This window comes from Candidatus Soleaferrea massiliensis AP7 (assembly GCF_000820765.1).
GTDB lineage: Bacteria > Bacillota > Clostridia > Oscillospirales > Ruminococcaceae > Soleaferrea > Soleaferrea massiliensis.
The window spans coordinates 1-115,343 of record NZ_CCYH01000004.1; the positions used below are offsets into that span (position 1 = coordinate 1).

Here is a 115,343-nt window from a genome sequence, read left to right on the forward strand (position 1 = left end):
GGCCCGCAAGGTCAGCAAGGTCCCGGAGGAGAACCCGGCATGCAGGGCCCGCAGGGCATACAGGGAGAACCGGGTCCGCAGGGACCTGCTGGTCCCCAGGGCAGAACAGGGCCAACGGGTCCCCAGGGGGATATGGGGCCAAAGGGCGATCGCGGAGACATGGGTCTCCAAGGAGCGCGGGGAAATCAAGGGCCGACCGGTCCGCAGGGCCCTGCTGGTCCCCAGGGTAGAATAGGGCCAACGGGTCCCCAGGGGGATACGGGACCAAAGGGCGATCGCGGAGACATGGGTCTCCAAGGCGCTCGGGGAAATCAAGGTCCGGTCGGCCCGCAGGGTGCAGCAGGTCCGAAAGGTGATACAGGAGAACGAGGTCCTCAGGGAGAACCGGGCGCAGTGGGTCCAACGGGAGCAACGGGAGCGCAGGGGTTGGATGGTCCTGCGGGTGCGACAGGCGCAACAGGAGCCAGTCCCACAGTGACGGTGGGAACCGTGGAAGCAGGAACGACGGCAAACGTGACTGCCGCTCCCACGGATACCGGAATCGCATTGGATTTTGTCGTTCCGATAGGCCCAACGGGAGCAACGGGAGCGCAGGGGTTGAATGGTCCTGTGGGTGCGACAGGCGCAACAGGAGCCAGTCCCACAGTGACGGTGGGAACCGTGGAGTCAGGAACGACGGCAAACGTGACTGCCACCCCCACGGATACCGGGGTCGCATTGGATTTTGTCGTTCCGATAGGCCCAACGGGAGCAGCGGGAGCGCAGGGTTCAGATGGTCCTGCGGGTGCGACAGGCGCAACAGGAGCCAGTCCCACAGTGACGGTGGGAACCGTGGAAGCAGGAACGACGGCAAACGTGACTGCCACCCCCACGGATGCCGGAGTCGCGTTGGATTTTGTCGTCCCGATAGGTCCAATAGGCGCCATGGGAGAACAGGGGCCCGTGGGGCCGACCGGGCCGATGGGAGCCAGTCCCTCCGTGACTGTGGGGACGGTGGAAGCTGGGACGACGGCAAATGTGACCGCCACCCCCACGGATACCGGAGTCGCATTGGACTTTGTCGTTCCGATAGGCCCAACGGGAGCGACGGGAGCGACGGGAGTGCAGGGTTTGGTTGGCCCTGCAGGCCCAACCGGCGCCGCACCGACAGTATCTGTTGGAAGCATCACCACCAGCACCAATGGCAGCGCAGATGTTACCGGTACTCCCACGGAAAGCGGTGTGGAGCTCAATTTCACTCTGCCGCAGGGACCGGCTGGGGAGACGGGTGCAACAGGGGGAACCGGGCCCGCACCGGAAATCACTGTGGAAGAAGATACGCCTACCAGTTACAAGGTTCATTTTAAAACGGCCGATCAGGATATCGTCAGCCCGAATCTCCGTTCCACGATGGATTGCCACAACGTCAATTTGTCCGCTGCAAGCAGCACAGTGGATATTCCCGTGGGGCGCCTGGTCCTTACCTATCAGAATACATCCACAGCGGCAATCCGGATTTCCGTTCGCGCCCAGGATGCCGCGGTTCCGATTCTGGCCGATATCCGCCGGGCATCCATTTATGATAGTGCTGTTGAAGGACAGACTCTCAACAATACCCAAATTTCAACGCGTGTGGTGTTGGATGATACCGTTTACAGCAATTCTCAAGAGATGCATTGGATGAGAATCAGGCAGCGGGATCCCGATACAAACCTGTGGTCCATGTGTGAAGTGCGCACCTTTGCGTCCCTTGGCGGAGCGAGAACATCTGTCTGCATAGAATGGTTCTATACCGGAGCAGCGTTTCAGACGCCCTGATGCCTGCCGGTCAGCGGCATCATCTGCCGGAATAGGGACGTCATCAAAGCGAAACGATATCATAATGCGATATAGGAAAAGAAAAAGCCGTTCGTATCGAGACGAACGGCTTTTTTACGCGACCAACTGTGATATGGGGGATTCCATCATCCCTTCACGACTCAGATGGTCTTCTCTGCTGAGCGGACATATGCCTTTCGATAGTCTGCGGGAGACATCCCCGATTCGCGTTTGAACATCTTGGAGGTAGACATATTCCGCCTTGGCGCAGATTTCACGGACCGATTTATCGGTGCTTTCCAGCAGCTTTGCATATTCCATCCGTTTTTTACAGATGCAATCCGAAATCGATATCTGTTCCTCCCGTTTGAACAGCCGCGAGAAATCATTCGGATTCGAGTAAACGTGATGACTGATCTGTTCACGCGCCAGCTCGCTTAGCAGATGGCGGTCAATATACTGCTGTTTGATCTTCCGTTCATTGAGCTGCTGCTCATAGATGCTGATCTTCAAATCCTTGATTCCCCGGACCGTCGCGTTGAAGATGCCATAGACCTGGTCGAATTTCGCCAGCCGGGTCTGCTGGGTGATGCGCACGTCGAGGTCTGCGTCCCAAACCCGGCGCATTGCGGTAACAAGCGCCTTGAACGGCCGGGAAACCGAACGGATCGACTGCAGGAAGGCCCCCATCAGAACCAGGAAGACGCATATAATAGTAGCGAGGAACAAAAACATATTTAAATATGTTTTTTGAGAGCTGATGCATGCGTCAGCTCTTGTTTTTTACTTTTTATTGAAAACTGTGGATAAAACACGGCAGAGGTTGTCCCGCTTCTGCCATTTTTATTTGTTAACTGATAATCGCTTGGGTCTGTTTATAATTCTGTATAGGAAGGATCAAAGTTATTCTCGTTATGGAATCTCCCGCTCATTTCGTTTTTTAGCGTTGCGAGGGAGCACGGTGGCTTTTTTTGATCGGCTGAAGGGGCTTTTATTTTGAGAAGTCAACAAAAAGTCCAGATAATTTAGCAATAAATGCCGATTCTCGGTTAACAGTGAAGAAAAATCGGAAAGCAGTGTACTTATCATAACTTGTTGATAAAATGGTTTTTTCAAGGTATCGAGCGAATGCTTATAATCTGAAAGTCCTAAAATATAATCGGCACTGCAATTGTATAGCTTTACAAGTTCTGTTAAATGGCGTACTGGTAATTCATACACTCCTTTTTCATATTCAGAGTAATACTGTTGGCGGATTCCTAAAAATTCTGCAACCTGTTTTTGAGTCATATTGTGATCTTCCCGGATTTCACGGATCCTTATGTGCGGCGGTTTTATCATTTATTTATCACACCGTTTCATTCTATTTTATGTTTGATACTTAAAGTATAGCTACTAGACTTTAAAAATCAATTGCCTGTAAACAGGTGATGATACAGAGTCCCTGGTTCCACAAAAAATGATGAAATGATACCTTCAAAACAGTTGGCCAATTCTTGATTATATAATGGGATTGGTCAAAGCATACTTTTTGACAACCTCCCAAAGTGGTGCAAGCTTCTGTTGTTCTTTTTTGTTATTTTAGGTGGACAATTGTAATATTTATGTTATAATTGTAGTAAATATTTAGGAGTATTACAAAGGAGATCAGGTTTTATGTCAAATTATGTATGGATTAATTGTGCATACAGAACAGAAGGATTTGACACTTGCACAGTTGAAAGAAATGTATGACGCGAATGATATAATTACAGATCCTGATTATCAAAGGAATTATATCTATAATAGGGAAAGAGCATCAAGCTTAGTAGAGTCTATTTTAATTGGGATTCCGATACCTATTGTTTACTTATGCGAAGAAGATGAAGGAATTTATTCTGTTATTGATGGTCAGCAACGAATAACATCATTTGTAAAATATCTTAAAAACGAATATGCTTTAACAGGGCTTACAGAGTTGCCCCAACTGAATGGACTGTATTTTAGGGATTTAGAAAAGAGTATTCAAAGAAAATTGAATGCCAAAGCACTAAAAGCGATTAGTTTAAATAGAGATTCTCAGGAATTGAAATACGAAATTTTCTCTAGGCTAAATCTTGGTGCTGTCTCATTAAAACCCCAGGAGCTTCGCAACTGTTTATATCGAGGCAGTTTTAACAACATGTTAAAAGAAATTGCTAAGAGTAATACTAATTTGCAAGTTATGTTTCATGATAGCAATGAGAGAAGTTCATATGAAGAGCGAATACTTAGATTTTTTACACTGAGAGAAAACTATGCCATTAAATCTACCTATGTAAAGGCTATGAATAGTTTTATGGAAAAGCATCAAAACGATTCAATAATAGAGTTACAAAAAGCTAAAACTCTTTTTAATAGTACAATAGATATTGTAAAACAAATCTTAGGTGAAGATGCGTTTTTCTCAATTAAACAACGAAAAAAATTCAATGGGTCAGTGTATGATTCAATTATGATTCCTTTTTCATTTTTTGATAGACATGATTTGATTCTTCATGCAGATGAAATACGAACTGAAATATTAAAAATAAGAGAATTAGATGAAGATTACAAACAAAGTGTATATTCAGGCTCTAATTCCAGTAAAAAAGTCATTGGGAGAATTTCTAAAATAGCAAATGTACTTACTAAAGTCACAGGTAAATCAGGCTGTGATAGAGTTAGCAGGTTTTTTTCAGAGGAAGTAAAAGAACAGCTATTTACACCAGGATGTGTATGTAGTTATTGTGGAAATGTCATCTTGAATATCGATGATTGTGAAGTGGATCATATTGTTCCTTTTTCACAAGGTGGACCTACTGAATTAAGCAATGCACAACTTTTACATCGCTACTGTAACCGAAAAAAAAGCGATAAAATATGTGAGCAATAAGAAAAAGGTGAGACAATGCCCCAAATCGTACAGCGCGGCTTTCTGCCGGATGATAACATCCAGTTCAGCGACGCGGCCATGCAGACGCTTCTGCGCGCCCAGCGCGAAATCTGCTTCCTGCTCGACCATGGCTACGAGATGGAAAAGACCGTGACCTTCGTCGGCAACCATTACCAGCTGTCCGCCAGACAGCGTATGGCGCTGACCCGCGCTTCCTCCTCACAGGCGCAGCTGGAGGAACGGGCGAAAAAGCGGATATCCGGCGCCCTGGATGGCCGTCAGGTACAGATCGACGGCTTCAACCTGATCATTACGCTGGAGACGGCACTGTCCGCTTCGACGCTGCTTTGCTGTATGGATGGTACGGCGCGCGACCTGTGTGGTCTGCACGGCACCTACCGGCTGATCGACAAAACCGAACCGGCCGTCTGTCTGATCCTCGAAGAGCTGCGCCGCCGGGGCGCGGCATCCGCATGGTTCTGGCTGGACGCGCCGGTCTCCAATTCCGGCAGGCTGCGCGGGGAAATCGTGAGGCTTGCCCGGGAAATGGATTTCCCGGCCGAGGTACAGCTCGTGCCGAACGCCGACGCGATGCTCTGGGAACAGGACTGCGCCGTCACCAGCGACGCGGTGATTCTGGACCGGTGCGGAAGCTGGGTCAATCTGGCGCGTGAGATCATCGACGCCCGCCTGCCCGGCAGATGCTTCGTAAAGCTGGACGGCGGTGATCCTCCATCCGATTGAACGGTAAAAACAGCATATCGACGCGGACGCGCGGAGGACAGAACCCTCTTCTGTCATCCGCGCGTTCTTGATGCCGCGGGGAACGTTCTGTTAAAAAATCTTGAAGATGGTTGAATACGCAACCATCTCGTGCTATACTGAAAACAGTTGAGCATCCAACCGATTGAGACAAGGGGAAAACGGGATGAAGAAACCGCATTTTCTGACGAAACACACCTCCATCATCTACCGGCAGGGCAACCGGTTTTATGACCGGGAACTGTCCCGCTACAATATCGGCTGCGGACAGCAGTTTTTTTTATTGCGCATTTATGAGAATGAGGGTATCAGCATGGTTGATCTGGCACAGCTGGGCTTCTATGACAAGGGCACCGTGACCAAGGCGGTGCAGAAGCTGGAGGAACAGGGATACATCGCGATCAAATCGGACCCGCTGGACAAGCGCATCCGGCGGGTGTATACGACCCGGGAAGCACAGCCGATCATCGAGGGGATTTATGACGCGCGCAGGAGATGGAACGAGGTGCTGACCGCCGGCATGACCGATGAGGAGGCCGGCATGGCCGAACAGCTGCTTGACAGAATGGCGGACAACGCCTATCAGTATATGAACAGGAAGGAGCCTGACAAGGAATGAATGAAAAGGAACAAGAGGTGCAGACACAAAACCCATTGGGATACAAGCCAATCGGGAAGCTGCTGCTGGCGTTTTCAGTGCCGGCGGTGGTTTCCTGCATTGTGAACTCGGTATACAACATCGTAGACCAGATCTTCATCGGACAGGGCGTTGGATACTTAGGAAACGCGGCGACCACCGTCGCGTTTCCGGTCATGACGATCATCATGGCGATTGCGACGCTGATCGGTTCGGGCGGCGGCGCCTATGCGGCGATCAAGCTCGGTGAGGGAAACAAACAGGAGGCGCAGAAGACGCTCAACAATGTGTTCGCGCTTTCACTTGCGGCGGGCGTCGTGATCATGATTCTGGGACTTCTCTTTATGGAGCCGGTGCTGCGGGTGTTCGGCGCGGCGGATGAAAGCATCATGGCCTATTCGAAGGAATATGTCTGGGTGATCCTGCTCGGCGTCCCGTTCAGCGTGCTGGGCGTGGCATTGTCCAGTATGGCGCGGACCGACGGCGCGCCGCGGCTCTCGATGTACGGCATCCTGATCGGCGCGGTGCTGAACACGATTCTCGACCCGATCTATATCTTTACGTTCAACTGGGGCGTCAAGGGCGCGGCGCTGGCGACCATTACGTCGCAGATGCTTTCGGCGGTGATCCTGACCGTTTACTTCTGGAAGCGCGGGCATATGCGCCTGAAGCTGCGCGAGATGAAACCGAACCTGCGGGTCTGCCGGAAAACCTGCACGCTTGGGGTATCCTCGGGCATCACGCAGCTGGTGGCCTGCATCATGCAGGTGGTCATGAACAACACGCTGGTTACATACGGCAACCAAAGCCCGATTGGCGGCGGCGTGGCGCTCAGCGCGATGGGCATCGTGCTGAAGATCGGCATGATTCTGGCGTCGGTCGGCATCGGCATCGGTATCGGCGCGCAGCCGATCCTTGGGTTCAATTACGGCGCGCAGAAGCCTCAGCGCATCCGGCGGACCTACCTGACGGCGGTGACAGCCGCGACCGGCATCATCTTCCTGGGCTTCATCGTCTGCCAGACCATGCCGGAACCGATTCTGCAGCTGTTTGGCGGCGGAAACGAGCAGTTCAGTGTATTTGCCGTCAAATGTATGCGCATCTATCTGGGCGGCATCTTCTGCGCCGGCATCCAGATCGTCTCGACGAACTATTTCCAGGCGACCGGCCAGCCGATGAAGGCCGCCGTCCTGTCGATGCTGCGGCAGCTGCTGCTGTTGATTCCGCTGATCATCCTGCTGCCGATGTTCTTCGGACTGGACGGCGTCCTGTTTGCGGGACCGGCCGCGGACATCACCTCGGCGGTGATCGTCATCTGCTTCGTGGTGCCGGAGATGCGCAAGCTTTCCCGCCAGATTCGGGAAGCGCAGAGCAGGCAGGCATTGGAACCGGAATTGTCCCAGCCGGTCGGGCAGGGAGTATCAATATAAACCGAAGGGTCCCGTGCAAAGCATATGCTTTGCACGGGACCCTTTTAAATTCTGTTAATGAACGGTATGCGTTCGAGTCCGGATTGTAAAGATACACGTTGCCGGATAATTGCTGTGTGGCTGCGGCATAGCCGTTTCATTGCATCCGCCAAGTGCCGCTTTGGCCGGAAAGATGTATCCTCTGGTTTGCTGTGGAGCGGTGCGCTTCATTTAGTTTGTCGAATAATTTGTAAAGTTTTGCTCGGGGCAGTGGGCTTCGAGCCGAAATAGATTGAACAGATGGGATCGAACCTATCATTTCATGTCTTGCAGTACGCCGGCAAAGCCCGCATCCACTGTTGTGGATGCGGGCTTTCTTTGAGATTTAATCTCCGCGATCGATATGTGTATGGTGTGCGCTGTGTATCTGTTACATCGTCCAACCACTCCAAGACTGAAAACGGCTGCTTAAGGATTTAAAGAAATGCAGCTGCACTTTACCATCCGTATAATTATACTTGGAAATTACATCATCGATGCCGTCGCCGTCAAAGTCGCCGGCAACCAGGCTGTTGACATGGTTGGCATAATACCATTTTGGCGTCATCTCTGAAAACCAGATGCCCGGGGTCTGAAAGCTCGCACCGGTGGAGGCAAAAACATGAACCTGTGATTTTCCATCCCCGTAGTCATACATCGTCACAATGTCATCCTTGCCGTCATTGTTGAAGTCTCCGGTGGTCATGCGGTTTCCAACATCCTGCGCTTTGTATCCGGGATCGGAGTACCACCACTTGATGCCCGCAAACGACGTGCCGGTTGATAGGAAGGTGTGCAGGGACATGCCGCCTGTCGAACCCTCATAGTCATACATCTCCGCGATATCGTCCTTGCCGTCGCCGTTGAAGTCGCCTGCAACCAGCCGGCCGGTTACCTTGCTGGCATTGAACTGCGTTTCGTTGCGCCACCACTTCGGACCCTGGAAGGATGTTCCTGTTGACAGGAAGGTGTGAATCGATGCGTTGCCGCTGCCATAATCGTACATGGAGGCGATATCATCCTTACCGTCGCCATTGAAATCGCCGGCAACCATACGGCCATCCACCTTCAGCGCATTGTACTCCTTGTCGGAATACCACCACTTTACATCGTTAAAGGAGGAACCGGTGGACATGAATGTGAGAAGGGCCATTTCACTGCCGCCGTAATAGTACATGACCGCGATATCATCCTTGCCGTCGCCGTTAAAGTCGCCGGCGACAATACGGTTTCCCACATTGCTGAATGTAAACCATGAGGTGCGCCGCCACAGCTGGTAGGATTTGTCGCTGCCTGCCAGCCGGACGCAGATGCTCATGGTGTTGTGCCCGCCGGTATCTTTTCCGCCGTCAAACAGCGTCGCCACGTCGTCCTTGCCGTCGCCGTTGAAATCCCCTGACAACGCAACCGCGGACGCCGGCACATAGGTGCGCTCGTCAGTCAGGACATAAGCGTAACCGTTGCTGATCTGAGGGGACTCGAACAGGTTATAGGAGATATAACCGTACCCGTTGAGTCCATAACCGGGGCCCCATGAATTGATGAATTTAAATGCTTGCTTGCTGTCATCATAACCAACCAGACAGATGGCATGGTTGCCGCCCATTTTACCGGCTGTTGAGTCGTAGACCTGATTGGTACTGCTGATATTATCAAAATCAGGATAGGTCACAATATGAATAACAACACAGTCACCCGATGCCAAGTATTGTTTTACAGCACTGGTTCCCTTAATGGTTCCATTTTTAACGGCTTTGTATTTGGATGCTATATTCCGCTGCGTGGTGTTCGGCTGTGTCCGATAATCATTTTGGTTGTATGGCATATCCGCCAGTGTACACACGCCCTGCTGGACAATCAGTTTCATCGCGTCAGCTATAGAAGAACCCTCATCCCTGCCGCCATTGATCTGATTGTAGATATATGCCGGGCTGAATTGTGTCGCAGTGCTGGAAACGCCCCATCCTCTTTCTGCATTTTCCTGATAGGACTTCAAGGCATAACCCACAGCCCAGGCAGTACAGCTTCCCTGCGTTCCCTGATTACCGGGGGCCGGAACCTTAGATGAGAGATCGACTGTCGACGGCAGCGCGTCTGCGCTTGGCAAATCACTGGAACTAAGCAGTAGTGACTGCAGTTCTTCTTCCGAATCGGGAATACATCCATAAGAATGTTCCGTATCCTCCGCATTGGCTATAGAGGATGTCAATCCAGGGGAAACGGTCAAAGTAACGACCAACGCAAGGGATAGAATCATACTTAAAAAAGATTTTGTGTTTTTGCCGCCTTTATGTACAGCATGCCACAAATGTTTTTTCATGGATAAAAACTTCCTTTCTGTTTAAACACAGTGTTCTTATATCAGAGACTATTTGCTGTACATTGGAATCGCCTCCGTAAAACGCATAATAAATTTTTTGACAGAAAATATTAAATTTTACTTAAATAATATCATAATATGAATATAAAATGTTTGATATTTTAATAAATGATAGATGGATTTTATGCTTTTTTTCGACTGTAAAAATGATTATTTTTATTATTTCGACGTATATTTTATGAATATTTATTATTCACCGTTTCATCAAGTACATTGCATGAGATTTCGTTCCATAACCGTCGGCATGAAAAGACCGGGAGGAAACCGTATGCTTCCTCCCGGCTGATGATCCATTTCGGCGGTTCATTCCACACAGACCGCGCCTTTGCTGACCGGTTCTGTCAAATAGCACTGGTCATATTTTTCCCGCATGGCTTCGAATGCATGTCCGGCCTTCTCCGCATCCCGATAAAGGCCGATGACCGCGCTGCCGGACCCGGTCATCACCGATCCGTCCGCGCCGAGCGCCGTCATCTCAGACACAATTGCTTCGACCGGCTCGATACGCTGCATCGTCTGCAGGACGTTGCCCATCGACTTTGCGGCAAGCTTGATGTCCCGTGCGGCGATCGCCTGTTTGAGCTGCTTGGTTTTCGGCCTGAACCTGGAACCAACCTCGTCGTACCGCTTGAAGCTCGCGGCGGTCTCAATGCCGATGGACGGCTTGGCAATCAGGATATGGCATCCGGTGAGCGGCGGGAGCGGCGTGACATGCTCGCCGATGCCTTCTACGAACGCGGTGCCGCCGCGGATGCAGAACGGCAGGTCGGCGCCGATTTGGACGCCGATTTCACAGAGCTCTGCGGTGGAAAGAATCCCTCCATACATCCGGTTCAGCCCAACGAGCACCGCCGCCCCGTCCGCGCTGCCGCCGGCAAGCCCCGCCTGTGCCGGAATCCGCTTCTGGATAGCGATATGGATGCCCGACAGTCCGGCATCCGCCTGATGATTGATGCGGCTGTCTGAAGATAAAGAATCCCTGTGTCCCTTTCGATCTTCATCCGCCGCCCGGACCGTTATCTGTTCCAGAAAGCGCTGAGCCGCCCGGTATGCGATGTTTCTGCGGTCACAGGGCACGGCCGGGTCGTCGCAGGTGATGGTAATCTCCCCGCGGTCCGGGCGCAGTGTGACAGTATCATACAGGGAAACCGTCTGCATGACCATCTCCAGCAGATGGTAGCCGTCCGGCCTGACGCCGACAATATCCAGACTCAGATTGACCTTGGCCGGAGCCTTCACCGTGATAATTTCCATGAATAACATCCTTTCCTGTCACAGTTGATCGTATGGCTTATCCCTTATCATAGCCCGGGTGGGATGGAAAAGTCAAGCGCGAATACTTGCGAAACGGATGATTTCGCGTTATAATAGAAGAAATATTCCCAAATCAAGCGCCGGTGAACGGATGAAACCGGATTGGATCAATAAGAGGAGTGAACGGTATGCCTATCAATATTCCCGATACCCTGCCCGCAAAAAAGGTACTGGAAAATGAGAATATCTTTGTTATGACCGAACAGCGGGCGACCCATCAGGACATCCGCCCGCTGAAAATCGCCATCCTGAACCTGATGCCCAAGAAGATCGACACCGAAACCCAGCTTCTGCGCCTGCTTGGAAACACCTCCCTGCAGGTGGATATTGAGCTGCTGCAGACCGCGTCGCATCAGTCCAAAAATACGCCGAGCGAGCATCTGTTTAAATTTTATAAGGTGTTTGAGGACATCAGGGATCAGAAGTTCGACGGTCTGATCATCACCGGCGCCCCGGTGGAGAACCTCGATTTCTGCGAGGTGGATTACTGGGAGGAGCTTACCCGCATCATGGAGTGGAGCAAGACGCATGTTTATTCCACCCTGCACATCTGCTGGGGGGCGCAGGCCGGGCTTTACTATCATTACGGCATCAACAAATATGAGCTGGATGAAAAACAGTTCGGCATCTTTGAGCATCATGTTCTGCATCCGACCCATCAGCTGGTGCGGGGCTTCGATGAAAAATTTTATGTGCCGCATTCCCGGCACACCTATACCAAGCGCGAGGATATCGACAACCATCCCGATTTGGAGCTGCTCACCTATTCCCCGCAGGCCGGGGTACATATTGTCGCCGATAAAAAGGCGCGCAACTTCTTTGTGACCGGTCATTCGGAATATGACCGGAACACGCTGGCGGATGAATATCACCGCGATCTGGACAAGGGGCTTCCGATCAAGGTGCCGTATCATTATTTTCCAAATGACAATCCGAACATGACGCCGCTGTTTCAATGGCGTGCGCATGCGAATCTTTTATTCTCGAACTGGCTGAACTACTTCCTGTATCAGCAGACGCCGTATGACTTGAGCCGGCTTGGACACGCGCAGGAGGAACGCTTATGATCATGTATGAAACCTGGGTCATCTTTCTGATGATGTATCTGCTGCCGCTGGTGATGATTCTGCTGGGCTTTCTGCTCAAGCTGTTTCCGCCGAAGTATGACAACGCCATTTTTGGATTCCGCTCGGAGCGGTCGCTTTCATCCAAAGAGATGTGGCGGTATGCGCAGCAGTCGTTTGCCAAAAAGAGTCTGCTTGCCGGGGCGATCATTCTGGTGGCTTTGATGTTTGTAAACATGCTCTGGCCGCTGCACCAGCCGATTCTCAATATCACCGCTGTCACGGTGAGCGTGATTGCGCTGGTTGTCATTTATGTTTGGGTGGAGCTGGAGCTTAAAAAGAAGATGAAGTGAATTCTTTCTGATAGAAAAGAGACTGACAATTGATTTTGTCAGTCTCTTTTTTTGCCAAGATACCTTGGCGCGGTGGAGGCTATGCCGCTGTGACGCGGCGGTCTTATCGTATTTGCCAAGTGACACTTGGCTGTGTGGTCGTTACTCTTTTGCGCGGCCAAAAGAGTAACCAGAAAAGGCCGTTCAAGGGGGCCATGCACAGTGCCGCTCCTAGCCAGATGGCCCCCTTGAAAATCCCCTCTGATATCCCGTTATCTGCTACGGCCGCCTGCGGGCGGCATTTTGCTTTTGGCTGGGTGGTTGGGTATACCTAGCAGCGGACGCTTCCCCGGTTACTGGTTTCTCGCATAGTACCCCAATACTTCGGCTGGTACGGATAAATATCATTTAAAAGATATGTTTTTACCGCTAGACGAAGAAGCCCAAAAACTTTTATAGCAAAACTATTCTTTAGCGTAACTACTATGCCAGACATTTAACGTCTAAATTCTGATGAATAAGCTCTTAGATCGTATACTAGAAAATAAACACTGTAGTAACGTTGTTTCTGCTATTACAGATCACATTTCTATCGTTTTCTTCTGGAATCTTTATAATAGAAATAGAACGATAAAAGAGGAAGTATGTATAAATATGGATCGGGATCAGCTTGATATAGAAATCTGTACATGGAGAAGCAAACTAAATCTGCTTGTCGAAAACCATGCAGATCAAAATGAAATTTTGCAGGTAAGCAGGAAACTGGACGAGCTTTTGAATGCATATGAGACTTTCTGCATGGAAGATGAAAAGAACTAATAAGTTTATATGCGGTTACATAAAGAAAAGGCAGCAGGAGTTGGACAATGAAGAATTTGCAGAAGTTCCGGGAATCGATACGTTTAAATCAGCTTGCGCTGGCCATGAGAATCGGCGTGGCACAGGAAACAATCAGCGCGTATGAAAGTGGCCGGTCAAATCCCAGCATCAATACTCTGCTGAAACTTTGTGATGAATTGGATGTATCAGCTGATTATCTGCTGGACCGAACCAATGTTCCCACTTCAATTGAACAATTCTTACAAAAAGACTTATCTGAAGAAGAATTAGAAATGCTGTCAGCCTATCGAAAGCTTCCTGTCACCAAGCAGAAACGCGCAGTTGGAATCTTAATTGGGATGCTCTATAAAGATGAATAAAAAGTATCGCAGGGTTGCCCCGGCGATGCTTTTCTTATATAAACTTACGATTCCATCCGCTCAATTTATTCAAGATACATTCCAGCCAAGGTATTGGGGTACCGCAGGTACAACCTGTAACCGGGGAAGCGTCCGCTGCTAGGTATGCCCAACCACCCTGCCAAAAACAAGAAGCCGCCCGCAGGCGGCCGAAGGGGAAAGCGGGATATCAGAGGGGATTTTCAAGGGGGCCATCTTGCCAGGAGCGGCACAGTGTATGGCCCCCTTGAACGGCCTTTCTTGGTTACTTCTTTGGCCGCGCAAAGAAGTAACGACCACACAGCCAAGTGTCACTTGGCAAACAAAGAAAAACCGCTGTGCCACAGCGGAGTAATAGCCATGTGATACTTAGTAAATAAAATGATATGATAAAAAGGGGAGCCTGTCGAATGGGCAAGCCAGATAAGGAAGTAATTATGTAGGGGATACGGTGCGGAGCCGGAATGGCGCTGCGCCGTATCTTTTTCCGTTAGGCTACGAATTTGAAGCTCTGCGGGTTTTCCCGAATTTCTTCCATCATAGCCCGGATTTCTTTTTCGGTGGGAATATCGATCATTCCCACCGCTGTGAAGTAGATATCCACCTTGACGTGACAGTGACCGTCATACTTGTCGTTGTTGTGAACTTCAATGCGCTCGATCAGCGAGTTGACGAGGGTAGGCGTAAGCTCCTTGACGTCGGTGATCTCCCGCAGAGTACGGAGTACCAGCCGCAAATCCACCGCTTTCTGTTCGGCGTTCTGCAAGGTCTTCTGACCTTCGGCAACCTCCGCAGACAACGTTTTCTGCTCCTGCTCGTATTTTCGGAGCATTACCGCAAAGCGTTCATCGGAGAGAATACCCGAAGCGTTTTGCTCGAATACCCGTTCAATCAGTCGGTCGATTTCCGTGATCCGCTTTGTTCCATTATCCACCGCCTGCTGGAGCCTTTTGTATTCTTTCTGCCGCATAGCGTTGTTCTTCTTTGCCAGCATATACAGAAACACCGGCTCGTAGCAGCGTACAAAGTCCGCAAGATTGCTGACCGCCTCCAACACGATTCGCTCCAACACAACGTCCCGGATATAGTGGATTTGGCATTTTCCTCTGCCGGATTTGTAATTAGAACAGCGCCAAAACTCCTGATTGCGTCTCAGGCTTTTTGCGGCGCAGAAATGCAGCTTGGCTCCGCAGTCGGGACAGTAGACCAAGCCGGAAAAGAGACTTGCCCTGCCGGTCTTGGTGGGTCTGCGGCGGTTTTCCCGAAGCTCCTGCACCCGAAGCCACTGTTCTTCCGAGATAATCGGTTCCTGCATATCGGGGATGATCCGGTGTTCCTCCTTCGGCTTGTAGATCGTTTTATGCACCTTGTAGCTGACGGTGGTGGTCTTGAAGTTGACCGCGCAGCCGGTGTACTGCCGGTTTTCAAGAATACCTACAATCGTTTTCTGATCCCACGCATAGGGATTTTGGTACTCTTTCCGTGCGTGGGTTCTGCCTACGGATTCATAGTAGGCGCTTGGGATCAGCACCTGCTCTTTCTCAAGCTGCCGTGCGATCTGGGACGGGCCACGCCCCGCAAGGCAGAGCGCATAAATCCGTTTTACCATCTCTGCGGCGGGTTCGTCTATGACCCATTGCTTCTGGTCGCTCTCCGACTTCTTGTATCCAAACGGTACGGTTGGGGATACCCGTTCGCCGTGTTCCGCTTTCGACTGCCATACCGCACGAATTTTCTTGGAAGTCTGCGCCGCATACCACTCGTTGAAAATATTATGGAACGGCATCAATTCCGCACCGCTGTTCCGAAAGGTGTCCACATTTTCCTGAATGGCGATAAACCGAACGCCCAATGAAGGATAGCGGATTTCAAGGTACTGCCCAACCTCCAGATAATTCCTGCCGAAGCGTGAAAGGTCTTTTACGACCACGGTAGAAACCTCGCCATTCTCAATCATTGCCTCCATCCGCTTAAATCCTTCCCGCTCAAATGTTGTACCGGAAATACCATCGTCCACGAAAATTTGCGGGTTTGCCAGTCCGTTCTGACGGGCATATGAAAGCAGGATGTCCTTTTGGTGACTGATGGAATTCGACTCGGAATCCAGTCCATCGTCTACGGATAAGCGGCAGTAAAGCGCCGTAATTTTTTCTTCGGTTTGCCCGTTTGTTTTGTTTGCTGTTGTCATTCTGAAAATTCTCCTTTCCGACAACCGGGCATTGCAAAGGCATTATCATTTTACAATACCCGGCTGTCCTTTTCCAATGTGTGAAACTAAATCAGCTTTTCCGAGAGGATCAGCCGCTTGAATTGCTCCAGTACGCTTTCTTTACCCGTTGTGCTGAAATGGGTGCGGACGTCATAAGCGGTGCCGCCGATTTTCAGAGAAAACTCATCTTCTCCCCGAAAGCACACCAATTCTCCGCTTTCAATGTTGACGTCAGGGCAGGATCGAAGTACAATATCATTGAGATTGTCTTCCTCTACAGGCTTCGGCGGCAGCATCCAAATAACATTGGGATCAAAGGTATAACCGTCTTTTGTTTTCATCTTCCTTCACCTTACCTTTCGTCACGGCTTCTCTGCCGAATGAGAAATTTGCGGTAATGCTCGCAGGCTTTGAGGACGAAATCCTCCGCCTGTTTCGGGTTGGCATTGGGGACAAACTGCCTGATGCGCTCCATCGGCAGCTTGAACATCTCCCGCTGGTTCGCCTTTTCCTCCGTCATAATGTCCCGGAGGACAGGCGGCGAAAGCAGTCCCTCCCGGTCTGCCTTGTGCAGCCGGAACGCCTGCGAATAGGACGGGGTGCAGTCGTTCATCTCGCACTGCTCCAAAATCTCCCGCTGTGTCGCCTTATCCAGATAGGAAAGCTCCACGCCAACGGACAGCGCCATCTTGCCCTCATCCATTTTGTCGAGGAATTCAGGGATCAGGTGGGTTAGGCGGATATAGCGGCGTACTTGAGATTTGCTGTCATCGGACTGTTGAGCGATAATCTCCGCTGTTTCTAACTTCCGACCAACTTGGTCGGAAGTTAAATCTGAACGGTATCCCTGTCGGCTCATCGCATCCAGCTTCAACTTGTACGCAAACGCCTTTTCGGAGGGTAGGATATGCTCACGGTGGAGGTTGCTGTCCACAAGGAGGATGGCGGCGGCTTCTCGGTCGATAGCATAAATCAAGGCAGGAACCGTTTCCAGCCCTGCCTTCTTCGCCGCATACAGCCTGCGGTGTCCCGATATGACCTCATAGTGATCCGGTTGTCCGTCCATCGGTCGGACGAGCAGCGGAGAAAGGATTCCGTTTTGTCGGATGCTTTCCGTCAAGCTCTCCATTTCCTCGTTGTCCTGCACTTTGTACGGATGCCCCTCAAAAGGGTATAATTGCTTCATAGATATATTTGTTTTTGTATTCTTCATCGTTCATGACCTCGTTCTTTCTTCATAATTAAATTGTTGTGTTTCATTTCGACTTGCTGTTCTGCGTCAAGAAGCTCCTTGATCCTCGGAATATGCTCCTCAATGCGCTTGGCAATTTTTAATTCTTTGCGTAAAGGCGTGATCTGCCTTGTGAGTTCCTTTGCCTGTTCCTTCAACGCCGCACCTTCCTCCGGCGATTTTACCCGCCGCAGCTTCAGGCGCAGGGCGTAGCGCTTTTTCTCCAATGCAGCAATCCGGGCAGACAAATCTTCCTGAAACGACAAAAGCTCCTTTGGCGACTGGATGTTGTTGTCGCAAAGGAGCCTATATTCTTCCAGATATTGATCTAATTTCCGTACTTCTGCCCGCATCACCGGGGAAAGCGGGCGGTTTGGCTGCTGCTCAATGTTGCTGCCGGTACAGAGTTTTAAGAGTTCTATGAATAACTGAAACAGCAGCGTCACCATGTCCATCCGCTGCGCCTTTCGGAATTCATATTCAAAGGACAGCAGCGGCTTTCGTTTCCATACGGGATATACGACCGCATACAGTTCGGGTTTGCGCTGATTATCGAGCAGTTTTTCCCGTATGCTCTCTCTGGAATACTGCTCTCCGAGACTGTCGATGCGGATGGCTCTCTGCCAACCGGTGGCGGTTACAGAAGGATGTTCATAGCGGAAATCCCGTTCCAAGCGGTAACCGAGGGATTTCAGATAGTATTCAAGACTCTTGTAGCTGGAACACTTCGAGAGCGCTTCATCCATATCTTTTTGCAGTTGTCCACGGTGGGTGAGTTTGCCGGACTTTTCAGCCCAGTACGCTCTTTTATCGCCGTAAAAGTGCGTGAACGGGATGACGGATTTCCCATGTTCTCTGCAAATGGCATCGGAGATTTTGCGAAGCTCGATGTGGTCACGGATATGGTTTTCAAACTTCCTGCCGGTCTTGAAGGATACCGAATTGACCACAAAATGATTATGAAGATTATCCGTGTTCAGATGGGTGGTGACAACGACCTCATATTCCTTGCCCCACATCCGCCGTGCGGTTTCCACGCCGATTTTGTGCGCTTCCTCCGGTGTGATCTCGCCCGACGCAAAGCTCTGATACCCGTGATACGCCACATTGCCGCCGAGCTTGCCGTATCGCCGCTTGGTCGCCATCATGCAGCGGTACGCTCTCTGCTTCGGGCAGTTGATCCCCGATACATACATTGTCCGGTCGGTCTTCTGACCGTTCTTCACATACCGCAGCGCCGCCCACAAATCTTCGTCTAAAAACCTTTTGTCGGTGGTCTTATCGGGATTCTCTGCGTAGTCGATGACCTCCTTCAATCGGGATTTGACCGGCCAGAAGCCTGTTGACGCCATTCCGCCACCTCCCGCACGATTGCCTTTCTGCTCTGCTTCGGCGTATCTATGAATTCTGCATAAATCTCGTCAAACAGCGCCATTGCCGCCGCTTCGGTTTCGGGAGTAAGTTCCCGGTTCAGAAGCTCGCACAGTTTGTCGTAGAAATCAAAAAAGGCGTCGGGCTGCACCGCTGTCGGTGCATAGCCCAGCGCCCTTTTTACAACATATTCACTCATCGGCAGTCCGCACGTTTTGGCTATATGACGGATGGCTTCTTTTTCTTTCGGCTTGACCCGTATCTCGATCCGGGCAAGTTTTTCTTTTTTGTTTGTGTTCATATACATTCCTTCTTTCTCTGATGGGGTCTTAGGGGCATAGCCCCTAAAGTGGGGCAGGCAGCGTTCCCGCTGCCTGCTCCTTTGGGAACTTGCCGTACAAGTTCCCTGCTTGCTACGGTGTAAGACGCACACCGCAGGTGAATTTCTCCCATCCTCTGCGGCTTGTACCGTAGGGGAGCGTTCTCATTTGTGCAAACCTTTCGAGGAGTTCCGTTTTTCTTTGATTTCGCCGTCATTCTTTAGTCGTGTGCCGTCAATATTCCGGAATAGTGGAACCGTTAGATATGGTGGGGGCAATTCTTTTGAATGTTGCAATCATAGTACCGTCAAAAACGGGAAAAAGTGTACCCTCAGAAGTTATCAAGGAAATCAAGCACCGCTTCTTCGGCCTCGGCACTGTTTTCTTTCGCTTCTGGTATTTGTGCGGGCGGTGTCTGCACAAACTGCAATAAACCGCCAAGGGGATTGTACTTTGCCATTTCCGTCCGAACGGTGGATATGACCCTTTCAAGGAAAGCATCTTCGGCTGCCGTCCTTTCGGATAACTCCACAAACCCGCATATAGCGAAAATGACCGCCTTGCTGTACGATTTCTCTGCGCTTTGCAGATAGTCATACGCCCTGCGGTCATTCTCTTTATTCAGATTAAAGCGGATTTTTACATTTTTTACATTCATTTCGCACCGCCGTTTCTGCCAAGCGAAACAAGGGCCATATACTCATATCCTTTTGCCGGTGCGCAAATATCCGATTCGATATACACACGGGTTTTGTCGTACTCCGCAAAGTTGCGGATCAGACAGCCACCGCCGCCGACCACATAAAGATTCATTAGTTTGGGGTCGTACTCGTGTTCACGCAAGCGGCGCAAGATACCGGCAGTGTATTCTTTTGCAGTTTTGATAACCGTATCAAGATACTGCCCGTCAATGTCTGCCGTCCCTTTCTTCAAAATCTCCGTGGTGATCGTATCGTCAAGGGAAGCGTGGTGCAGCTTCATCATCTGCTCCCGAATGAGCAGGGAGCATTGATACGTCCCATACTTCTCGGTAAACATATTCTGCGCGTCCGGCTTTTTGTTCACGATTCGAAGCAGGTTCATCGTGCCGTTGCCGATGTCGCAAAGCATACTGACGCCGGTGAATTGATTCAGCTTGTCCGCAACGGCGGCAAACCCCTGCGGGAAAATATCTGCCCCGACAATGCGGACGGAGTATTCCACGTTCCGAAACACAAAGGTCACATTCCTGTTCTGAAGCAGGTAATTCTTAAATTCCGCTTTCTGCCCGCTTACCCAAGTAAGCGGAAGTCCTGCGGCGATGTGAACGTCGGCGGAGGTGATATTTTCTCTGCGAAGCTCACGGGCAATGGCGGCAAGCGTGAGAACATAATAGTCCTCGTCGTTAAACTTGTCCGCCGTAAACTCCTTATGACCGACGCCGATGGAATAGTATTTGCCGTTCCATACAAGCAGGTCGCTCACAAAGACGGGTTCAGTATCGCTTTTCATAACGCCGGTGGGGAAACAGCAGTTTGCCGTTTTCATATTGCCGTATCCGTGGTCGATACCGATGATTTTTGTGTTGTTAAAGTTTTTCATGTCCTTTTCCTTCTTTCTCCCCGTCTTTCCGGGGCGTCGATTTTAAGGGTTGATTTTGTTCTGCCGTAAAATGTCCGCATACAGTTCTTTTTCGGCGGGCAATACCGCCTTTTTGAAATAGTTGCAGTAGATACCGTAAATGGAGATCAACTGCACACAGCGATGGCTTTCGCCGTCGTCCAGCAGCAGGCAGTTGCCGTCCCCGTCGCAGTTGGCGCACAGCCTTTGCACAAGGCGGTGAACAGCGGCGGACTGCCTCGGCTTCATTCTCCAAGCCATTTGTTTTCCCTCCTTTCCTTTTTCGGGCAGCAAAAAAGCCGCCGGTTTCCCGACGGCACAGCCCTGCATATTTGTGAGGTTTTTGATCCCTCTACTATATAGAATGTGGGAAAATGCGAAAATCAAATGGAATAGCGCAACAGCACGAAACAGAAAAACGCAACACGGCTCATCCCTTGATTTTCCGCTGTTTTTATGGTATAATGAGAAAAAATCAAGCAGAAGAAACCGGAACGGTGAAACATGTTTATCAAATCTTCTGCAAAGAGGGAGGCAAGCCTATGAATCCGTTTCTTACGGCGGAATACCGGGACGGCAGGGTACGAATCGGAGATAAAACCTATGCGGCGGGCGCTTACGCCGTCCATCTGATGAATCAGTATTACAAAAACGATACCGCCGCACGCATTGCCGTATTCACAACGGATAATTTCCGGTTGGAAAATATGCTTCGGCTCGGTTATCTGAATCTTTCCGAATATATCCGTTCAGGTGAACGGCTGGCAAATATTTTCACCGCCCTGCCGTGGCTGAAGCCTTTTGATCTGCTCGACACAGACAGCGAAAGAAATAGAATCGCAAAGCTGTTCGCAAAAGACAACGGCGAGATGATCCGGGAATATTTTGCCCGCCGCAGCAAGATGAGTGAAATGGACGACGCACAGGAAGTATTTCATATTTACCCGAAAGAATACGATAAGGATTTCTTTACCCATGCGGAGGCTTTGCTGGAAGAAGTAAATGCGGCGCTGTGTTTCTACGATGCTTTGAGCGAGGATATCCGGAATGCCTTTGAAAAACTCCGGGATTTCGTAAACCGCATGGGTGAAGTCTCCCGCTTTGATGAAGCGCATCTTCTCCCGATTGCGCTGGAGATATTCAACGCGGCTCCCTTTCCCGTCCGAACGGAATATGTGCCGCAGCAGAAGAACGCCAAAAGCTCCGTCTCCGTGGTCGCACGGAAGCTGTACTTTGACCGTTATTACAGCTTTGTCATAACGGATTTCTTTGAGGGACTGCATTACGGGCATTATCCGAGACGGTGCGGGATTTGCAAAAACTATTTCCTGATGACCTCCGCCCGCCGCCAGCAGTATTGCAATGGGATCGCTCCCTATGAAGTCCGTGGCAAAAGGCTCACCTGCCGGAAGTACGCCGCCAGCGTTCACCGCAAGGAGCTTGCTGCCGCCGATCCGGTCATCGACCTCTACAATCGCCGCTGCGCCGCCATCCGTGTGGAAAAAGGCAGGCAGACGATCACGCCGGAGTTTGCCAAGGCGGCGCAGACGCTGGCGAAGGAATACAAGCTGCGTGCCAAGCAGGACGCGGCATATGCCAAAAAACAGTATGCCGTAAACATGAGCCGGGAACGGCTCTATGCCGAAACGGACAAGCGGATGAAATGAACTGCATTTTCCCCGGAAGGAGGCGGACGCCGTGGAGGAGTGGGAAGATGAATTTACGATGTACCGTATCACCCCGGCTCCGCCGAGGGAAAGCGATTTGCAGAGATATATCGACCGATACCTTGCCGAAAAAGACAAGAAATACTTCGGTTGGTTTCTTCATTATTACGAGCGCATTATCAACGAAAAGGCTATGGGGATCGTGCAGGATTATGCGATGGCGGGGCATTTTTCCGACGTCAAGCAGGCGTATGCTATGGGAATGTGGGCTGCGCTGCAAACATACGACCCAAACCGCGGCGTTCCTTTTATCGTGTATAAGGAATACGCCGCCATGCGGGCGGTACACGACCACATCCGAACCATGCGCAACGGTCATACGGTGCCGACCGATGACGAATACCGAAGACTTCGCCGGGCTATGCGGCTGTATTGGGAATACGGCGAAAAGTCTGATCCTGCCACGATGGAAAAGATTGCAGCCGAGCTTGCAACCAGCGTGGAAAAAACGCTTGAAATTATAGAGGCCGGACTGCGCAGTACGCGGTTTGTGGAGTTTTACCGAACATACGCCGATGTGGACAGCGAGGAGGGTCAAGAGGAAATCGCATACGACAGTACATCCGAAACGGAAACGCTGTTCTTCCGGCTTGAACGGGCAAATGCAGTCATGGCGGCGTTTGAGAGCCTCGACTACCGGGAACGGGCAGTCGTTTCAGCGCACCTCGGATTCTGTATGGAGTGTTATTCCACGAAAGATAAAGGAGAGCCGTTCATCGACATTGCCATTGACCACGCCTTATCCTCCCCCGATACAGCGGACAAGATTTACCGCAGAGCCTTGCGGAAAATGAAAGAGAATTTGGAAAAACAGGAACTTGATGAGGCGTAAAAACGCAAAAAAGCCCCGTCCGAACGCAGAAAAACTGCAAATCGGGCGGGGCTTTGCCATGCATGAAAATCGGCACATTCGATTCTTCCTCTGTATTTGCCTAAAATGGGTGTGTCCATATTTTTCATGCTTTTCGGGTAAAATACAGATACAATTTATCCGGAGGTCAAAACAAAATGGAAAGGAAAATCACAAACGAAGTCATGAAGCGTTTCAGAGAATATCTGCGAAGGGAGGAAAAAAGCAAAAACACCGTGGAAAAGTATATGCGGGACACACTGGCCTTCACCGTATGGCTGGACGGCGCAGAGGTCACGAAGGACACGGCGGTGGCCTTCAAGCAGCAGCTTGTGGAGGCGGGCTACGCCGTGCGGAGCGTCAATTCCATACTGGCAAGCCTCAACAGCCTGTTTTCCTTCCTCGGCTGGACGGAGTGCAAGGTGAAAGCGCTGAAGCTCCAGCGGCAGGTTTACTGCCCCGAAGAAAAGGAACTGACCAAAGGCGAGTATGAGCGCCTGTGCCGGACGGCACAGAAAAAGCACAACAAAAGGCTCAACCTCATCCTGCAAACCCTCTGCGGCACGGGCATCCGGGTGAGCGAACTGCGATTTATCACGGTGGAAGCGGTCAAACGCGGCGAAGCGACCGTATCGCTCAAGGGCAAAACCCGGACGGTATTTCTCGTAAAAGACCTGCAAAAGAAGCTGCTGCGCTATATCGCAGAGCAGAAGATCGAATCCGGCGCGGTTTTCGTCACCCGCACGGGCAAGCCGATGAACCGCACCAATGTCTGGCGAGAGATGAAAGCGCTGTGCAAGGAAGCAAATGTCAACCCCGATAAGGTGTTCCCGCACAATCTGCGCCACCTGTTCGCACGGGTGTTCTACGGGATCGAGAAGGATATCGCCAAGCTGGCGGACATCCTCGGCCACAGCAGTATCGACACCACACGCATTTATATCGTCTCTACCGGCACGGAGCACCGCCGCCGCATGGAGAAAATGCGGCTGATCTTATAAAAAACGCCGCCGAAACCCGACAGCGACATAATCCGTATTATGTTGCAGATATGGGAAAAGGGTATAGCTATCCCACCCTGTAACCGTACATAGTTTAGCACATTTTTCGATACTTGTCAATATGCCAGACTCGAAAAAGCATGAAAAGTAGAAAAAATTTTCAAAATGGACATGAGAAATAAGCCTCTCTCGTCCTTCATTTTTTTGAAATGGAGGGAGGCTTGGTTTTTTGCGCCCATTTTCCATTGTAAAACGCCTGTTTTCTTGAATCAGACGCTGACCGCCGATTTCCCGCAGGTACTTTTATCCTGCGATCTGCAACATAATACGGATTATGTCGCATTGTGCGGCAGGCAAAGAAGGAGGGGCTTCTATCCATTGGAATCGGAACAGATGATAAGCAAAACCGGCGCTGATCCACGGTACAGAGAGCCTGCTCACAGGCGAAAACAGCGATTATTCAGTATCCCCAATATCATCGGGATCATTCTCTGCGTTCTGATGCTCCCCGGATTTCTCATTTCCATGACGCTGTTTATCGGCTCATTGATCCATCCGGGCGTCCCGCCAAGCTGCTTTGGCTACACGCCGCTGATGGTGCAGTCGGGCAGTATGTCTCCTCTGTTTGACGAGGACGACCTTGTGCTGATTCAGAACAGCGCCGATGATGCACTTTATGGAATAGGCGATATTATCTGCTTTCAAAGCGGAGACGCCTATGTGACCCACCGGATCAAGGAAATCACGGCGGACGAGAACGGGAACGCCGTTTATACCACGCAGGGCGACGCCAACAACACGCCGGACAAAGATGCGGTGCGCCCGGATCAGATCCTCGGCGTTTACAAAACGCATTTTAAGGGCATGGGCAGGGCGCTTCTGTTTATCCAAACGCCAGTCGGCATGATCGTCTGCGTGATGCTGCCCATCTTCCTTGTATTCCTGCTTTTCACCGTGCCGCCTCGGATTGCGGCTCGCAAAAAGCGGAAACACATGACTGCCCGCCGTATTCCGAGAGATTTCACGGATGGAAACGGTATGGGCAGCACCCCGGAAGGGCGCAATGAAATTCGGTAATAACCAGGTCGGCCACACGGCTTCGGGGATTACATATATCAAAAATTTTACAGGAGGTCTTACAAATGGCTAAGACAAAAAACAATCGTTTTCTCAAAGTCGCCGGTCTGATGCTGGGCGTCACCATGCTCGCCACCTGTGTTCTCTCTGGGACTATGGCAAAGTACACCTCCACCGGCACCGCTAACTCCGTTACTGCAAATGCCGGTAAGTGGAGCATTACTGTTGACGGAGAGGAATTGGAAGAAACCATGAATCTCAGCATTGCCGATATGACAATCACCGCTGATGAAGCTGTTGCCGGTGGCACTGCGTATGCTGGCACGGCTCCTGTTCCGGGCACTTACGGCTATAAGGCCATCGAAATCAAGAACGAGAGCGTTGTTGACGCAGAGGTTTCCGTTTCGGCTACCGGCGCCACCAATACTGACTCTTCGATTACCGTTGGTTTCGTGAAGTCCATTCCGGATGGCGACGCTATCACGAGCGAAGATCTGAGCAGCACGCCTTTGAAGATCAATGCCGGTCAGACCGAAACCATCTACATCGCTTACAACTGGGAATTTGAAGGACAGGATGATGCTGACACGACTCTCGGTAAAGACACGGGCGCTATCAACTTCGGTTCCATCACTGTTACCGCAACTCAGGCTCAACTGGCTCACTAAGATATTCTCTCAACCGTAAGCAGACGGCCTCAGACTTGCCGCCTGTGGTTGACCCAACTATGGACGGACAGCCTTAGATGTGGCGCTGGGGCTGTCTGCTATGGTTGAACCAAGCATTTAAACCTTTAACGGTACGGCTTGCTGTGCGAAGCAGCCGGCAGGCCGTATCCTTAAGGGCTTAAATCAAGCAATCAAGGAAACGAGGAATGCAGTATGGAAATATGTGAAAGTACAGAACGCAGAAACCGTCCCTTCTTTTCTTGCCTTGCCGCCTCCCTGTCGATCCTGCTGGGGCTGAGCGTCTTTCTCGCCTCTCCCCATGTGGGTACGGCAAAAGCCGACCCGGCTTCCGGGGACGAGGCGTTTTTGATTGTGCAGGATTCGGACGGAAAACGCTGGACGGAGCTTGACGGGCTGAATGTGTTTGCAAATGCGCAGTTCGACGGGAAGTCCATCGTCGTGCCCGGCAGCGAGGGTAATTACACCTTCACCGTGGAGAACACCGCCAACTTCCCATTGAAGTACGAGATCAGCTTCGGGGAGGAAAACGTGGACGGTGTTCCGCTGGAGTTCCGACTGAAAAGTGAGGATGGGTATCTCACCGAGGACTGGACGAGTGCGCCCGAACTTGCCGAAATTGAGGAAGAACTTGCCATTGACTCGAAAGCCGGATACACGCTGGAATGGCGCTGGATATTGAACGGCGATGACGAGCATGACACGGCGCTGGGCAGAAAAGCCGCCGAAACAGAGGTGCCGTATGTTCTGAAAGTAAGCTACGCCGCCGAACAGAACGGCGAGGAGGTCAACCCGCCGCAGCCGGGAAACCCGGATTCCCCGCAGACCGGCGACGACAGCAATCTGCCGCTTTGGATCGCCCTGATGGTCTGCTCCGGCACGGCGCTGCTTCTCACGATGGTTTTGCGTCGCAGAGACGAAAATGAGGCGGAATAAGGTGGCGGCAAGGTTTGGCCGGGCGGCTTCGGCCGTACTGGCGGCGCTGTTTCTCCTGATTGCGGCTCTGCTTTGTTACACGGCGGTCGCACGGGCGGCGGGAAATCCCCTCCCCACGGTTTTCGGCTGGGGCAACGCCGTGGTGCTGTCCGGCAGTATGGAGCCGGAACTTCCGGTAGGTTCGCTGCTTTTAATCCACCGGGAGGAAAGCTACGAAGTCGGAGAGATCGTCACCTATGAAGATGAAAACGGGAGTCTTGTCACCCATCGGCTTGCGTCTTTGGCAAACGGAGAAGCAGTCACGAAGGGCGACGCAAACAACACGGAGGACGCCCCGTTTCCCGTATCGCAGATTTATGGAAAAGTACGGGCTGTGCTGCCCGGCGTCGGCGGCACGATCCTTTGGCTGAAGACGCCGCCGGGCATCTGCACGGTTCTGCTGATCGGAGCAGTCCTGCTCTTTGTTCCGGGAACTATCATTAGAAAGGTGGGCAAAACGCATGACAGATCATAACGACAGACCGATGATCCTGTTGCCGAAGCCGGACACGGTACAGCCGGTTCTTGGGTGGAGCTATCGGGCAAAGCATTTGAAAAAGCGCAGAGGGAGAAAACTGTTCCGGCTGGGCGTATCCTGCCTGTCCATGCTGGTAATCACGGCTCTGCTGTCGGTGGGCGGCACATTCTCGAAATATACCACATCCGGCGGCACGGAGGAGGCTCTTTCTATTCAAACGGGAACATTTGCCAGTTCTGGAGAAGATATTACGGACACTGTAAGAACCAACAAGATGACCTATGGGTTGGCCGACACGGATGTCGTTGTTGCGGCTTTTACGATTAGAAACAGCAAAGCCGGAAAGACCTCCGTCGTTGATTTGAATGTGGATGTGAATTTGATAGGATTGAGTGGTCAATATACGGCACAGGCGCAATTTAGTGGTAGCACTCTTGAATTTCAGACCGAAGAAATGGCAAAGAATGCAAAGTTTGTTTCTGCACTGAAATCCTCACTGAAGGTAGGCACTCTTGAAGATGGTGTTTTTACTCCGCTGGAGCAACAACCAACACCGACTGCAATTACATATTCTGAGGATAATAGCCTTGAGAATCCCGAATATGGTATAATGCCTGCGGCATTTACTCCGTTTCCTTTTGTTGCGGATTGTAGCAACCATTGGAATAATGCCTTCACGATTCTCAGTACTGACAGCCGAACCTATGTTGGCATCATTATAATTGACACAAACATTACAGATGTGGAATATGGCAAACTTACATATACAGGCCCGGATCTCCTGCTCAATGCTGGTAATCAAAATCTTGTAGTGACTGTCAATCAAGCTCGGCTGGGAGACTAAGGAGGCGCTCATATGAAAAAGATATTTGAAAATCGAAAGATACTTTGTGTAGCTCCTTCCCTTCTGTTAATAGCAGTTTTATTAGTTCCTGTTAGCTTAACTGTGGCAAAATACAGCGAGCCGTATAGATACACGGCAAGTGTAACTATTACCGGCTTGAGAGCCGGTGATGAGCCGATATCCGGTGGTGATAATACCCCCGGTATCGTAGATGAAATGCCGAACACAGTCTATCAGGTGCAGCCCGGCGATACGCTTTCCGCTATTGCAGAAAAGTTCCACACAACCGTGGAGGCGTTGGCTGCGTACAACCAGTTAGACGACGCCAATGCGATCCAAGCCGGTATCATCCTGCGCATCCCTCCGGCAGGTTATGTTATTCCTGAGACAGATGCAGATGAAACAGAAGAAACAAGTTCTTCGGAACCGGCGACAGAAACCGATACGACCGAAACGACATCACCTTCCGAGACTCCGAATTCCACAGAACCGGATATTTCCGCTGATTCTGCTTCTTCCTCCGAGCCGACGCCGGAAAGCGAGCCGAGTACGGAGGCCGTTGAAACATCTGGTTCGGCTGAATCCGAATCGTCTGACGGCGATGCTTCAGCGGAAGAAGTAACGAATGACGGGACGGAGTGAACAAAGGAAATTGGGAGTAGTGCTCTTTATAACAGGTCTGGCAGTAGGCGGGGCGGTTTCGTTCTTCCTTGCTGCGGCATTATCGGCACGGCGTGTTTCGCAATATGAGGTGATTACTGCAAAGCTGCGCCAACAGAATAAACGACTTGCGGATTCCCTGCCGGAGAAAACCCTGAAAAGCATTAACGGTTCTGATCACTGCGTATGCTGCGGCGATCCGGTTCCAGAAGGCAATATGGTCTGCACCAACTGCCTGAGAGAAAAGCTGTGATCCACAGCCTGCTTAATTAAGCTTTTTCCCTTTTTTCGGCGGTACTCACTTTAGTGCGAAGGTGAGTACCGCATTTTTTGTGCAGACGCTGAAATGAAATTGATCAAATATGAAAAACGACATCCCCGCTTTATTGCTGAAACGGGAATGTCGTTCCTTTTATCTGTAAATCAGTTCCTTGTTGACGATCTCGGTCGCTCTGTTTCGGATGTTGTTCATCCGCCCGACCCACATCAGTTGATCCTGCGCTTTGAGTTCTTCCGTTACGCCCTCACGCTCTGCCATCTGTTTTACCAGCCGAGAGAACATTTCCTCCGCCTGCCGGTCGATGTCGGCAAGATAGCAGTTCAGCTTACAGGCGGTGAGCAAATTGTAGTATAGAATGCGATGATGTTCTTTCAGATACCGCCTGTGTCGCTGCCCCCAAATGCCTATGGGCTGTTTCTCCTCGGCGGGCAATGTCAGGCAAGGCAGCAGGTAATCTCCATGTCGTTCGTATTTTCCGCCCATCTGCTCAAATAAACTCTTTTCCATTACGAAACCTCCTTGTAATTCACCTTGAATTTCTTGATCGGCGCATTGGCAATCTTTATGAGAATATCGTCAACGGCGTCCGTGTATCTTCCGTCTGCAATCAGCTTGTTCCGCAGATTGTTCAGGCTGTCAATGACGATTCTCCGTTCTTGCTCGTCCAATGCTATGTAGTATTTTGGCTCCCGCATTTCTTCTGCCCTCCTTCGCCCTTATTGTAGCAAAGAGATTTCCATTTGACGAATGTGCGGATTTGAGTACCTGATAGACAGAAAGGCAGCGCAGAAAGCATTTTCGCTCTCTGCGCTGCCCTTTGCCTTTGCTAATGCCGATTCGGTTGATTAAACTGTTGGATTCAAATTACTGCCTTATCTGGCGTTTTCAAAACAGGCTCCCTTTTTTATCATTCATGAACAACAAGCTTCTTCCCATCGTAATCCACAACCAGCGCCGTACGCGGCTTGAGATCCGATGCGATGATCATCCGCGCGATCAGCGTCTCAACATGGCTCTGTACATAGCGCTTGAGCGGCCGCGCGCCGTAAACAGGATCATAGCCCTGGTCAACAATGAAATTCTTGGCCTTTTCGGTCAGCTCAACCTTGAGCTGCTTCTGATCCAGCCGCCGCTGCAGATCGGCCATCACCAGATCGACAATCCGGTAAATCTCATCCCGCGTCAGCGGCTTGTAGAACACAATGTCGTCCAGCCTGTTTAAAAATTCCGGCCGAAATTGACTCTTGAGCAGGGAACTGACCTGCTCCTTCGCCTCATCGCTGATCTGTCCCTCCGAATCGATGCCCTCCAAAATAAACTGCGAACCGAGATTCGAGGTCAGAATGATGATCGTGTTCTTGAAATCCACCGTGCGTCCCTGCGAATCGGTGATGCGCCCGTCGTCCAGCACCTGCAGAAGGATGTTGAACACATCCGGATGCGCCTTTTCAACCTCATCGAACAGCACCACGCTGTATGGGCGGCGGCGCACCGCTTCGGTCAGCTGTCCGCCCTCCTCGTAGCCGACATATCCCGGAGGCGCTCCAATCAGCCGCGATACGCTGTACTTCTCCATATATTCCGTCATGTCAATGCGCACCATGTTGTGCTCGTCGTCGAACAGCGATTCGGCCAGCGCCTTCGCAAGCTCGGTTTTGCCGACGCCGGTCGGGCCTAAGAACAGAAACGATCCGATCGGACGGTTCGGGTCCTTGATGCCCGCACGGGAACGCAGAATCGCGTCGGTTACCTTCTCGACCGCCTCATCCTGGCCGATCACGCGTTCATGCAGGATGTCTCCAAGCTTCAGCAGCTTTTCGCGTTCGCCCTCCATCAGCTTGGCGACCGGGATGCCGGTCCACCGGCCGACAATCCGCGCGATCTGCTCCTCCGTGACCCGGTCGCGCAGCAGCGTGTTCGCGCTCTGGTTGAGTTCGGCCAGCTTCTCTTCTTCCTCCAGCTCTTTGGTGAGCTGCGGCAGCCTGCCGTATTTCAGTTCAGCGGCGCGGTTGAGGTCATACTGCTGCTCGGCCTTCTCGATTTCGGCGTTGACCTGCTCAAGCTCCTCGCGCAGCTTCTGCACCTTGGAGATCGCGTCCTTCTCGTTCGCCCATTTGGCCTTCATCTCCTTGAACTGCTCGCGCTGCTCGGCCAGCTCCTTCTGGATCTCTTTGAGATGCTCCTTCGACAGCGTGTCGGTCTCCTTCTTGAGCGCCGCTTCCTCGATCTCATACTGCATGATCTTGCGGGAGATCTCATCCAGCTCGGTCGGCATCGAGTCCATTTCGGTGCGGACCATCGCGCACGCCTCGTCAACCAGGTCGATCGCATTATCCGGCAGGAACCGGTCGGAGATGTACCGGTGGGACAGCACCGCCGCCGCAATCAGCGCCTGATCCTGAATCTTGACGCCGTGAAACACCTCGTAGCGTTCCTTAAGCCCGCGCAGGATCGAGATGGAATCCTCCACCGTCGGCTCATCCACCATGACCGGCTGGAACCGGCGTTCCAAGGCCGCGTCCTTCTCGATATACTGATGATATTCGTCCAGCGTCGTCGCGCCGATGCAGTGCAGCTCGCCGCGCGCCAGCATCGGCTTGAGCAGGTTGCCGGCATCCATCGAGCCTTCGGTTTTACCCGCGCCGACAATGGTATGCAGCTCGTCGATGAACAGGATAATGCGGCCCTCGCTCTTTTTGACCTCGTTTAAAACGGCCTTGAGCCGTTCCTCAAATTCGCCGCGGAACTTTGCGCCGGCAATCAGCGCGCCCATATCCAGGGAAAACAGCTTGCGGTCCTTGAGGTTATCCGGCACGTCGCCGCGTACAATCCTGCGGGCAAGCCCCTCGGCGATGGCGGTTTTGCCGACGCCCGGCTCGCCGATCAGCACCGGGTTGTTTTTGGTCTTCCTCGACAGGATGCGGATCACATTGCGGATTTCGCCGTCCCGTCCGATGACCGGGTCGAGCTTATGGCTGCGCGCCAGTTCCACCAGGTCCTGTCCGTATTTGGAGAGCGCGTCGTAGGTTTCCTCCGGTGTGTCGCTCGTCACCCGCGTATTGCCGCGCACGCTGGACAGCGCGGATAAAAAGCGGTTGGCGTCGATCGAAAAGCGCTTGAAGATTTCCCGCAGCTCATTGTTCGGATGGCCGATCAGGGAAAGCATGATGTGTTCCACCGAGATGTATTCATCCTTCATGCGCGCCGCCTGCTTTTCAGCGTCTGCCAGCACGGTGTCCACATCGCCCGAGATGTAGATCTTCCCGGCCTCACGGCCCGGGCCGCTGACCTGCGGCAGCTTGTTCACGGCTTCCTGCACCGCGGAAAGGACAGCGGATTCATCCACGTTCATCTTTTTGAGCAGCTGCGGGATCAGCCCGTTTTCCTGTGTCAGCAGCGCGGCCGCCAGATGCTGCTGTTCGATCTGCATATGGCCGTGCTCCAACGCGATATTCTGTGAAAGCTGGATGGCCTCCAGCGATTTTTGTGTGAATTTCTGTGTGTTCATAGCTGATGTCCTCCTAACATTCCAGTCTGAAGGCGATTCTGTTATAATGAAGAAGCCTCCAATGGTTAGTATAGGACTCAAGTGTGATAATATTGTGAATACACGGAAAGTTCATAGAAATAGACAATTTGCGGGTTTTTACAATGGATTCATTCAGACAAATTTCTATAGAATATTTAAGATGGTGAAAACTATCGGTTATCTTGTACATAATCGGAGCTGTCGTTGAAAAAAATCGGAATTTGTGTGTGACAATTCCGTGATGAAAACGTTTATGAAGTGAAGGGGGGCAAAGGAGAATGGAACCCGATGCATTGGAGTCTATCTATCTGTCATACTACCGTGAACTGTACCTCTATGCGCGTTCCCTGTGCGGTGACTGTGCGACCGCGGACGACCTGGTCAGCGAGACCTTTTTGAAAGCCCTCCTTTCCGCCGAACTATCCGGCGATTCCATGAAGTTCTGGCTGTTCCGTGTCTGCAAAAACCTGTGGCTTGATGAGCTGCGAAAACAAAAACGCCACCCATCCTTTGCGCTGCACGAACAGGAATCCTCATCGGAAGAAAGTGCTCTGCAGCAAATCCTGAAAACAGAACAGAATCAGCGTCTGTATGGTGCAATCCTGACGCTTCCGCAGCCATACCGCGAGATTGTGGTGCTCCATTACTTTGGCCAAACCCCCCTGAATAAGGTGGCCGAGCTGTATGGAATTTCTCCGGGGAACGCGCGCACCCTGCTTTACCGTGCCAGAATCAAACTTAGAAACATCCTGAAAGAAGGCGGTGAATGATGATGAAACCCTTTGAAGATATTGTCCGGCGCTACCTTGCCGGAACAGCCAGCGAAGAGGAAATCGCGCTGGTGGAAGAGGAGGTCAAGAAAAGCGAACTGATCAACGAGCTGATCTCTCAAAATATTCTGCTGGAACTGGAAAACAGCCCTGCGGATGAATCCAAGAGCAGGCGGGAGGTTTCCCGGGTCCGCAAAAAAATCAATTTCAAGATTGTCCGCATCACCCTGCTGATCGGCATGCTGGCGCTCGCGGTAATCCTCACATCCGTTTGGGCGGTCGACCTGTACTGCAAAAACAGCAGCTATGATCCATCCGTCATCCTGAATCCGGATGAGGATTATCCCATCAACAAGCTGCAGCTGGACATGTCGGTCTATCTGGAGCTGACCCGCGGGCTGTATGTCACAGATACCACGGTCACGCCGCGGGGCTTTGGAAACTATGATTTCCGGTTTCAGCTAAGCAACCGGTTCGACCGATATAAAACAATGGTGGACGGCTCTATCAGCCGGAATTCGCTGAAAGAAGTACAGAATAACTTTAATTGGCCCACTTCATATTCACAATCAGGAAACCCGCCTGATGAGCTTAAACGTTTGCCGGAGACGGCGATTGTCGATGCGACTATTTCCGTGCGGGACCCCATACCATACGACGATCTCTGGGGACAGATGGTTGAAAATTTGATGATCAAATATGTTAAGGTGCAAACCATAGAATTCTCACCGGAACTGGGTGGCCAAGCATGGCTTGGTTTTTTCCCGAAATATGAAATCCCCTTTTATGAAAACGCATATGATAAGGAAAGATATCCCGGCCTTTATGGAGAAACGGAACTTGATCCGTCCACGAGGCTTATTTCGATGATTCAATATATTATCGATCAGAAAGATTTTCTGGAAGCTTTTCAAATCGATGACGATATCATCTGGGTTAACTTGTCTTCCGCAGAATACTTCAAACCAGCTGCTGAACAGCTTGAAAAAGCCAAAGCTTATATTGAAAAAAACGGCGTCAATATCTGTTCCATGCGGGTGGTTGGCAGCTGCGACCAGATTCTGGAACTGCTCGATTCGCTTGGCCATAATGTCCGCTATGTTTCGATTGATGACGTTAAGCTTTCTGAATATGCAAAGTAGTTTCACGTGTTTACCAGCACAGACCAGAATAAACAACTCCCCTCTTCTTACCCCCGGCAGAAGGAGCGGCAGAGATAACTCTGCCGCTCCTTCTCTTTCCCTGCGATATACGTAGCCAAATTTATAAGTATTGGTTCACAAGTTTTACGTGAAGCAACCACCTCCATGTTGTTTTCTTCTCATGCAAATAAAAAGACACCCCTGTTTGTAGTTCCACAAACAGGGGTGTCTGAACAGTTTTGCTTGTATGTGCTTATTTCTTGGAGAAAGTCAGGGTTGCGCCTGCGCTCTCCATGGTGATGCTGCCGTTTTCATAGGTGCACTCCTGATCCTGGCCTTCGATGCTCAGGGTCAGCTTGCTGCCATCCAGCTTGTAGGTGCCTTCCTGTGTGACTTCCGCAGCGGTCATGGACATCTTGCTGTCGGCTTTGAACTCCATTTTGATTTCGCCGAAGAGCGAAGTGACCTGTTCGCCGGTGACTTCCTGTCCGCCGGATTTTCCGCTGGTCAGTGTCCAGGTGGTGTTTGCCAGATCGTCGCCGCCTTCTGCTTTGCTTCCACAGCCTGCGAATACCAGTGTGCAGATCATGAGTACGGAAAGTACGAGTGAGATTGCTTTTTTCATTGTCTAACGACTCCTTTAATATTTTTTCAAGTGGTCCCGTATATTATACAGAATTTGGCGGCATCCGTCAAGTGCCGCGAAAAACGCGCCGGATGCCTGTCTATTGCTGTTTTGTATAAAAAAATCTTCTGGTTGCGGCCTGAATCTGCAGTCTTGCAAAAACGCCTGTGCAGGCGTACCTATTATATGGATATTGTTCCGTATAAAAGCCACAAAAAAACGGGGAAAAGACACACAGAAATCTCCCATGTGCCCTTTCCCGTTTGATGCGGAAAACGATGGTTTAACCGCGGAGAATCTCAAATTTGAGCGCAACCAGGTCAAAAATGTTGATGATGCCGTCCGCATTGACGTCGGCCGCCAGTTTCTGGTCATCGACAAAGTCTGTGCGTCCCAGAATCTGCGATTTCATGAGCAGAAGGTCCTGCACACCCAGCGTCTCATCGCCGTTCACGTCGCCCTTGAGCGTCGGGATGTCGTAGGCGGTATAAATCTGGATATCGTCGAAGCTGGTCGCTGTGCGTGTCGTGAATACGCCGGTTTTTCCTTCCGGGAACAGGTTCTTATCGGTTGCGGAGACAATCTCCTTGCCGTCCAACAGCAGCCTGATCGTATTTCCGGTCACCGTGACGCCCAGGGTATACCATTTGTTCAGATCCAGCGTGGTGTTCTTGGTCACCAGGTTGGTGAACTGTCCGTTGACCCGTTTCTCAATCTTCAGCAGATTGCTGTAGTAGCTGACCACATAGTAGTTGCTTGGGTCCTGATACCGGAACATGATGCCCGCGCCGCTCAGATTGCTTGCCTGTGCATGCATCTTGAATCTGGCCGAAATGTCCAGATCACCGCGCAGCACGCCCTGCCGGATGCAGGCAACGTTTGCATTCTCCGCAGCGCCCTGCGACTGTTTCAGGACATGATTGCCGCCGTCGTCCACGATCGACCAATTGCCTGCGCTCGGGTTGCCGATCATCAGGGTCGGCTCCCAGTCCGCCGGGAACTGCTGGTCCTCGAAGTCCAGCGCCTCCTTGACAATCTCCTGTTTGCGCGTGCTGGCGCTGAGGCTGAAATCGTCAAAGTCGGCGTCGCAGCGCATGGTGTAGACGCCCACCTTTCCAGATGGGAAGAGGTTGTCGCTGGCGGTGAACTGCTCCACGCCGTCGAGCGTGACGGTCATCTGCTTACCCTTCACGGTCAGTCCCAGCTCATACCACTGGCCGTCCTTCAAGGTCATGTTTTTAGAAACAACGGTGGAATAGTTTCCGCCGATGCGCTTTTCAATCTTGAGCACCTTGTTGTAGTAACAGGCGACATAGTAGTTGCCGTTGTCCTGATAACGGAACATCATGCCCGCGCCGTAGCTTCCGTTGTGGGCGTTCATCCGGAATCTGGTGGACATCTGCAGGTCGCCCGACACCCGGTTGCTGCGCAGGAACGCGACGTTGTTGTTGTTATTTGCGCACAGGGACTGGTTCAGCACCTTGCCTTCGCCGTCGTCCTTGATGGTCCAGTTGCCGGCGCTCGGCGCGCTCATCTGCATTTCCGCCCGCCAGCCGTTCGGAAGCTGTCCGCTTTCGTAGTCGTTGGACTCTATCTCGCGAAGCTCCCGTCTGGGCTCCACCGTGACGGTCTTCGTATCCGACAGCGTGACGCCGCCGAAGCTTACCGTGACGGTGAGGGTGGTCTCTCCCGGGAAGTTGGCCGTCACGACGCCGTCCTGGTCCACCGAGAGGATGTTGTCGTTGCCGGATTGATATACCACGCTGGAGTTCTGGTCGTTCATGTAGAGCTGCACCTCTTTGTTGACCGAAACGCCGGCGCGGGCCGTTCCACCGTTCAGCACGCTGTCTGTAACACTGAGCTTTACACTGGTCAGCGTTCCTGTATTCTGGGCGAGCGGTTCATTGGTGAAGCGGTACATGTCGTTTTCCTTCATCCAGAGTGCGGTGTAGGAGTACGCAATGTGGCAGGCCACCCATTCCTCGCGGGAATAGAAGGTGTCCTCGTTCGAAGCCTGGTAATACCGTCCGTCCTCGGAGCGCGCCTGCATGCGCAGCATCTCCTGGCTGCGGGCCTTGGCGAACTCGATTGCCTTGGTGGAGCAGTTCGCGTCCTCGCCGAAGACATATGCCACGATATCCATCAGCTGGTAGTTTGCCTGGCGCTGTCCGCCCCAGTCGTTGCCCTGCGGGTAGTACATCCTGTGGCTGGCGCTGCCGTCCTCGTTTCTTGTGTAGAAGGTGCCGCCCGGCTTCTGGTACTGATCCGGTGAAAAATACAGGTCGGTCAGCGCGTAGTACAGACGGTCGCCGTTGAAGCGCGCGGCCATCGGGATCTCCCTGCCGGCGTAGCCGTAGGCCCAGGCGTTCATGTAGTTCTGCATGATGGCGACCATATAGTCCGCATGCACGATGTCGTGGTTGATGACCGTGCCGTCCAGCTCCATATTCGAGCCGTTCAGAACGCGGTTCAGCTGCATGCCGTTGACGACCTCGCGGCTGTCCATATCGTCCGGCGCCGCAAAGGCGGAAATCTCAAGCTCAACCATCTTGCTGACCCATTTGTCATAGTTTTCATGGTTTGGCATCATGGCTGTCGCAAACTGCAGGATGTTGGCGTTCCAGGAATTCTCCTCCGCTTTGGAATCTCCCGCATAGTTGACCTTGCCCTCCCGGTCTTTGTAATACGGGACATCATAGCTGATGAAGCGGTTCGACTCATAGACGGTCATGTTTTTCACATATTCCCGATCCTGTTCGGAAAGCTTGTCCCACATCATCCAGCCGGCCTGCGCCACCTGGCTGGCCCAGAACGCGCTCTGCCAGGCATCGCCCCAGCCGCCGCTGGAGTTGGATTTGTGCCGGTAGGCAAGGGAGCCGATCAGCCGCAGCGTGATCTCCTCCGCCTTTTCTGCCGAAACGCCGGTATATTCGGGATCATAGACGTTCAGCCGCAGCGAGGTCGCGAGCGCCATCGCCTCATGCGAGACCGGGCGGATGTTGTTCTCGCCGGTTCCGCCGAAGGTCAGGTATTCGCCGGTCTGGGATGCGAATTTTTTGATGTCGTTGTACCAGCTTGTCACCGCATACTTGTTGGAATTCAGGAGGATCTGCGCGGTGTCCCTGGAAAGCTCGTCGGTCAGCGGCGCGGTGTCCATGGAATCCCAGTCGATGGGAACAACTTCGTCGCTGTAAGCTTTTTGGGGCGGTGTCTGGGCCAGCGCGAACGATCCGGCGCTGAAACCGGAAAGAACGCAGGCCGAGGCCAGCACGCCGCAAAGCAGCCTGGTCAGTCTTTTTTTCATACTTGGTCCTGCCTTTCTCTTTTGGAAGTGTTTTCCTAAAGGAATCGCTTCCTTTTTTCTCTGTGTTTTTATATCCATGATTCATTTAACACGTTAAATGAATCTGCACCAATATTATAGCATACCGCGTCTGTGAATACCATATAAAATTCTACGCAGTTTGCAGCAAATTTCTACGTTTCTGAAAGCACAGGCCGCGTCCATTGCCATTCGCGGTTATTTTGCAGAAATATTCTGAAATTTGCGTAAAAAGCCCTTGCGCCGGCATGCAAATCGCGGTACAATAAGGATGAAAAACGCCGAAAATTCCCGATCATAACGCGGCGTTTCATCCTCGAAACAAACGGCTGAGGGCCGACAGGCGGTTCCAGTGCGGTCATGACGGCAGCTTCGGGAATGCCGGCCCGGAAAATTCATATTTATTCATTTTAGAAGATGGATATGAATACAGTCCGCATCCGTTTAGAGGATTTGAGACGGCCTGCCGCGCAGGGCCGCCCTTACAGTATGTGCGCGGAGAAATGGCGGTAATGACAATGGATAAAGTATTGATTGAAACATCAGCGCGTCACGTTCATGTGACCGAAGAGGATTTGAAGACGCTGTTTGGCCCGGATGCCAAGCTGACCGTCAAAAAGATGCTGTCCCAGCCGGGCCAGTTTGCCAGCAACGAGCGCGTCACCGTGGTCGGACCGAAGAAGGAGTTCCCGAACGTCTCGATTCTCGGACCGTGCAGAAGCGCAACGCAGGTGGAGATCTCCCTGACCGACGCGAGAAGTCTTGGCATCGCGGTTCCGGTGCGCCAGTCCGGCGACGTCAAGGGCAGCGCGCCCTGCAAGCTGGTCGGCCCGTGCGGTGAGGTGGAGATCGGCGAGGGCGCCATCGCAGCGATGCGCCACATCCACATCACGCCCGAGGATGCGGAGAAGTTCGGCCTTTCGGACAATCAGGTCGTTTCGGTCAAGGTGGATTCCGACGGCCGCAGCCTGATCTTCGGCGATGTCGTGGTCCGTGTCAGCGAGAAGTTCGCTACGGCGATGCACATCGACACCGACGAATCCAACGCGGCGGGACTCGGCCCGAATGTCTACGGTGAGATCATCAAATAATTGTTCCCGCAATGCCGGCTACGGCATCGGGTTTTCGGAAAAGGGCAGCCGGGGTTTCCGCGCTGCCGCTTTTCGTGCCTTCCCACAGCGGAGGTGTATCCGCGCGGGCGCCGGACATGTATGGGAAATCCTGTCGGCAGCCGGAATTTATGCGCTGCCGTTTGCCGAGCCTTCCAGCATTTGCAGCATTTCCAAGCGGGTGCCGGATGCTTATGAGCTGAGCCTGCCATCTGTGGGATTTATCTGCCGCTTTTCGTGTCTTCCCGTAGCCGCTGCGCTTTCGAGCAGGAACCGGCCGCATATGGGATGAAGCCTGTCATCATGCAGCAGTGCAGCTCCTGTGCGTCTGTGCCTTCCGCTGATGCTGTGCGTGCGCAAAGTCCACCCTTCTCATCCTGAATGGCTCAGGGAACGAACATGTCCTGTCTGGATGCCGCGGAAACCATCTTCCAGCCGCAGAGGCTGACAAACCGGATGTTCTGCTGCCGGAGTGGATATCCTGTCGCAATTCTGTGAAATTCCGCTGAAATTGCGGGAAAAGCTGAAAAAATAAAAGTAAATTTTTCTTAAAAGCATAGAAAACAGGCACTCGTTTTGATATAATGGTATCTGTATGAAGCTTGTCCATATCGTACATCCAAAAAGGAGGCGGGACAACGCTTTGCTTATATAGGAATCTCAATATAAAAGAAAGAAAAAATTTAGGAGGTAAGGTTTATAATGAGCACAAAATACGTATATCTTTTCTCCGAGGGCAACGGCAAAATGCGCGAGCTTCTCGGCGGAAAAGGTGCGAACCTGGCAGAAATGACCAACCTCGGTATTCCGGTACCGCAGGGCTTTACGATTACCACGGAGGCTTGTACCCGTTACTATGAGGACGGCGAAAAAATCGCTCCGGAAATCGAAGAGGAGATCAATCAGAGCATCGCGAAGATGGAAGAGATCGCCGGCAAGAAATTCGGCGATATCAACGATCCGCTGCTCGTATCGGTCCGTTCGGGCGCAAGAGCTTCGATGCCCGGCATGATGGACACCATCCTGAACCTGGGCATGAACGACGAAGTGGTGGTCGGCTTTGCAAAGAAAACCGGCAACGAGCGCTTTGCATATGACTCCTACCGCCGTTTCATCCAGATGTATTCCGACGTCGTCATGGAGCTGCCGAAGAGCAACTTCGAGCTGATCATCGACGAAGTGAAGGAAAAGAAAGGCGTCAAGCTGGACACCGAGCTGGATGCCGAGGATCTGAAGGAACTGGTTGTCCGGTTCAAGAACTACTACAAAGAGCAGCTCAACAGTGAATTCCCGTCCACTCCGCACGATCAGCTGATGGGCGCTGTCAAGGCTGTCTTCCGCTCCTGGAACAACCCGAGAGCGATCTACTACCGCCGCATGAACGACATCCCGTCCTCCTGGGGTACGGCTGTCAACGTTCAGGCGATGGTATTCGGCAACATGGGCGACGATTCCGGTACCGGCGTTGCGTTTACGAGAGACCCGGCAACCGGTGAGAATAAACTGTTCGGCGAGTTCCTGATCAACGCGCAGGGCGAAGACGTTGTCGCAGGCGTCCGCACCCCGCAGACCATCGACGAGCTCAAGGGAATCATGCCGGAAATCTACGATCAGTTCGCGAAGATCGCGGACAATCTGGAAAAACACTACAGAGACATGCAGGACATGGAGTTCACGATCGAACAGCGTAAGCTCTACATGCTCCAGACCAGAAACGGCAAACGTACCGCGGCCGCTGCGCTGAAGGTTGCCTGCGATCTGGTTGACGAAGGCATGATCTCCGAAAAAGAAGCGGTCCTGATGGTCGACCCGAAACAGCTCGACGCGCTGCTGCATCCGCAGTTCGACGCAAAGGCGCTGAAAGCGGCTTCCCCGATCGGTTCGGCTCTGCCGGCTTCCCCGGGCGCTGCCTGCGGCAAGGTTGTCTTCACCGCTGAGGATGCTGTCGAATGGCACAATAAGGGCGAGAAGATCGTTCTGGTGCGCCGCGAGACCTCTCCGGAAGACATTGAAGGCATGCATGTCGCACAGGGCATCCTGACCGTCCGCGGCGGTATGACCTCCCACGCGGCGGTTGTTGCGCGCGGCATGGGAACCTGCTGTGTTTCCGGTTGCGGCGAAGTCGTCATGAACGAAGAAGAGAAATACTTCGAGCTCGGCGGCGTCACAATCAAGGAAGGCGACTACCTGTCCCTGGACGGCTCTACCGGTAAGATCTATGCCGGCGCGATCCCGACCGTTTCCGCTGAAATCTCCGGATACTTCGGCAGACTGATGGGCTGGGCGGACGAAATCCGTGACCTGAAGGTCAGAACGAACGCGGACACCCCGGCAGATGCAAAGCAGGCTGCTGAATTCGGCGCCGAGGGCATCGGACTGTGCCGTACCGAGCACATGTTCTTCGATACCGACAGGATTACCGCAATGCGTGAGATGATCGTCTCCAAGACCGAAGAGCAGCGCAGAGCCGCTCTGGCGAAGCTGCTGCCGATGCAGCGCGGCGATTTCGAAGCGCTGTACGAAGCGCTGGGCGGAAACCCGGTAACCATCCGTTTCCTCGACCCACCGCTGCATGAGTTCCTGCCGACCGCTGAGGAAGACATCATCGCGCTGGCAAAAGAGATGAACATCACCGTTGAGGATCTCAAGAATGTCATCGCTTCGCTGCATGAGTTCAACCCGATGATGGGCCACCGCGGCTGCCGTCTGGCTGTCACCTATCCGGAAATCGCCGAGATGCAGACCACCGCTGTCATCGAAGCTGCCATCAACGTGAAGAAAGCGCATCCGGATTGGGATATCGTTCCGGAAATCATGATTCCGCTGGTTGGCGAACTCAAAGAGCTCCAGTATGTCAAATCCGTTGTTGTCAAGACCGCTGACAAGGTCATCGCCGACAACAATTCCGATCTGAAATATAAAGTTGGTACCATGATCGAGATTCCGCGCGCGGCGCTGACTGCGGACGAGATCGCAAAGGATGCTGAATTCTTCAGCTTCGGCACAAACGACCTGACCCAGATGACCTTCGGCTTCAGCCGTGACGACGCCGGCAAGTTCCTGGATGCTTACTATGACAGGAAGATCTACGAATCCGATCCGTTTGCGAAGCTCGACCAGGACGGCGTAGGCAAGCTGGTTGAAATGGCTGCAAAGCTCGGCCGTCAGACCCGTCCGGACATCAAGCTGGGCATCTGCGGTGAGCATGGCGGCGACCCGAGCACCATCGAGTTCTGCCACAGAGTCGGACTCAACTATGTATCCTGCTCCCCGTTCCGTGTGCCGATCGCAAGACTGGCCGCTGCACAGGCTGCGCTGAAATTCCCGAGATAAATTTTTCTTTCTTTTAAACTTATATAAAAAACCGGACAGTTGGGGGACGCCCCGGCTGTCCGATTTTTTATGCCGTGACGCGGCGGCGTTACACTGTCCATCTGCCTGTCTCACTGCCGTCGCTTTCTTCCGCTTTGTGTGCGTGCCGGTATCCAATTCAGCGGATACGGTTTCTTATCCTGTCCTTGACCCCATAAACCGCCATTCCTATCGATCAAAAAAAGATACAGAAATTATTCCCATATCTGAATAAGCTCAAAAATCCCGTCCCATACTGTAAGTACCACAGAAGATAAAGGACGGGATTGACAATGAAAAAACTAGAAATCGCATTGCTGATCGGTATTATCCTGACCGTTTGGCTCGGCAGTATCAAAGGATTTGCGGATGACTGCTCCGATATCCGCGCGAACACCGTTCGTTTACATATTCTGGCCAACTCCGACTCCGTATCCGATCAGGAACTCAAAGTCAAGGTGCGGGACCGCATTCTGGCAGACTGCGACGGCCTGTTTGAAAATGTAGACTCCAAGACCGATGCCAAAACGGCCATCGGTGAGAGCGAAGAACAGATCAAAGCCTTGGCCGAGGATGAGATCCAGAAAAACGGATATGACTATGCGGTTGAGATAGAATATGTCAACATGTATTTCGACACCAAGCAGTATACCGACTACACGCTGCCAGCGGGCAAATACGACGCGCTGCGCATCAAAATCGGCGAAGCCGAGGGACACAACTGGTGGTGCGTGATGTTTCCGCCGCTCTGCCTGCCTGCCGCCGAAAATGTTGTAAAGCCGGGCGATGTGCTCTCCACCGGAGCGATGGGGGTCATCACCTCGAATCCGCAGGTGGAATACCGCTTTAAGATCGTTGAGATCTTTGAATCGATCTGCCACTTCTTATTTGGAGATTAAGATAAATTGCTTCTTTTTCCACATTCATTTTTTTCTTCTCTTTTCTTTCTCTTTCCGGCGGTCCAGTACCGCCAAACGGGCCGGGCAAAATTGTCCGGCCCGCTTTTTCTTACAGCGCTGCACGGGCATTTCATCTTTCACGATAATGGTCTGTAAACAGCCTGCCTGCCGCCGCTGCATACAAGGGTTCATTCGTAATAACTGGAAACCGCTCTCCGCAAAATATCTTGCAATGATCTTATCTATGTTAAATGCGGACAGGATGGCACCTCTGCGGAAACCTGTCCTTCCTTTTTCCACACGGATGTGGTAAAATGGTGGAAAACAGTAAGGAAGGGTTTCACTATGTCTATTGAGCAGGTAAAAACCTATCTGCGGCAGTTTGGCCGTGAACAGGATATCATGGAATTTGAGACATCCAGCGCGACGGTGGAGCTTGCCGCTCAGGCGGTCGGCGTCGAGCCTGCGCGCATTGCAAAAACACTCTCATTCAGGCTTCCGGAAGGCTGTGTGCTGGTCGTCGCCGCTGGGGACGCGCGCATCGACAACCGCAAGTTCAAGGATCAATTTCAGTGCAAAGCAAAAATGCTCTCGCCTGACGAGGTTGTAGCGTTCACGGGTCACCAAATCGGCGGCGTCTGCCCGTTTGCCATAGAGAACGACGCGGTCAGGGTTTATCTGGACCGCTCGCTGGAACGGTTCGACACGGTTTTCCCGGCCTGCGGCAGCAGCAACTCGGCGATTGAGTTCACCTGCGCGGACCTGTACACCTGCGCGAAAGCGCTTGGCTGGGTGGATGTCTGCAAGCTGCCCGAATAATCCATATAAAGAGAAACGCGTTTCCATCAAAACGAAGATGGAAACGCGTTTCGGCTTTTCAGGAGAGCGTGTTTATTTTGTCCTTGCCTGTGAAAGGGACATTCGTATATTGAAACGGACGGTCCGCCGCAAATTCATCATACCGCTACGTGAAGCCGGGAACCACCAAATTTTTGTGATCTTTCTGTATATGCCGGTAAAACAAATTTTACAGACATCCGTTTTGCCGGTTTTCCGGACGCCGGGTGGAGAATGGAGGCAGGAGTCCGGCCGCCCGATGCGGCTTTACATGCTCTTTACGTGAAAATTCGGCCTGACAGGCGGGATTGCATTGCATCCGTGTCATCTGATATAATGAAAACAATCATTTGACAGGAGGCTTCCATATGCATACTGAACGTGCAGATACCAATGGTAAACATAAATTGACCGCGGGTCTGGTGATTCTGCTGGCGGGCGTCCTTTTCATCGTCGGCGGCATCGTGATAGGCATGAACTGGAACAGCTGGTTCTCCAAACAGGCATCCGTTCCAAACGCCGACCTGGATCCGGGTGCTGTAAGCTGGAGCGGTTCTCTGCCGCAGTCCGGTTCCGGGGATGAAAAGGGCATCGCGATCCCGGGATACCCCTCCATCGCCATTCCGGCCGGCGAGACGGACGTGAGGGTCGCGCTGACCAATCCCGAAGAGAATCCGTGTTATTTTACCTTCGAGCTGGTATTGAAGGACACCGGAGAAAGCCTGTACACCTCCAGGATGGTCGAACCCGGCAAGGCGCTGACAAGCATCACCCTTTCCCGTCCGCTCGAAGCCGGCGCCTATGACGCGTTTCTTCGCATCACCACCCATTCGCTGACGGATTTGTCCGGTATGAACGGCGCCAATGTCGCCACACGGCTCGTCGTTTCCTGATATGCTTTCTCCCTGTGCCCGCCCCATGTGGAAATTCAGTCCGTTCATCTGAAGATGGGATATAAACGATAGACGATGCGGCTTACAGCCGTTTCCTATCCGCAGCACATATGAAAGGCCCTTTGTGAAACAGCATGGAACCGGCTGAATCCACGAAAGTCCTATTCTTCTATACATTGATATAAATTTCGGATTTATTATACAATTCGTATTGCTGTTGGGAGAGTTTCATAGCCGGAAACGGCGGCGGCCAGCCTCAGTGGCAGCCGCATACGGACGCTTTGCAATCGGTTTCCGCGTATGGCAGCCGATTGCAGACCGCCGCATCCGATTATAAGCAGGTAGAACAGTTCTCCGTTGTGCCCTGCCTGTTTTTTGATGGGCAAGCGGCAGCTTCTTTCCAGTCATTCCTTTCCTGGAAAGAAGAAGGATGGATTTTCCAATTGAACGCTGACTTCGTGATATAACGCTGGTTTTTTAGTTTAACGCTGATTTCGAGATTTGATGCAGTATCCAAAATGCAACATCAAAAATAAGCGGATTCCCGGTAGATTTATCACATGAAACTTTTCATCAATCGCTGGTAAACTCTGTATGATGCCGCGCAGAATGGATAACCTAAAAACAGGCTGTCCGGACTGCGCTGTTTTTTGCGGTTTATCATTCGGACGCGATATCCCAGCGGGAAAAAGCATCCGTAAAAGCCCGTTTTCCGGCGCGTCGACTTTTTTAGGCAATTCTCACAAACTTCCGGAATCGTCCGCTTTTTGGTTGATTTTTTACCGCTTTGTGGTATCATATAAGTATAGTTTTTTTACCAAAATTCATCAAGTTTTTGTGTAAGATCGCCCGGTTTCACGCTAAAATTGGATATTGTTGGATTGCCTCTGTCGAGCAGGCCGATATCTTGTGCAAACCAGCCAAAATGTTACGATCAAAGTTATGGATGTTCTACAGAAATTGGATTGACATTGCGGCTGGAACATGATATATTGATATTGACAAAATAATAACAATCATTTCAGACAGATGTCAATCCTCCGGTCTGTGAAAACAAAGCGGAGACTTAAACGCGATCAGTCACAGTGATTTGCAGTCCCTTTTGCGGGACACAAAACCAAATGATTTCATATAGGAAAGGATTTGAGCGAATGGCACAGGAAAAAGCACAGGCAGCTCCCAAAATTGAAACCGCTGATATGATCGGCAAACTTGTCGAAAATGCCAACAAAGCCCTCGAAGGTTTCATGAAGATGGATCAGGAACAGGTGGACAAGGTTGTCCATGCAATGTCCCTCGCCGGACTGGATGCGCATCTGGACCTGGCAATTCTGGCATATGATGAGACCGGCCGCGGCGTTGTTGAAGACAAGGTCATCAAAAACATGTTCGCAACCGAATACATCTACCACAGCATTAAAAACGAAAAAACGGTCGGCATTGTCGACGAAAACGACATGGAAGGCTATGTCGAGGTTGCTGAGCCGGTCGGCATTGTCGCCGGCGTTACACCGGTCACCAACCCAACCTCCACCACCATGTTCAAATCCCTGATCTGCATCAAGACCAGAAACCCAATCATCTTTGCGTTCCATCCGTCCGCACAGAAATGTTCGGTTGCCGCCGCGAAGGTTCTGTACGAAGCAGCCATCGCCAACGGCGCTCCGGAACACTGCATCCAGTGGATCGAGTATCCGTCCATCGAGGCCACCAGCGCGCTGATGAATCATCCGGGCGTTTCGATGATCCTCGCAACCGGCGGTTCCGGCATGGTAAAAAGCGCATACTCGGCTGGTAAGCCGGCTCTCGGCGTCGGCCCGGGTAACGTACCGTGCTACATCAACAAGGATGTCGATGTCAAACGCGCATGCAACGACCTGGTGCTTTCCAAAACCTTCGACAACGGTATGATCTGCGCATCTGAGCAGGCTGCCATCGTCGATGAGGCGATTGCACCGCAGTTTGAAAAATATATGACCGAATTCGGCTGCTACTTCTTAAAGCCGGATGAGATCAAAAAGGTGTCCGATTACGTCATCAACTCTGAAAAGGGCGCTGTCAATCCGGTTGTCGTCGGCAAGCCGGCCGCATGGATTGCAGAGCAGGCAGGCGTCAAGGTTCCGGAAGGCACCAAGATTCTCCTTGCCAAGCTCGACGATGTCGGACCGGATTATCCGCTGTCCCGTGAAAAGCTCTCTCCGGTTCTCGCGTACTTTGTCGTCAAGAACGACAAGGAAGGCTTTGAAAAAGCCAGAAAGATGCTGGAATTCGGCGGCCTGGGACATTCCGCGGTCATCCACTCCAACAACCGCGACCTCTGCCACGCATACGGCGAAGCCATGAAGGTTGGACGCGTAATCGTCAACTCCCCGTCCTCGCAGGGCGCAATCGGCGATATCTACAACACCAACACCCCGTCCCTGACACTGGGATGCGGATCCTTTGGACGCAACTCCACCACCTCGAACGTATCCTCTGTCAACCTGATCAATAAGAAACGCATCGCAAAGAGGAGAGTTAATATGCAGTGGTTTAAAGTTCCGCCAAAAATCTACTTTGAAAACGACTCGGTCCAGTACCTTGAGAAGATGCCGGATATCTCCCGCGCATTCATCGTTACCGACCCGATGATGGTCAAACTCGGTTACGTCGAAAAGGTCCTGTATTATCTGAGAAAACGTAAAGTATACTGCCACAGTGAAATCTTCTCCGATGTCGAGCCGGATCCGTCCGTTGAGACCATCATGCGCGGCGTTGAAGCGATGAACAACTTCAAGCCGGACGTCATCATCGCGCTGGGCGGCGGTTCCTCCATGGACGCCGCGAAGGGTATGTGGCTGTTCTACGAGCATCCGGATACCTCCTTCGACGGCCTGAGAATGCGCTTCCTCGACATCAGAAAGAGAACCTTCCACTTCCCGAGACTGGGAACCAAGGCGCAGATGGTTTGTATCCCGACCACATCGGGCACCGGTTCGGAGGTCACCTCCTTCTCGGTCATCACCGACAAGGTCAACGGAAACATCAAATACCCGCTTGCCGACTACGAGCTGACCCCGGATGTCGCCATCATCGACCCGCAGTTCGTCATGAGCATGCCGAAATCCATCACCGCCGATACCGGTATGGACGTTCTGACCCACGCGATCGAGGCCTATGTTTCGATCATGGCATCCGATTACACCGACGGTCTGGCAATCAAGGCGATTGAACTCGTCATGGAATACCTGCCGCGCGCTTATAGAAATCCGGACGACGCCGAAGCGAGAGAGAAGATGCACAACGCTTCCTGTATTGCCGGTATGGCCTTCTCGAATGCGTTCCTGGGCATCAACCACTCGCTGGCGCACAAGATCGGCGGCGAATACCATGTCTCCCATGGACGCGCAAACGCCATCCTGCTGCCGTATGTCATCGACTTCAACTCGAAGATGCCGACCAAGTTCGTCTCCTGGCCGAAGTACGAGACCTTCATCGCAGACAAGAAGTATGCGAAGATCGCAAGATACCTGGGTCTCCCGGCTAAGACCGACGCCGAGGGCGTCCAGAGCCTGATCAAGAAGATCAACGACATGATGACCGAGCTGAACATGCCGCATTCCTTCCAGGAATACGGACTGGATGAGACCCTCTTCATGAAGAACCTGAGACATCTGTCGGAGAAGGCCTTCGAAGACCAGTGCACCACGGCGAACCCGAGATACCCGCTGATCAGCGAGATCGAAGGTATCTACAAGAACGCTTACTACGGTAAATAATTCCGCCTGCAAGAAGACGGCCAAAGGCCGGCGGATTCTAAAGGAATTGTAAGTGAATAGAAAAAGCATCGCGGGAGTGATCTCCTGCGATGCTTTTTTGATTTGAGATGATTCTTTCATCATGCAAATTGCCATGGGTTCCTCTTGTGAAATATGACCATTGGTTTTGTCAGCCGTCGTATCGTACTTCTAAAGGAATTCCCGGGTCTTCCATGCAGCTTTTAAATCCCCATAAGTAGTAGGATTCCGTACCCATCTTATACACAGATAGCGTCCCGGTCATTTTGCGCCACATGATGATCTGATAGCCCAGTCCGATATAGTAACTGCTCCCGCCGTCGTTGATGCTCATGTAATGCAGGGAAAAGACAGGCTTCTTGTACTGCTTGGCAAGGCTCAAATCAACAGAATAGGAGGTCAGCGACAGGCTGAAGAAGACCAATGCGACCGTCAGTATCAACGGCATATGCCGGAATCGAAGCTTTATCATGACACCACCTCCGCGATCGGGTTCCACAGCGAAAAGCAATTTGTTGCAGCTTCGTACAGAGAAAGATAAATAAGCCTGTTATTGTGTTCTGCCAATTTCCATAATATCACTTCTTTGTTTGGGTGTCAACCGACGATCAGACATTGTATGCACGGTATTACTCGTTAGAATGCAGAACACCAATATCCTGTTGTGCAGTTTCTCAGTCTTCTCTATAAAGCATGCCCATTAAAAAGCCGACAGCATGCTTCTGCTTTGTAACGGGAAGCTTTCGATAAACCGACAGCATGCCCAGTTCTTCTTCGGACAGGTCTTTTTGAAGAAACCGTTCAATGGAAATGGGGACATTGGTTCGGTCCAGCAGAAAATCGGCGGACACATCCAGCTCGTCGCAGAGCTTCAGCAAGGTACTGATGCTGGGATTTGACCGGCCGCTTTCATAGGCACTGATCGTTTCCTGTGCAACACCAATCCTCATAGCCAGCGCAAGCTGATTGAGATGTATGGATTCCCGGTATTTCTGCAAATTCTTCATTGTCGACTCCCGTTGCTTTCTCTATTTTGTAGCCGAAGATATTCACTGTCTTCTTCGTTCTCTGCGTCATACAATTCAAATTGGTTTATAAGCTCGTCCAGCTGTCTGCTTACCTGCAAAATCTTTTTATAATCTGCTTGGCTTTCGATGAGCTGATGCAGTTGATTTCTCAGTACAAAAATGTCTTTATCCAGTTGGCTCCAGTCCATATTACTGTATACTTCCTATATAATTGATATAGTTCTATTATATCGAAAAAAGAAGAAACAAATAGAAATATGGCCTATAATAATAGTACCAACGTTACTATTCATATATATTATAACATAGCCTCATCCATTTTACATGATACCAAATTTATGCCGTCACTTAAGTGTATGTATCTTTTTGTCATGTGTAATCCTTTCTTTGACCGAATAGAAATAGAATTAAAAAAGGTGCCGCAGACTTTCATCTGCGGCACCTTTCAGTTATATAATTTTGTTACAAATCTTCTCTATAAAGCATACCCATTAAAAAGTCAACAGCGTGGTTCTGCTTGGTAACAGGAAGCGGTCAAGAAACGATAAATAACGATTGCCGCGCCACCTGGCGGTGGGGCAATCGCCTACAGCGCTCTATGGTCAAGGAATCATTTACGCAGCAGCTGCGGGAATCGGGGTACCGGTAAAGACTGTCGAAGGGAGTGTTAGCGTCCGCTGCTAGCCATTCCCGACACAAAGACCCTCCCAATGCCGTCCGCAGACGGCCGAAGCAGATAAAGAGATATCGTAGGGGGATTTTCAAGGGGGGCCATCTGGCTCGCGGCGGCACAGTGCATGGCCCCCCTTGAACGGCCTTTCTTGGTTACTTCTTTGGCCGGCAAAGAAGTAACGACCACATTGCCAAGTGTCACTTGGCAAACAAAGCATGGCCGCCGCGCCACGGCGGAACAATGACCACCCAGCCAAGGTGTCTTGGCGAACGTCGTGAAGCCGCTGAGATACGGCATTCAGTTTTTACAGCCTGAGGTGCCGCAGACTTTCATCTGCGGCACCTTTCAGTTTGCCCGTATGTAGTCTTTGTTGTAAAGGGATGTTTTATCAGCTGAACAATGCAGCGACCCGATCCCAGAAGGACAGCTCGCGTTCCTCCGGAGGCGGGGATGCAGGCGGTTCCTCTGCCGCGATGCCGGGCGTTTTGCAGATGAACTGCACGGTTCCGACCGCCTGATTGCCGGCGGAGACAAAGGAAACCGGCTCGAAATCGGACTGCAGGAAGGCGTCCATCGCCTGTTCGAGCTGTTCCCGCATATCGTCGTCCATCGTTGCGGTGCCTTCGCGCAGCTGGCCGGTTCCGCCGGTCAGCTGCCGCATGCCGTCCCGCGCTTCGCCAAGGCCGCCAGAAAGGGAATGAACGCCGCCCTGAACGCCGTCGTAGGCATCGGCCAGATCGGATACGCCGGAGGTATAGCCGCACAGCCCGTCATGGAAGCCGCGGTACTGTGCTGAGAGCGTACGCAGGCCGCCGGACAGCGCTTTCATTCCATCAAGCGTCTGGGATATCTGACCGGAAAGCTGACCGCCCATCCCGGCCACGGTGCCGGCCAGCGTACCGGCGCTGTCCGCAATCCCATCAAGGGATGCGCACAGAAGCTCGAGCGCCTTTTGATCCTCGAGCAGAGCCGCCTTGACGTTGCGGATGCCATCCGACTGCTTTCGATACGCCTGCAGCAGGATCTGGACGTTCGGGTCTTCGCTCCCGCTGAGCGCATCCGCCGCGGATGCAACCGCTTCGTCCTCTTCATCCGGCAGCATATTTGCGATGCTTCCAAGCTGGGAGACACAGCGCTTCATGTTTTCACTGACGGCCTGCAGGGAACCTGAGAGCGTGCGGATGCCGCCGGAAAGCGCATCCAGGCCGCCGGTCAGCTGGTCATCAGAGTCCCCGTATTCGGCAGGCAGCGCATCCGACAGAGCTTCGAGCGCACCCAGCACCTGCGCCGACGCGGACTGCAGTGTGCCGGCGTTCGACTGCAGGCTTTTGAGGCCAGAACCAAATTGGCCGGCACCGCCATCCAGGTCCAAGGCCCCGTCCGACAGCGCGCACAGGCCGCTGTACAGCGCCTGTGCGCCGTCGTCCAGCTCAGCGACGCCGTTCTGCAGCGTTTGAATGTCCCCGGTGAAGTCTGCGGCGTCCCCAAGGTCCACCGCCAGATTCAGCGGAAGCGCGGTCAGCTGCAGGCCGTCCATCGTGAAGTCCCGGACATCCGCTTCGATCGTGAACGACGCTTCTTTCCCGGGCAATACCATAAAGGAGAGCGTTTTCTGGGAGCCGACCGCGGCGACCGTCGCCGATTCGGTCGTGATATTCCGGCATTTCGCCGCATCAAGCGTCATCGATGCCTGCACGCAGTAGTGCTCAAAGAACAGCGCCTGCCCCGCTTTGTTCTGCTGGATGCGAAGTTCGATGGACAGCTGCCCGCTTTTTCCGGCCAGCTCTTCAGCCGGCATTTCCCGGCCATCCAGCTTATAGGTGAGCGCGATATCCCACGGAAGCGCGGCGTTTTCCAGGTCGCCCTGATAATAGAACCGTCCCGCCGGCGCGCTGCCGGTCACCGTGCCGCCGCTGCAGGAGATCGGATCGGTGGTGCTCAGATTGGTCACACGGGTATAGTTCCCGTAATCGGTCCAGCTGCCCGCCGCGGGCAGTTCAAAGGAGTTGACGACATATACGCCGTCAACCGAGCCGTCGTTCATCAGATTGACATAGATCGATTCATCCTTGTCCCGCGAGCCGACGGCGTTTGCCGGCGTGCTCTTCTGGATTGATTCATTACCGGCCTGTTCGGCGGCCGCGAGCGATCCTGCAGGGAACAAAAAGGCCAGGACCGCGGCCAGGCACAGGACCGGGATTCGCCATCGTTTCATGAAGATTCCTCCTTCCGGAATAGGGTGTACTGGGAATGGGTATACCTTGATCCGCTGCGTGTATGGAAGTCCATAAAAATCTTATGGGCATCCGGGACAGCCGTCATATCCGTACAGGATCGCCGGCTGTTCCGGGTCGATTTGACAGGGATGTGCTGGAAACGCCGGCGAGCCAACGCCGCATCCGGACCGTACGCCGGGTTCACGGCCGTCCGCCGTTCGGGACAGAAACCAACGGCGGCATGGCGCTCTTGGAAATCACGATCCTGTTTTTATGGCCTATCCTTCTTCCAGAATGTCAGCTGCAGGGTGGTTTTCTCCACGACCCTGTCAAGCAGGCACAACAGGGCGGGCAGAACCAGCAGCACCATCACCGCAGAGAGGGCCGCGCCGCGCCCGAGCAGTACGCCGAGCTCGCTGACCACCTGCTGGTCGGAGCAGATGCCGATCGCCGCGCCGGCCGCCGTCAGAATCATCGCGGAGGTCAGGATGGACGCGGCGGTCTGCCGAACCGTCTCCACGACCGTTTCCCGCTTGGGAAGGGTGCGGCGCAGGCGCAGATAGTGCTGGGTAAAGAGGATGGCATAGTCGACCGTAGCGCCCAGCTGAACCGTATTGATGACCAGGAAGCCGATGTAGCAGATCGGGTCTCCGGTGAAATATGGAACGGACAGGTTGATCCAGATGGAGGTCTCGATGGTCAGCAGCAGAAGCAGCGGGATGGACAGGGAACGGAAGGTCAGCAGCAGCACCAGCCCGATTGCGATGATGGCCAGCGTGCTGACCACAAAGTTGTCCGCCGTGACCGTGTCGCGCATGTCGTAGTTGTTGACGCTGACGCCGCACAGAAGCGCATCCCCGCCGTAAGTGTCCGCGGCAAGCTTCCGGACATCCTCGACGAGCGCGAAGGCCTGCGGTCCTTCGGTTGGGGTATCGGCGTCGAGAATCATCCGGCTGTAGTGTTCGGAAACCATCTGCGAAAGGGTGTCGGACGGCAGGAACTCCTCCGGAATCGTGGTGCCGATCGTGCCGGCATATGAGATAACCGAACGGACGGCGGGAAGAGTCTCAAACGCGGCGGCCAGCGCGCGCTCCTTGCCAAAGCTGCCGCGCGGCACCATCACGACAATCTGAACCGACTGGCCGAAGGTGCCGTCGATGCGCTGGGTATCCTGCCCGGCCCGGGTCGCCATACTGAGCTCGGCGTTGCCATAGGTAAAATCGTTCTTCTGCTGTGCCAGAAAGCACGGGACAATCAGCAGGCAGATAAGTATCAAAGCGGGTATCCGGATGCGGAAGATCCCTTTGCCGAGCTTCCCCATCTTCGGCACAAATGACCGGTGCCGGGTTTTATCCAGCAGCTTCTGGCAGCAGATGGTCAGAGCGGGCAGGAAGATCATGACCGAAACAAGGCTCAGCAGGATGCCCTTTGCAAGCACGATGCCGAGGTCGGGGCCGATTTTAAAGCGCATAAGGACGAGCACCAGGAATCCCAGGATGGTGGTCAGCGCGCTGGCGAGCACAGCGGAGAAGGATTCCTTCATGGCAAGCGTCATGGCCTTCAGGCTGTCGTCCGTCTGTGTGCGGTGCCTGGCAAAGCTGTTCAGCAGGAAAATCGCGTAGTCCATTGACACGGCAAGCTGCAGGATGGGGCCGACGCTGAACGTGATGAACGAGGTCTCGCCGAGAAACAGGTTGGTGCCCATGTTGATGAGGATGGAACATCCGATGGTACACAGGAACAGCACCGGTTCGAACCAGGAGCGCGAGGTCAGCAGCAGAATCAGCAGCACAATCGGGATCAGCAGAGCCAGGATCACCGCCATGCTCGAGAAGGTCGTCTCCTGTGCGTTCGCGGTGTTGACAAGCTCTCCGGACACCGCGCCCTCTTCGCCGATGATTTCCCGGATCTGATGGACAACCCGCACCGCATCCCCTTCATCCGCGCTCAGGGACAGCAGCGCGCCGGAATCTTTGTAGTAAGCTTCCACGATGCTCTGATCGGCCGTTTCAAGCGGCTGCTTTAAATCGAGGACATCGTCCAGCCAGCTCACGCCGCCGACTCCCTCCAGCGAGGACAGCCGTTCCTTATACGAAAGCGCCTGCGGGATGCTGACATCCGGCAGATAAACCCGCGCGTTCGGCGCCGGCTGCGTGAATTCCTCTTCCATAACCTGCAGCGCTTTGGTAGAGGGCGCGTCGGCGGGCAGATAATCGATCAGGCTGAAGTTGATCCTTGTACCAAGGCACAGCAGGGTGCTCAGCCCCGTGACGGCGGCAAAGAGGATCAGCACCAGCTTGCGGTGCCTTAAAATCCATTCGGATGCCTTCTGCATAGCCATCCCTCCATTCTGTCAATTATGGGCTTTCTTCAATTTTATTCTAACAAATTGAGGGCAAAAAACAATCGACAGCTTTCAGACACGCTGCATGTTTTTAAACAGAATCAACCACTTCTGTTCGATTTGCAGGGTTATTCATATAAAATTAAAAAAGATTATGAGGTTTGCCCGCAAATATGGAAGATGAAGGATGCTTGACAGAATGAAGGGAATGCGGTATAATGAGCGCAGAATCTAAGAAAGGAGGCGGGCGGAATGTTCCTGCTGCACAGTCAAAAACGCTGCATAACCGAAGGCTTTGAACAACCGATTTGGATGGAACATTGTGCAAAGCCTCAAAAAGATTCGTTTCATCGGCTATAACGGGAATATCCAAGGGTGCGGCTGCCGCTGCGCTTTGTTTGCGTTACCGTTTTGCCGGTTAAATGATGTGTCTTAGGGCCGCGGTGTTTTCATCCGCGGCCCTTTTTGCGTTTATTTGGGATTGCAGCCCTTTCGCTGCTGACTGTGGGGAAGGCCGCCAAATGCCAGCGTATGCCAACGCTTTATACAGCCGACCGGCGTTCATAGACCGCCGGCCGGCAAGGGGCTAATGGGCGGAGCTGAGCCGATGGCACACAGCGGAGATGTGAAAAAACAAATAGCGGTCAGTGAAAAAACGCGGCCGGAATCAGGCAGCTTCAAAAGCAGCGTGCCAAGCGGTCAGCGAAAAAACGCGGCCGGAATCATGCGGCTTCAAAAGCAGCGTGCCAAGCGGTCAGTGAAAAGATGCAGCCGGAATCAGACAGCTTCAAAAGCAGCGTGCCAAGCGGACGGCGAAAGTATGAGCCGGAAACCATGCCGCCTTAAAGCGGCATAACAACAAAAGAAAGGAGGTATCCCATATGAAAATCGCACGTGGACTGCTCTGTGCAAGGTTTTGACGACAGCACCTGCACAGAGCTTTGAGAGCTGTCTCAGGACTTTGCACCTTTCTGTGAGAAATTGATCAACGAATAAAGGAGCAGAGTCATATGAAACAACCAATGGATTTAACAAAGGGAAACGTTTGGAAACAATTGATGAAATTTGCGCTGCCGCTGTTTCTGGCAAACCTGCTGCAGTCGCTTTACGGCATGGTGGATATGGCCGTCGTGGGACGGTATGTCGGAAGCGCGGCGCTGGCCGCGCTGAGCAACGCGACGATGATCGTCTTCATCCTGACGGCGGTCTGCATCGGCGTCACCATGGGCGGCAGCGTGCTGGTCGCGCAGTACCGCGGCGCGCGCGATGAGGACGGCCAGCTTGGAAGCATCGGCACGCTGTTTGCGCTGACCGGCGCCGCGGCGCTGGTGATCACCGTCCTCAGCCTGCTGACATTTGAGCGGGTGCTTACGATGATGGGACTCCCCGCGGAATCGATGCCGCACGCGGTCGAATACCTGCGGGTGATCTGCATGGGCACGGTGTTTGTATTCGGATACAACGCGGTCTGCAGCATCCTGCGCGGCATGGGGGATTCGAAAAGCCCGCTTTACTTTGTCGCGGTCGCCGCGGCGGTGAATGTCGTACTGGATTTTGTGCTGGTGGGGGCCGCCGGGATGGGGACATCCGGCGCGGCCTGGGCGACGGTGCTGTCGCAGGCGGTCTCGTTTGGGGTCTCCCTGCTGCGCCTGCGCCGTACGTTGAAAGGGTTCCAAAGGAAGAAGGGCGCTTTGAAGCCGCAGGGAAAGCTTGCCTGGACCATTTTGAAGATCGGCCTGCCCAGCGCGGTCCAGAGCGCCGTGGTCAACGTCGCGTTCCTGCTGGTCACCTGCATCCTGAACAAATACGGCGTCGTGGTTGCCGCCGCGGCAGGCGTGGGGCTGAAGGTCGCGACCTTTCTGGCGATGCCCTGCTGGGCCGCCGGCCAGTCCGTCATGACGATGGTCGGGCAGAATATGGGCGCCGGAGAGATCACGCGCGCGTCGTCGGTGTCCAGGGCCGGGCTGGTGCTGAGCCTTGCTTCAACCGGCATCATGGTGCTGTTTGTCCAGCTGTTTGCCCCGGGCATCATCGGCCTGTTCGATCAGAACCCCGCTGTCATCCGGGAGGGGGTGCTGTACCTGCGCATCTTCTGTTCGGTCAGCAGCTTTGCCTATGCGGCGATGTACCATTTCGACTCGTTTGCGACCGGCGTGGGCGCGGCGGTGCTCGCGATGGTCAACGCGCTGCTCGAGGGCATTGTGCTGCGGCTGGGGCTGATCTTCCTGTTTGAAACGGTGCTGGGGCTTGGACGCATCGGCGTCTATCTCGGCCAGATGCTCTCCACCTTCCCGCCGGCAGTGATCGGCCTGCTGTATTTTCTCAGGGGAAGCTGGAAGTGCCGCCGTCTGATTGATCAGAACACCGCGCAGCAGCTTGACGAGGAAGCGCAATTGGAATAGAATAAGAGTGCGGAGATAGAAACACAGCCCGGTTGGTAGTCCGGGCGTGGCGAAGGCCATCAGTAACCTGCCCTCCCAGGGTTGTCCGTTCTCCGCCGGAATCTACAGAATGGGAGGGATTCTTCATGGATCAAGTCACCGCGAAGTTTTCGGTGTACTTTGAACCGCCGTTTTGGATCGGCCTGTACGAGCGGGAGGAGGACGCGCGGCTGTGCGTCGCCCGCGTCGTCTTTGGCAGCGAGCCCAGCGACGCCGAGGTCTGGGCCTATCTGCTCGAAAACTTTGGACGCCTGCGCTTCACAAGGCCGGTGGAAGCCGGAGAAAGAAAGCCGAAGGCCGGCAATCCAAAACGCATGCAGCGCGCGGCAGCCAGGGAGCTGCAGACAGCCAGAACCGGTACCAAGGCACAGCAGGCCATCAAACAGCAGTTCGAGGAAAACAAGCTGGAACGCCGCTCACGCCACAAACGGGAGTCCGAGGAAGAAAAACAGCGGCAGTTTGCGCTGCGGCAGCAGAAGAAAAAAGAAAAGCACCGGGGAAGGTAATCCTTCCCCGGTGCTTTCGCGCGGCGGGTTTGACAGCCAACAGAAATAAACCGTTGTCCCATGATCATTTCGCTCTGAGAACAGAGAAACCGCCATTGATATCATCCGGCCGCTTGTTAAACGGTCAGTTGTTCCTTGCCAGTACATCAATGGCTTCGTCATAGGAGCGCACCTTTTCTACTTGAAAATACTTTTGAAACTCGGCCGACCATAAATCGATTTCATCCTCAATCGTTGGCACCTCGTTTAAGATGAAAACGCATGTTTTACAACTGGACTGCGCCATATCCGGCAGTAAAACCTGGAACCCCCATGCGACGTCCTCCTTTTCATCTTCAAAGCCGTTTCTTGCATCAATGACAAAATGACTGCCGGGATTTTCGTAAAGCAGCTTCGATGCGAATAACGCCGGTGCCCGGTAGTCATCAAAACAGCAGAATTTTTTCCATGTCAGAAAAACGACGTTATCATGCTTTATATATTCAACGTGGCAGAATTCTGAATCATAAATGGAATCCACGATCCAATCCTCCTTGCACTGTAATTTATCAGTGTTATTGATATCCACTCAAATGGATACGTACTTTAATACCAGAGCCTGTATCTGTCAATGACAAAAGCGCGGCAGCTGAAGCAATTCCAAGCAATTTCGGCGCCGCATGATGTTTCACCATGCAGAAGGCATATGATTCAGGGAAAGCAAAACAGCCAGAATGACAGAAAATCATCACGATTTTTGAACTACCCCTTGACCTTACCACAGTGTCATGGTGTATGATACAGACAGAACCGGTTCAGAATCCATCAAAAAAGGAGATACAAGATGTTCACCATCGGCGAATTTGCGCGGCTCGGACAGGTATCGGCCCGGATGCTGCGCCACTACGATCAAATCGGCCTGTTCAGCCCTGCGCTGGTCGGCGAAAACGGCTACCGGCTTTACGATGTCTCGCAACTCGCGACGCTCGAAAAGATTGAGACGCTGAAAGGCTACGGCTTCACGCTCAGTGAGATTTCCGGCCTGCTGCCGCTGTCCGGCGGCCAGTTAGCGCTGCGCATCCATCAAAAGCGCATCGCCGCCTATGATCAGCTCAACGAACTGCGCAGGACGCTGCGCCGCATGGAGGACGACATCTTTCGAATGGAGGGAAAGAACTTGGCAATGGAACATTATCATGTGATTTTGATGAACAGCCCGGCACAGCGGGTCTTCAGCATCCGCAAACGGATCAATATCGGACAGGTGGGAGAATTGTTCGACGAGCTGCTTGAGGAGATGAAGAAGCGCGGCCTTGTCCGCACCGGCGCCTGCCAGATGCTGTACCACGGAGAGGAATTCTCCTACGACGACATGGACGCCGAAGCGCAGGTGCAGGTTTCGGGAGAGCATCCCGACGTCAAGGAGGTGCCGGAGATGCTCTGCGCCGCCACCACCCACATCGGTCCGTACGACACGGTCAAATACGCGTATGAGGCGATTGGGAACTGGATGCGGGAGCATCCCCAGTATCAGGTCTGCGCGCCGGCCATCGAGCGGTATTTGAAGGATGTGGATGAGGTGAACGCCCCCGAAGAGCTGGAGACGGGCATCCTGTTCCCGGTCAAAAAAATAGACGGATAGGCCCCTTCGGCGGAAAGCAGTCTAATCATTTGTTTTTAGAGCGCTGTAGAACCGCTGTTTCCTCCTGAGCATGCAGAAAAGCTTGCGGTAACGGTCAGGAAGCTTATGCGGATGCGATTTCAATAAACGGCAAAGGCTTGGACTGCCTGTTTCCCGTGTTCTTCGGCCTGAGAAGGCTTGGACTGCCCGTTTTCCGTGTTCTTCGGCCTGTAAAGACTGGACAGCCCGTTTCCCGTGTTCTTCGGTCTGCAAAGGCTTGGACTGCCGCGCCTCGTGTCCTTCGGTTTGAGAAGGATTGGACTCCTGTTCCCGGCATCCTTCGGCCTGCATAGGCCTGACCGGAATCATCACCCGTGAAAAGATAATCGAATCCCCCCAAAAAAATCCCCGATGCACCCGGATGCATCGGGGATTTTTGCTGTCTTGGCCTGTCAGATGGCATAAAAACTTTGAAAAAGCCAAATCTTAACTTGACAATGGACGGATTCATAGTATGATACTTAATAGGAAAGGATTCCTCACGGGATTTTTTCATCACAAAAGAGATGGAGATTGAATGCAATGAATATTCTGATAGTGGGATGCGGCAAGGTTGGCGCCAGCCTGGCGGGCATACTCGACCAGCAGCGCCATGCCGTTTCAATTGTGGACCGCCATGAAAGCAGCTTTGAGCGGCTGGACGACGATTTTTCGGGTCTTACCGTCGCGGGCGTGGAGATCGACCAGGATGTGCTGAAATCCGCCGGCATCGAGGCGTGCGACGCGCTTGCGGCAGTCACCAGCGACGACAACGTCAACATCATGGTGTCGCAGGTCGCCAAGCTGATCTTCAAGGTGCCGAAGGTTCTGGCGCGCATCTATGACCCGGCGCGCGAGGATATCTTTTCGAGCTTCGGCATCGACACGCTCTGCCCGACCAACCTGACGGTCGCGACCATCTGCTCGGTCTTTGCGGGCGTACAGCGCACCAGCAAGATCGTCCCGATCGGCTCCTCCAACATCCAGATGACCACGACGCCTGTCCCGGAGGAGCTTGTGGGGCTGCACATATCGGAAATCGAGCTGCCCGAAGACGTCAGCCTGTTCGGTGTCATGCATGAGAATGACAAGGTGACCTTGTCGGGGACCTACAACATCAAGCTGAAGGAGACCGATTACCTGATGATCAACCGCGTGGTGGATTGACACAATGCGTATCATCGTATAGAAAGTGGGATGTAACATGATTGTCATCGTGGTGGGCGGCGGCAAGGTTGGATTTTATCTTGCGCGCACGCTGATTGAACACGGGCATGAGCCCCGTATTATAGAAAAGGATAAGGCCTGCTGCCGGATGATCGCCAACAGCCTGGATATTCCGATCATCTGCGGAGACGGCACCTATATCGATGTGCTGGCCGGCGCCGGCATCGACGACGCGGATGCGCTGATCAGCGTGACCGGTAAGGATGAGGATAACCTGATCACCTGCCAGCTGGCAAAGCGGCGGTTCCATGTCCAGAAAACCGTTGCGAAGATCAACAACCCGAAAAACGCCGGCGTCATGAAGCAGCTCGGCGTGGATATCCCGATCAGCAGCACCGACAACATCGCGCGGCTGCTGGAACGGGAGGTGGACACCGCGCTGATCAAGCAGCTGATTGCGTTTGACCGCGGGGATACGTCGCTCAATGAGTTTGAGATTCCGATCCCGTATAAGCGCAGCGGCATCAAGCTCAGCGAGATGAAGCTGCCGGAGGATATCGCGGTTGTCAGCATCATCCGGGACAACGAGCTGATCATCCCGCGCGGCAACACGCAGATCTTTGCCGGGGATAAGATTATGGTCGTATGTAAAAACAAAGCGCTGCACCGGATCGCGCCGGCTTTCGGCGTGGATGATCAGATCAGCAGATAGAGCAGCGCCAAGATCATCTTCTTGTCGGCGCCGTCGTTGAGCAGGATTAAGATCATCACCAGCAGCATGGCCTTTTCGCTGTCGAGCCCGAACCGGTCGAGAACGCCCTTTAAAAAGGTGCTCGGTTCAAATTCCGGCTCGTCGTTTTCCGTGTTGTTTTCATCGCAGGCTTCCTCCTCGTGAGGGGGCCTTTTTTGCGTTTCATCCTCCTGCGGCGCATGCGGATGCCTGTTCTGCCCGTCCTGATGCTGTGGATTCTGCTGCCAGCCTCCGGGGCCTTGGCGCTCATCGGGGTGGTTCCCGTTCCCGCTGCGGTGCTGCGTGTCGCCCGCGTTCTGTTGCCGGGAATTGCCCGTGTTCTGGTGCTGCCGGTTCTGCTGGTTTGTGCCGTTCGCGTGCGGGCTGTGCTGATGGTCGTTGTCTGTGTTCTGACGCTGCCGGTTCTGCTGAGAGGAACCGCGTGTGTTCTGCGCGCCCGCGTCGCCCCGCATGTTCTGGCTGCTGGCGCGCTGCATCTCCTTGACCCTGCGGATCGCGTCCTGCTGCATGCGCATCATATCGTCATAGGAATAGTTGTTGGAATTCGCCATAGATATCCTGCCTTTTCTCCGGCGGTTCTTTTGTTTTAAAGTGGAAAAAGGCTGCCGTCCAAAGCCGCCGGGGAATGGAGCGGCAGCCGTCAGCGTCAACCGAGCAGGTTGTTCAGCAGACCGGATCTCGTAATCATCGGCAGTATGTTTACCAGCTGCAGCATACGGATGGCCTTGTCGATCTTGGCCTGCGTCTCCACACGCAGCAGCGGCCGGATCGCGCGCAGCATTCTGGTGCTCTGGTTCTCCTGGCGCATAGCCGAAATCGCCTTTTGAATGCCCATGATCATGTTGAGATCGATGTTTGGAAGAAGACCGTCTCCCTGGGCCGGGCCATGCTGCTTTGGCGATGGGGAGCCAAGGGAGGAGAGCATGCCGGCAAGGCCGGAAAGGTCAAGGCCCCCGCCGCTCTGCCCCCCCGCGCTCTGGCCGGAGAGCAGACCCGAAAGAGCCGCCATGTTCGGCCCGCCGCTCTTGCCGGCGCCGTTCTGGCTGGAAAGCATGCCGGCGAGCGCCGACAGGTCGAGGCCGCCGCCTTGCGCGCCGCCGTTCGACTGCGGCTGCGCGTTCTGGCCGTTCTGGCTGGAGAACTTGCCCGCGAGCGCCGACAAGTCGAGCCCGCCGCTTTGCGCGCCGCTGTTTGCCTGGGGCTGTGCATTCTGGCCGTTCAGGCCGGAAAACATGCCGGCGAGCGCCGACAGATCGAGCCCGCCGCCGCTTTGCGCGCCGGAATCCGACTGGGGCGGTGCATCCGAAGCGTTCATGCCGGAAAGCATGCCTGCGAGCGCGGAGAGGTCGGGCATCGAGCCGGAACTGCCGGGTGTATCTGAATTGCCGCCGGAAGGCGCGTTCTGTCCGGATAACATATTTGAAAGCGCCGCCGGAAGCGAACCTGCATCAGATGCGGAAGAATCCGAACCGCTGTTTCCCGCCAGCATGCTGGCAAGGTTCTGCAGACTCTGCTGGCCCTGCTCGCTGTTCAGGATTTCTGAAAGCTTGGAAGAGAGGTCATCCATACCGCATTACTCCTAAAGGGTTTCATCCTGGGCTCAGCAGCGTTCCGCTTTCCGCCCAGGGCCATTATTTCTTCTTTCCACCGAACAGACCGCCGACCTGGTCGTCGCTGTTCATCATCTTTTTGACCTGATCGACATTCTTCTGGTCTTTGAGCAGGTCGTTGTATTTGCCGCTCTGAATTTCATTCTGCAGCTGTTCCGGAGAGACGCCAAGCTGTTTGCTGGCCATCTGGAACAATTTGTTGATCTGATCTGGAGAGAATGAATTTGCCATATGCGAGCCATCCCATCTCCGGCGCGCTTGTATTTGAAAGGCCGGCCCCGTTCCCGCCGGCAGAACGGGGACCAAAGCTCCCTGTCTTGTGTGGGCGTTTCGCCGTTTTGCGACGTCGGACAGCCAGGTATGTCACAATTCGGCCTGTTTGTCCCCAGGTTTGCGCAAATAACGGCGTTTCCGTAATAATTTTTATGAAAAACAGGGAGAAGATATACCATTCCCCGTGGGTTTTATGGTATAATACCATCATATGAAAAAAGGGGAAGTAGTGTCAAAGGATTATGGAAACGATCAGAATTCTGGTGTTCTCAGATACGCATCTGCAGATTTTCGGCATGCAGCGGGCAATCGAACTGCATCGGGATGTTCAGCGCGTCATCCATCTGGGCGACTGCACGCAGGATATCGACGACATGAAGGCGCTGTATCCGGACAGGGCGTTCTACGCCGTGCATGGAAACTGCGACCTGTTCAGCAATTATCCGTCCGAAGACAGCCTGGTGGTCGCGGGCAGGAAGATTGTCTTTGCGCACGGGCATCTTTTACAGGTCAAATACGGCCTGCAGAAGCTCAAGAAGCACGCCCGGCAGGAAGGCGCCGACATCATGCTGTACGGGCACACCCATGTCGCCCATACGGAATATGACGATGGACTTTATATCATGAACCCCGGGTCCTTGAGCCAGCCGCGCCGCGGCAGGCCGAGCTACGGGATTATCGACATTCTGGAACACGGCATTGTCACCAATGTCGCGGTTTTACAAAACGATTGAGAAATGGCCCAGATGCCTGTGTGGTAACGGGATCCCGCGGCCGGGTTGGAAAAAACAAGGGGGAAAACAGAATGCCGGGACTCATTGGTCTGCAGACACAGCTGCTTGGAAAGAATTTTATCTACCTGGAGCAGGTTGACTCCACCAACAACTACATCAAGGAACACGCCCAGTCCCTTCCCGACGGCACGCTGGTCATTGCCGGCCGCCAGTATGCGGGACGCGGGGCCGGGAAGCATACCTGGGCAGACGGGCAGGACAGCATGCTGGCGATGTCCTTCCTCATCAAGAACATCGAGCTGTCGTACATGCCGCAGCTTCCGCTCATCACCGGTCTTGCGGTCGCGCGGGCGCTCACCGAGGCGACCGGCGGGAATTTTCGCATCAAATGGGCGAACGATGTGCTGTATGAGTCCAAAAAGCTCTGTGGTATTTTATGCGAAAGCCAGATTTTTGGTGACGAGGTGTTTGCGGTCTGCGGCATCGGCATCAACATCGGGCAGGATCAGGCGTTTTTTGATCGGGCCGGGTTGCCGTATGCGACCAGCCTGAAACTTGGCTTTGGCAGGGAATACAGCGCCTATTCCGTGGCGGCGCTGGTGATGAACCATTTTGAGCCGCTGTATGAGCGGCTTTCCAGCGTCGGGTTCGATGCGCTGCGCAACGAATACATCAAGAGCTGCTTCACGGTCGGCAAGCAGATTCGCATCCTGTCGCCGGAGGGACAGCTCGAAGGGCTTGCTTTAACCATCGACAGCGACGGAAGTCTTGTCTGCAACATCGACGGGAAGATTGTCAATATCCGTGCGGGCGAGGCGTCGGTTCGCGGGCTGTATGGGTATCAATGATATATTTCTAAAGCCGGCAGCTGTTTTTACGCGAAGCTTTGCCGGGACTTTGCCGGAAGGCATCGTCCGGCTGCCGTTTTGTTTTCATGAATCGGAAAGGCTGCGCCGCGGGACCGGCGGGTTCCTTTTTCTTGCCGGATAAGCCTTGGCAAGGTGGCAGTACCTCTTTTGCGTGGCCAAAAGAGGTACCAGAAAAGGCCATTCAAGGGGGCTGCGCCCCCTTAAAAATCCCCCAATTACGCAGTTTTCTGCATATTGGGTTGTTTCTGCTTCTGGATGACGGCAGGGCGCACGCCATGGATCTGTGCAGAGACAGCGCGAAGCATGGTGCCTTTTTGGCATTTAGTGCCGTCGCGGTCTGCGTACTGTCTTGTCATAGGAACAGTTCTCGTTTAGCCTCATTGTTTCCGCCACGCTATGGTGGGCTGGATGCTCTCCTTTTGAAATGAGAGAACGGGAAGCTTTGCGTTTTTCATAAGGCATTCTTTCATATATCAGGCGGTCAAAAAACGATGCGTAACGATTGCCACAGCATCTAGCGGTGAGGCAATCAGCTACGGCGTTCTTTGACTGATGAATGATTTACATTGCAGCTGCGGGAATTGGGGTACCGATAAAGACTGTCGCAAATAGTGTTAGCGTCCGCTGCTAGCTGTTCCCAACCACTCAGCCCAAAGCCAAACGCCGTCCGCAGACGGCCAAAGCAGATGAAAATACACCATAGGGGGATTTTCAAGGGGGGCCACCACCTGCGGTGGGGCGCCCGGCTACGCCGCTCTTTTGGCTGCGTTGTTGTGGTTCGTTGGTCATAGGCTCTTTTCTTATTTCAGTGACGCGTAGCGCGTGCGCCAGCGCAGCTGGCCCCCTTGAACGGCCTTTCTTGGTTACTTCTTTGGCCGGCAAAGAAGTAACTGCCACCCTGCCAAGACGTCTTGGCAAACCAAGTAAAACCGCCGCGCCACGGTGGTACAAAAGCCACCCTGCCAAGGCGTCTTGGCAACCAAAGCCAGACCGCTGAGATACAGCTTTCACATTTTTGACAGCTTGAATATATTCACAGATGTTTTAAAACAGGTTTTGTAAATCGGCATGCAGTCTACAGGGCAATCAGTTTGAAATGAAGGCCGAAAGGCCAGAAGATAGATGGGAGTGTAGGACTATGCAGGAATTCAACAAGATGAAAATACACATCGCCGGCAGCGATTACACCATCAGTACGCCGGAGGATGAAGAATATGTGCAGCGTTTGGCAAAACAGCTGGACAACCATCTGACCACGCTGCTTAAAAAGAGCGACCATGTCAACATCACCGCCGGATTGGCGGTGCTTGCGCTGAGTTATCTCGACGACTATACCAAGACGGTGGAAAACGCCATGCATATGCGCCAGAAGATGAAGACCTACATAGAGGACACCGCGCGCACACGGATGGAAATCGATGAACTGAAACGGGAAATCGAATCGCTGAAGCGCGAAAACGAACGGCTGAAATCCAAGGGGAATCTGTAATAGATGGATACTGCTTGGCTGGCGGGATGACAGATGCGGCCTATTCGTACACGGTGTCGGCTGATTCATGGAGCGGACCTGTGCGGGACTGCGGATGATCAGCCTGTTAAAATCAAAAGAATGGAGAACCCCATGAATCAATTAGAAATACTCGCGCCCTGCGGCGGGATGGAAAGCGTACAGGCGGCCGTTCACTGCGGCGCCGATGCGGTCTATCTCGGCGCGAAGGAGCTTAACGCGCGCCGCAACGCCGCGAATTTTGATGAAGCGGAGCTGAACGAAGCGGCGGCGTACTGCCATCTGAACGGCGTGAAGGTTTATCTGACGCTCAACACCGTACTGCTGGATTCGGAATTCGAACTGGCCGGGGAGGTGCTGCGAAGCGCCTGTGCGGCCGGCATCGACGCCGTGATTGTCGATGACCTGGGCCTGGTACGCTTCGTCAAGGAACACGCGCCGAATCTGCGGCTGCACGCGTCGACGCAGATGAGCATCCACAACCTCGAAGGCGTGCGGATGCTCGAAGAACTCGGCTTTCATCGGGTGGTGCTTGCGCGTGAGCTGAGCCTGGATGAAATCCGCCGGATTGCAGAGCATACGTCGGTGGAGCTGGAGGTATTTGTGCACGGCGCGCTGTGCATGTGCGTCTCCGGCCAGTGCTATCTGAGTTCGATGATCGGCCAGAGAAGCGGGAACCGCGGGCTTTGCGCGCAGCCCTGCCGGCTGAAATTCTCAAACGGCGGGAATGAAAACGCCCTTTCCTTAAAGGATCTTTCCCTGATCGATCATATCCCGGCGTTGCGGGACGCGGGGGTGACATCCATTAAAATAGAGGGACGCATGAAGCGGCCCGAATATGTCGCGGCGGCCGTCAAGGCCTGCCACAATGCGCGGGAAGGCATGGTGGACTTCACCTTGACCGACCAGCTTTCCGATGTCTTTTCCCGCAGCGGCTTCACCGACGGATATCTGACCGGCAAGCGGGGACCGCAGATGTTCGGCATCCGCCGCAAGGAGGATGTTCTCAACATGACCGGCGTTTTAAAGGAGCTTGGCCGTCTGGCCGCGAAGGAGACGCCGCGCGTCGGCGTGTCCTTTGCGTTTACATTGAAGGCGGGACAGCCCGCCGTGCTGTGCGCGGCCGATGCGGATGGAAATCGCGCGTCGGCGGCCGGCGATATTCCGGAAAAAGCCCTCAACAAGCCGACCGACGCCGCGCTCGTCGAAAAGAGCCTGCAGAAGACCGGCGGCACGCCGTTCTATCCGGAAAACATCGACTGCGACATCGATGAGGGGCTTGTGCTGAGCATCTCGAAGATCAATCTGCTGCGCCGCGCGGTGCTCGAGGATCTGATGAACCAGCGGTCGGCCGTGCATCAGGCCGAATACCGTCCATCCGGACAGGCTTCGTGGCCGTCCATACAGGATGCTCCTGAAGAACGCCCAAAGGAAGCCTTTCATTGGCGTGCGCGGTATGACCGGTTTGAACAGGTTTCGGCATCCGCTTTGGAGCAGCTGGGATATTTCAGCCTCCCGTTGAGCGAATGTGTGCGCCTGTTTCTGTCTGAGGATATGACGAATGAAGCCGAACGGTTCGGCCTGCCGGATATGCGGGCATTTCTGGATGCGTACCGGGACCAACTGATCATCGAGCTGCCGCGCGGGATGTTCGGCGGCAATCAGATCATCATGGGACAACTGGAAAAGCTGCGGGAACGCGGAATAACGCATCTGCTGGCGCACAACCTCGGCGCTGTCTGGATTGGCAGGGAGCTGAATTACAGGCTTCACGGCGGCTTTGGGCTGAATGTCACAAACGCCCGCTCGCTGGAAGTATACCGGCGGCTGGGACTTGAAGATATGACGCTGTCATTCGAGCTGTCGATGCTGCAGATTTCCGCGATGGAAAAACATCTGCCGGCTGGCATTCTCTGCTATGGGCATCTGCCGATGATGCTCACGCGCAACTGCCCGATCCAAACCGCCATGGGATGTAAGGACTGCGGACGGAAATTCCGGCCGCTGGTGGACCGCATGGGAAATGAATTCCCGGTCGCCTGTGAAAACACCTGCGCCGAGCTTTACAACCATCTGCCGCTGTATATTGCCGAGCAGCCCGAACGGTTTGAGCCGCTCGCATTTGCGACGCTCTATTTCACCAAAGAGGACCGTGCGCGGTGTGATGAGCTGATCTCGATGCATCTGGAGCATCGGAAGACCGACCAGCCTGCAACCAAGGGCCTTTATTACCGCGGCGTGCTTTGATCGCGGCTTTACCGGCCTGTATGCCGTTCGCACATAAACATCATGTGCCTGAAACAGCTATTTTGATGAAAAATAAAACGGTGCCAAAGCGGGCCGTTTCTATAGAGAGGGAATCCATATGCCAAAACGAACTGTTCTGATCCGCAAACTGACCGGCAAAGCGGTACTGCCGGTGAAAGCGACATCCGGCAGCGCGGGATATGATTTGTCCGCCGCCATCGATGAACCGGTGACGATTCAGCCGGGAGAGATCCGCAAAATCTCAACGGGACTTGCCATCCAGCTTCCCGGCGACGATCTGGTCGCGATGATCTATGCGCGCAGCGGGCTTTCGGTAAAGCACGGCATCACGCTGCCAAACTGCGTCGGGGTCATCGACAGCGATTACCGCGGCGAGCTGCTTGTCGCGCTGATCAATCTGTCGAAGGAGCCGTATACCATCCAGCCGTCCGAGCGGATTGCGCAGCTGCTGGTCATGCCGCTTGCCCCGGTTGAACTGATGGAAGCGGAGACGCTCGATGAAACCCGGCGAAGTGAAGGCGGGTTTGGCTCCACCGGCAGATAAATTTCGAGTTTTCAACATGATCCTCCGGAGAATGTTGAAAAAGATCGATTGCCTGCGGGATGATTGGAAATGCATGGCATCAGGAAGCTTTCAGGATAACATTTTCTGAAACAAAGAAGCGACATCCATGAAGCCGAACGGCAGATGGAACGCAAGACAGAACATCGGCGGTTATTTTCAACAGCAGGAGCACCCAATGAATCCGGGTGCTCTTTTTTACGGGTTATTTCAGTTTAAAGCCCATGCCGATACCTTCAGACTGGAACCGCCGTGTGATCTTTTCGATGCGCTCAGTGTCCGATAAATTGGTTTTGCGGATGGTGTCTTTGACAAACAATAAAAGCGTATAGCATTTGCTCTCGGTCATATTGCAGAGCCTGTCCGTATCAAGATTGGTAAAGGTCATCTGAACTTCGCACTCTCTCAAAATATCCATAAACAATTCTTTGTATAAATCCATGTTGATCCCTCCATGATTATGTAATGCCAGAAATCCTGCCAAACAGCTCACAGCCTGCTTTTTCATGCTATAATAATCCTGAGGTGATTACTAGTGGCCTATGAGAGAATCCGACAGCTCAGGGAAGACAGCGACCGAACCCAACGGCAGATAGCAAACCTGTTGTATGTCAGCCAGCAGACCTATAGCAGCTATGAAAATGGCGTCAGCACGCCGTCGCCCGATATTCTGATTGCATTGGCGAAGATCCACCGCACCAGCGTCGACTACATTCTTGGTCTGACCGATGACCCCAGGCCCCCTGAGCGTTCGAAGCGTAAATAAGGCGGATAAATCTGGTCAGGCTTGTTGGGATAAATCAGTATATATTGAAACTTCGCGGCTGCGTTCAGGCAGCGGGGGAAAGTATAAGAGGAGCTGCATCCCTTCAGCGGGGATGCAGCTCCTCTTATTTATGATACTGTTATTTTACACCAAACAAGCGATGGTCCAACCCGGTCTTTTCCAGCACATAAAGCAGGATGAGACCCAGTACATAGCACGGTACAAGCTGTCCCAGCCCGACCTGCAGCATGTTGACAGCGAAAATGCCGAGGTTGAAGTCGGGGGAAAGCGCGATGGTCAGTTCCGTGCCGATGATGACGGCGTTCACAAGGATCGGCGGAAGGGGCGCTAAAATCGGGATGCCCTTCACACGCACCTTTCGAAGCTGCCGGGTCATCAGCGCCGCCGCCAGCGTCGCGAGACTGCCGGCAAGGATGTCGACCGGCCCTAAGATGTTCGTGCCGAGCAGCACGCCGAAGCTGTTGGAGATCATACAGCCGACCGTAACGCCCCACACCGCCGACATCGACAGCACTGGAAGCAGCGTGAACGCCTCCGAAACGCGCATCTGGAGCGGGCCGAAGGCCATCGGGGCCAGCACCAGCGTCAGCGTGGCGTACAGCGCGGCGATCACAGCGGCCACCACAATGTTTGCCAGTTTCTGATTTCTCTTCATATTCAGTTTTCCTTTCGTAGTGTGTTTTATAGTCAGGAACTTGCGACTGACTGTTCCAAAAAATCGGAACGGGTCATATTATAGCACAATTTGTCCCGGATGTACAGCACACAAAGAAAGAAAATAAGCGGCGTTATAAGATAAACTCCGTCGAAATTCCGGGCAGGCCGTATGATTGTTTCGGATGACGCCATTCAAACAGTCAACCCATTTACAATAAAAGCAGCATCCCTCATCTTCCAGCCCGTCGGACCAGATCAGGGGTCGTACCGTTCGGGCAGCGATGCGGCTGCCGTCATGCAGACAACCAATTCTGCCCCGGCTTCGAGCAGTGCTTTCCGGCAGGCGCGCAGGGTGGAGCCGGTCGTTACAATGTCGTCGATGAGCAGGATGCGTTTGCCGCGCACCTGTTCCGGCTTTCGGACCGCAAAAGCGCCGGCGACGTTGCGCATACGTTCAAACCGGCCCAATGTGTGCTGCGGCGCGGTCTGCCGAAGCTTGTGCAGGACGCATCCGTGCCGGATGTGGAGCGCGCGTGCTACGGATTTCGCAAGCAGCTGCGACTGGTTGAAGCCGCGCCTGCGCTGGTCGCGCAGGGTCATCGGGACTTCTGTAGCCAGATCAAAGGGCCCGGTGGCGGATGTGCGGGATAAGCGCGCGGCCATCATACCGCCGAAAGCCCGGGCCATTGCCGGCTGTTCCCGGGTTTTGAAGGACTTGAGCGCATCACTGACCGGTTTTTGATAGGCGTACAGCGCGAAGCAGTCCTTCATGGGGAAATGGGGCGGCGGTTCCACGGTTTTCTTTTGACACCAGCCGCAGACCGATTCGCCGGATGGGATGATGGCGCGGCAGAACACACAGCGCGGAGGGAAAAAGACGGCAAGCAGCTTAGACGCCGGATTCTGTCTCATGGCCGGATTCCTCCATCCTGATCAGCGTTTTCAGGTTGGTGTACCGCAGGGTTTTGCGGTCGTTCTCAACAAAGGCCTGCACGGTGGACGCGTCCCCCAGGATGATCAGCATCTTCTTGGCGCGGGTGACCGCCGTGTAGAGCAGGTTGCGGAAATGCAGCCGGCTTTTGTGCCACATCAGCGGGATGATCACCGCGTCGAATTCGCTTCCCTGGCTTTTGTGCACCGTGATGGCATAGGCAAGCTCGATTTCGCCGAGCATATCGAAGCTGTATTCGGCCGTCCGGTCGTCGTAGCGGATCAGCATGCTGGCGCTCGGGCGGTCGATCAGCTCGATGACGCCGATGTCCCCGTTGAACACGCCGGTGCCGTATTCCCCATCCTCCTTGTGCCAGACGATGTCATAGTTGTTGCGGATCTGCATGACCTTGTCCCCCTCGCGGAAGGTACTGCCCATCCGCTTGACCTGCCGCTTCTCCGGCGTTTTGGGGTTTAAGGCCTCCTGGAGCTGGCCGTTGAGCTCGCCGGTTCCCAGCGCGCCGATGCGGCTCGGGCAGAGCACCTGAATGTCCCAGAGCGGCGAGAAGCCGTAGCGTTCGGGAAGACGGCGCCGGCACAGGTCCACAACGGTCTGCGCGCTGTATCCGTAGCTTGTGCTTTTCATAAAGAAGAAGTCGTTGTCCCGCACTGAGAGGTCGGGAAGCTGCCCCTGTACGATGCGGTGGGCGTTGGTGACGATCAGGCTTTTGGCCGCCTGCCGGAAGACTTCCTTGAGCTGGACGACCGGCAGCGCGCCGGAATCGATCAGGTCCTTGAGGATGTTTCCCGCGCCGACCGACGGAAGCTGGTCGCTGTCGCCGACCAGGATGAGCTGGCAGGACATCTTCATCGCGCGCAGCAGCGATTCGAACAGCAGCGTGTCCACCATCGAAAGCTCGTCCACAATGATGACGTCGAACGGAAGCGGGTTTTTCTCGTTGCGCAGGAACTTGCCAAGGCCCTCCTGCTTGAAATCCACCTCCAGAAGGCGGTGCAGCGTTTTGGCGTCGCGCCCGGTCAGCTCGGACATCCGCTTTGCGGCGCGGCCGGTCGGAGCCGCCAAAGCCACCTTGCGCTTGTCGTTTTCCAGCAGCTCGATCATCGCGTTGAGCGTGGTGGTCTTGCCGGTGCCGGGACCGCCGGTCAGGATGAAGACCGGATTGACGAGAGCCTTCTTGATGGCCTCCTTCTGCAGCTGGGCATACTGCATGTCGCTGTGCGTCTCAAGTTCCGCTATTTTGCGGTCGACGCCCTGCATCGGATGGTCGAAATGCTCCATCAGTTTGATGCGCGACGCGATGTACTGTTCGGCGCGCAGCAGGTGCGGCAGATAGATGAATTTCTTTTTGCCGGCCGGAAGCTCAAACAGGCTCTCGTCGGCAAGCTGGTCGTCCAGCACCCGCTCGATGTCGTCCCGGCCGATTTCCAGCAGGTTCACACACATGTCCAGCAGCACGCCGCGCGGCAGGCAGGTGTGCCCGTTGCCGAGGTTGTGCCGCAGCACGTGGATCAGCCCATTGCGGACGCGGTGCTGATCGTTGGCTTCAAAGTCGAGCTTCAGGGCGATCTCATCCGCTTCCAAAAACGGGAGCCCGACCTCTTCGCAGCACAGCTCGTAGGGATTCAGCTCGATGACCTCTTTGGACAGCGCCCCCCATTTCTTGAACACCTGGACGCTCATGGCGGGGGAAAGCCCAAACTGGGACAGATACATCATGACCGTGCGCACGCCGAAGATTTTGGTGAATTCCGCGGCGATCGCGTCCGCCTTCTTCTGCGTGATGCCCTTGACCTTCGTGAGCTCTTCGGGACGCTTCTCGATGACCTCGAGCGTCGCGTCGCCGAAGAAGTCCACCAGCTTCCTCGCGGTTGCCGGGCCGACGCCCTTGAGCGCGCCGCCGGACAGATATTTGAAGATGGCGGAAGCGCTCGCCGGTAGCCGCCGTTCATAGGCGGACACCTTGAACTGCTGCCCATAGGTCGGATGCGACGTAAAGGTGCCGAACAGCTCGAGCTCCTCCCCCTCGTCCACATCGATCAGCTCGCCAACCACCGTGATCAGCTCGCCGCTGAAGCTCAGCTCGAGCACCGTAAAGCCGGTGTCGTCGTTGCGGAAGATGATCGCTTCGACCACGCCGGTGATTGTCTCTATCTCCTGTTTCATCGCCAAAAAACACACCTATCCTTCACTTCCCCGCCAATGCCTTGTCCATTTCCGGCACAGCGGGAAGGGGGCCTTATGGTCCGGGCCCCCTTTCGCGTATTGTATTCTTTAGTATAATACATTTTCATACGGTTTGCAAATTGATATTCTGTTCCAGCACCAGATCGAGTTCATCCTTTTTGCAGATGCAGACGCCGCTTAAATCCTGGCAGAGATTTTTGCAGATCGTGCTGCATTCCGGGTCCAGACCCAGGTCCAGTATGACGAGCATGGTGTGTTCCTCTTTCGAGCTGATGATCTCGTTGCGGGTGAAACGCACAATGTTTTCGATTTCGCCGATGTGGCCTTTAAGCGGCAGGATATACACACTGTTGTAGATTTTGCGCGGACGCAGCACCGTGGTTTTGATCATCTGAATGAACTGTACAATTCCGTAAAGTGCGAAGAAAAGAATGATGACATATAATAACCATTCAAACACCGTTATCACCTCATACCACAGTATATGTGAAAGGATGGAAAAGGTGCGGAATCTTTCAAAAGCACAGGATTTCCATATAAAATCATCCGGTTTTCAGGAATATCAGGGTTTCCCGGGAAAAGCGCCGTGAAAACGGGACAAAACCCCGGATTTGCATCGAACAAACCGGTCGGCACCAAGACGGGATAGGCAGACGGGAGAAAGAAAGACCCAGGCACATCTGTGGAGGAATTTATATCGGGTACGGCGCACATATGGATTCCAGGCGGGGCTGTACCTGCATAAGTTCCGATTGTAAACAGCGCTTCCGGCGTAAAAGAATCTGCGGCGCATGCTGTTCAGATGGATCATTTTCTGTTCTAAAGCATAAGTAGACGGCAAAAGAGACTGCTGCGAAATGAGTTTATGACAGCAAACTACACAAAGAAACCGTTTGCGGAGACAAGAAAACGCCTTTGAAATGACCTTTTACAGTCAATTTCAAGGGCGTTTTTGTGCAGCTTTTTTCTGAGGAGCTCATTGCGGCCGCTCCTTTTGCTTTGTCATAGACGCATGCCGTCTGGCCGCACTGTCCATTCCGGATTCGTTCCATATCACTGTTCTTTTTTCTTTTTGCGGGGCTTCGGCATCGGAAGCTCAGCACAGGTCTGTATCACGAACTGTGCGAGCCGCTCGCGGCCTTCAAGCTGTTCGATCAAAAAGTGCGGCTTCGCCCCCTCATAGGGGGATGCTTCACGCAGGCCGGGAAGGATGCTTCTTCCCGCCTCGGTGATCTTGACAAACAGCTGATTGTCACAGATCAGGCCGAAGAACTTTCCATTGCAGTAAAGCCCGTATTCACCAAACATTTTGCGGCAGGTGATTTCTCCCGCGCCGCTGAGCTGTTCGGCGGCGTATTCCACAAATTCCATACTGCTGGCCAAATCAGTTTCCTCCTTTGAGATCTTCGCGCAGCCATGCCGCGCACTGCCGGATGCGTGCTCCGTTGTCGCCCTGTTCCTTGTCGAAGGCAAACTGCAGCAGCAGCTTGCACGGAAAATCCGCGCACAGCCCGCAGTGTTCATGTTCTTTCTGTTCACAGCAGGCCTTGATGGGACAGGCGCCCCAAAACGGCTGTTCGATCCTTACGCAGCCCTTGCAGTTCATCTGCTCCCGGTAGGCGCATGCGGCACACAGGATGCCGCATTTCGATTCTATCATCAGTATTCCCTCCTGTTTCGATTTTCTTCTATAGAATACCTTAAAATTTATAGGTTTCATTGTAAAAATCGGACAGGCGGGAGAGATATATGGTCGGGGTGACGCCGCAGACCGCTTTGAAGTCGTGTATAAAATGCGGCTGGTCGAAGTAACCGAGCTCCTGCGCCAGCGCGGCCAAATTTCCCCGGTACTGCGGCAGCTTCTGCGCGGCCAGATTGATTTTCAGCAGGCGCAGATAGTTTTTGACGCCGATGCCGAGCCGGGAAGAGAAGATCCGCGAAAGCTGCCGCTGGCTGTAGCAGGTGTAAGCGGACAGGTCCTGAACGCAGATCCGGTTCGCGTTCCGGTGAAGATGGGAAAGCAGCGCCTGCATGGAAACGGTGGCTTCCTCTTGAAAGCGGGACAGAAGCAGCTGGTCCAGACCGGCAATCCATCGTGACAGAGCCGTATTCCACGGCGTCAGACCGTCAAACCGCCGCGTCAAATCAGCGGTCTGCTGCGTAAGATCGGCAGTTCGCCGCATCAGATCAGCGAGCCACTGCGTCATGCCGGCGGTCCGGAAGGGCGGCTCGCAGCTGCCGGACCGCCTTGCCGCACAGACAGAGGGGATGTCCGGATCCCAATCGGCCGATGCGGCCGAAGGATCATGCGCATAAGCGGCATCGGCAGGATGCTTTGCGTGCAAGGCTGCTTCCGCGTCGGTGAACAGGGCAGGCGTCAGGCGATCAAACGGCAAAACGGATGCGTCCGGAAACGAATGCATCCCGCTGTCAGAAAAGATCTGCTCGCTGCGGGCGGCCAGCGCGGCATCCAGCTCCCATAAATCCACCTGCCGGTCGCAGAGCTCCGCAAGCGGAAATCCCAGAAGCCTGTGTGCGCCGCCGGGAAGGAATTCCACAAAAATCCGGACAGGCGGCTCGTCCGGTCCGTTGTCCACCACGACGATTTTGGTCGTGGGGCCCCAGAAGACGCTTTCCAGCCGGCCGGGATACGGCGTGAAGATCAGGCAGCCGCTTGCGTCCGGGATTAAGGAGAGGGTGTCGGGCGCGTCGTTCCCGTATGCCGCCAGGCTGAGCGTATAGTGTGCGATGCAGGAACGCAGCGCGGGATGCGGCAGAAAGAAAAGCCGGCTTTCATCATGGTGAAAACAGGACATGCTTATCTCGGACATCTTTCTCTCCCCCTTTGCTTGAACCATGTTACGCAGCCGTGCTTCTATGATACAGAAACTCCGCGGCATATGCACGGCCAATACCCGACCGGTATGCGGCGCGGTCCCCTTTTCAGTCTGTTTCCCGGACAACTGCTTGAAATGATGCGTAGAATCATCGGATTCATTGGAAAAACCATCCGCGCCATGCCTGCGGTTTGATGCGCAAATTTGGAACCGTTCCGCCATTCACAGGGAAGCTTCCAAGAGACAATATCGCATGCGCCGAGGACATTGACGGCGGACAGCTAAGCTGCCCGCCGTCAACAACTGTATATTGTAAGTGTAGAAATGATCTTGCTAGGCGGTGAAGTCCGTGATGCGCGCGCCTTCGCCGAAGGTGGTTTCCCAATCCTTGTGGAAATTGTCCACGGCCTGCGCAATCGCGGGCATCTGCAGCGCGGCGTGCAGGATGTCGGGGGAAACTGTGGCGCTCTGCGCGCCGCAGCTGAACGCATCGGTCACCTGGCCGATGTTTTTGAAGCTTGCGGCCAGAATTTTGCTGTCGTAGCCGTACATCCGGATCAAATCCGCGATTTCGGCAATCACAGCGCGCGGGTCGATGCTCATATTCTCCATGCGGTTGAAATACGGCGCGAGATAATCCGCGCCCGCCTGTATGGCCAGGATCGCCTGAATCTTTGTATAGATGGCGGTTGCCGTGATGTTGACGCCGCGCTCCTTTAAAACCCGCATGACCTTAAGCCCGTCCTCGGTGACCGGGACCTTGATGTACACATCGTTGTCCACGCCCGCGAGAATCGCATCCGCTTCCTTCAGCATGCTTTCGGCGTCGGACGAGACGACCTGGATATGTAAGGACCTTTCCGAACCGATGAGTGCGCGGATTTTGCGGAAATGCGCGAAGAAATCGATCCTGCCTTCCGCTTTGATGATGCTCGGGTTGCTGGTCACGCCGGTGATCGGATAGATCTCGCCGTAACGGCGGATGTCCTCCAGATTGGCGGTGTCAAACAAAAATTCCATGGCAGTAGCTCCTTTTCACATGTTAGAATGGTTTATGAAAGCGGGGGCGCGGGGCATTCCTTCGGAGGAATACCCCGCCATACCGGCCCGCCGGTGAACGAAATGTCCGGCTACGCAAGCTCATGCTCGGTGCGCTCGATGATGTCATCCTGCGTCTGTTTGGACAGGACGTTGAAGAAGGCGCTGTATCCGGCGACCCGGACGATCAGGTCGCGGTGCTTCTCAGGATGCTTCTGCGCGTCAAGCAGTGTGTCGCGGGAAACGACGTTGTACTGGACGTGGAAGCCGTGCAGGCGATTGAAGAAGGTCCGCACCAGGAAGATCAGCTTCATGCGGTCCTCTTCCTTCATCAGCACCTGCGGCGTGACCTTCTGGTTCAGCAGTACGCCGCCGGTGATCTTGGAGGTTTCGAGCTTCGAAACCGATTTGAAGACGGCGGTCGGGCCGTTTTTGTCCATCGCATGGGACGGGCTGCAGCCCTCGGCCAGCGGCGTGCCGGCCTTGCGGCCGTCCGGCGTCGCCGTGGTGCCGGCGCCCTGCGGGACATTCGCCGAAATCGAAGAGGTTCCGGCATAGTATACGCCGCCGACCGGTCCGCGTCCGAAGCGGGTGTTTTTGTATTTCGAGATTTCATCGATATAAGAATGATACGCTTTTTTGAGCAATAAGTCAATCTCATCGTCGTCATTTCCGTATTTTGGCGCCTTGTCGATCAAAAGCTTCTGGATGCGCTGGTTCTCAGGGCTTTCGAAGTTGTCGAGCAGCGCGTCCCACAGCTCGGATGCGGTCATCAGCTGCTTGTCGAAGACGCACTCCTTGATGGCGGCCAGCGAATCGCCGAGATTCGCGATGCCCACCTGCAGGCCGCTGATGAAATCGTACACCGCGCCGCCCTCCTTGAGCGTCAGGCCGCGGTCGATGCAGTCGTCGATCAGCGCAGAGCACAGGATATCCGCCGCGTCCTCCTCAAGCACCATGTCGGCGCAGGAGTCGATGACGACGCTGTGGCGGGTAAATTCGCGGATGATCTTATCCCAGGCCGCCATGACCTCATCGAAGGAGGTCATCTCCCTGAAATGACCGACCCCCTCGCAGATGCGCTTACCGGAATCGATGTCCACACCGTCGTTGAGCGCGATCATCAGGGATTTCGGGAAGTTCAGGAAGCTCATGCCGGTACAGCGGTAGCCCCATTTGCCCGGGACCGCGCATTCGACACAGCCGATGGCGCTGTAGTTGTAGGCATCCTCTTCCTTGACGCCCTTTTCGATGAAGGACGGGATGATGATCTCATCGTTGTTGAAGGCCGGCATACCGAAGCCAAGCCGGATGACCTCGACGCACTCCTTCATGAAGTCGTCGCTCAGCCCCTTGTGGTAGCGGACGGTCAGATTGGGCTGCGGAAGCCGGGTCTGCGCGACGCTTCGCAGGATCAGATAGGACAGGCGGTTGACAGCGTCCTTTTTATCCGGCGTTTGTCCGCCGACCGTGACGTTCTGGTAAAGCGGGCTGCCCGCGCTGAACTTGGTGTGCGACCAGGAGCGGATTTTGTTGATCGTGTAGGTTTTGAGCCAGAAATTGGTCAGCAGCTCCACCGCGAAGTCCTCGTCGATCCTGCCGGCGTCCAGATCCTTCTGGAAATAGGGATGGACATACTGGTCCAGCCTGCCGTAGGACAGCGAATGTCCGTTCGATTCGATCTGCAGGCACAGATGGATGATCCAGATCGACTGCAGCGCTTCCTGGAAGCTTTCCGCCGGATGATACGGCACCTTGCACAGGATGCGCGCCATCTCGGCAAGCTCCAGGCGGCGGCTTTCATCCTGCTCTGCGGATGCCATCTCGTCGGCCAAAGCCGCATAGCGTCCGGCAAAGTCGACGACGGCGTCCAGCACGATCAGAATCGCGCGGTAGAAGTAGGATTTCTTGAGGTTCTTGTAATCGGTCAGGTCCAGCGCGTTCAGATGTTCCACCGTCCGGTCGCGGTATCCCTTCAGGCCGTATTGCAGAACCTTCTCATAGTTGACCGCGACATGTGCGTCGCCTGAGGTGATGTTTCCCTCGGCCTTGATGATGCCAAGATCGTAGAACAGCTTGCTTTCGGCCGGCATGGCGGCGAGGCCGCGCTCCTTCAGGGTGTTGTTCTCCCAGTACGGCGCGATATCCCGAAGCTGCTGCTTGGTCTCCTCTGTGATGTAGAACCGGTCGCCGTCGCGCTTCTCGAACTGATCGAGCTCGTCGATGACCCAGTCCATCGCGTATTCCGGGAAGATCGGCGCGCTGCGGTTGGAGGAAGCCTGGTTGCCGGCAATCAGGGTCTGCGGTTCGATGTAGATATCCATATGCTCCAGGATATTTTTTACCGTATAGGCACGGCGCAGAACCATCGGGTCGGCCTGATGCTTTTGATAGGATTCGGTCGCGAGGATCGCGCGCTGTGCGCAGACCATCGGCTTCGCGTTCAGCAGTTCCTCCCTGAAATCGTGCATCCTGGATGTCAGTTCACCAAAATAACTCATACAAAATCCCCTCTCTCATACTTTTTCTTTGGAAAAAGAAAAAGTATGCAAAAAGAAACCAATTTTTCTTATTGATAGCATATTGTTTTAAAGGGAGAGATCCCCCTGTGTTGAAGCAGTATCAAAATATGGAACCTTTAAAATCTGATGCGGTTTGCCGGATCGGTTCCGATCTGCTCTTGACAGCCCGCACCCGTCAGTTATAACCAGAGCTCGAATGGGGCGTTCAGTAAACTTGCATACTTGGAAATGTGATCGGATTCATCTGGAAAGCTTACCGATAACCCCAACAGATCGTTGCGGTGACAGGAACCGATATTTCCTATAACAGCAGCCTGTTTTGGTTAAGACAGGAACCGCTGCTTTCTGTTTCCCATCTTACAGGGAACAGCTGTGCGGAAGGGTTCTATATTCTTCAAACGCAGCATTTGCATTTCAGCCGGAGTGTTCACGCTATGGGATATGCAACTGCTCTGTTTAGTCCTCAAATAACAGCTGTGCCGCGCCGATGATGCCGAAGTCGTCGCCAAGCTCGGCGAATTTAAAGTAGACCGGCATGTCATTGTGATTGTAGGAATCGAAATAGCTGCGAATCGGATCGAACAGCATGCCGCCGAACTTGGTAAGCCCGCCTCCGAAGACAAAGCAGTTGATGTTCAGCAGGCTGTACATGTTGTAAACCCAGACCGCCAGGTATTTTGCCATGTGATCGATGGCCCAGCATGCAAGCGCGTCGCCCATCTTGGCTGCGTCCTCGATGTGCTTGGCGGTGATCTTTTCCGGCGCGCCCGCAAGCTCGACCATAATGGTCTGATCGCCGGCGATGATCCGCTGACGGATGTGCCGCACAATCATCGAGCCAGAGGTGTGGGACATGAAGCAGCCCTTGTTTTCGCAGCCGCAGAGCACGCCCTCATCCGGCGTGATCAGCATATGTCCGGCCTCGCCCGAAAAGCCGTAGCTGCCGCGGAAGATATGGTCGTTGATGATGATACCGGCCGAGGTGCCGGTGCTGACCGGGCAGTAGATCATGTGCTTGAACCCGCGGCCCGCGCCGAAACGGTGCTCGGCAATCGCGCCGGTGTGGGAATCGTTGTCGATGACCACCCTCACGCCGAGCTTCCCGGCCAGATAATCCCGCGCGGCGAAATCCTTGATCCTGGTCAGGTTGGTGGTCATCAGGATTTTTCCTTCGTCAAACAGTATGTATGAGGGCATCCCGATGCCGATGCCGGAAAGGTCCGCGGCCGTCAGGGAATTGCGCTGCAGCATCATGCCGATGTCCGATGCGATGCTGTCGAAGAACAGCGGTCCCGGGAGCGATTTATCCGAAGGGACCCGGTGCCGGTCGATGATCTCATTCTTTTCATTAAACAGGCCGTAGGCGATCTTGGTACCGCCCACATCGATTCCAAAATAATAACGTTTCATCTTACGCCCTATCCTTTCTGATTCGGTTCGCCGGCGCTGACCGGCACCGTCTGCACATGAATGCCGTTTTGGATGAGTCCCGCCTTGATGGACGCGGGGATCTGGTCGTCGGTGAACAGGAAATCCACCTCCGAAGCATCGAACTGCTTGGCGACGCCGCGGCGCTCGAACTTGGTCGATTCGGTCAGCACCACGACATTGTCGGCGTATTTTGCCATGGTACGCACCGTGGCGGCACGCTGGTAGTCGTTGCCCGTAAAGCCGGCCGAGCTTGAAAAGCCGTCCGTGCCGATAAAGAGTTTATCCACATAGAATTCCGATGCGCAGAGACTGGTGATCGGTCCGACCAGCACCTGCGACTGCGGCTGGTATTCGCCGCCCAGCAGCACCACGCGGACGAACGGCGCCTGCCGGATGTAGGATGCGATAAACGCGGAGTTCGTGACGATCGTCACATCCCGGCGGTTAAACGCCAGCTCGGCGGCCAGCAGCGCGCAGCAGGAGCCGGATTCGATCATGACCGTCTCACCGCTCCCGACCAGCTCGGCGGCCATGCGGGCGATGCGCTGCTTTAGTTCATACTGGAACGCCAGCCGGTTGCCGATGTCGTCGCTGGAGACCTTGACCGCATGGCCGTGCTCGCGGCGCAGCAGCCCTTTCTTCTCCAACGTATCCAGATCCTTGCGGACGGTGACTTGTGACACGCCCAGCAGTTCTGCAAGCTTTACCACCTCGACGCGGTTCTTTTGATTGACAATGTCGAGCAGTTTTGTATGTCTCCCTATCATAGCGTTCATCTCCCTTGTATCATTATTTAAAGGATAACACAAAGCTGCCGAAGTTGCAATCCGAAAGTTTCATATGAATCAGGATATATTTTCTTTTGCAATTTCATTATACACCATCCGCAAGAAATGTCAAGCGATTTTTTTGCGGATAAAGAAGAAATTGAATTCGTTAATAATAATATATGCTTACGAATGAAATTTTGTTCTTTACATCAAGTCGGCCATGTGGTACAATGAAGCCAAAGAATTTTACATAAAATCTGTTTTGACACAGGGTAAAAAACGAAAAACCGATGAAATGAGGATGATTTCATGAAAGCACCGCGCGCATGCATCTTTAATATTCAGAAATTCAGCATCCATGACGGACCGGGCATCCGGACCGTGGTGTTCTTTAAGGGCTGTCCGCTGCGCTGTAAGTGGTGTTCCAACCCGGAGAGCCAGCGCGGTAATGTGCAGCTTCTGTGGGACAGGAATGCCTGCGTCGGCTGCAGGCGCTGTGAGCAGGCCTGTTCACAGCGGGCGGTTTCATTTGAAAACGGCCGCGTGCTGATCGACCGGGCGCGCTGCATCGGCTGCGGAGCATGCGCTGACATCTGTGAAGCCGGCGCCCTCACCAGGGAAGGAAGACTCTATACGCTGGAAGAGGTGCTGCACACCGCCATGCAGGATGAACCCTTTTATGAGGAATCCGGCGGCGGCGTCACACTGTCGGGCGGCGAAGTGCTCTCGCAGGTTTCATTTGCCGCGCAGCTTTTGCGGAGCCTGCAGGAGCGGGGCATCCATACAGCGTGTGAGACGACCGGTTATGGAGAAAAGGAGGACTTCCTGCGGCTGATTGAGTATACGGATCTGCTGCTCTTCGATATGAAGCATCATGACGATAAAAAGCACCGGGAAGGCACCGGCATCGGCAACGCGCAGATCATCGCGAACATGACGCTGGCATCGGCAATGGGAAAAGAGATCATCGTGCGCATCCCGGTGATCCCCGGCTTCAATGACGGCCTTACAGACGCACACGGATTCTGCGATCTGCTGACGGATATCGGCATCAAGAGGGTAAACCTGCTGCCGTTCCATCAGTTCGGCCAAAAGAAATATGAATTGCTGGGTCTCGAATACGCCTATGCGGGTGTGCCGCAGCTGCATCCGGAGGATCTGAAGGAGTACCAGCGGTTTTTTTTAAACAGGGGTTTCGATTGTACCATCTGAGACGGAGAACCGGCCTTGCCGGAACAGGACAGTATCAACCATTTCGCCCTGAGAGGGTTGCTGTGCTGTTATTTCAAAGACATTTGTAATCCGTGTCTGTAATCAGAAACGCAGCATCTTGAAGTGGCACAGCCGGGACCGCGTTATAAATATGCCTGGTGTGTTGGTAACCAAAAGATAGCAGCATATTGCCGTAATTAAACGCAGCAGCTGCCCGAGAAAACTGATTATTTATGGGATCACCGACATCGCACGTACCAGCCGAAGTATTGGGGTACTGTGAGAGAAACCCGTAGCCAGGAAAGCGTCCGCTGCTAGCCATGCCCAACCACCCTGCCCAAACCCAAACGCCGCCCGCAGGCGGCCGAAGCAGATAATAGGATATCAGAGGGGATTTTCAAGGGAGCCACCACCTGCGGTGGGGCAATCGGCTACGCCGCTTTTTTTGCTGCGTTGTTGTGGTGTGTTTGTCATAGGCTCTTTTTTTATTTCAGTGTCGCGTAGCGCGTACACCAGCGCAGCTGGCCCCTTGAACGGCCTTTCTTGGTTACTTCTTTGGCCGGCAAAGAAGTAACTGCCACAATGCCAAGACATCCTGGCAAACACAGCAAGACTGCCGCGCCGCAGCAAAACGGCTGCCGCCTTGCCGGAGGAAAGGATGCACTGTGCCTAAGCGGCACACCCGCCGCCCATCCCGCTGAATCCCGGCAAACAACGATTGAACACACGCCTATATCGGACAAACCAAGGAACTTTGTTTTATATAAACAAAGTTCCTTTCTGTTGTTTGGAGGTTCTGTCAATTGATTTGTGTGGATATAGGCCCTATACTTATATCTATAAAGAGAGCGGGCGACCGCAGGGATGGACGGCAGCTTCTTCAAGCTCCGGCGTTCCGCCGCTGACCATCCAACCGCGGCAATCTACCGGAAAGGAGGATGAAAGACCCGACCGCACAGAGAGCAACAAACAGACAAAAAGAGAAAGAGGGTTATGATATTGAAGAAAATATCCGTTACAGCCGGCCTTCTGGCAAGCGTCATCGCACTGACAAGCTTCAGCTTCGGTCCGTATATGGCGTCGGCACAGGAAACATCCGGAGAAGGAACCGTTTCCCCAAACGGCCGCAACAGCATTGTGTTTTATCTGGACGATGCCGGTGCGCCGACCTATCGGGTGCAGCGGGACGGCAGCACGCTGATGGAGGATTCCACCCTCGGCTTCGAGCTGGATGCCGGGAACGGCGGCCTGCTGACCGAGGGGTTTGAACTGCTTGAGACCAGAACCGATGCGGTCAACGAGCAGGAGACGCCGGTTTGGGGCTTTGAAGAGACACTTTACAACCACTACAACGAAACCACCTACTGCCTGGCGGAGAAGGACGGCCTTAAACGCAGGGTCAACGTGATCCTGCGCGCCTATGACACCGGCGTCGCGTTCCGCTATTATTTCCCGGAACAAGACGCGCTGTCCGCCTTTAAGATCATGAATGAAAAATCCACCTTCCAGCTTCCGGCCGGCACAAAGGCGCTGATCCATGACGGATGGAGCCAGGGCATCCCGGTCGAAAAGGATGTCTCGCAGTTCTCCAGCACCAACATGCGCACGCCGATGACCTTCCTCTATGAAAATGGCACGGCCGCGACGCTGCATGAGGCGAGCCTCTACGACTATGCGCGCATCCAGCTTTCGGCGGTTTCCGGACAGCCCGGCAAGCTGGTAACCAACATCAAGTGGGCGAAAAACACCTCCTGGCCGGCGCCGTCCTATGATCCGCCGACCGGCGACTATGTAAACGCGCGCACCGACTACTACACGCCCTGGCGGCTGCTGATCATCAGCGACAGCCAGATCGGGCTTTTGGAGAACAACAGCCTGATCTACAACCTGAACGATCCGTGCAAAATGGAGGACACCTCCTGGATTACAGCCGGCAAGACCCAGATGTGCTACGATATGACGGCTGCGGGCATCAAGAAGGCGATCGACTTCGCGGTGTTCCAGAACGACCAGTATGTGCTGATCGATTCGGGATGGTACGGCACCGAGGACGACCGCACCAGCGACCCGAACAAGGTCAAGCCAGGTGAAAACTACCTGTATTCAAGCCATGAGCCGCCGTCGAAGGTTTACGTCGACTTCGAGATGGAGGACATCATGGCCTACGCCAGGGAGAAGGGCGTCAAGATGATCTTTTATGTCAACCACATCGCGCTGGAGGACTACGATCTTGAGACGCTGTTCACCACCTATGAAAACTGGGGCATCGCGGGCGTCAAATTCGGCTTCATCAACTATGGAAGCCAGTACTGGACCAACTGGTTCAAGGATGCCGTCGAGATTGCGGCGAAGCATCACATTGCGGTGGTCGCGCATGACGAGGACGTCTCAACCGGCTTTGAAAGGACCTATCCGAACCTGCTTTCTCTGGAGGGCATTCTGGGCGACGAGGGAAACGTCACCGCGTCGGACGACCTCAAGAGCCTGTTTACCCGGTCGGTTGCGAACAACGCCGACCACACCTATTTTACAAATCCCGGCAGAAAATCCACCGCCTTCAACGTCGCGCTGCCGCTGTTCTTCTACTCCGGCGGACAGGCGCTGTTCTGGGAGGGGGCGAATCCGGATACGACCAACGAGAAGCGCAACGCGCAGCTCAAGTTCTGGCGCGATATGCCCGGCAGCTACGATGAAGTTCTGCCGATCGAAGGCGAATTCGGCAGATATGCGACCCTTGCGCGCCGCGCGGGCGACGAATGGTTCTTGGGCAGCATCAATTCCGATGAACGGGATTTGAGCCTTGCATTCGATTTCCTCGGGGAGGGCAAGTATGTCGCGGAGTTCTATGCAAGCCCGGAAGATGCCATCGAAACCTCCCGCGAGGTGCTGCTTTCCAAATACATTGTGGACAGCGAGACGGTCTACAGCCAGCATATGCCGCTTTCCGGCGGACTGGCCATTCATTTTTATCCGGCAAGCGACGAGGAGATTGCAAGCATCCCGGACTTCATGAAGCTGACGCTGCAGCAGACCATCGATCTTGCGAAGTCCAGACTGGGAGGCGCTTATACAACCCGCAGCAAACGGGAGCTTACCGCCGCCATTGAAGAAGCGCAGGCGGTCTATGAGGATCTGGGCGCGACCAAAGAACAGGTCAACGAAGCGTCGGCAGCGCTTTCAGAGAAGATCGATGCCCTGAGGAGCGCGAACATCCTGTCGGATTGGATTTCTCAGTCCGAGATGCGCGTTGTGTCCACATCCTCCCCGGGCGCGGAGGGACCTGCGTCGAATATGCTGGACGGCAGCGAAAACAGCATCTGGCATTCCTACTATAAATGGGAAGGCTCGGCGGAGACGGTCAAGGAGAAGCCGCCGCATTGGGTGATTGTGGATTTGGGAAGCGAGCAGGTGGTGACCGAGGTTTCACTGATCAACCGTCCGGAGGGCGGTCATCACAACGGTATCTTCCTGGATGCCGAAATCTACACCAGTATGGACGGCGAAGCCTTCACACTGGCAGGGACCGTGACTTGGCCGGAGGCGACCGGCGCGCGTTCGGTATCCATCCAGCCTACCGCCGCACGCTATGTCAAGGTGGTTGCGACCCGTACCGTCAATGACTACGGCGTCATCGCCGAATTCAACGTCAAAGCGTCCCCGCTCAGCGAGTCGGTCGGCATGATTGCCCGCGCGGAATACCTGCGCCCGCTCCTGCCGCAGGAGATGCAGGACGCACTGAATGAAGAGATTCTGAAGGTATACGATTTCATCGAAAACGGCGGCGTCAAAGAGGATGAGGCGGCAGCCATTGCGCCGCTGGCCGCGATGATTGCCCAATTCGAAGAGGATATGGCGACCATCTCCGGTATCCGCATCGACGGCGTGCCGCTGATGGGATTCGCGCTGGACAAGGAGGTATATACCATCCCGGTCACCGATGCTTCGGCGGCGGTTCCGGTCGTCAGCGCCGATAAGGAAAACGAGTATGTGAACCTTTCGATCGAACAGGCCTGGGCGGTTCCGGGCGACGCGGTCGTCACGGTCCAGAACAAAGCGGGCAGCACCTATACCTATACGCTGCGCTTCCGCGCGTCACGCACCGATTATCTCAGCGATCTCGACTGGGTCAGCGCGCGCAGCGACGTGCAGGAACTGTATGGCGACAAGAACGGCGTGCGCCGGGATTATTCCTATGAAGGCCCGCTGGCGCTGAATATCAACAATGAAATCCGGCAGTTCAGCAAGGGCATCGGCATGCACGCGAACGCCGAGGCAGTCTATGACCTGGAGGGGCTTGACTACACGACCTTCGAGAGCTATATCGGCGTCAACGCGGTCAAGGCAAGCACCGATATCCGTCCATCCGTGACCTTTGAAGTCTGGGGCGACGGCGTACTGCTGTATGACAGCGGCATGATGGGATATCAGACCCCGGCGAAGTTCATCAGCCTGGACATCACCGGCGTCAGGGAGCTGAAGCTGGTGGTCACCGATGGAAACGGCGACATCAGCGCCGACCATGCGAACTGGTGCGACACGCGCCTTGTTTCGGTCGATTCCGCTCCCGCCATCCGACGCGGCGATGTGGACGACAGCGGCAGCGTCGGCGTGGCGGACCTTCTGCAGATCAAGCAGATGATCCTGCGCGCAAGCGGCACCGACCGCCAGCACAAAGCGGCGGATGTCAACCGCGACGGTGTGCTCAACATCTTTGACCTGGTTCTCCTGAAGCTCGACATATTAAAAGGAACGGTCTGAAACGTCTGAGCATGCACAGCAATGAACAACGGAAAAGGGAGAGTGGCGCAGCCATTCTCCCTTTTTTCGCCGCTGCCATGGCGAAACGATTCACAGAAAGCGGGCACAGGCTTTGGAGGAACACGCTATTCTTCTCCAAAGCGTTTCAGCATGCTTTCCCTATGTACCTTTAAAAGCTCTTCCGGAATATCGACCGTGATGCAGGACAGGCACTGTCCCCGTGTGTCCAGCGCAATCCGCTCCAATATACAGTGGTTTTCCGCCCAATCGACACAAAACTGATTTTCACAGCATGAACAGCGCTTGTCCGGCAGATGTTTCATAATCTTCACGCCTATATCAATGTGGGGAATGTGTACCTCTTACATAGGATGATTATATGCCCCATAATATCAATATACAGGTGTTTTTGATAAATGAGGTGAACGTATGATCGTTTTTACAAAGCTTTGGGAGACCATGGAGGAAAAGGGCGTTACCACTTATATGCTTCGCGAACAGTACAATGTGGACAGCCGGACCATCCGCCGGCTCAGGGCGAATCAAAATGTCACAACCAACACGCTGAACAGGCTCTGCCGGATACTGGACTGCGGCCTTGATCAGATCGCGGGCTATGAACCTGATGTGACGACTGCTGAACAGATATGACAGGTAGGCCGGCATGGATTCTGCATGCTTTTCAGGATGGTATCTCCATTCCATCCGTTACGCTGGCGTTATGATATGTATGGAATATCGGTTCCTGATGGAATAATCCCGCCGGGGAGAAGTTTTCCCCGTGAAAGAGAATGCCCCCGGCCGGCATGCTTACACCGGCCAGGGGATTATCAAGCAACTTTACTTATTTGATGGATTCTTCGTAAGCCTGGATCATCTTTTTGACCATCTGGCCGCCGACGCTTCCTGCCTCACGAGAGGTCAGGTCGCCATTGTAACCCTGCTTCAGGTTCACGCCAACTTCGTTAGCAGCTTCCATTTTGAAACGGTCCATTGCTTCTCTAGCCTGAGGAACTACGAGATTGTTACTAGAAGAATTAGAATTAGCCATTGTAACTTGCACTCCTTGAATTTCTTTTAAATTTTTTTTCTCGGTTGCGTTTGCTTTATTATTTTGTCACGAGGTTCCTTTAATATTACAGGGAAGTTTTTCTTAAAAATCCATTTTTTCGACCGAACCCTGCTTCTCACTCAACAGCAGGATGGCGTTCAGTACAAGGATAGAATACAGGTCGGCGTTGGAGATGCGGCGAATCGGAATCTCAACAGGCTCGATCATTGTACCCATCAGCGAACGGATGCTGCGCTGCAATGCGACGACGGTGCTTTCACCGGTGTAGCTTGAGACGCTGACAATGTCTTTCAAAGACAATCCGCAGGTGATGGTGTTCAGTTCATTCTCTTTGATAAAGTCGATCGCCCAATTGTTTTCCGAATTGATAATGGAGACATGCTGCCGGTTTTTGCAGGGTCTGACATCAAAAGCGCCGGAGTCCTTGAACACGACGATGGTGTGTTCATTTAAGATATCCAGCGGATGGTCGGTTTCATAGATCAGAAAATCAGCCTGGCTATCGCGCATATCGATGTACTGGTCATTGAGAAAGCTGCAGGAAAATTGCTTCGCAAAATTTTTTTTGAGACAATTGAAGATTTTTTTATCCTGCAGGTTTCCATATAAGATGATGTTGATCAAAAGAACGCCTCCAAAACGCAAGGTATTTTGATGGATAGATACGGATAGTATTTGTTTTTATTTGGTAAATATGAATGCTTGAAAAAATTTACGGAAGTATTGATACAAAAATCTACGAATTGGACCGGCTGATACAACAGATTGATTTTCAAAAATCTGTTGATGTACAACGATTTGGCGGTATGAGAAATAGGAGGATGTCACGGCATCGGCGGTTTTATATTGATACAGCGAAGCTGACTGAAACGAAATGCGGTCAATTACCGGGATATTGTTGTCAGAGAGGACAATGGCACTCCAGTCTGGGGATGTTATCAAGCGGAAAAATGGAAAAGGCGTACAGGTATTTACCTGTACGCCCTTTCAGCCTGTCAAAGAACCCGTGATTGGCATGAGCCAAACACGGGTTCTTTTGTGTTTTATCGTCCAAACGCCGGAAAATATAATGGAAAAGATCGAGACCGCCTGATAACAGAAAATATGTTATTGAAAAGGCTGTAAAACCCACATGCATCAGGGTTTTACAGCCTTGTTCCTGGCGCGCCTAAGATGATTCGAACATCCGACCTACCGCTTAGGAGGCGGTCGCTCTATCCTGCTGAGCTATAGGCGCACAATGCACATACCGAACCTGTTTTCCGCAAATTTCCGACCGGACAGGACAAAGACAGACACGATATGCGAACTCTATATATTCTACTATGAATTGAGGAATCTGTCAACTCCAAACAAGAATTTCTTATCACTTTGCCATACCATTGATGTGCGGTAAAGAAGAAAAAGGGGCAGCAATAAACACTATCGGAATGATAGCTGAGCGGCTCCATTAAAACGGAACGACGGGAACCGCTCAGGCGTTTTTACATAGGACGAAGAAGCGATGCTTTTTTGGTAAGCTGCAGCAAAGGATTTTCTGAAAATATAGCTCCCACTGATATATCAGCCGATATGATATCGCTTCCCAGAGTAAGCTCGGCGGAGAACGCACCATTCTATGGCTGGCTGTTTCCATGAACGCAACAGCTATTCTAATCAGTATGCGCAGACTGGATGAAAACTTGGTTTCGATAGAAATCGCCGCAATGCAAACGCCAAATCTGCAATTTGATGGATATGTTTTTTTCAACGCGTTACATTTATTTTATTTTCAAAAGCGCATTTTACACTAAAATGGTTGTTAAACGCCGGTTTTCATTGACTTTTTAACCAAATTATAATAGAATACAAACTGTAGTTGTGCGCTTTATGAATAGGGGAATCAATAAATCCAATCCCCCCTATTTTTAAAAATGATACAATCATAAGGAGGAAGAAAAATGGAAAATTCAAGCACCAATACCAAACGGTCATTGATTGCGACCGGGCTGTCACTGCTGCTCTGCATCGCAATGCTGATCGGCACCACCCTTGCCTGGTTCAGCGATACCGTATCCAACAAGGGCAACCGTATTCAGGCAGGCAACCTTCAGATTGAGATGTACAAATACACCGGTCCTCAAGGCGAGCAGGCAAAATTGGGAGAAAATTGGACGCCAATTGACAATGAGACAAAGGATGACTTCATTTTTGGCGAGGATTTCAAAACCTGGGAACCCGGCATGGAGAAGACGATTTACCTTGCCGTGAAAAATGCAGGCACACTGAATCTGAAGTACAATCTGGATTTGACGGTAAACGAAAACAACCTGGCGGATGCGCTTTTGTTCGGCGCCGCAAGCTCGAAGGATACCGCGGCGGGACTTTCGGCTCCGGCGGCAGCGGCTGTTTCTTCGGTCATCGAGGATGGCAGAATCGCGGCTGTGCCCAATGGACAGCTGGATGAGTCTGAGGTGGAATACATCGCTTTGACCATTAAATTCGGCGAATCTGCCGGCAATACCTATCAGAACGCCCTGCTGGATCTGGATGTCATTTTGACCGCTACGCAGATGAACGGTGAAATCACAAAAGCTTACGAGCAGAGCGACATCGAACGGGCTGCTGTGAATTCGACGATCATTCTCATGAAGGATATCACGCTTGACAGTGACGTAACCCTTGGCGCGGTGAACCTCGACACCGGCGCATATGAGCTGAATCTGGGCAGCCATTCCCTGATCTTTGCGGATACCCAGAACTACACGACCGTCGATGTTGTCGGTAAATTCACCAGCGGTACCATCGTGCTGGACAACGCAAAAGGGCACTTCAATCTCACCGGTCTTCCGGGTACGGATGCGGACCTCAATATTCAGGATACCGACGCCCATTCAGCTTATATTTCCGGCACCTGGGGCAACATCACGGCGAACACCGGCGGCGCATATGAAGGTACCAACAGCAGCAAAGCGGACAGCGCCAAAGCAAATGTCATCATCCGCGCGGATGCCGTTGTTCAGGACGTCACCGCCAACGGCGGCGGCAGCATGTCCTATGAACAGGGCGCGGATATCCAGGGCACGGTAACAGGAAATCTCAACAGCACGGACGGATATCCGTTTGACGCCATCTTCCTGAATCCGGGCGACAATTTGGCGACAAAGCTGAACGCGAGCAATGCGCCGGACGGCTCCGTTATTTATTTGAGAGAGGGAACCTACAATGTAGGGGCGACGATTTCCATTTCTACCAGCATTACCGTCATAGGCGAAGGCAATGTGGTGATTCAGAAGCAGAGCGGCTACAGCGATGGAAATCGGCATGTGATCAACTGCACAAGCTCCGTTCCCGGCCGAGAGAACAGAATCAAGGTTGTTTTCAAGAACATCACAGTTGACGGCGGTCGTTTTATGTCTTCGGGTAACAAGACCACTGCGGGCATTCAGTCGATCAGAAATGCAGCGGTCTATCTCTATGATGTGAAGGTTCTCAACTGTACAGCCGGCGCTCTGCTCATAAACGCAAAGAACACCTTATCGGACAACTCATTGACCGATGCGTACATCTTCGCGGATGGTTTGTACACTGACAGTGGATATTTCGCCGCTGTCGACGGGGCAAAAGGCACTGGTACCAATGCCTATTTCTACTACAATAATTGGACGAGGAAGGAAACTCTTGCGAGCATGTCTGTTACCAAGGTAGAAGCACCTGCAGAAGCGTGGCCGAATCCGTGGGCTTGACCATTTTCCTCTTCCACAACGGAAGATGATCAAAATTCTACAAGCCTAAATGATTCCATTAAACGGTAAGTTTGATTCATATTGTCATGAAAACGAAAAGCAAGCTCCGGCAATACAGTTGGAGCTTGCTTTTCTTATGCCCGTTTTATACGAAATATCATGCTCATACAATTTATTATGTAGCATTCGTTTTCAATAATCTTTGAGAAAATCCATATTCAATCGCAGATATGCTGGAATGAAGGGTCGCAGTGCCTTTGAGCTTTCTGTATATTGAGAAAAATCATCGTAAAAGAACAATGGTTGCCCGGCATCCTGTTTTCAGCGAACCGAAGCTATCTGCGATACCTGCGGGCTTTCCGGATTGGACGATCCGGCCTGTCCTCCATCAAGCGGCGGCAGCTGCAGAAGGCCGCAGAACAGCAGGATCGTCAGAACGATCAGTGCCGCCGCCCCGATCAGCGCCAGCACCCGCACCAGCGGATGACGGGGCGTCAGTTCTACCTCTCTTTCCAGAGACGCTTTCGTCTCCGCTTCCGGATGGGTCTGTTCGTTGTAATCCTCATGAGACATCTGTGCCATCATATTTCTCCTTCCAGTTCTGAACCGGTATTCTCCAAAGCCTATACGCTTCTGTTTTCCAAATCCGATACTTTCCCAATGGTTGTTCTGCCGCACAGTAAGGGGGCTACCGCTTGGATGCTTTCAGTGCATTCATCTTCTCCTCCAGTGACTGCTGCTGCACGGTCAGACCATGGATGCTTTCGGTGATATCCTCTGTGCCGATCAGCGGGATGCTGCCGCGGAAGCCGGAAGCATACTGATCCAGCGCGCTTTTTAAGGCGCTCATAAACCGTTCCTGCTCTTTTTTCAGGTTGTGCATCAGCGTATCGGTGATGCTGCTGGAAAGCAGCGCATACATGCGCCGACGGAAGCCGTTGCCGCGTTTTTGGAAGGAAAATTTCTGGGTGCGGTACTCGACCTGACGCACGCCCTCAAAGATGTTGGCCACATTCCATTTGACGACCGAAACCGCGGCACGTACTTTTCCATAGTCGTTCTGGGCGCAGAGAATACGGTTGATCTCCTGCAGATAGGCCGCGATGTCCGGGTACAGCGCGGTATAGACATCCACGCGGATGGACTGCATGTCGTGCAGCCGCATACCGTTCTGCAGCTTGAGCCGGCAGCTCGCCGCAAGATTTGCCAGCCCCTTCTCCTTGACGGCAAAAAACTCGACCCTTTCGGTGAAGGTGCGGTAAAGCTCCCTGGACACCCGTTCGGCCGACGAGATGCGGTCCTGCCGGGAGTGGTTTGTCCGTTCCAGCATCTCGGCCATCTGCCGCTTGCGTTCGATCAGCTGACGGTTGCGGCCGGCCATGCCGTCCAGCAATGCGCAGCGGCGGGAGACGCGCAGCCGTGAAAAAAACTGCTGCGTCCTCGCCGACATTTCCTGCATGAGACGCTCCATCGCGCGTTCATCCGGCCTGCGCAGACCGCCGGCAAACACAAAGATGCTTTCATCAAACGGCGGATAGGGGGAGGTGAGCGGCTGCAGGTTGTCCCGGATGCTTTGCTTCTGTTTGGATTCCGCATCCGGCACGGCGAACAGATAATTGCTGTAGAAGCTGCGTCTCAAAAGGCTGTGCAGCTTGCGCAGCTGCCAGATACGGCCGCGCTTTCCGTCGCTGCCCGCGTCGGACGGATTGGTCAGCGCCAGCAGCGGCGGGATGCAGATCATCGACAGGTCGGCCGACAGCATATCGTTGGTGAAGGCCGTATCGTTAGAAGTGGCCGAGAGCGGCGCTGGAAGCACAATGTTTACACGCGCGGGGAGGTTCTCAATCGGCAGGCCGATCAAAACGGTCTCGAGCGGATGCTCCTCAGATATTTCAATGAGACTGTCCTTGGCAAGCAGATAATCGCCCAGCTCCTCAAAGGTGCAGTTGCGGTTTTTGCCGTCCCGAAAGAAAAGCTGTACCACCGGGCGTTCGCTGCGGTACAGGACCACGCGCGCATACAATTCGGACACAAACTGCGCGGGATACCATTCGGAAGCAAACAATCGGCGCAGCAGTGAAAAACGATCCTCGTTGTGGATACAGCAGAGTGTCAGCTGATAATAATCCCGCTCTGCGCAGGCGGATGCATATTCATACTGTTTGATAAGGTGATAAAGATGATTCCCGGTCAGCGCTGCAGACATGTCCGAAACCTCCTTGATGCCCATTGTTGGAAAAAGATTTCAATTTCTCTCCATTATACAGCTATTATAACGCAAATGGAATCGAAAAGCTTCTGATTTTTATAAATTTTTATCAGAAGTATGCGGTCTGCCGCGTCAAAAAAGTTGTTGACAAAATTCAGCGTTTATTATATAATAATATTCACGTTACCAAGAGACTGTCATCGAGGCGTAGCTCAGTTTGGTAGAGTGCTTGGTTTGGGACCAAGATGCCGCAGGTTCGAGTCCTGTCGCCTCGACCAAAACCAGCTGAGACAAGAAGAATTTGTCCGGCCTGCATGGTTTTTTATTCAAATTCTTCTGTAAAAGTTAAAAAATATGTTGACAATTGTCGCGTGGTATGGTAAAATGAATACCGCTGTGGTAAGTGGACAACTATGCTGGTGTAGCTCAGTTGGTAGAGCAGCTGATTTGTAATCAGCAGGTCGGGGGTTCGAGTCCGTCCACCAGCTCCATCATTTAATTGAATATGGGAGAGTTCCCGAGTGGCCAAAGGGAACAGACTGTAAATCTGTCGTCAATGACTTCGGTGGTTCGAATCCACCCTCTCCCACCAAGTGAAAAGTTATATTTCAAATTTTTGAAATATAACTTTTTTGTATTTTCATCTACCTGTACAGAGCACAAAGATGATTATTATATAATGTTTTTATAAAGATGGTAAAATGGTGTTGAAGAACATTTTCTCAATGTTATAACAAAAAGGAGGATCGCAGAATGACCGAGAATAAACCATATACCCAAAATGATCACGAAGAGTTTACGGTTTACATTTTCAATGCAAAAGATGATCTTCGCTTTTCTGTTATGAAAAACTGTTTTGATCTATCCGACACAGATGTATACCAAACAATTTCTGAAGAATTTAAAATACTGAAACAACGGCTTAGTTTCAAAGGTGTGTCCTATGAATCTATGAAAGGGGCACTTCTTCCAAATCAGGATAAGGGGAAATTTGAGACTTGTTTCATATTTGATTCGGCACAAATTGAAGATAATTGTTATGGGGATATGATATTTTCAAAATTACTTCCGTTACTTGATAAAGACAGCGTTTACAGCGTCCTGTGCGGCGATTATATCGATATTCTCAGCAACATCTCCGATTCCCAACTTTGTCTTAGATCAGCGATGAATGATGTTATTGCAAGATGTCAAAAAACAAGATTCCAGCACAGCAGCCAATATTTTTTGGTATACTTTAATCGTTTGACTGGCTCCCAGCGCTGGCGCATTGTTGAAGAATTGATGAAATATCCTTGGTTTACTGGATTTGCAGATTTGACACGTCATTCTCTTTTCAAAACCTACATTTCATGTGTTTTGACTCAAGCTTTTGTAAAGTGCCGTAATCAAATAATTGCTTCTCATCAAACCGACTATTCTGATGATGAAAATGTCAATATGCTGGGATATCCTTTTGAAGAAAATGGTTATCGCTTTATCAGCATAAACGAAGATAGTTTCTCACCTTTTTTGTGTTACAAAATTGAAGCTGATGTTTCTGATGAAACGGATATAGGTTTTTCATTCAATACACTGTTTCCCAAATTTAATTCCGTTGATAAATTAAAATTAAAAATTGATGATAAGAAATGGAACGATTACCTTATGGACGAGAGCAAGAAAGGGCCGATACTTAGTACATTAGGCTATGATATAGAGGACAAAGAAACATTCATTCGTGAAATTTACAAAAAAATATGTTCTAGTTATATTTATAAGCTTGAACGCAAATTATACGATGAAAAATGGGTGTGGAAATTTTGTGTATGTGTTGATATGCCGACAGTCAACGGAAGCTACAGAAAAACTACGGTAGTCTTGAGGTATTTTCCAGATATAGGTGAAGTGCATGTCATTACTATCACATAACACAAAAACCTTTACAAATCTCTGCGTTAGAGCGGCATCTAAAATGTTCACCCTCTCCCACCATAAAATGTGATTGATTTTATAGTTGTTCACGTTTTAGGGACTCATGCAGGCTTGTAAGCTTTTTGGACTCAAATTCAAGCGATTTTAATCAGATACCCTTTCATATGATAGAAAAATAAAAATGCTTTGAAAAAATGTGGGGTTTCCGCCTGATGCTCAGGCTGGGACCTCGCTTTTTTATGTAATTTTGCTACAGTGAAAACCGCTGAATGTATCTTTTTCTTACCCGGCGGCAAACTAGAAACAGAAAAATAAAAAGGAGCATCATACTATGGTTGAACAGGATACCATTAAATTGCTGCGCGAGTGCGACGAAGGCATCAAAATGGGCGTAGCGTCCATTGATGAAGTTTTGGAGTATACACATCATGAGGCGCTGCGGGAAGCTCTCACCGGCTGCAAAGAGGAACATGATAAGCTGAAAAAGGAAATCCAGCTTCTTTTGGATGGATACCACGATGAAGGAAAAGATCCCAATCCCATGGCCAAGGGGATGTCGTGGATCAAAACCAACGTGAAGCTCAGCATGAACGACTCAGACAAAACCATCGCGGACTTGATCACGGACGGCTGCAATATGGGAGTCAAGTCTCTGAACCGTTATCTGAACCAATATGAAGCGGCGGACGAAACATCGAAGGATATCACCAAACGACTGATTCGTTTGGAAGAGCGGCTTGCTGTTGACCTGCGGCCATTTCTATAAAGAACAGAAAGGATAAAAAATTATGAAAGCGATTGTTTATGAAGGGATAAAGGATGTTCGGTTGGAGGAGGTAGCCGACCCCACGATTCAAAACGACGACGATGTGATAGTAAAGGTTACTTCAACTGCCATATGCGGTTCCGACCTGCACTTGATCCACGGCAGAGTCCCGGCCATGAAGCCGGGCTTTATCATGGGGCACGAGACCATGGGTATTGTGGAAGAAGCCGGAAAAGGTGTTGCCAACGTGAAAAAGGGCGACCGGGTCATTGTCCCCTTCCCGGTTGCCTGCGGCCACTGCTTTTTCTGTGAACACGGTCATTACAGCCAATGCGGCAATTCCAATCCAAACGGCGAAGCCGGCGGCCTGTTCGGCTACTCCGACGCTTACGGCGGCTACGCCGGAGGACAGGCGGAGTATTTGAGAGTGCCCTATGCCAATGTGGGACCGGTGGTGGTCCCGCAGGAGCTGAGCGATGAGCAGGTGCTGTTCCTGACCGACATCCTGCCCACCTCCCGCTGGGGCGTGGACATCGGCGGCGTCAAGCCGGGAGATACGGTTGTGGTGCTGGGCTGCGGCCCGGTGGGACTGCTCACCATCAAGTGGTGTATTTTGCTGGGGGCAAAACGGATCATCGCTGTGGACAGTGTGGACTACCGGCTCCGGCACGCTGAAAGCTATGGCGTAGAAACCATGAACTTCGAGGAGTATGACAATACGGGACTGGAAATCAAGGAACGAACGCACGGCGGCGCGGACGTGGTGATCGACTGTGTGGGTATGGACGGCAAAATGTCAGTGATGGAGAAGATGGAAGCGGCGCTGAAGCTGCAGGCCGGCTCCAAATCCGCCATTGAGATTTCCTCAGAGGCGGTGCGCAAATGCGGCACGGTGGCAATGGTGGGGGTATATGGCGGCCGCTATAACACCTTTCCGCTGGGAAATTTCTTTTCCCGCAACATCACCCTGAAAATAGGACAGTGTCCGGCCCAGGGCTATGTGAAGCCGATTCTGGAATCGATTCAAAAGGGCGAATTCGACGCCACGGACATCATCACCCACACGCTGAAGCTGGAGGAAGGCAGCCAGGGTTACTCCATTTTTGACAACAAAGAAGACGGCTGCATAAAGGTCATACTGAAACCGTAGACAGGACATGCGCTTCCTGAAAATGAGGGATTTCCCTCAAAAGAATCCCGATTCGGAAGCTGATGATGGTTGGGCAAACCCTTCCCTGCAGGCGGCATCAAAACGGCGGACTGTCCAAAAACGATGGGGCAATCGTCTATCCGCCTCTCCCATGAAAAGATGCAGGCTTTAACGTTGGCCCCTTTTTATATCATATTCCGCGCAGCGATGCGGCAGGCGAAACCGGCTGTTTTGGACAAGGGTATCCAAAACAGCCGGTTTTTCTTACCAAGACGATTAACAGTATATGGCGCTTACCCTCTCTGAAGAAACGCGTCCGATTTTTCACTTATAGAAATTCCCCCGTAAAACAGCTGCCGGATGTTATTTTATGGCGCGTACAGCTGAAAACAGGGCTTCCGCGGGGATAAAACGGGAATTAACCGATAATCGTGCTTGCAGAATGCCTTCTGGTTCTGTATAATAAGAATCATATAACTTACATCTGAACTTTGCAAAATGATTACGATGGGATGATAAGATGAAAAAAATGATTCTGCTGGTTGCGGCAGTTCTTATAATGACCAGTATCTTTCCAGCCGGCATCTCTGCGCAGTCACGGCGGACGGTGCGGGTGGCCTATCCGATTCAAGAGGGGCTTACCGATCTGGATGAGAACGGAAACTATACCGGCTATACCTATGAATATCTGGAAGAGATTGCGCAGTACACGGGGTGGGATTACGAGTTTGTACAGGTTCCCGGGCCGATCGATGAGAGCCTGACCGCCCTGATGAATATGGTGGAAACCGGCGAAGTGGATTTGATCGGTGGCCTGCTGTATCTGGAGGACTACGAGAAACGGTTCAATTATGCCAGCCACAGCTACGGCGTGGTGGAAACGGTCCTGCAGGTTTTGGCGGACAATACACAGAGCATTGTGGTCAACTCCCAGGTCCAGCAGAATTTCCGGATCGCTGTGACGAACAGGAACGGCAGGACCGCGCAGGAATTGAAGGATTACTGTAAGATGAACCTGATCACGCCGGAGTTTGTCGATTGTACGAGTCAGGAAGAGCAGATAGCCGCCATGCGCGAGGGGCGCGCGGACATGATGCTGAACACCAGCCTGAACTTTGCGGGGGGAATCCGCACCATTGCCCGCTTTTCTCCCAAACCGTTCTACTTTGCCGTGACCAAAAAGGACGACAGCGGACTGCTGGAAAAGCTCAACGAGGCGATTACCAGCATCGAGCAGACCGATTCGACCTTCTCATCGACGCTGTTCGATAAATACTTTGTCTCCGTAAACAATACCTTTATGCTGTCCGAAAAAGAAACGGATTATCTGCAGTCGGCCGGAACGCTGCGCGTAGGGTATCTGAACCGGCAGCCTCCGTTCCAGTATCTGTCGGAGGAGGGCGGTTTCCGGGGGATTGCTACCGATCTGTTGGAGACGGTGTCGCAGAAAACCGGCTTGAAATTTGAGTGCGTGGGTGTGGATACCACAGAGGAATTGTATCGCAAGGCGGGCGCCGGGGAAATTGATATGGTCGCCAGTATGCCCTACGACTATGATCTGGCGCGTGATCAGGAGCTTTCCATGACCCGGCCGTACCTCACAACGCAGTATGTTCTGCTTTCCAACAGGAGCAACGAGTCCATCACCGAAGAGGATCGTGAAGCGCAGGTGGAGATGAATGTGTATCCGCGGGGGCGGTCCGGAAAGGTGGTTTACTATGACACGATTGAGTCCTGCATCCAGGCCGTAGAAACCGGCGGAGCGGATTATACCGTTGTGGATGCGTATACCGCCCAGTATTACATCAATCAGCCCCGATTCGACAACCTGCGGCTGGTTCAGCAGGAATCCCAGCCGAGAAGGATCTGTCTCGGGGTGGTGAAGTCCACCCAGCGCGAGCTGCTGTCCATCCTCAACAAGGCGATTGTTACGATGCCGGAAGAGGATATTCAGGGAATTATCAATCAAAATGTCATCCAGCGGCAGCCCCTGTCCATGATGGATATCATTCGGGAGAATCCGATGGAATCCCTGCTGGTGGTCGGCGGCTTCCTGCTTCTGGTCATTGCGGGACTGCTCGTGATCCTGCGCCAGCGCGCAAAGATGAATAAAAAAACCTCCCTGGAACTGAAAAAGCATTTTCGCGTGTACGCGCTGATGAATGAATATTTTTATGAATATGATTTCCAGGCCGATGAGCTGCTTCTCTCCATTCCGCCGAAAAACGAAAAGAGCAAGCCGGAACTTGTGGTATGCAAAGCGCAGAATGAACAGGAAAGACAGTTCCAGGAGCCGTTTATGCAGCTGATCCGATCACAGGAGGACGGCGTCAGGGAGGTCTGTCTGCGTTATCTTGACGGGCAGTACCATTGGCTGCGCATTGCGCTCGAAACGGTCTATGACGACGACAAGCCAGCCTATGCGCTCGGCAAGATCCATGTCATCGACGATGAGCAGAAGGAGAAGGACGCGCTGCTCAGAAAAGCGCAGCTGGACAGCCTGACCCAGCTTTACAATGCCGAGACCTGCAGAAATATGGTGAAGGAGAGTCTGGCCGAACTGCGTGAACAGGAAAACGGGGCGCTGATCCTGGTGGATGTCGACCATTTCAAGCAGATCAATGATACCTATGGCCATATGCGCGGGGATGAGACGCTCGTCCGCATTTCGAAGCTGCTGCGGGACAATTTCCGGGATGAGGACATTGTCGGACGTCCGGGCGGAGATGAATTCCTGATCTATATGAGGCGGATCAAAAACAGGCAGGCCCTGTCGGAGAAGTGCGCCGCGCTGTGCGCCTGTGTGCGTGCGCTCGACCTGGAGGACGGCGTTCATCTTTCCATCAGCGTTGGAGCGGCAATGTCCGAATGCGGGGACGCGTATAATGCGCTTTACCAATGTGCGGACCAGGCGCTGTACCGTGCGAAAGAGCAGGGACGGGACGGCTTCAGCATTGTCCGCGGAGAAGCCGGCCGTCCGCAGTAAAACGTGCGAAATGGCTGCCTAAACATCCGAAACGGCCTTATCTGTTTATGCGTATGACGGTGCGGTTCCGTTCCAGAAAGAAATGGCCGAAGCCAGGCTCTTCTATAAATCTGCAGATCCCATACATAAAATAGGATGTCCCCTTGCCTGTCCCCGATTTTGAGATAGAACCATTTTTGTGCGCGCGCGGACAAATCGTATAAGAGACATGACAGGCCGGATAAGGCAGCAGACTGCAGGGTCTGCCGTTTTATCCGGCTTTTTTCTATTGGAGGGATTAGAGGGATGGATTGCATGGGAAGGTCAGAAGGATTTACATCCGGCATCCGAGCGTGGTATTCGGAGGTGTCCTGACCGGCTTTCTGGTGATGTTCGTACGTTTTTCACCAGGAAAAACACACGCAGGCGGGTATAGCCGTCCTGGCATCGGCACAAAGCTGCGAAAAATCGCCGTGATGCGAATTCCAATCTCCCGGGCTGACGCTGACGTGGGCGTTTTGGCCCCGCCGCTTAACCGTTTTTTTCTTTTGGCCGCGGCGAACCATGACGTTTGCCATTCGCTTCATGCCCCAAGCTGCAGCCGGCGAAATACCCACGCCCGCCTGTGCCGGCGGCTCCCATTACGACAATACCCCCCTTTCGAAACGCTTCGGAAGGGGGTGGTTTATCTACAGTACAACCTTGCGCACATTGTACCGTGCGCTGATCAATGCCCAATTCTGCTGGAACGGCCGCATCAGGTTCCAGTAAGCGCAGCCGCGCAGCTGGAATTCCTCCATCAGCTCAAATTTGGCTGCAATGCTGCGCACATCCTCAAACCAGACCACATGCTTTGTCCCGCGCCGGTCGTAATACTCAAAGAACGGGGACTGTGCCGCCGGGTCAAACAGAATCTGCGCGCCGTAACGCGCCGCGATCTGCACCGCGTATTCGTTTCCGATGGAGGTCGCGCGGGTGATGCCGCGTTCAAACGGGAGCGGCCAGTCGTATCCGTAGTTGGGAATGCCCATCAGAATCTTTTCGGATGGAATCTGCGTCACCGCGTAGTCGACCACCTCGCGCACCCGGTTCAGCGGCGCGACGGCCATCGGCGGGCCGTAGGTGTAGCCCCACTCATAGGTCATCAGCAGCACGGTGTCGGAAACCGCGCCCACCGCGGCATAATCGTGGGCCTCGTACAGCAGGCCGCGCTGCGCGGAGGAGATCTTCGGCGCCAGATCGGTGTTGACAAAGAAGCCTTCGGCATGCATACGGGCCGTCACGTTCTCAAGGAACTGGATGAACGCCTCGCTGTCCTGCGGCTCGATGTATTCGAAATCGATGTCCAGCCCGACGTAGCCCTTGCGGTTCATGACCGAGACAACCTGGTCCAGCACGCGGTTCTGCAGCTCGGTATTCTGAAACAGCATGCTGGCGCGCTCGCCGCTGAAGGTGCCGTCCTCGGTGATGGAGGAAAGCAGCATGACCGGCGCGGTTTTATATCGGTAGGCGATCCGGATGATCCATTCGTCGTCGATGTCGATCAGCTCGCCCGTTTCGGTAAACCCATAGCCGAAGATGGTGATGTAGGTCAGATACGGCAGACAGCGGGTCAGTACATCGCGGCGTATGTAGGGATAGGCGTATCCGTTGATCGTGAAGTCCCGGCGCTTCTCCTCGGTGAACCGGATGACAATGGTCTGTCCGGCCCGCAGCGACATGTTCGGCGTCAGGCTGGGGTTGTTCTGCAGCAGCACGGAAACCGTGGTGCCGTACCTTGCCGCAATGGAGGTCAGCGTGTCGCCCGGACGCACGGTGTACACCGTTTCGGGGATCAGGATGATGAGCGCCTGCCCAATCACCAGATTGTACGGGTTGATCAGGTTGTTGTCGCTGATGATCCGCTGCGCCGTGACGCCGTACCGCCGCGCTAGGTTCCCTATCGTATCGCCTCTTCGCACCACATGAATGACCATGCTCGCACCGCCTTTGACAGTTTTCTTTAACCCATTCTACGCCGGGGAGGTCCAATTGGTGCAGAGAAACCGGGCGAAGGATATTTGCGGAAAAGCCGCGCGGACAGGGCGGCAGACTTTCCCGATCGACTGGGTATGCCGCGTTCTGCCAAAATAAACTGGGATTCATCTGTTAAATGCGCTGTTCAGCTGACAATTCCGCCGATCTGCGGTATAATGGAAACACAATGGAGGGGAAGCGAATGAGGATGATCAGGGACGATATGCGAAAAAAGATATGGATGGCCGCGGTGATTGCCATTGTGCTGGTCCTGCTGGTACAGAGCATGATCGCAAGCGGAGGAACCCTGCCTGTCGATTCGCTGGAATGTACGCCGCTGCAGGACGGGTGGGTCAGGGTCTATGAGGACGCGCACAGCGAACCGGTCGACACAAGCAGACTCCAGGACAACCGGAAGGGGGAGCGGATGGTCGTCAAAAACCGCCTTCCGGAGGATCTTGGAACCAGCAGCCCGGCGCTGATGATCGGCATCTCGCAGCAGACCCTGCGCGTGCTGCTGGACGGAGAGGAGCTGTACTGTTTTGAAGCGCAGCCCGCGGGCTTCAGCCCGCAGATCACGCGGATGGTGATGCGGACGGTCCCCCTGCCCGCCGGCAGCGGCGGCAAGGAGCTGACGCTGGAGACCTATTCCCCCTACTGGGTCTTTTCCAAAATCCTGCCGACCGTTTATTACGGGTCGCGGTCGGATATGGTGCTGCACTTTCTGATACAGGAGTCCCCGAAGATGTTCAGCGGCATCGTACTGGTGGTGGTCGGCGCGTTCTTCTGGGCGGTCTCCAACGCCGTCGGAAAAAGAAGGAGACTGCTGCAGGACAACGCGAACCTGGCGGCCTGCAGTTTGTCAATCGGCCTTTGGCTGCTGACCGAATGCCGGATGCTGGCGGGCTTTGTGAACAACTACATCCTGATGTACTACATCAATTATCTGTCCTATGTCTTCATTCCCATCTTTCTGCTGCGGTTTCTGCGCGGCTCCTGCCACGGAACCCCCCGGAGGGTTGTCACGGGCGTGCTGGCCTCCTTTCGGGTGCTGCTGAGCGCGGGGCTTATCGGCGAGCTGACCAGATGGTACAGCTTTGCGCAGCTGCAGATACCGATCAATGTCATGATACTGGCGGGCAGCCTGATCGTCTTCATCGCGATGCTGCCGCGCACGCGGGCGAAGCTGAGAACCTGGATGCGGGCGCTGATGCCGGCGCTGCTGTTCAGCAGCGTGTTCTTCGAGCTGTTCTTCATGTACAGGAACGTCTATACGTTGGAGGAGAGCAACACCTATACGGCCATCTTAAATTCCTTCCTGCTGGTGATCTATCTGATTGCGGCCGGCTGCTATTACCTTGTCAAGGCCGTTTATAAGGACACGCAGGTGCGGTCGCTGGAGCGGCAGCTGAACGCACAGGCGGATCACTACACCAGGCTGCAGCGGTCCCAGGAGGAGCTTCGGGTGTTTCGGCACAACGTCAAAAACGATCTGCTCTGCCTGGACACGCTGCTTGCCCGCGGGGAGGTCGACGAGGCGGCCGAGTTTCTGCGGCAGATCGACGCGCAGGCGCAGGCTTGGGCAGGAAAGGTTCTCAATACCGGAAACCCGGTCATGGATGCGATTGTCATGGAAAAAGAAGCGGCCGCCCTCAAACAGGGCGTCCGCTTCGAAAAGGAGATTTCGGTATTGCCGAACCTTCCGATTCGGCCCATTTCATGGGTTGCGCTGCTTGGCAACGCGCTGGACAACGCGCTGGAGGCCTGCGCGAAGCTAAAGGAGCCTCAGCGGTTCATCCGTCTGACGCTGCGCGGGCATGGGAATTATCTTTCCATCGACATCCAAAACCCCTGTGCGGGGAATGCCCGCTATCCGTTCAGGACCTCCAAGAAGGACGCGCAGCATCACGGACTGGGGATCGCGAGCATGCGCTCGGCGGCCGCGCGGTACGGCGGGGATATCTCCATCGGCTGCAAGGATCATCTGTTTTCGGTCCATGTGGACTTCTGGAACCTCAGCCCTGAGCGGACGAAGCGGGAAGCTGTTCATAGTAGTTCCGAAGAAACTCCTTGACGCTCTTTTTATACCTTCGGCTGATCTGAAGCGCGGTTCCGTCGATGAGCAGCAGCGAGGTGTCCATGAGCTGGGAAAATTTTTGCGGATTGATCAGGTAACACCGGCTGATGCGCAGAAACCGATGACCGGCAAGCATCCCGCACGCGGCTTCCAGCGAGCCGATGTACGAATACTCCCGATTGCCGCAGTGGACGATAATCCGGTTTCTGAGAGATTCCAGATAGAAAATATCCCGCAGCGGAACGCGGACAAGGCTGTCCCGGGTCTTGACCAGGAAGGACGCGTGCTGATCGGCTTCGGCGGCCTGCACGGCTTCCAGAAAGACGGTTTCCAGCTGTTCCGGGCCGGTTTTGGCCTTCAGCAGATACTGCAGCGGACGCACGTCGAAGGCGTCGAAGACATAGCCGGGATACGAGGTCAGAAAGATGATCTGTGCCGTGCAGTTCTGCCGGCGCAGCTCCCGGGCCGCGTCGATGCCGTTCATCCGCAGCATCTCAACGTCGAGAAACAGGATGTCCGCGCTCCCGGGATTTTCGGAAAGATGGAACAGCAGCGTCTCCGCACTGGTGTATTCCCGTATCTGGACGCAGACGGCATGCCGCGCCGCGGCCTCTTCCAGGATGGCACGGTATTTGGCGCGCAGCGTCTCGCTGTCGTCGCATAGGATCACCGATAACATGGCAGCACTTCCTCCTTCCTGTATGCCGGCCGTCTGGCCGGTATTCTTCGTTTATATAGATCGGCTTCCTGTGATATATTTTAAAGCGGACGGATTTTGGGAGGGGACAACACCGCATCTTCAAATTCAAACCCGTATAAAGCCGTACGCCCGGCCCGGCGCCAACGGGAGACCATCCGGATTTGTCGGGCCTTCCGTCTGGACCGGCGGATCAATGTGAAAACCGTTTATCCATCAAAATAAACCGTTTGGCAAAAACGTCTGTTTTTTCTGCATGAAATGTGGTAAGGTAAAGATACATTCATCAAGCGGGCTGCATCATGGTAATCCGGCAGCCCCCGGTTTGGATGACCGGAATAGTTGATGGTTTCGTTCCAAAAGCGGTTGAATGCTCTTTTTAGCATAGCATTGGCAGGGAAAAGTGTCAACCGCGAATAATCGTGAGTACCAGTAATATTTGCATATATTCTGCGGCGCAGGCAGCCATAACTGCTCCGCAGGTCCTACATTGTGAGAGTGGGATGCTTCAGCCGCTGCGTTGTTTGGGATTGGTCGGCGCAGCGGCTGTTTCCCCGACCCCCATCGTGCTCCCTTTATGTGGGACAGTGGTTTGAATGACTATGCCGCCCTGGAAAAGAGGGCGGCCTTTTTCATTTTTAACAAAGCGGAAAAAGCGGCGCTTGGTATTTCTGCTGCTTGACAGCCGGACTGGTTGGGGCTTGTTTGGACTGAGCAGGCTGCATCCAATTTCCCCAGGAAATATGCCGGAAAGCGGTTGAAAACATGGCTGCGAATGCGGCGAAAGGAATATGGCGGTTGATATTGGCCTGCCGCGGTGCCGTGGAAGAGCACAGCTGGAAAAATAAAAAATTTTTCCAGAATAACATATCTGCGGATGCAGAAAAAACAGAAATGTACCGATGAGATCAGACTCTTATGACACGGTGTAAAAAGGCAGCTGAGATGAAAATATAAAATTTTCCGTAACAGCTGTATGATGCTGGAAAAAAGCAGGCGGATTGATCCGTCTGCTTCTTTTTCTGTCATTTATGGACAGGAATCTTTTCGAAATTTCCGCTTATCTATTGTCTTTGGACGGGGAACTGTGATATAATATGGGTAAATCGCGGAATATCGACATAAATTCGCGAAAAAAAGCATTTCCATTGCATTCTTAAACTTATGAAAAAATGTGTGGCTGCCGGTTCCGCCGACCAATCCCATTCATCTCGTAAGAGAAGGTCTAACCCGGCGGCCATACCGGTGTCTATTTTTTTAGACGCCGTCAACCAAACCCATTTGAGCAAGGCTGATTCCGCAGGCATGCGGGGTCGGCGAATTGGAGGCGGGAAGAGTATGGCAGAACAGGAAAATCTCAAGAAGTACAAAGCGGCCATTATTATTTTGTCCGTCCTGTTGATTTTGTCGGCAGCGGGCATCGCGGTTGTACAGATTGTGCGCAATTTGGATCATGCGCCAGCCTCGGTCGTTGTCCCCGACAACGTGATCAGCGAAGCGTCCAAAGAGAATTCGGGCGACGCGTCACAGGAGAGCGGCGACCAGAGCGGACAGGCACAATCACAGACGGATGTCTCGTCCGGGCAGGGACGTCCAGGCCAGTCGGCATCCGGCACGCCGGAAGACAGCGAATCCGGCGGCGCCCCGGACGGTACCCGGAGCGGCGCTTCAAACGCGCCGGGATCCTCGGTATCGGCAGGGGGACAGACCGGCACGGACAATTCACAGAATTCGGTGAATTCAAACACGTCCTCGGCGGGATCGCAGGATTCCTCGAAGGACCCATCCAGGCCAAAGGCGCCCTATCTGGAGCTTTACCAGGGACAGCCTTCGGTCAACCAGCCGTTCCAGGTTTCGGACATGCTGCCGGGTGACGAGCTCAGCAAGTATTTCTGTGTGAAGGCCTATCACGACGGCGATATCACGGTGCGGTTCCGCGCGCCCATCACAGAGGAAACCGGCGGACTTTCCAAGGTGCTGATGCTCCGGGTCACCGATCTCGGCAGCGACACCGTTCTTTATGACGGCAGCTTCGAGGATTGTCAGAATGCCGATATCCGGCAGGTGCTCACGGGCAATGCCGACAAGGAAACGATCAGCTACTACAAGATTGACGCCTATCTCGACACCAGCGTCGGGAATGAATACCAGCTCACCACGCTGAAGGCAAACTTTACCTGGGAGGTTTTGGAGGACACCTCGAGCAGCAGCTCGGACAGCTCCATCAGCGGCTCAGACAGCTCTGCCAGCAGCTCGGGCGCCGAGCCTTCCGGCGGCGCATCGGCTTCCTCGGGCAGCCATGCGGGAACCGATTCATCCGGCACCGGTTCGGGCGGCCTGATTCCGCCGTTTACCGGCGACAAGACCATGAACGCGCTGTATGTGGCGTTTGTGCTGTCTGCGCTGGGATTGATTGCAGTCCTGTTATTCAGGAAGCGGAAGGGGGCACGCTGATATGGCACAGGAAAACAAGAACCTGTCTAAATTACAGAAGCAGGTGCGTATGCACATCGCCGCCATCATTGTGCTGCTCGTTATGCTGATCATCACAACCCTGGCGCTGTTCTCCTCGATTGCCGAGGCGGACGGGAATGTCTTCCAGACCGCGCAGGTGAAAATTTCCCTGAACGGCGGCGAGAAGATCTTCCATGACGATGATTTTCAGCTTTCTCCCGGAAGCTCGATTGAAAAGAGCTTTACTGTCAAAAATGAAAGCAATGTCGAAGCCTATTACCGGCTTTATTTTGAAAATGTCAACGGACCGCTGGAAAACGCGGTGGAATTCCAGATCTATGATGGGGATAACCTGATCTATCAGGGCAAGCCGGCCCAGCTGGTCAAAACGGACCCGTGCCTTGCGCCCAGAAGCCTGCAGGCGGGGGAAACGCATACGCTGTCGATCAAGGCCGTGATGCTGGACGCGAGCGGAAATACCTATCAGAATGCCTATCTGGAATTTGACGTGGCCGCCGATGCGGTACAGGTTCGCAACAACCCGGACAAAAAGTTTGATTAAGGAGAAAGGCAATGAATAAAAAGAAGACACTCACCATTGTGGGAAGGGTTGTCACCGCTCTGATACTGATCTTTACGGTCTTTATCATGATCTTTACAATCTTTTCCGTCAACAGTTTCAATAAAGACGAAGGTGGATTGTTCGGCTACAAATTCTACATCGTCCTGTCCGACTCCATGAAAGGTGAATTCCAGTCGGGCGACGTCGTCGCCAGCAAGGATGTGGATGCCGACCAGCTGCAGCCGGGAGACATCATCACCTTTAAATCGGTTGACCCGGAGAATTACGGCGAGGTGGTCACCCATAAGATCAGAAGCATCACCGATTATGAAGGCCAGAAGGCGTTCGTCACCTACGGTATCGCCTTGGGCAACGACGACACCTATCCGGTTCCGGCTGATCGGGTAATTGGACAATATCAGTACGCCATGCCGAAGCTGGGCTATTTCTTCCAGTTCTTAAAATCGCCGATGGGCTACATCGTGCTGATCTTCATCCCGTTTGCGCTGCTGCTGATCATGCAGAGCGTCAAATTCTTCCGTCTGCTGAAACGCTATAAGAAGGAGCAGCAGGCGGAGATCGACCGCCAGAAGGAGGAGGTCGAAGAGGAGCGCAGGAAGGCCCGGGAGATGCTCGAGGAGATCGAGCGGCTCAAGGCGCAGGTACAGGGTCGGGAAACCGGCTCGCAGACGGCGGCGGCAGTATCCGAAGCCGCGGTGAAAACCGAGCAGAAACCCGAAGGGAAAGAGGATTCTCCGAAGGCGTAGTATAAATGAATAATACGGTATAGATCAGGAAAGGTGGTGCGAGCCTTGGCATCGCAAAGCAATCATAAAGAGACAGATCAGCCGAAAAAGAGGGGATACTGGATCAAATTCCTGACGATGGCGCTTTCAACACTCGGCATCGTGGCCATTTATGGCGTAACGGTCCTCGCATTGTTTGGAAGCAGCCTGACCAACAGTGATAATAAAATTCAGGCGGGCAATTATCTGGCAAAGGTCGACGCTGTGACGGAGCTTTCCGGAAACGACATCATGGTACGGGGAGAGACGTCGCTGTTCGCGACCAGCAGCAACGGAGTCCGCTCCTGCAACGATACCTTTGTCATCAGCGGAGATATTGCACAGGGAAAGGCTCCCTTCTATATTAAAATATCGAATCTGAAAGCGGGCAGCTCGAGCGGGGCAAACAGTTCCCTGGCGTTCAAATACATCCTTGACATCGCAGAGCTCAGCGGCAATGGAAGCATTGCCGTCGAAAAGGTCAGCGGAACGACTGCCGGCACACAGCTGAAGAACGATACGCTCAATCCGGGCGAATCGGACATCTATAAACTGACCTATCAGCCGGGCGCATCGCCGGCCAACGCTTCATCCGCAAATTCCGCGGACGCCGCGCCGAATTCCGCGGAAAGCAAGCCTGCCGATGCTTCGCAGGCCGCCGTATCACAGCCGGAAGCAACGCCGGCCGCAAACGGTGATCCGGCTGCAGGCGTTACGCTGCGCATCCAGCTGCGTACGGCATACACCGGCAAAGAGATTGTCACGGCATCAACTGCCGATGAAATCAAGACCGCACAGAAAGGCGCAACGGTATATCTGCTGAAGGATATCGAGGGAACCGACCTCACACTCAGCAATACGGTCAATTTCAACCTGAACGGGTATACGCTGAAGCTGAACAGTCTCACGATCAAGTCGGCAGAGCCGGCGACCGTCGATATCGAAAACGGTACGCTTTCGATTGGTGGAAAGATGATCAGCGACAATAACCAGATATCCGGTTCCGGCATCAAGATCGACGATACGGTCAAGCTGAACCTGTGGCAGATGAAGAAAGAAGCAGGTAAATAAGCAAACAGAAATAAGGTGCCGCGGAGGAAAAATCCGCGGCACCTTTTAGGTTGTATGAAAAAGACGGAACAACACTGGCTGGGCTTTGCTTGTTTGGATTTTTTTGTTCAATGGTTGTGCCTGCGTCTCTGGCGTCTTTTGCAGAAAAGCTTATGCTGGATCTGCCGGTGTGTGCCAGGCTATGTTTTCACAGTAAGCAAATTTTGCATGCTGTTTTGTAAACTGATTTTATATTGTTATCAAAATCCTCACTGCTGTACCGCATTTGGTACAATTTTGGGATAAATATAAGCTATAGTAAGGTCAGTACATGATCATGGAGGTCTGCGGCATGAAGAATTCGCTGTCCAGGTATACGCTTCGCATTTCATTTATTCTGCTTGATAAGTTGGGGTACATTGCAAATTCCGAAGGCCGCTCAAAGAATAAAGAGTTGGAACAGCTGGTCAGAAAGCGTATTGAAGAGTTTGAAGCAGTTCATGGGACCATACCGATTGATGACTATATGGAATAAGATCGTACAGAATGCGTTTATTCCTTCTTGTATAAGTATGGTGATTGTGATGATATCCCAAATAAGAAAGAGCCTGTATCCACAGCTGCGGATGCAGGCTCTTTTGCTTTTGTGATGTTACTGGCACGAAGATTGTCCGGTTTCAGCATCCGGACGGGCGTCAATACAGCTCGTCGTCCGGTTCGTTGCAGGTGATGTAGTTCGTCTTCTCTTCCACAAGCTTTGGCCGCAGCCACTTTTCGTATGCAATCCATGCGCCGACCAGTACGCCGGCCAGCGCAACCATGCCGCCGATGATTTTGAGGGTCAGTTTCATAAAAAATTCCTCCTTCTTATCTATCAATAATCAATCAATATGAGATCGTCGAATTCGTTGGAATCAAAGAGATTTGCTGTGGGCTGTCTGAGCTGCACCCAGCTTCCCTGATGGGGACGGCTGCCCAGGCAGAGCTTATAAAAGTTGCCGCGAAGCCGGTCGCCCGGCGCAAAGCTGCGGCGCGGGACATGCTTTTCAATCTGGTCTTCGGGTATGATCAGCTGTACACCCCAGTAGACACCCTGTAAATCCTCGCCCTCAAAGGGCTTTACCTCATCCGGCGTAAAGTTTGCGTATACCACGCCGTCCCGGTTGAAGGCCGCGTAAAGGACCTCTTCGGAGTGTGCGGGATCGAATTGGATGCGGAAAGCAAGCACGCTGTCCGTCAAAAGCTCTTTGGCGGGATGCCGCACTTCACAGACCGGGTGTGTCTCAAAGGCCCACATTCTCAGGGCAAACCCGCGTCCCGGCAGATAACACAGTATCACCTGTGCATATGGCTTATAATCCCTTGTTTCAAATGGATAGCAGGTGATTTTGCCGACATAATAGGAGTCCCAGACGATTTCCTGATCCTTGACAATGCTGATTTTGAACGCCATTCACGCAACACAACCTTACCTATCATTCATTCAGTAGTATTATAACATATATTATGGGAAATGTAAGGTAAAATACACAAGAATCCTGCCTTTCCACGCAAAATTCTTTTGCCGGAAACCACAGGGCCGCGAAGACTACGGTTTCCATCTTCGTATCACCATTCTGTCACCAAACGCTCGGCTGGCATCCGGCTATTGTTTACCATTTATTCATATTGCATTTCATACAATATGTTACAATGATATTAATTTGTAAAACTCACAATTTGAAAGGCGGTAACCATATGTATTCAGCTTTTGACCAGTTTATCGTATACGGACAGGCCGTAGCGAGTCTGCTGTTGTTTGTCGCTCTGGTTGTCGGCACCATCGTCGGCATCGTCCTGCTCATCAAAGGCATCAAGGCGCTGAACGTCTATATTGCCAAAAACACACCGAAGAACAATTTCCAGCCGGTACAGGATCCGAACCCGGTTTTCTTCGACAAGTTTGCGGATGAGAAACCGGCAGATAACACGTTTGCTGATGAAAAGAAGGATGAAAGCAATCCGGAATAATCAAAGCTTGTACATCGGGGCGGAGGACGAAGGTCCTCCGCCTTTCTGCGTTTTGTGTGGAGAACCGCAGGGGCAGTGAACCTCCTTTCTGTATTTCTATTTGGGGTATCCGAGGGGCATTGAACGGCTCTTCTGCGTTTCCATAGAGATAACTGTAGGGTCGCCAATACGCCATAGCGTGGCAGGATGCTATGAGGCTAGACGAGACCGTTCACAAGAAAAGCCTGTCCACAAACAGCGACAGAACGATTTTCTGATAAAGCATTGCGCATCGCCCGTGCCTCTGAACTGCGCTGGTGCGGGCACCATGCTGTCATCTGGGAGGTGGAAACTATCCTGCACAAAAAAGCTGCGTGATTGGGGGATTTTCAAGGGGGCGTCAGCCCCCTTGAACGGCCTTTTCTGGTACCTCTTTTGGCCGGCAAAAGAGGTACTGCCACCCTGCCAATGCTCATTGGCAAAACAAAAGGCAATCCGCCGCATACCGATGCAGAAAAGCTCCCACTCCAAAAGCCGCGCCGATTCTCATCAGCCAAAATCAATTTCCGTATTCCCGGAGATATCCGCCGCGCCGCGGTACAGGCGGGATTTCCCCCAAAAGCCTTTGACAAAATATTCTATGCGGGTGTATAATAGAAAGGATTTATGAGGCGGCGCTTTGGCGGCCGCCGTAACCTGATCAGGAAAGGAATCTGAATAAAACCATGGCATATGATATCATCGATGCGCATGCGCATATCTTCCCCGAAA

At 53.2% G+C, this 115,343-nt stretch carries 102 protein-coding genes and 4 tRNA genes (1 of these 106 running past the window's edge); 57 read left to right on the top strand and 49 right to left on the bottom strand.

Going from position 1 to position 115,343, the window contains the following annotated elements; all coding sequences use genetic code 11:
• The first annotated feature begins 1,101 nt into the window (after positions 1-1,101).
• The gene (locus BN348_RS14120; RefSeq protein ID WP_242844278.1) at positions 1,102-1,797 is read left to right on the top strand and encodes a collagen-like protein; all 696 of its coding nucleotides are present in this window, start codon (positions 1,102-1,104) and stop codon (positions 1,795-1,797) included.
• Between the two features lie 114 nt (positions 1,798-1,911).
• Here BN348_RS14120 and BN348_RS00295 read toward each other — a convergent pair whose 3' ends face one another.
• Together BN348_RS00295 and BN348_RS14340 are read right to left on the bottom strand one after the other, a co-directional pair.
• Positions 1,912-2,532, bottom strand: a complete 621-nt coding sequence (locus tag BN348_RS00295) for a helix-turn-helix domain-containing protein (protein ID WP_156136350.1) — start codon at positions 2,530-2,532, stop codon at positions 1,912-1,914.
• A 177-nt stretch (positions 2,533-2,709) separates the two neighbouring features.
• Positions 2,710-3,138: a helix-turn-helix domain-containing protein gene (locus tag BN348_RS14340; RefSeq protein ID WP_082020698.1), complete on the bottom strand. Its 429-nt coding sequence runs from the start codon at positions 3,136-3,138 to the stop codon at positions 2,710-2,712.
• A 325-nt stretch (positions 3,139-3,463) separates the two neighbouring features.
• Between BN348_RS14340 and BN348_RS12750 the strand changes: the two genes are divergently transcribed.
• The 4 genes from BN348_RS12750 (at position 3,464) to BN348_RS00320 (ending at position 7,519) form a co-directional block, all read left to right on the top strand.
• On the top strand, positions 3,464-4,690 hold the full coding sequence (locus BN348_RS12750; RefSeq protein ID WP_052446574.1) for a GmrSD restriction endonuclease domain-containing protein: 1,227 nt from the start codon (positions 3,464-3,466) through the stop codon (positions 4,688-4,690).
• Positions 4,691-4,705: 15 nt separating this feature from the next.
• Positions 4,706-5,434, top strand: a complete 729-nt coding sequence (locus BN348_RS00310) for a DUF434 domain-containing protein (RefSeq protein ID WP_040195486.1) — start codon at positions 4,706-4,708, stop codon at positions 5,432-5,434.
• 184 nt (positions 5,435-5,618) lie between these two features.
• Positions 5,619-6,071: a MarR family winged helix-turn-helix transcriptional regulator gene (locus tag BN348_RS00315; protein WP_040195488.1), complete on the top strand. Its 453-nt coding sequence runs from the start codon at positions 5,619-5,621 to the stop codon at positions 6,069-6,071.
• A complete protein-coding gene (locus BN348_RS00320; protein WP_040195489.1) occupies positions 6,068-7,519 on the top strand; it encodes an MATE family efflux transporter in 1,452 nt (483 codons plus the stop codon). The genes BN348_RS00315 and BN348_RS00320 overlap by 4 nt, the downstream gene beginning before the upstream one ends.
• Before the next feature lie 409 nt (positions 7,520-7,928).
• Here BN348_RS00320 and BN348_RS12755 read toward each other — a convergent pair whose 3' ends face one another.
• Both BN348_RS12755 and ispE read right to left on the bottom strand, forming a co-directional pair.
• A complete protein-coding gene (locus tag BN348_RS12755; protein WP_082020699.1) occupies positions 7,929-9,857 on the bottom strand; it encodes a C1 family peptidase in 1,929 nt (642 codons plus the stop codon).
• Positions 9,858-10,220: 363 nt separating this feature from the next.
• Entirely contained in the window at positions 10,221-11,171 is a 951-nt protein-coding gene (gene ispE / locus BN348_RS00335) for a 4-(cytidine 5'-diphospho)-2-C-methyl-D-erythritol kinase (RefSeq protein WP_040195490.1), read from the bottom strand.
• A gap of 188 nt (positions 11,172-11,359) precedes the next feature.
• Between ispE and metA the strand changes: the two genes are divergently transcribed.
• The 4 genes from metA (at position 11,360) to BN348_RS00350 (ending at position 13,826) form a co-directional block, all read left to right on the top strand.
• Positions 11,360-12,298, top strand: coding sequence for a homoserine O-acetyltransferase MetA (metA, locus tag BN348_RS00340; protein WP_040195491.1), 939 nt, complete (start codon positions 11,360-11,362; stop codon positions 12,296-12,298).
• On the top strand, positions 12,295-12,648 hold the full coding sequence (locus tag BN348_RS00345) for an SdpI family protein (RefSeq protein WP_040195492.1): 354 nt from the start codon (positions 12,295-12,297) through the stop codon (positions 12,646-12,648). The genes metA and BN348_RS00345 overlap by 4 nt, the downstream gene beginning before the upstream one ends.
• 633 nt (positions 12,649-13,281) lie before the next feature.
• Entirely contained in the window at positions 13,282-13,446 is a 165-nt protein-coding gene (locus BN348_RS14010) for an aspartyl-phosphate phosphatase Spo0E family protein (protein WP_197068245.1), read from the top strand.
• 47 nt (positions 13,447-13,493) lie between these two features.
• On the top strand, positions 13,494-13,826 hold the full coding sequence (locus BN348_RS00350; RefSeq protein WP_052446576.1) for a helix-turn-helix domain-containing protein: 333 nt from the start codon (positions 13,494-13,496) through the stop codon (positions 13,824-13,826).
• A 508-nt stretch (positions 13,827-14,334) separates the two neighbouring features.
• Here the strand turns inward: BN348_RS00350 and BN348_RS00355 are convergent.
• The 8 genes from BN348_RS00355 to BN348_RS00390 form a co-directional block, all read right to left on the bottom strand.
• The gene (locus BN348_RS00355; RefSeq protein WP_052446577.1) at positions 14,335-16,032 is read right to left on the bottom strand and encodes a recombinase family protein; all 1,698 of its coding nucleotides are present in this window, start codon (positions 16,030-16,032) and stop codon (positions 14,335-14,337) included.
• An 86-nt stretch (positions 16,033-16,118) separates the two neighbouring features.
• The gene (locus tag BN348_RS00360) at positions 16,119-16,394 is read right to left on the bottom strand and encodes a transposon-encoded TnpW family protein (protein WP_040195493.1); all 276 of its coding nucleotides are present in this window, start codon (positions 16,392-16,394) and stop codon (positions 16,119-16,121) included.
• 11 nt (positions 16,395-16,405) lie between these two features.
• Positions 16,406-17,266, bottom strand: a complete 861-nt coding sequence (locus BN348_RS00365) for a ParB/RepB/Spo0J family partition protein (protein WP_040195494.1) — start codon at positions 17,264-17,266, stop codon at positions 16,406-16,408.
• Positions 17,263-18,636 (bottom strand): relaxase/mobilization nuclease domain-containing protein, encoded by a 1,374-nt coding sequence (locus BN348_RS00370; protein ID WP_040195495.1) that lies wholly within the window; start codon positions 18,634-18,636, stop codon positions 17,263-17,265. The genes BN348_RS00365 and BN348_RS00370 overlap by 4 nt, the downstream gene beginning before the upstream one ends.
• On the bottom strand, positions 18,597-18,956 hold the full coding sequence (locus BN348_RS00375) for a plasmid mobilization protein (protein ID WP_242844279.1): 360 nt from the start codon (positions 18,954-18,956) through the stop codon (positions 18,597-18,599). Before BN348_RS00375 ends, BN348_RS00370 begins: the two co-directional genes overlap by 40 nt.
• Positions 18,957-19,306: 350 nt before the next feature.
• Positions 19,307-19,633 carry a hypothetical protein gene (locus BN348_RS00380; RefSeq protein WP_040195498.1) on the bottom strand — a complete coding sequence of 109 codons (327 nt, stop codon included), beginning with the start codon at positions 19,631-19,633 and terminating at the stop codon, positions 19,307-19,309.
• On the bottom strand, positions 19,630-20,556 hold the full coding sequence (locus BN348_RS00385) for a ParM/StbA family protein (protein WP_040195500.1): 927 nt from the start codon (positions 20,554-20,556) through the stop codon (positions 19,630-19,632). Before BN348_RS00385 ends, BN348_RS00380 begins: the two co-directional genes overlap by 4 nt.
• Before the next feature lie 42 nt (positions 20,557-20,598).
• Complete coding sequence (locus tag BN348_RS00390) at positions 20,599-20,835, bottom strand: cysteine-rich VLP domain-containing protein (protein ID WP_040195599.1); 237 nt, start codon at positions 20,833-20,835, stop codon at positions 20,599-20,601.
• Positions 20,836-21,116: 281 nt separating this feature from the next.
• Here BN348_RS00390 and BN348_RS00395 point away from each other — a divergent pair, with 281 nt between their 5' ends.
• From BN348_RS00395 to BN348_RS13725, 10 genes are all read left to right on the top strand, one after another.
• Positions 21,117-22,241 carry a DUF6076 domain-containing protein gene (locus BN348_RS00395; RefSeq protein WP_040195501.1) on the top strand — a complete coding sequence of 375 codons (1,125 nt, stop codon included), beginning with the start codon at positions 21,117-21,119 and terminating at the stop codon, positions 22,239-22,241.
• A gap of 31 nt (positions 22,242-22,272) precedes the next feature.
• Positions 22,273-23,133, top strand: a complete 861-nt coding sequence (locus tag BN348_RS12760; RefSeq protein ID WP_052446578.1) for a sigma-70 family RNA polymerase sigma factor — start codon at positions 22,273-22,275, stop codon at positions 23,131-23,133.
• Between the two features lie 176 nt (positions 23,134-23,309).
• Complete coding sequence (locus tag BN348_RS00405) at positions 23,310-24,152, top strand: tyrosine-type recombinase/integrase (RefSeq protein ID WP_040195502.1); 843 nt, start codon at positions 23,310-23,312, stop codon at positions 24,150-24,152.
• A 525-nt stretch (positions 24,153-24,677) separates the two neighbouring features.
• The gene (locus tag BN348_RS14015; RefSeq protein WP_197068246.1) at positions 24,678-25,229 is read left to right on the top strand and encodes a signal peptidase I; all 552 of its coding nucleotides are present in this window, start codon (positions 24,678-24,680) and stop codon (positions 25,227-25,229) included.
• 65 nt (positions 25,230-25,294) lie between these two features.
• Positions 25,295-25,897 carry a hypothetical protein gene (locus BN348_RS00415; protein WP_040195503.1) on the top strand — a complete coding sequence of 201 codons (603 nt, stop codon included), beginning with the start codon at positions 25,295-25,297 and terminating at the stop codon, positions 25,895-25,897.
• Positions 25,898-26,110: 213 nt separating this feature from the next.
• Positions 26,111-26,851 (top strand): hypothetical protein, encoded by a 741-nt coding sequence (locus tag BN348_RS00420; RefSeq protein ID WP_040195504.1) that lies wholly within the window; start codon positions 26,111-26,113, stop codon positions 26,849-26,851.
• A gap of 1 nt (position 26,852) precedes the next feature.
• Positions 26,853-27,365 carry a signal peptidase I gene (locus BN348_RS00425; RefSeq protein ID WP_052446580.1) on the top strand — a complete coding sequence of 171 codons (513 nt, stop codon included), beginning with the start codon at positions 26,853-26,855 and terminating at the stop codon, positions 27,363-27,365.
• Positions 27,352-28,212 carry a hypothetical protein gene (locus BN348_RS00430; RefSeq protein WP_040195505.1) on the top strand — a complete coding sequence of 287 codons (861 nt, stop codon included), beginning with the start codon at positions 27,352-27,354 and terminating at the stop codon, positions 28,210-28,212. The genes BN348_RS00425 and BN348_RS00430 overlap by 14 nt, the downstream gene beginning before the upstream one ends.
• A gap of 12 nt (positions 28,213-28,224) precedes the next feature.
• On the top strand, positions 28,225-28,854 hold the full coding sequence (locus tag BN348_RS00435; RefSeq protein WP_040195506.1) for a LysM peptidoglycan-binding domain-containing protein: 630 nt from the start codon (positions 28,225-28,227) through the stop codon (positions 28,852-28,854).
• 10 nt (positions 28,855-28,864) lie between these two features.
• Positions 28,865-29,125, top strand: coding sequence for a hypothetical protein (locus BN348_RS13725; protein WP_156136351.1), 261 nt, complete (start codon positions 28,865-28,867; stop codon positions 29,123-29,125).
• Positions 29,126-29,284: 159 nt separating this feature from the next.
• Here the strand turns inward: BN348_RS13725 and BN348_RS00440 are convergent, their stop codons facing one another.
• The 3 genes from BN348_RS00440 to clpB form a co-directional block, all read right to left on the bottom strand.
• Positions 29,285-29,659: a TnpV protein gene (locus BN348_RS00440; RefSeq protein ID WP_040195507.1), complete on the bottom strand. Its 375-nt coding sequence runs from the start codon at positions 29,657-29,659 to the stop codon at positions 29,285-29,287.
• Positions 29,659-29,847, bottom strand: a complete 189-nt coding sequence (locus tag BN348_RS00445) for a hypothetical protein (RefSeq protein WP_040195509.1) — start codon at positions 29,845-29,847, stop codon at positions 29,659-29,661. Before BN348_RS00445 ends, BN348_RS00440 begins: the two co-directional genes overlap by 1 nt.
• 212 nt (positions 29,848-30,059) lie before the next feature.
• Positions 30,060-32,660: an ATP-dependent chaperone ClpB gene (gene clpB / locus BN348_RS00450; protein WP_040195510.1), complete on the bottom strand. Its 2,601-nt coding sequence runs from the start codon at positions 32,658-32,660 to the stop codon at positions 30,060-30,062.
• A gap of 299 nt (positions 32,661-32,959) precedes the next feature.
• Here clpB and BN348_RS00455 point away from each other — a divergent pair, with 299 nt between their 5' ends.
• Positions 32,960-33,451: an RNA polymerase sigma factor gene (locus BN348_RS00455; RefSeq protein WP_040195511.1), complete on the top strand. Its 492-nt coding sequence runs from the start codon at positions 32,960-32,962 to the stop codon at positions 33,449-33,451.
• A gap of 2 nt (positions 33,452-33,453) precedes the next feature.
• Positions 33,454-34,593 (top strand): anti sigma factor C-terminal domain-containing protein, encoded by a 1,140-nt coding sequence (locus tag BN348_RS00460; protein WP_197068247.1) that lies wholly within the window; start codon positions 33,454-33,456, stop codon positions 34,591-34,593.
• A gap of 253 nt (positions 34,594-34,846) precedes the next feature.
• Here the strand turns inward: BN348_RS00460 and BN348_RS00465 are convergent, their stop codons facing one another.
• Together BN348_RS00465 and BN348_RS12765 are read right to left on the bottom strand one after the other, a co-directional pair.
• A complete protein-coding gene (locus BN348_RS00465) occupies positions 34,847-35,218 on the bottom strand; it encodes a lipocalin family protein (RefSeq protein ID WP_040195513.1) in 372 nt (123 codons plus the stop codon).
• Between the two features lie 283 nt (positions 35,219-35,501).
• Positions 35,502-38,522 carry a 3-keto-alpha-glucoside-1,2-lyase-like domain-containing protein gene (locus tag BN348_RS12765; protein WP_052446581.1) on the bottom strand — a complete coding sequence of 1,007 codons (3,021 nt, stop codon included), beginning with the start codon at positions 38,520-38,522 and terminating at the stop codon, positions 35,502-35,504.
• A 530-nt stretch (positions 38,523-39,052) separates the two neighbouring features.
• Between BN348_RS12765 and pduL the strand changes: the two genes are divergently transcribed.
• The 6 genes from pduL to adhE all read left to right on the top strand — a co-directional run bounded on the left by pduL (position 39,053) and on the right by adhE (position 49,387).
• Positions 39,053-39,631 (top strand): phosphate propanoyltransferase, encoded by a 579-nt coding sequence (gene pduL / locus BN348_RS00480; RefSeq protein WP_040195516.1) that lies wholly within the window; start codon positions 39,053-39,055, stop codon positions 39,629-39,631.
• Between the two features lie 720 nt (positions 39,632-40,351).
• The gene (gene ppdK, locus BN348_RS00485) at positions 40,352-42,982 is read left to right on the top strand and encodes a pyruvate, phosphate dikinase (protein ID WP_040195517.1); all 2,631 of its coding nucleotides are present in this window, start codon (positions 40,352-40,354) and stop codon (positions 42,980-42,982) included.
• Between the two features lie 311 nt (positions 42,983-43,293).
• Positions 43,294-43,899: a stage II sporulation protein R gene (gene spoIIR / locus BN348_RS00490; protein WP_040195518.1), complete on the top strand. Its 606-nt coding sequence runs from the start codon at positions 43,294-43,296 to the stop codon at positions 43,897-43,899.
• A 345-nt stretch (positions 43,900-44,244) separates the two neighbouring features.
• Positions 44,245-44,718, top strand: coding sequence for a YbaK/EbsC family protein (locus tag BN348_RS00495; protein WP_040195519.1), 474 nt, complete (start codon positions 44,245-44,247; stop codon positions 44,716-44,718).
• A 386-nt stretch (positions 44,719-45,104) separates the two neighbouring features.
• On the top strand, positions 45,105-45,629 hold the full coding sequence (locus BN348_RS12770; RefSeq protein WP_052446582.1) for a hypothetical protein: 525 nt from the start codon (positions 45,105-45,107) through the stop codon (positions 45,627-45,629).
• 1,151 nt (positions 45,630-46,780) lie between these two features.
• Positions 46,781-49,387, top strand: a complete 2,607-nt coding sequence (adhE, locus tag BN348_RS00510) for a bifunctional acetaldehyde-CoA/alcohol dehydrogenase (RefSeq protein ID WP_040195521.1) — start codon at positions 46,781-46,783, stop codon at positions 49,385-49,387.
• Between the two features lie 169 nt (positions 49,388-49,556).
• On the opposite strand, the gene BN348_RS00515 is transcribed toward adhE, so the two are convergent.
• The 5 genes from BN348_RS00515 to BN348_RS00535 form a co-directional block, all read right to left on the bottom strand.
• A complete protein-coding gene (locus tag BN348_RS00515) occupies positions 49,557-49,877 on the bottom strand; it encodes a hypothetical protein (protein WP_156136353.1) in 321 nt (106 codons plus the stop codon).
• 202 nt (positions 49,878-50,079) lie between these two features.
• A complete protein-coding gene (locus tag BN348_RS12775; protein WP_052446583.1) occupies positions 50,080-50,412 on the bottom strand; it encodes a helix-turn-helix domain-containing protein in 333 nt (110 codons plus the stop codon).
• A complete protein-coding gene (locus tag BN348_RS00525; protein ID WP_040195523.1) occupies positions 50,409-50,621 on the bottom strand; it encodes an aspartyl-phosphate phosphatase Spo0E family protein in 213 nt (70 codons plus the stop codon). The genes BN348_RS12775 and BN348_RS00525 overlap by 4 nt, the downstream gene beginning before the upstream one ends.
• Before the next feature lie 873 nt (positions 50,622-51,494).
• A complete protein-coding gene (locus BN348_RS00530) occupies positions 51,495-53,321 on the bottom strand; it encodes a hypothetical protein (protein ID WP_040195525.1) in 1,827 nt (608 codons plus the stop codon).
• 272 nt (positions 53,322-53,593) lie between these two features.
• A complete protein-coding gene (locus BN348_RS00535; RefSeq protein ID WP_040195526.1) occupies positions 53,594-55,657 on the bottom strand; it encodes an efflux RND transporter permease subunit in 2,064 nt (687 codons plus the stop codon).
• Between the two features lie 1,019 nt (positions 55,658-56,676).
• Between BN348_RS00535 and BN348_RS00540 the strand changes: the two genes are divergently transcribed.
• Both BN348_RS00540 and BN348_RS00545 read left to right on the top strand, forming a co-directional pair.
• Positions 56,677-58,068: an MATE family efflux transporter gene (locus BN348_RS00540; RefSeq protein ID WP_040195527.1), complete on the top strand. Its 1,392-nt coding sequence runs from the start codon at positions 56,677-56,679 to the stop codon at positions 58,066-58,068.
• Positions 58,069-58,193: 125 nt separating this feature from the next.
• Complete coding sequence (locus BN348_RS00545) at positions 58,194-58,613, top strand: YjdF family protein (protein ID WP_040195528.1); 420 nt, start codon at positions 58,194-58,196, stop codon at positions 58,611-58,613.
• 124 nt (positions 58,614-58,737) lie between these two features.
• Here the strand turns inward: BN348_RS00545 and BN348_RS00550 are convergent, their stop codons facing one another.
• Positions 58,738-59,133 carry a hypothetical protein gene (locus BN348_RS00550; protein WP_040195529.1) on the bottom strand — a complete coding sequence of 132 codons (396 nt, stop codon included), beginning with the start codon at positions 59,131-59,133 and terminating at the stop codon, positions 58,738-58,740.
• A 303-nt stretch (positions 59,134-59,436) separates the two neighbouring features.
• On the opposite strand from BN348_RS00550, the gene BN348_RS00555 reads away from it, so the two are divergent.
• From BN348_RS00555 to BN348_RS00565, 3 genes are all read left to right on the top strand, one after another.
• Positions 59,437-60,234 carry a MerR family transcriptional regulator gene (locus BN348_RS00555; RefSeq protein WP_040195530.1) on the top strand — a complete coding sequence of 266 codons (798 nt, stop codon included), beginning with the start codon at positions 59,437-59,439 and terminating at the stop codon, positions 60,232-60,234.
• A gap of 561 nt (positions 60,235-60,795) precedes the next feature.
• Positions 60,796-61,419: a potassium channel family protein gene (locus tag BN348_RS00560; protein ID WP_040195531.1), complete on the top strand. Its 624-nt coding sequence runs from the start codon at positions 60,796-60,798 to the stop codon at positions 61,417-61,419.
• Between the two features lie 37 nt (positions 61,420-61,456).
• Positions 61,457-62,131, top strand: a complete 675-nt coding sequence (locus BN348_RS00565; protein ID WP_040195533.1) for a potassium channel family protein — start codon at positions 61,457-61,459, stop codon at positions 62,129-62,131.
• On the opposite strand, the gene BN348_RS00570 is transcribed toward BN348_RS00565, so the two are convergent.
• The 3 genes from BN348_RS00570 to BN348_RS00580 all read right to left on the bottom strand — a co-directional run bounded on the left by BN348_RS00570 (position 62,116) and on the right by BN348_RS00580 (position 64,011).
• Entirely contained in the window at positions 62,116-62,721 is a 606-nt protein-coding gene (locus BN348_RS00570; protein ID WP_040195534.1) for a hypothetical protein, read from the bottom strand. The two genes, BN348_RS00565 and BN348_RS00570, sit on opposite strands and share 16 nt — an antisense overlap.
• 95 nt (positions 62,722-62,816) lie before the next feature.
• The gene (locus BN348_RS12780; protein WP_052446584.1) at positions 62,817-63,737 is read right to left on the bottom strand and encodes a hypothetical protein; all 921 of its coding nucleotides are present in this window, start codon (positions 63,735-63,737) and stop codon (positions 62,817-62,819) included.
• Between the two features lie 64 nt (positions 63,738-63,801).
• Positions 63,802-64,011 carry a hypothetical protein gene (locus tag BN348_RS00580; RefSeq protein WP_040195535.1) on the bottom strand — a complete coding sequence of 70 codons (210 nt, stop codon included), beginning with the start codon at positions 64,009-64,011 and terminating at the stop codon, positions 63,802-63,804.
• 284 nt (positions 64,012-64,295) lie between these two features.
• On the opposite strand from BN348_RS00580, the gene BN348_RS00585 reads away from it, so the two are divergent.
• The 5 genes from BN348_RS00585 to dut all read left to right on the top strand — a co-directional run bounded on the left by BN348_RS00585 (position 64,296) and on the right by dut (position 69,975).
• Entirely contained in the window at positions 64,296-64,787 is a 492-nt protein-coding gene (locus BN348_RS00585) for a metallophosphoesterase (RefSeq protein WP_052446585.1), read from the top strand.
• Between the two features lie 71 nt (positions 64,788-64,858).
• Positions 64,859-65,635, top strand: a complete 777-nt coding sequence (locus BN348_RS00590; protein ID WP_040195536.1) for a biotin--[acetyl-CoA-carboxylase] ligase — start codon at positions 64,859-64,861, stop codon at positions 65,633-65,635.
• Positions 65,636-66,794: 1,159 nt separating this feature from the next.
• Positions 66,795-67,145, top strand: a complete 351-nt coding sequence (locus BN348_RS00600; RefSeq protein WP_040195538.1) for a cell division protein ZapA — start codon at positions 66,795-66,797, stop codon at positions 67,143-67,145.
• A 132-nt stretch (positions 67,146-67,277) separates the two neighbouring features.
• Positions 67,278-69,410 (top strand): U32 family peptidase, encoded by a 2,133-nt coding sequence (locus BN348_RS00605; RefSeq protein ID WP_040195539.1) that lies wholly within the window; start codon positions 67,278-67,280, stop codon positions 69,408-69,410.
• Positions 69,411-69,528: 118 nt separating this feature from the next.
• Entirely contained in the window at positions 69,529-69,975 is a 447-nt protein-coding gene (gene dut, locus BN348_RS00610) for a dUTP diphosphatase (RefSeq protein WP_040195540.1), read from the top strand.
• A 223-nt stretch (positions 69,976-70,198) separates the two neighbouring features.
• On the opposite strand, the gene BN348_RS00615 is transcribed toward dut, so the two are convergent.
• Positions 70,199-70,435, bottom strand: coding sequence for a hypothetical protein (locus tag BN348_RS00615; protein WP_040195541.1), 237 nt, complete (start codon positions 70,433-70,435; stop codon positions 70,199-70,201).
• Between the two features lie 93 nt (positions 70,436-70,528).
• Between BN348_RS00615 and BN348_RS00620 the strand changes: the two genes are divergently transcribed.
• A complete protein-coding gene (locus BN348_RS00620) occupies positions 70,529-70,759 on the top strand; it encodes a helix-turn-helix domain-containing protein (protein ID WP_040195542.1) in 231 nt (76 codons plus the stop codon).
• Between the two features lie 139 nt (positions 70,760-70,898).
• Here the strand turns inward: BN348_RS00620 and BN348_RS00625 are convergent, their stop codons facing one another.
• The 11 genes from BN348_RS00625 to BN348_RS00680 form a co-directional block, all read right to left on the bottom strand.
• Positions 70,899-71,435, bottom strand: a complete 537-nt coding sequence (locus tag BN348_RS00625; RefSeq protein ID WP_040195544.1) for a QueT transporter family protein — start codon at positions 71,433-71,435, stop codon at positions 70,899-70,901.
• Between the two features lie 257 nt (positions 71,436-71,692).
• The gene (locus BN348_RS12785; protein WP_052446586.1) at positions 71,693-72,349 is read right to left on the bottom strand and encodes a ComF family protein; all 657 of its coding nucleotides are present in this window, start codon (positions 72,347-72,349) and stop codon (positions 71,693-71,695) included.
• Positions 72,327-74,552 (bottom strand): SF1B family DNA helicase RecD2, encoded by a 2,226-nt coding sequence (gene recD2 / locus BN348_RS00635; RefSeq protein WP_040195610.1) that lies wholly within the window; start codon positions 74,550-74,552, stop codon positions 72,327-72,329. The genes BN348_RS12785 and recD2 overlap by 23 nt, the downstream gene beginning before the upstream one ends.
• Before the next feature lie 124 nt (positions 74,553-74,676).
• The gene (locus BN348_RS00640) at positions 74,677-75,033 is read right to left on the bottom strand and encodes a hypothetical protein (protein WP_040195545.1); all 357 of its coding nucleotides are present in this window, start codon (positions 75,031-75,033) and stop codon (positions 74,677-74,679) included.
• Positions 75,034-75,626: 593 nt separating this feature from the next.
• Positions 75,627-75,956, bottom strand: a complete 330-nt coding sequence (locus tag BN348_RS00645; protein WP_040195546.1) for a TfoX/Sxy family protein — start codon at positions 75,954-75,956, stop codon at positions 75,627-75,629.
• Position 75,957: 1 nt separating this feature from the next.
• Entirely contained in the window at positions 75,958-76,233 is a 276-nt protein-coding gene (locus tag BN348_RS00650; RefSeq protein WP_040195547.1) for a DUF3795 domain-containing protein, read from the bottom strand.
• Positions 76,234-76,273: 40 nt separating this feature from the next.
• Positions 76,274-77,404 carry a helix-turn-helix transcriptional regulator gene (locus BN348_RS12790; protein ID WP_052446587.1) on the bottom strand — a complete coding sequence of 377 codons (1,131 nt, stop codon included), beginning with the start codon at positions 77,402-77,404 and terminating at the stop codon, positions 76,274-76,276.
• 339 nt (positions 77,405-77,743) lie between these two features.
• Positions 77,744-78,430, bottom strand: a complete 687-nt coding sequence (locus tag BN348_RS00665; RefSeq protein ID WP_040195548.1) for a fructose-6-phosphate aldolase — start codon at positions 78,428-78,430, stop codon at positions 77,744-77,746.
• A gap of 110 nt (positions 78,431-78,540) precedes the next feature.
• On the bottom strand, positions 78,541-80,949 hold the full coding sequence (locus tag BN348_RS00670) for a glycyl radical protein (protein WP_040195549.1): 2,409 nt from the start codon (positions 80,947-80,949) through the stop codon (positions 78,541-78,543).
• Between the two features lie 477 nt (positions 80,950-81,426).
• Complete coding sequence (locus BN348_RS00675) at positions 81,427-82,380, bottom strand: ROK family protein (protein ID WP_040195550.1); 954 nt, start codon at positions 82,378-82,380, stop codon at positions 81,427-81,429.
• 8 nt (positions 82,381-82,388) lie between these two features.
• A complete protein-coding gene (locus BN348_RS00680) occupies positions 82,389-83,168 on the bottom strand; it encodes a DeoR/GlpR family DNA-binding transcription regulator (RefSeq protein ID WP_040195551.1) in 780 nt (259 codons plus the stop codon).
• 312 nt (positions 83,169-83,480) lie between these two features.
• On the opposite strand from BN348_RS00680, the gene BN348_RS00685 reads away from it, so the two are divergent.
• Both BN348_RS00685 and BN348_RS00695 read left to right on the top strand, forming a co-directional pair.
• Positions 83,481-84,383 (top strand): glycyl-radical enzyme activating protein, encoded by a 903-nt coding sequence (locus tag BN348_RS00685; RefSeq protein ID WP_040195553.1) that lies wholly within the window; start codon positions 83,481-83,483, stop codon positions 84,381-84,383.
• A 993-nt stretch (positions 84,384-85,376) separates the two neighbouring features.
• A complete protein-coding gene (locus tag BN348_RS00695; protein ID WP_082020709.1) occupies positions 85,377-89,141 on the top strand; it encodes a glycoside hydrolase family 97 N-terminal domain-containing protein in 3,765 nt (1,254 codons plus the stop codon).
• A gap of 125 nt (positions 89,142-89,266) precedes the next feature.
• Here BN348_RS00695 and BN348_RS00700 read toward each other — a convergent pair whose 3' ends face one another.
• On the bottom strand, positions 89,267-89,464 hold the full coding sequence (locus tag BN348_RS00700; protein WP_156136355.1) for a hypothetical protein: 198 nt from the start codon (positions 89,462-89,464) through the stop codon (positions 89,267-89,269).
• Between the two features lie 106 nt (positions 89,465-89,570).
• Here BN348_RS00700 and BN348_RS00705 point away from each other — a divergent pair, with 106 nt between their 5' ends.
• Positions 89,571-89,792 (top strand): helix-turn-helix domain-containing protein, encoded by a 222-nt coding sequence (locus tag BN348_RS00705; protein WP_040195558.1) that lies wholly within the window; start codon positions 89,571-89,573, stop codon positions 89,790-89,792.
• 193 nt (positions 89,793-89,985) lie between these two features.
• Here the strand turns inward: BN348_RS00705 and BN348_RS00710 are convergent, their stop codons facing one another.
• The 3 genes from BN348_RS00710 to BN348_RS00725 all read right to left on the bottom strand — a co-directional run bounded on the left by BN348_RS00710 (position 89,986) and on the right by BN348_RS00725 (position 91,450).
• Complete coding sequence (locus tag BN348_RS00710) at positions 89,986-90,192, bottom strand: alpha/beta-type small acid-soluble spore protein (RefSeq protein ID WP_040195559.1); 207 nt, start codon at positions 90,190-90,192, stop codon at positions 89,986-89,988.
• A gap of 102 nt (positions 90,193-90,294) precedes the next feature.
• The gene (locus tag BN348_RS00715) at positions 90,295-90,837 is read right to left on the bottom strand and encodes a hypothetical protein (RefSeq protein ID WP_040195560.1); all 543 of its coding nucleotides are present in this window, start codon (positions 90,835-90,837) and stop codon (positions 90,295-90,297) included.
• A gap of 536 nt (positions 90,838-91,373) precedes the next feature.
• Positions 91,374-91,450 (bottom strand) — tRNA-Arg (locus BN348_RS00725).
• Between the two features lie 703 nt (positions 91,451-92,153).
• On the opposite strand from BN348_RS00725, the gene BN348_RS00730 reads away from it, so the two are divergent.
• Positions 92,154-93,938 (top strand): right-handed parallel beta-helix repeat-containing protein, encoded by a 1,785-nt coding sequence (locus BN348_RS00730; protein WP_040195562.1) that lies wholly within the window; start codon positions 92,154-92,156, stop codon positions 93,936-93,938.
• A gap of 321 nt (positions 93,939-94,259) precedes the next feature.
• Here the strand turns inward: BN348_RS00730 and BN348_RS00735 are convergent, their stop codons facing one another.
• On the bottom strand, positions 94,260-94,520 hold the full coding sequence (locus BN348_RS00735; protein WP_040195563.1) for a hypothetical protein: 261 nt from the start codon (positions 94,518-94,520) through the stop codon (positions 94,260-94,262).
• 106 nt (positions 94,521-94,626) lie between these two features.
• Entirely contained in the window at positions 94,627-96,144 is a 1,518-nt protein-coding gene (locus tag BN348_RS00740) for a hypothetical protein (RefSeq protein WP_040195564.1), read from the bottom strand.
• A 204-nt stretch (positions 96,145-96,348) separates the two neighbouring features.
• On the opposite strand from BN348_RS00740, the gene BN348_RS00745 reads away from it, so the two are divergent.
• The 7 genes from BN348_RS00745 (at position 96,349) to BN348_RS00775 (ending at position 102,963) form a co-directional block, all read left to right on the top strand.
• Positions 96,349-96,425 (top strand) — tRNA-Pro (locus BN348_RS00745).
• A gap of 137 nt (positions 96,426-96,562) precedes the next feature.
• Positions 96,563-96,638, top strand: a tRNA-Thr gene (locus BN348_RS00750).
• A gap of 16 nt (positions 96,639-96,654) precedes the next feature.
• Positions 96,655-96,739, top strand: a tRNA-Tyr gene (locus BN348_RS00755).
• A gap of 161 nt (positions 96,740-96,900) precedes the next feature.
• On the top strand, positions 96,901-98,058 hold the full coding sequence (locus BN348_RS00760) for a hypothetical protein (protein ID WP_040195565.1): 1,158 nt from the start codon (positions 96,901-96,903) through the stop codon (positions 98,056-98,058).
• Positions 98,059-98,392: 334 nt separating this feature from the next.
• Complete coding sequence (locus BN348_RS00765) at positions 98,393-98,827, top strand: hypothetical protein (RefSeq protein WP_040195567.1); 435 nt, start codon at positions 98,393-98,395, stop codon at positions 98,825-98,827.
• Between the two features lie 22 nt (positions 98,828-98,849).
• The gene (locus BN348_RS00770; protein ID WP_040195569.1) at positions 98,850-99,977 is read left to right on the top strand and encodes a zinc-dependent alcohol dehydrogenase; all 1,128 of its coding nucleotides are present in this window, start codon (positions 98,850-98,852) and stop codon (positions 99,975-99,977) included.
• A gap of 520 nt (positions 99,978-100,497) precedes the next feature.
• Positions 100,498-102,963: a transporter substrate-binding domain-containing diguanylate cyclase gene (locus BN348_RS00775; RefSeq protein WP_040195570.1), complete on the top strand. Its 2,466-nt coding sequence runs from the start codon at positions 100,498-100,500 to the stop codon at positions 102,961-102,963.
• A 668-nt stretch (positions 102,964-103,631) separates the two neighbouring features.
• On the opposite strand, the gene BN348_RS00780 is transcribed toward BN348_RS00775, so the two are convergent.
• Complete coding sequence (locus tag BN348_RS00780) at positions 103,632-104,918, bottom strand: glycoside hydrolase family 18 protein (RefSeq protein ID WP_040195571.1); 1,287 nt, start codon at positions 104,916-104,918, stop codon at positions 103,632-103,634.
• A gap of 242 nt (positions 104,919-105,160) precedes the next feature.
• Between BN348_RS00780 and BN348_RS00785 the strand changes: the two genes are divergently transcribed.
• Positions 105,161-107,032, top strand: a complete 1,872-nt coding sequence (locus tag BN348_RS00785) for a sensor histidine kinase (protein WP_040195572.1) — start codon at positions 105,161-105,163, stop codon at positions 107,030-107,032.
• On the opposite strand, the gene BN348_RS00790 is transcribed toward BN348_RS00785, so the two are convergent.
• Both BN348_RS00790 and BN348_RS13735 read right to left on the bottom strand, forming a co-directional pair.
• Positions 106,974-107,714, bottom strand: a complete 741-nt coding sequence (locus BN348_RS00790; RefSeq protein WP_040195573.1) for a LytR/AlgR family response regulator transcription factor — start codon at positions 107,712-107,714, stop codon at positions 106,974-106,976. The genes BN348_RS00785 and BN348_RS00790 overlap by 59 nt on opposite strands.
• A 618-nt stretch (positions 107,715-108,332) precedes the next feature.
• A complete protein-coding gene (locus BN348_RS13735) occupies positions 108,333-108,761 on the bottom strand; it encodes a hypothetical protein (protein ID WP_156136356.1) in 429 nt (142 codons plus the stop codon).
• A gap of 309 nt (positions 108,762-109,070) precedes the next feature.
• Between BN348_RS13735 and BN348_RS00795 the strand changes: the two genes are divergently transcribed.
• The 5 genes from BN348_RS00795 to BN348_RS00815 all read left to right on the top strand — a co-directional run bounded on the left by BN348_RS00795 (position 109,071) and on the right by BN348_RS00815 (position 113,118).
• Complete coding sequence (locus BN348_RS00795) at positions 109,071-110,186, top strand: dermokine domain-containing protein (RefSeq protein WP_040195575.1); 1,116 nt, start codon at positions 109,071-109,073, stop codon at positions 110,184-110,186.
• Between the two features lies 1 nt (position 110,187).
• Positions 110,188-110,748 (top strand): SipW-dependent-type signal peptide-containing protein, encoded by a 561-nt coding sequence (locus BN348_RS00800; protein WP_040195576.1) that lies wholly within the window; start codon positions 110,188-110,190, stop codon positions 110,746-110,748.
• Between the two features lie 11 nt (positions 110,749-110,759).
• A complete protein-coding gene (locus BN348_RS00805; protein ID WP_040195577.1) occupies positions 110,760-111,515 on the top strand; it encodes a signal peptidase I in 756 nt (251 codons plus the stop codon).
• Between the two features lie 45 nt (positions 111,516-111,560).
• Positions 111,561-112,604 carry a hypothetical protein gene (locus tag BN348_RS00810; protein WP_040195578.1) on the top strand — a complete coding sequence of 348 codons (1,044 nt, stop codon included), beginning with the start codon at positions 111,561-111,563 and terminating at the stop codon, positions 112,602-112,604.
• 331 nt (positions 112,605-112,935) lie between these two features.
• Positions 112,936-113,118 (top strand): hypothetical protein, encoded by a 183-nt coding sequence (locus BN348_RS00815; protein ID WP_040195614.1) that lies wholly within the window; start codon positions 112,936-112,938, stop codon positions 113,116-113,118.
• Between the two features lie 160 nt (positions 113,119-113,278).
• On the opposite strand, the gene BN348_RS13740 is transcribed toward BN348_RS00815, so the two are convergent.
• On the bottom strand, positions 113,279-113,434 hold the full coding sequence (locus BN348_RS13740) for a hypothetical protein (protein WP_156136357.1): 156 nt from the start codon (positions 113,432-113,434) through the stop codon (positions 113,279-113,281).
• Between the two features lie 23 nt (positions 113,435-113,457).
• Entirely contained in the window at positions 113,458-114,036 is a 579-nt protein-coding gene (locus BN348_RS00820; protein ID WP_040195579.1) for a DOMON domain-containing protein, read from the bottom strand.
• 284 nt (positions 114,037-114,320) lie between these two features.
• On the opposite strand from BN348_RS00820, the gene BN348_RS00825 reads away from it, so the two are divergent.
• On the top strand, positions 114,321-114,593 hold the full coding sequence (locus BN348_RS00825) for a DUF4190 domain-containing protein (RefSeq protein WP_040195580.1): 273 nt from the start codon (positions 114,321-114,323) through the stop codon (positions 114,591-114,593).
• Positions 114,594-115,297: 704 nt separating this feature from the next.
• Positions 115,298-115,343: the 5' portion of an amidohydrolase family protein gene (locus BN348_RS00835; protein ID WP_040195582.1), read on the top strand. The gene runs 761 nt beyond the window's last position; 46 of the gene's 807 nt are visible here — the first part of the coding sequence; its start codon is at positions 115,298-115,300; its stop codon lies off the right edge, out of view.

What these genes read in the sequence shown, in the direction of transcription:
- BN348_RS00430 (WP_040195505.1), top strand. Translation starts at nt 27,352, where the DNA reads ATGACAGATCATAACGACAGACCGATGATCCTGTTGCCGAAGCCGGAC.
- spoIIR (WP_040195518.1), top strand. Translation starts at nt 43,294, where the DNA reads ATGAAAAAACTAGAAATCGCATTGCTGATCGGTATTATCCTGACCGTT.
- BN348_RS00730 (WP_040195562.1), top strand. Translation starts at nt 92,154, where the DNA reads ATGGAAAATTCAAGCACCAATACCAAACGGTCATTGATTGCGACCGGG.
- BN348_RS12750 (WP_052446574.1), top strand. Translation starts at nt 3,464, where the DNA reads ATGTATGGATTAATTGTGCATACAGAACAGAAGGATTTGACACTTGCA.
- BN348_RS00790 (WP_040195573.1), bottom strand. Translation starts at nt 107,714, where the DNA reads ATGTTATCGGTGATCCTATGCGACGACAGCGAGACGCTGCGCGCCAAA.
- adhE (WP_040195521.1), top strand. Translation starts at nt 46,781, where the DNA reads ATGGCACAGGAAAAAGCACAGGCAGCTCCCAAAATTGAAACCGCTGAT.
- ispE (WP_040195490.1), bottom strand. Translation starts at nt 11,171, where the DNA reads ATGGAAATTATCACGGTGAAGGCTCCGGCCAAGGTCAATCTGAGTCTG.
- BN348_RS00650 (WP_040195547.1), bottom strand. Translation starts at nt 76,233, where the DNA reads ATGATAGAATCGAAATGCGGCATCCTGTGTGCCGCATGCGCCTACCGG.
- BN348_RS00560 (WP_040195531.1), top strand. Translation starts at nt 60,796, where the DNA reads ATGAATATTCTGATAGTGGGATGCGGCAAGGTTGGCGCCAGCCTGGCG.
- BN348_RS12780 (WP_052446584.1), bottom strand. Translation starts at nt 63,737, where the DNA reads ATGGATGACCTCTCTTCCAAGCTTTCAGAAATCCTGAACAGCGAGCAG.
- clpB (WP_040195510.1), bottom strand. Translation starts at nt 32,660, where the DNA reads ATGAACACACAGAAATTCACACAAAAATCGCTGGAGGCCATCCAGCTT.
- BN348_RS00315 (WP_040195488.1), top strand. Translation starts at nt 5,619, where the DNA reads ATGAAGAAACCGCATTTTCTGACGAAACACACCTCCATCATCTACCGG.
- BN348_RS00540 (WP_040195527.1), top strand. Translation starts at nt 56,677, where the DNA reads ATGAAACAACCAATGGATTTAACAAAGGGAAACGTTTGGAAACAATTG.
- BN348_RS00295 (WP_156136350.1), bottom strand. Translation starts at nt 2,532, where the DNA reads ATGTTTTTGTTCCTCGCTACTATTATATGCGTCTTCCTGGTTCTGATG.
- BN348_RS00405 (WP_040195502.1), top strand. Translation starts at nt 23,310, where the DNA reads ATGGAAAGGAAAATCACAAACGAAGTCATGAAGCGTTTCAGAGAATAT.
- dut (WP_040195540.1), top strand. Translation starts at nt 69,529, where the DNA reads ATGCCAAAACGAACTGTTCTGATCCGCAAACTGACCGGCAAAGCGGTA.
- BN348_RS00675 (WP_040195550.1), bottom strand. Translation starts at nt 82,380, where the DNA reads ATGAAACGTTATTATTTTGGAATCGATGTGGGCGGTACCAAGATCGCC.
- BN348_RS13740 (WP_156136357.1), bottom strand. Translation starts at nt 113,434, where the DNA reads ATGAAACTGACCCTCAAAATCATCGGCGGCATGGTTGCGCTGGCCGGC.
- BN348_RS00320 (WP_040195489.1), top strand. Translation starts at nt 6,068, where the DNA reads ATGAATGAAAAGGAACAAGAGGTGCAGACACAAAACCCATTGGGATAC.
- BN348_RS00415 (WP_040195503.1), top strand. Translation starts at nt 25,295, where the DNA reads ATGGCTAAGACAAAAAACAATCGTTTTCTCAAAGTCGCCGGTCTGATG.
- pduL (WP_040195516.1), top strand. Translation starts at nt 39,053, where the DNA reads ATGACAATGGATAAAGTATTGATTGAAACATCAGCGCGTCACGTTCAT.
- BN348_RS12785 (WP_052446586.1), bottom strand. Translation starts at nt 72,349, where the DNA reads ATGAGACAGAATCCGGCGTCTAAGCTGCTTGCCGTCTTTTTCCCTCCG.
- BN348_RS00530 (WP_040195525.1), bottom strand. Translation starts at nt 53,321, where the DNA reads ATGAAACGATGGCGAATCCCGGTCCTGTGCCTGGCCGCGGTCCTGGCC.
- BN348_RS00760 (WP_040195565.1), top strand. Translation starts at nt 96,901, where the DNA reads ATGACCGAGAATAAACCATATACCCAAAATGATCACGAAGAGTTTACG.
- BN348_RS12775 (WP_052446583.1), bottom strand. Translation starts at nt 50,412, where the DNA reads ATGAAGAATTTGCAGAAATACCGGGAATCCATACATCTCAATCAGCTT.
- BN348_RS13735 (WP_156136356.1), bottom strand. Translation starts at nt 108,761, where the DNA reads ATGACAGAAAAAGAAGCAGACGGATCAATCCGCCTGCTTTTTTCCAGC.
- BN348_RS00495 (WP_040195519.1), top strand. Translation starts at nt 44,245, where the DNA reads ATGTCTATTGAGCAGGTAAAAACCTATCTGCGGCAGTTTGGCCGTGAA.
- BN348_RS00585 (WP_052446585.1), top strand. Translation starts at nt 64,296, where the DNA reads ATGGAAACGATCAGAATTCTGGTGTTCTCAGATACGCATCTGCAGATT.
- BN348_RS00770 (WP_040195569.1), top strand. Translation starts at nt 98,850, where the DNA reads ATGAAAGCGATTGTTTATGAAGGGATAAAGGATGTTCGGTTGGAGGAG.
- BN348_RS00525 (WP_040195523.1), bottom strand. Translation starts at nt 50,621, where the DNA reads ATGGACTGGAGCCAACTGGATAAAGACATTTTTGTACTGAGAAATCAA.
- BN348_RS00545 (WP_040195528.1), top strand. Translation starts at nt 58,194, where the DNA reads ATGGATCAAGTCACCGCGAAGTTTTCGGTGTACTTTGAACCGCCGTTT.
- BN348_RS00685 (WP_040195553.1), top strand. Translation starts at nt 83,481, where the DNA reads ATGAAAGCACCGCGCGCATGCATCTTTAATATTCAGAAATTCAGCATC.
- BN348_RS00670 (WP_040195549.1), bottom strand. Translation starts at nt 80,949, where the DNA reads ATGAGTTATTTTGGTGAACTGACATCCAGGATGCACGATTTCAGGGAG.
- BN348_RS00765 (WP_040195567.1), top strand. Translation starts at nt 98,393, where the DNA reads ATGGTTGAACAGGATACCATTAAATTGCTGCGCGAGTGCGACGAAGGC.
- BN348_RS00460 (WP_197068247.1), top strand. Translation starts at nt 33,454, where the DNA reads ATGAAACCCTTTGAAGATATTGTCCGGCGCTACCTTGCCGGAACAGCC.
- BN348_RS00385 (WP_040195500.1), bottom strand. Translation starts at nt 20,556, where the DNA reads ATGAAAAACTTTAACAACACAAAAATCATCGGTATCGACCACGGATAC.
- BN348_RS12755 (WP_082020699.1), bottom strand. Translation starts at nt 9,857, where the DNA reads ATGAAAAAACATTTGTGGCATGCTGTACATAAAGGCGGCAAAAACACA.
- BN348_RS00350 (WP_052446576.1), top strand. Translation starts at nt 13,494, where the DNA reads ATGAAGAATTTGCAGAAGTTCCGGGAATCGATACGTTTAAATCAGCTT.
- BN348_RS00800 (WP_040195576.1), top strand. Translation starts at nt 110,188, where the DNA reads ATGGCACAGGAAAACAAGAACCTGTCTAAATTACAGAAGCAGGTGCGT.
- BN348_RS00735 (WP_040195563.1), bottom strand. Translation starts at nt 94,520, where the DNA reads ATGGCACAGATGTCTCATGAGGATTACAACGAACAGACCCATCCGGAA.
- BN348_RS00805 (WP_040195577.1), top strand. Translation starts at nt 110,760, where the DNA reads ATGAATAAAAAGAAGACACTCACCATTGTGGGAAGGGTTGTCACCGCT.
- recD2 (WP_040195610.1), bottom strand. Translation starts at nt 74,552, where the DNA reads ATGAAACAGGAGATAGAGACAATCACCGGCGTGGTCGAAGCGATCATC.
- BN348_RS00390 (WP_040195599.1), bottom strand. Translation starts at nt 20,835, where the DNA reads ATGGCTTGGAGAATGAAGCCGAGGCAGTCCGCCGCTGTTCACCGCCTT.
- BN348_RS00605 (WP_040195539.1), top strand. Translation starts at nt 67,278, where the DNA reads ATGAATCAATTAGAAATACTCGCGCCCTGCGGCGGGATGGAAAGCGTA.
- BN348_RS00555 (WP_040195530.1), top strand. Translation starts at nt 59,437, where the DNA reads ATGTTCACCATCGGCGAATTTGCGCGGCTCGGACAGGTATCGGCCCGG.
- BN348_RS00780 (WP_040195571.1), bottom strand. Translation starts at nt 104,918, where the DNA reads ATGGTCATTCATGTGGTGCGAAGAGGCGATACGATAGGGAACCTAGCG.
- BN348_RS00365 (WP_040195494.1), bottom strand. Translation starts at nt 17,266, where the DNA reads ATGAAGAATACAAAAACAAATATATCTATGAAGCAATTATACCCTTTT.
- BN348_RS00375 (WP_242844279.1), bottom strand. Translation starts at nt 18,956, where the DNA reads ATGAACACAAACAAAAAAGAAAAACTTGCCCGGATCGAGATACGGGTC.
- ppdK (WP_040195517.1), top strand. Translation starts at nt 40,352, where the DNA reads ATGAGCACAAAATACGTATATCTTTTCTCCGAGGGCAACGGCAAAATG.
- BN348_RS00570 (WP_040195534.1), bottom strand. Translation starts at nt 62,721, where the DNA reads ATGGCGAATTCCAACAACTATTCCTATGACGATATGATGCGCATGCAG.
- BN348_RS00370 (WP_040195495.1), bottom strand. Translation starts at nt 18,636, where the DNA reads ATGGCGTCAACAGGCTTCTGGCCGGTCAAATCCCGATTGAAGGAGGTC.
- BN348_RS12765 (WP_052446581.1), bottom strand. Translation starts at nt 38,522, where the DNA reads ATGAAAAAAAGACTGACCAGGCTGCTTTGCGGCGTGCTGGCCTCGGCC.
- BN348_RS00535 (WP_040195526.1), bottom strand. Translation starts at nt 55,657, where the DNA reads ATGCAGAAGGCATCCGAATGGATTTTAAGGCACCGCAAGCTGGTGCTG.
- metA (WP_040195491.1), top strand. Translation starts at nt 11,360, where the DNA reads ATGCCTATCAATATTCCCGATACCCTGCCCGCAAAAAAGGTACTGGAA.
- BN348_RS00665 (WP_040195548.1), bottom strand. Translation starts at nt 78,430, where the DNA reads ATGGAATTTTTGTTTGACACCGCCAATCTGGAGGACATCCGCCGTTAC.
- BN348_RS00815 (WP_040195614.1), top strand. Translation starts at nt 112,936, where the DNA reads ATGAAGAATTCGCTGTCCAGGTATACGCTTCGCATTTCATTTATTCTG.
- BN348_RS00820 (WP_040195579.1), bottom strand. Translation starts at nt 114,036, where the DNA reads ATGGCGTTCAAAATCAGCATTGTCAAGGATCAGGAAATCGTCTGGGAC.
- BN348_RS00565 (WP_040195533.1), top strand. Translation starts at nt 61,457, where the DNA reads ATGATTGTCATCGTGGTGGGCGGCGGCAAGGTTGGATTTTATCTTGCG.
- BN348_RS00695 (WP_082020709.1), top strand. Translation starts at nt 85,377, where the DNA reads ATGATATTGAAGAAAATATCCGTTACAGCCGGCCTTCTGGCAAGCGTC.
- BN348_RS00515 (WP_156136353.1), bottom strand. Translation starts at nt 49,877, where the DNA reads ATGATAAAGCTTCGATTCCGGCATATGCCGTTGATACTGACGGTCGCA.
- BN348_RS00825 (WP_040195580.1), top strand. Translation starts at nt 114,321, where the DNA reads ATGTATTCAGCTTTTGACCAGTTTATCGTATACGGACAGGCCGTAGCG.
- BN348_RS00615 (WP_040195541.1), bottom strand. Translation starts at nt 70,435, where the DNA reads ATGGATTTATACAAAGAATTGTTTATGGATATTTTGAGAGAGTGCGAA.
- BN348_RS00420 (WP_040195504.1), top strand. Translation starts at nt 26,111, where the DNA reads ATGGAAATATGTGAAAGTACAGAACGCAGAAACCGTCCCTTCTTTTCT.
- BN348_RS00700 (WP_156136355.1), bottom strand. Translation starts at nt 89,464, where the DNA reads ATGAAACATCTGCCGGACAAGCGCTGTTCATGCTGTGAAAATCAGTTT.
- BN348_RS12770 (WP_052446582.1), top strand. Translation starts at nt 45,105, where the DNA reads ATGCATACTGAACGTGCAGATACCAATGGTAAACATAAATTGACCGCG.
- BN348_RS00740 (WP_040195564.1), bottom strand. Translation starts at nt 96,144, where the DNA reads ATGTCTGCAGCGCTGACCGGGAATCATCTTTATCACCTTATCAAACAG.
- BN348_RS00625 (WP_040195544.1), bottom strand. Translation starts at nt 71,435, where the DNA reads ATGAAGAGAAATCAGAAACTGGCAAACATTGTGGTGGCCGCTGTGATC.
- BN348_RS00310 (WP_040195486.1), top strand. Translation starts at nt 4,706, where the DNA reads ATGCCCCAAATCGTACAGCGCGGCTTTCTGCCGGATGATAACATCCAG.
- BN348_RS00705 (WP_040195558.1), top strand. Translation starts at nt 89,571, where the DNA reads ATGATCGTTTTTACAAAGCTTTGGGAGACCATGGAGGAAAAGGGCGTT.
- BN348_RS14340 (WP_082020698.1), bottom strand. Translation starts at nt 3,138, where the DNA reads ATGATAAAACCGCCGCACATAAGGATCCGTGAAATCCGGGAAGATCAC.
- BN348_RS00600 (WP_040195538.1), top strand. Translation starts at nt 66,795, where the DNA reads ATGCAGGAATTCAACAAGATGAAAATACACATCGCCGGCAGCGATTAC.
- BN348_RS00775 (WP_040195570.1), top strand. Translation starts at nt 100,498, where the DNA reads ATGAAAAAAATGATTCTGCTGGTTGCGGCAGTTCTTATAATGACCAGT.
- BN348_RS00440 (WP_040195507.1), bottom strand. Translation starts at nt 29,659, where the DNA reads ATGGAAAAGAGTTTATTTGAGCAGATGGGCGGAAAATACGAACGACAT.
- BN348_RS14015 (WP_197068246.1), top strand. Translation starts at nt 24,678, where the DNA reads ATGACGCTGTTTATCGGCTCATTGATCCATCCGGGCGTCCCGCCAAGC.
- BN348_RS00395 (WP_040195501.1), top strand. Translation starts at nt 21,117, where the DNA reads ATGAATCCGTTTCTTACGGCGGAATACCGGGACGGCAGGGTACGAATC.
- BN348_RS00345 (WP_040195492.1), top strand. Translation starts at nt 12,295, where the DNA reads ATGATCATGTATGAAACCTGGGTCATCTTTCTGATGATGTATCTGCTG.
- BN348_RS00435 (WP_040195506.1), top strand. Translation starts at nt 28,225, where the DNA reads ATGAAAAAGATATTTGAAAATCGAAAGATACTTTGTGTAGCTCCTTCC.
- BN348_RS00590 (WP_040195536.1), top strand. Translation starts at nt 64,859, where the DNA reads ATGCCGGGACTCATTGGTCTGCAGACACAGCTGCTTGGAAAGAATTTT.
- BN348_RS00380 (WP_040195498.1), bottom strand. Translation starts at nt 19,633, where the DNA reads ATGAATGTAAAAAATGTAAAAATCCGCTTTAATCTGAATAAAGAGAAT.
- BN348_RS00355 (WP_052446577.1), bottom strand. Translation starts at nt 16,032, where the DNA reads ATGACAACAGCAAACAAAACAAACGGGCAAACCGAAGAAAAAATTACG.
- BN348_RS00465 (WP_040195513.1), bottom strand. Translation starts at nt 35,218, where the DNA reads ATGAAAAAAGCAATCTCACTCGTACTTTCCGTACTCATGATCTGCACA.
- BN348_RS14010 (WP_197068245.1), top strand. Translation starts at nt 13,282, where the DNA reads ATGGATCGGGATCAGCTTGATATAGAAATCTGTACATGGAGAAGCAAA.
- BN348_RS00795 (WP_040195575.1), top strand. Translation starts at nt 109,071, where the DNA reads ATGGCAGAACAGGAAAATCTCAAGAAGTACAAAGCGGCCATTATTATT.
- BN348_RS12790 (WP_052446587.1), bottom strand. Translation starts at nt 77,404, where the DNA reads ATGTCCGAGATAAGCATGTCCTGTTTTCACCATGATGAAAGCCGGCTT.
- BN348_RS00785 (WP_040195572.1), top strand. Translation starts at nt 105,161, where the DNA reads ATGAGGATGATCAGGGACGATATGCGAAAAAAGATATGGATGGCCGCG.
- BN348_RS00580 (WP_040195535.1), bottom strand. Translation starts at nt 64,011, where the DNA reads ATGGCAAATTCATTCTCTCCAGATCAGATCAACAAATTGTTCCAGATG.
- BN348_RS00360 (WP_040195493.1), bottom strand. Translation starts at nt 16,394, where the DNA reads ATGAAAACAAAAGACGGTTATACCTTTGATCCCAATGTTATTTGGATG.
- BN348_RS00445 (WP_040195509.1), bottom strand. Translation starts at nt 29,847, where the DNA reads ATGCGGGAGCCAAAATACTACATAGCATTGGACGAGCAAGAACGGAGA.
- BN348_RS00455 (WP_040195511.1), top strand. Translation starts at nt 32,960, where the DNA reads ATGGAACCCGATGCATTGGAGTCTATCTATCTGTCATACTACCGTGAA.
- BN348_RS00680 (WP_040195551.1), bottom strand. Translation starts at nt 83,168, where the DNA reads ATGATAGGGAGACATACAAAACTGCTCGACATTGTCAATCAAAAGAAC.
- BN348_RS00710 (WP_040195559.1), bottom strand. Translation starts at nt 90,192, where the DNA reads ATGGCTAATTCTAATTCTTCTAGTAACAATCTCGTAGTTCCTCAGGCT.